Annotated in this window: 111 protein-coding genes and 2 pseudogenes; 4 read left to right on the top strand and 109 right to left on the bottom strand. The window is 36.0% G+C overall.

What is annotated here, in order from left to right:
- The first annotated feature begins 559 nt into the window (after window positions 1–559).
- The 3 genes from SH601_RS13615 (at window position 560) to SH601_RS13605 (ending at window position 2731) form a co-directional block, all read left to right on the top strand.
- Window positions 560–928: a hypothetical protein gene (locus tag SH601_RS13615; RefSeq protein WP_319958882.1), complete on the top strand. Its 369-nt coding sequence runs from the start codon at window positions 560–562 to the stop codon at window positions 926–928.
- Window positions 929–982: 54 nt separating this feature from the next.
- The gene (locus tag SH601_RS13610) at window positions 983–1231 is read left to right on the top strand and encodes a hypothetical protein (protein WP_319958881.1); all 249 of its coding nucleotides are present in this window, start codon (window positions 983–985) and stop codon (window positions 1229–1231) included.
- 1116 nt (window positions 1232–2347) lie between these two features.
- The gene (locus SH601_RS13605) at window positions 2348–2731 is read left to right on the top strand and encodes a VOC family protein (protein ID WP_319958880.1); all 384 of its coding nucleotides are present in this window, start codon (window positions 2348–2350) and stop codon (window positions 2729–2731) included.
- A 159-nt stretch (window positions 2732–2890) separates the two neighbouring features.
- On the opposite strand, the gene SH601_RS13600 is transcribed toward SH601_RS13605, so the two are convergent.
- Complete coding sequence (locus SH601_RS13600) at window positions 2891–3301, bottom strand: hypothetical protein (protein WP_319958879.1); 411 nt, start codon at window positions 3299–3301, stop codon at window positions 2891–2893.
- 18 nt (window positions 3302–3319) lie between these two features.
- Here SH601_RS13600 and SH601_RS13595 point away from each other — a divergent pair.
- A pseudogene (locus tag SH601_RS13595) lies at window positions 3320–3772 on the top strand (site-specific integrase); the annotation flags it as partial.
- Between the two features lie 109 nt (window positions 3773–3881).
- Here the strand turns inward: SH601_RS13595 and glnA are convergent.
- From glnA to SH601_RS13050, 108 genes and pseudogenes are all read right to left on the bottom strand, one after another.
- Window positions 3882–5213, bottom strand: a complete 1332-nt coding sequence (glnA, locus tag SH601_RS13590) for a type I glutamate--ammonia ligase (protein ID WP_319958878.1) — start codon at window positions 5211–5213, stop codon at window positions 3882–3884.
- A gap of 23 nt (window positions 5214–5236) precedes the next feature.
- On the bottom strand, window positions 5237–5632 hold the full coding sequence (locus tag SH601_RS13585) for a MerR family transcriptional regulator (protein WP_319958877.1): 396 nt from the start codon (window positions 5630–5632) through the stop codon (window positions 5237–5239).
- A gap of 92 nt (window positions 5633–5724) precedes the next feature.
- Window positions 5725–6945, bottom strand: coding sequence for a methionine gamma-lyase family protein (locus tag SH601_RS13580; protein WP_319958876.1), 1221 nt, complete (start codon window positions 6943–6945; stop codon window positions 5725–5727).
- Complete coding sequence (gene hflX / locus SH601_RS13575) at window positions 6917–8191, bottom strand: GTPase HflX (protein WP_413775132.1); 1275 nt, start codon at window positions 8189–8191, stop codon at window positions 6917–6919. Before hflX ends, SH601_RS13580 begins: the two co-directional genes overlap by 29 nt.
- A 91-nt stretch (window positions 8192–8282) precedes the next feature.
- Window positions 8283–8507, bottom strand: a complete 225-nt coding sequence (hfq, locus tag SH601_RS13570) for an RNA chaperone Hfq (RefSeq protein ID WP_319958874.1) — start codon at window positions 8505–8507, stop codon at window positions 8283–8285.
- A gap of 37 nt (window positions 8508–8544) precedes the next feature.
- Entirely contained in the window at window positions 8545–9480 is a 936-nt protein-coding gene (gene miaA / locus SH601_RS13565; RefSeq protein ID WP_319958873.1) for a tRNA (adenosine(37)-N6)-dimethylallyltransferase MiaA, read from the bottom strand.
- Window positions 9481–9547: 67 nt separating this feature from the next.
- Window positions 9548–11398, bottom strand: coding sequence for a DNA mismatch repair endonuclease MutL (mutL, locus tag SH601_RS13560; RefSeq protein ID WP_319958872.1), 1851 nt, complete (start codon window positions 11396–11398; stop codon window positions 9548–9550).
- 3 nt (window positions 11399–11401) lie between these two features.
- The gene (gene mutS, locus SH601_RS13555; RefSeq protein ID WP_319958871.1) at window positions 11402–14005 is read right to left on the bottom strand and encodes a DNA mismatch repair protein MutS; all 2604 of its coding nucleotides are present in this window, start codon (window positions 14003–14005) and stop codon (window positions 11402–11404) included.
- Window positions 14006–14228: 223 nt separating this feature from the next.
- A complete protein-coding gene (locus SH601_RS13550) occupies window positions 14229–14792 on the bottom strand; it encodes an outer spore coat protein CotE (RefSeq protein ID WP_319958870.1) in 564 nt (187 codons plus the stop codon).
- 276 nt (window positions 14793–15068) lie between these two features.
- A pseudogene (locus SH601_RS17655) lies at window positions 15069–15904 on the bottom strand (RNA-guided endonuclease TnpB family protein); the annotation flags it as partial.
- A 125-nt stretch (window positions 15905–16029) separates the two neighbouring features.
- Window positions 16030–16449, bottom strand: a complete 420-nt coding sequence (locus SH601_RS13535; protein WP_319958868.1) for a YlbF/YmcA family competence regulator — start codon at window positions 16447–16449, stop codon at window positions 16030–16032.
- Window positions 16450–18027, bottom strand: a complete 1578-nt coding sequence (gene miaB, locus SH601_RS13530) for a tRNA (N6-isopentenyl adenosine(37)-C2)-methylthiotransferase MiaB (RefSeq protein WP_319958939.1) — start codon at window positions 18025–18027, stop codon at window positions 16450–16452.
- A 100-nt stretch (window positions 18028–18127) separates the two neighbouring features.
- Window positions 18128–19051, bottom strand: coding sequence for a dipeptidase (locus tag SH601_RS13525; protein WP_319958867.1), 924 nt, complete (start codon window positions 19049–19051; stop codon window positions 18128–18130).
- A 157-nt stretch (window positions 19052–19208) separates the two neighbouring features.
- Window positions 19209–19469 carry a stage V sporulation protein S gene (locus SH601_RS13520; protein WP_319958866.1) on the bottom strand — a complete coding sequence of 87 codons (261 nt, stop codon included), beginning with the start codon at window positions 19467–19469 and terminating at the stop codon, window positions 19209–19211.
- Between the two features lie 288 nt (window positions 19470–19757).
- Entirely contained in the window at window positions 19758–20555 is a 798-nt protein-coding gene (locus SH601_RS13515) for a TIGR00282 family metallophosphoesterase (RefSeq protein WP_319958865.1), read from the bottom strand.
- A gap of 113 nt (window positions 20556–20668) precedes the next feature.
- Entirely contained in the window at window positions 20669–22231 is a 1563-nt protein-coding gene (rny, locus tag SH601_RS13510; RefSeq protein ID WP_319958864.1) for a ribonuclease Y, read from the bottom strand.
- Between the two features lie 221 nt (window positions 22232–22452).
- Window positions 22453–23493 (bottom strand): recombinase RecA, encoded by a 1041-nt coding sequence (recA, locus tag SH601_RS13505; protein ID WP_319958863.1) that lies wholly within the window; start codon window positions 23491–23493, stop codon window positions 22453–22455.
- Between the two features lie 194 nt (window positions 23494–23687).
- A complete protein-coding gene (locus tag SH601_RS13500) occupies window positions 23688–24935 on the bottom strand; it encodes a competence/damage-inducible protein A (protein ID WP_319958862.1) in 1248 nt (415 codons plus the stop codon).
- Complete coding sequence (gene pgsA / locus SH601_RS13495) at window positions 24935–25513, bottom strand: CDP-diacylglycerol--glycerol-3-phosphate 3-phosphatidyltransferase (protein WP_319958861.1); 579 nt, start codon at window positions 25511–25513, stop codon at window positions 24935–24937. Before pgsA ends, SH601_RS13500 begins: the two co-directional genes overlap by 1 nt.
- A 482-nt stretch (window positions 25514–25995) precedes the next feature.
- The gene (locus SH601_RS13490) at window positions 25996–26889 is read right to left on the bottom strand and encodes a helix-turn-helix domain-containing protein (RefSeq protein ID WP_319958860.1); all 894 of its coding nucleotides are present in this window, start codon (window positions 26887–26889) and stop codon (window positions 25996–25998) included.
- A 237-nt stretch (window positions 26890–27126) separates the two neighbouring features.
- The gene (locus SH601_RS13485; RefSeq protein WP_319958859.1) at window positions 27127–27384 is read right to left on the bottom strand and encodes a DUF3243 domain-containing protein; all 258 of its coding nucleotides are present in this window, start codon (window positions 27382–27384) and stop codon (window positions 27127–27129) included.
- 86 nt (window positions 27385–27470) lie between these two features.
- Window positions 27471–28193, bottom strand: a complete 723-nt coding sequence (ymfI, locus tag SH601_RS13480) for an elongation factor P 5-aminopentanone reductase (protein WP_319958858.1) — start codon at window positions 28191–28193, stop codon at window positions 27471–27473.
- Window positions 28194–28205: 12 nt separating this feature from the next.
- Window positions 28206–29492 (bottom strand): EF-P 5-aminopentanol modification-associated protein YfmH, encoded by a 1287-nt coding sequence (gene yfmH, locus SH601_RS13475; RefSeq protein ID WP_319958857.1) that lies wholly within the window; start codon window positions 29490–29492, stop codon window positions 28206–28208.
- A 1-nt stretch (window position 29493) separates the two neighbouring features.
- The gene (yfmF, locus tag SH601_RS13470) at window positions 29494–30768 is read right to left on the bottom strand and encodes an EF-P 5-aminopentanol modification-associated protein YfmF (protein WP_319958856.1); all 1275 of its coding nucleotides are present in this window, start codon (window positions 30766–30768) and stop codon (window positions 29494–29496) included.
- A 152-nt stretch (window positions 30769–30920) separates the two neighbouring features.
- On the bottom strand, window positions 30921–31643 hold the full coding sequence (locus tag SH601_RS13465) for a GntR family transcriptional regulator (protein ID WP_319958855.1): 723 nt from the start codon (window positions 31641–31643) through the stop codon (window positions 30921–30923).
- Window positions 31644–31757: 114 nt separating this feature from the next.
- Entirely contained in the window at window positions 31758–34070 is a 2313-nt protein-coding gene (locus tag SH601_RS13460; protein ID WP_319958854.1) for an FtsK/SpoIIIE family DNA translocase, read from the bottom strand.
- A 141-nt stretch (window positions 34071–34211) separates the two neighbouring features.
- On the bottom strand, window positions 34212–34430 hold the full coding sequence (locus SH601_RS13455; protein ID WP_319958853.1) for a YlzJ-like family protein: 219 nt from the start codon (window positions 34428–34430) through the stop codon (window positions 34212–34214).
- On the bottom strand, window positions 34430–35149 hold the full coding sequence (locus SH601_RS13450) for a ClpP family protease (RefSeq protein WP_319958852.1): 720 nt from the start codon (window positions 35147–35149) through the stop codon (window positions 34430–34432). Before SH601_RS13450 ends, SH601_RS13455 begins: the two co-directional genes overlap by 1 nt.
- A gap of 811 nt (window positions 35150–35960) precedes the next feature.
- On the bottom strand, window positions 35961–36836 hold the full coding sequence (dapA, locus tag SH601_RS13445; RefSeq protein WP_319958851.1) for a 4-hydroxy-tetrahydrodipicolinate synthase: 876 nt from the start codon (window positions 36834–36836) through the stop codon (window positions 35961–35963).
- A gap of 286 nt (window positions 36837–37122) precedes the next feature.
- On the bottom strand, window positions 37123–38334 hold the full coding sequence (dapG, locus tag SH601_RS13440) for an aspartate kinase (RefSeq protein WP_319958850.1): 1212 nt from the start codon (window positions 38332–38334) through the stop codon (window positions 37123–37125).
- 13 nt (window positions 38335–38347) lie between these two features.
- Complete coding sequence (gene asd / locus SH601_RS13435; protein WP_319958849.1) at window positions 38348–39400, bottom strand: aspartate-semialdehyde dehydrogenase; 1053 nt, start codon at window positions 39398–39400, stop codon at window positions 38348–38350.
- Between the two features lie 99 nt (window positions 39401–39499).
- Complete coding sequence (locus SH601_RS13430; RefSeq protein WP_319958848.1) at window positions 39500–40087, bottom strand: dipicolinate synthase subunit B; 588 nt, start codon at window positions 40085–40087, stop codon at window positions 39500–39502.
- An 85-nt stretch (window positions 40088–40172) separates the two neighbouring features.
- Entirely contained in the window at window positions 40173–41048 is an 876-nt protein-coding gene (gene dpaA, locus SH601_RS13425; RefSeq protein ID WP_319958847.1) for a dipicolinic acid synthetase subunit A, read from the bottom strand.
- A 676-nt stretch (window positions 41049–41724) separates the two neighbouring features.
- Entirely contained in the window at window positions 41725–41964 is a 240-nt protein-coding gene (locus tag SH601_RS13420; protein ID WP_319958938.1) for a YlmC/YmxH family sporulation protein, read from the bottom strand.
- Between the two features lie 19 nt (window positions 41965–41983).
- Window positions 41984–43207 carry a M16 family metallopeptidase gene (locus SH601_RS13415; RefSeq protein ID WP_319958846.1) on the bottom strand — a complete coding sequence of 408 codons (1224 nt, stop codon included), beginning with the start codon at window positions 43205–43207 and terminating at the stop codon, window positions 41984–41986.
- A gap of 260 nt (window positions 43208–43467) precedes the next feature.
- Window positions 43468–45573, bottom strand: coding sequence for a polyribonucleotide nucleotidyltransferase (gene pnp / locus SH601_RS13410; RefSeq protein WP_319958845.1), 2106 nt, complete (start codon window positions 45571–45573; stop codon window positions 43468–43470).
- 275 nt (window positions 45574–45848) lie between these two features.
- Window positions 45849–46118 carry a 30S ribosomal protein S15 gene (rpsO, locus tag SH601_RS13405; RefSeq protein WP_319958844.1) on the bottom strand — a complete coding sequence of 90 codons (270 nt, stop codon included), beginning with the start codon at window positions 46116–46118 and terminating at the stop codon, window positions 45849–45851.
- A gap of 125 nt (window positions 46119–46243) precedes the next feature.
- Window positions 46244–47188, bottom strand: coding sequence for a bifunctional riboflavin kinase/FAD synthetase (locus SH601_RS13400; RefSeq protein WP_319958843.1), 945 nt, complete (start codon window positions 47186–47188; stop codon window positions 46244–46246).
- 5 nt (window positions 47189–47193) lie between these two features.
- Window positions 47194–48105, bottom strand: a complete 912-nt coding sequence (gene truB, locus SH601_RS13395; protein ID WP_319958842.1) for a tRNA pseudouridine(55) synthase TruB — start codon at window positions 48103–48105, stop codon at window positions 47194–47196.
- Between the two features lie 770 nt (window positions 48106–48875).
- Window positions 48876–49232, bottom strand: a complete 357-nt coding sequence (gene rbfA, locus SH601_RS13390) for a 30S ribosome-binding factor RbfA (protein ID WP_319958841.1) — start codon at window positions 49230–49232, stop codon at window positions 48876–48878.
- Window positions 49233–49260: 28 nt separating this feature from the next.
- Entirely contained in the window at window positions 49261–49539 is a 279-nt protein-coding gene (locus SH601_RS13385) for a DUF503 domain-containing protein (protein ID WP_319958840.1), read from the bottom strand.
- Window positions 49539–51512 carry a translation initiation factor IF-2 gene (infB, locus tag SH601_RS13380; RefSeq protein ID WP_319958839.1) on the bottom strand — a complete coding sequence of 658 codons (1974 nt, stop codon included), beginning with the start codon at window positions 51510–51512 and terminating at the stop codon, window positions 49539–49541. The genes SH601_RS13385 and infB overlap by 1 nt, the downstream gene beginning before the upstream one ends.
- A gap of 4 nt (window positions 51513–51516) precedes the next feature.
- Window positions 51517–51837 carry a YlxQ family RNA-binding protein gene (locus tag SH601_RS13375; RefSeq protein ID WP_319958838.1) on the bottom strand — a complete coding sequence of 107 codons (321 nt, stop codon included), beginning with the start codon at window positions 51835–51837 and terminating at the stop codon, window positions 51517–51519.
- Window positions 51827–52108 carry an RNase P modulator RnpM gene (rnpM, locus tag SH601_RS13370; RefSeq protein WP_319958837.1) on the bottom strand — a complete coding sequence of 94 codons (282 nt, stop codon included), beginning with the start codon at window positions 52106–52108 and terminating at the stop codon, window positions 51827–51829. Before rnpM ends, SH601_RS13375 begins: the two co-directional genes overlap by 11 nt.
- Before the next feature lie 12 nt (window positions 52109–52120).
- Entirely contained in the window at window positions 52121–53272 is a 1152-nt protein-coding gene (gene nusA, locus SH601_RS13365) for a transcription termination factor NusA (protein ID WP_319958836.1), read from the bottom strand.
- Between the two features lie 14 nt (window positions 53273–53286).
- Window positions 53287–53760: a ribosome maturation factor RimP gene (gene rimP / locus SH601_RS13360; RefSeq protein ID WP_319958835.1), complete on the bottom strand. Its 474-nt coding sequence runs from the start codon at window positions 53758–53760 to the stop codon at window positions 53287–53289.
- Window positions 53761–54115: 355 nt separating this feature from the next.
- Window positions 54116–58402, bottom strand: a complete 4287-nt coding sequence (locus SH601_RS13355; protein WP_319958834.1) for a PolC-type DNA polymerase III — start codon at window positions 58400–58402, stop codon at window positions 54116–54118.
- A gap of 705 nt (window positions 58403–59107) precedes the next feature.
- Window positions 59108–60805 (bottom strand): proline--tRNA ligase, encoded by a 1698-nt coding sequence (locus SH601_RS13350; RefSeq protein ID WP_319958833.1) that lies wholly within the window; start codon window positions 60803–60805, stop codon window positions 59108–59110.
- A gap of 43 nt (window positions 60806–60848) precedes the next feature.
- Window positions 60849–62105 (bottom strand): RIP metalloprotease RseP, encoded by a 1257-nt coding sequence (rseP, locus tag SH601_RS13345; protein ID WP_319958832.1) that lies wholly within the window; start codon window positions 62103–62105, stop codon window positions 60849–60851.
- Window positions 62106–62132: 27 nt separating this feature from the next.
- Entirely contained in the window at window positions 62133–63275 is a 1143-nt protein-coding gene (gene dxr, locus SH601_RS13340; RefSeq protein WP_319958831.1) for a 1-deoxy-D-xylulose-5-phosphate reductoisomerase, read from the bottom strand.
- A gap of 59 nt (window positions 63276–63334) precedes the next feature.
- Complete coding sequence (locus SH601_RS13335; protein ID WP_319958830.1) at window positions 63335–64114, bottom strand: phosphatidate cytidylyltransferase; 780 nt, start codon at window positions 64112–64114, stop codon at window positions 63335–63337.
- 14 nt (window positions 64115–64128) lie between these two features.
- On the bottom strand, window positions 64129–64893 hold the full coding sequence (locus SH601_RS13330) for an undecaprenyl pyrophosphate synthase (RefSeq protein ID WP_319958829.1): 765 nt from the start codon (window positions 64891–64893) through the stop codon (window positions 64129–64131).
- A 354-nt stretch (window positions 64894–65247) separates the two neighbouring features.
- Window positions 65248–65805, bottom strand: a complete 558-nt coding sequence (frr, locus tag SH601_RS13325) for a ribosome recycling factor (protein WP_319958828.1) — start codon at window positions 65803–65805, stop codon at window positions 65248–65250.
- Window positions 65806–65807: 2 nt separating this feature from the next.
- Complete coding sequence (gene pyrH, locus SH601_RS13320) at window positions 65808–66530, bottom strand: UMP kinase (RefSeq protein WP_319958827.1); 723 nt, start codon at window positions 66528–66530, stop codon at window positions 65808–65810.
- Between the two features lie 143 nt (window positions 66531–66673).
- Window positions 66674–67561: a translation elongation factor Ts gene (tsf, locus tag SH601_RS13315; protein ID WP_319958826.1), complete on the bottom strand. Its 888-nt coding sequence runs from the start codon at window positions 67559–67561 to the stop codon at window positions 66674–66676.
- Window positions 67562–67698: 137 nt separating this feature from the next.
- A complete protein-coding gene (rpsB, locus tag SH601_RS13310; protein WP_319958824.1) occupies window positions 67699–68463 on the bottom strand; it encodes a 30S ribosomal protein S2 in 765 nt (254 codons plus the stop codon).
- Window positions 68464–68616: 153 nt separating this feature from the next.
- Complete coding sequence (locus SH601_RS13305) at window positions 68617–69105, bottom strand: DUF6115 domain-containing protein (RefSeq protein ID WP_319958823.1); 489 nt, start codon at window positions 69103–69105, stop codon at window positions 68617–68619.
- Between the two features lie 11 nt (window positions 69106–69116).
- Window positions 69117–69422 carry a hypothetical protein gene (locus tag SH601_RS13300; protein ID WP_319958822.1) on the bottom strand — a complete coding sequence of 102 codons (306 nt, stop codon included), beginning with the start codon at window positions 69420–69422 and terminating at the stop codon, window positions 69117–69119.
- Between the two features lie 165 nt (window positions 69423–69587).
- Window positions 69588–70979, bottom strand: a complete 1392-nt coding sequence (locus SH601_RS13295) for a flagellar assembly protein A (RefSeq protein WP_319958821.1) — start codon at window positions 70977–70979, stop codon at window positions 69588–69590.
- Window positions 70972–71760 (bottom strand): FliA/WhiG family RNA polymerase sigma factor, encoded by a 789-nt coding sequence (locus SH601_RS13290; protein ID WP_319958820.1) that lies wholly within the window; start codon window positions 71758–71760, stop codon window positions 70972–70974. Before SH601_RS13290 ends, SH601_RS13295 begins: the two co-directional genes overlap by 8 nt.
- Before the next feature lie 32 nt (window positions 71761–71792).
- The gene (locus SH601_RS13285; protein ID WP_319958819.1) at window positions 71793–72284 is read right to left on the bottom strand and encodes a chemotaxis protein CheD; all 492 of its coding nucleotides are present in this window, start codon (window positions 72282–72284) and stop codon (window positions 71793–71795) included.
- Window positions 72281–72910 (bottom strand): chemotaxis protein CheC, encoded by a 630-nt coding sequence (locus SH601_RS13280; protein WP_319958818.1) that lies wholly within the window; start codon window positions 72908–72910, stop codon window positions 72281–72283. The genes SH601_RS13285 and SH601_RS13280 overlap by 4 nt, the downstream gene beginning before the upstream one ends.
- 4 nt (window positions 72911–72914) lie before the next feature.
- Window positions 72915–73382 carry a chemotaxis protein CheW gene (locus SH601_RS13275; protein WP_319958817.1) on the bottom strand — a complete coding sequence of 156 codons (468 nt, stop codon included), beginning with the start codon at window positions 73380–73382 and terminating at the stop codon, window positions 72915–72917.
- Window positions 73383–73392: 10 nt separating this feature from the next.
- A complete protein-coding gene (locus tag SH601_RS13270; protein WP_319958816.1) occupies window positions 73393–75414 on the bottom strand; it encodes a chemotaxis protein CheA in 2022 nt (673 codons plus the stop codon).
- 7 nt (window positions 75415–75421) lie between these two features.
- Complete coding sequence (locus SH601_RS13265) at window positions 75422–76471, bottom strand: protein-glutamate methylesterase/protein-glutamine glutaminase (protein WP_319958815.1); 1050 nt, start codon at window positions 76469–76471, stop codon at window positions 75422–75424.
- Between the two features lie 6 nt (window positions 76472–76477).
- Window positions 76478–77332: a MinD/ParA family protein gene (locus SH601_RS13260; RefSeq protein ID WP_319958814.1), complete on the bottom strand. Its 855-nt coding sequence runs from the start codon at window positions 77330–77332 to the stop codon at window positions 76478–76480.
- 1 nt (window position 77333) lies between these two features.
- Window positions 77334–78443, bottom strand: coding sequence for a flagellar biosynthesis GTPase FlhF (gene flhF, locus SH601_RS13255; protein ID WP_319958813.1), 1110 nt, complete (start codon window positions 78441–78443; stop codon window positions 77334–77336).
- On the bottom strand, window positions 78440–80476 hold the full coding sequence (gene flhA, locus SH601_RS13250; protein WP_319958812.1) for a flagellar biosynthesis protein FlhA: 2037 nt from the start codon (window positions 80474–80476) through the stop codon (window positions 78440–78442). The genes flhF and flhA overlap by 4 nt, the downstream gene beginning before the upstream one ends.
- A gap of 33 nt (window positions 80477–80509) precedes the next feature.
- Window positions 80510–81589 carry a flagellar biosynthesis protein FlhB gene (gene flhB, locus SH601_RS13245; RefSeq protein WP_319958811.1) on the bottom strand — a complete coding sequence of 360 codons (1080 nt, stop codon included), beginning with the start codon at window positions 81587–81589 and terminating at the stop codon, window positions 80510–80512.
- Window positions 81590–81592: 3 nt separating this feature from the next.
- Window positions 81593–82363, bottom strand: coding sequence for a flagellar biosynthetic protein FliR (gene fliR / locus SH601_RS13240; RefSeq protein WP_319958810.1), 771 nt, complete (start codon window positions 82361–82363; stop codon window positions 81593–81595).
- 3 nt (window positions 82364–82366) lie between these two features.
- Complete coding sequence (gene fliQ / locus SH601_RS13235; protein WP_319958809.1) at window positions 82367–82636, bottom strand: flagellar biosynthesis protein FliQ; 270 nt, start codon at window positions 82634–82636, stop codon at window positions 82367–82369.
- Between the two features lie 26 nt (window positions 82637–82662).
- The gene (gene fliP, locus SH601_RS13230; RefSeq protein WP_319958937.1) at window positions 82663–83337 is read right to left on the bottom strand and encodes a flagellar type III secretion system pore protein FliP; all 675 of its coding nucleotides are present in this window, start codon (window positions 83335–83337) and stop codon (window positions 82663–82665) included.
- Complete coding sequence (locus SH601_RS13225; protein ID WP_319958808.1) at window positions 83321–83887, bottom strand: flagellar biosynthetic protein FliO; 567 nt, start codon at window positions 83885–83887, stop codon at window positions 83321–83323. Before SH601_RS13225 ends, fliP begins: the two co-directional genes overlap by 17 nt.
- A 94-nt stretch (window positions 83888–83981) precedes the next feature.
- A complete protein-coding gene (locus tag SH601_RS13220) occupies window positions 83982–84344 on the bottom strand; it encodes a response regulator (RefSeq protein WP_319958807.1) in 363 nt (120 codons plus the stop codon).
- 21 nt (window positions 84345–84365) lie between these two features.
- Window positions 84366–85538: a flagellar motor switch phosphatase FliY gene (fliY, locus tag SH601_RS13215; RefSeq protein WP_319958806.1), complete on the bottom strand. Its 1173-nt coding sequence runs from the start codon at window positions 85536–85538 to the stop codon at window positions 84366–84368.
- A 1-nt stretch (window position 85539) separates the two neighbouring features.
- Window positions 85540–86529, bottom strand: coding sequence for a flagellar motor switch protein FliM (gene fliM, locus SH601_RS13210; RefSeq protein ID WP_319958805.1), 990 nt, complete (start codon window positions 86527–86529; stop codon window positions 85540–85542).
- Window positions 86530–86555: 26 nt separating this feature from the next.
- A complete protein-coding gene (locus SH601_RS13205; RefSeq protein ID WP_319958804.1) occupies window positions 86556–86972 on the bottom strand; it encodes a flagellar basal body-associated FliL family protein in 417 nt (138 codons plus the stop codon).
- Window positions 86962–87186 carry a flagellar FlbD family protein gene (locus SH601_RS13200; protein ID WP_319958803.1) on the bottom strand — a complete coding sequence of 75 codons (225 nt, stop codon included), beginning with the start codon at window positions 87184–87186 and terminating at the stop codon, window positions 86962–86964. Before SH601_RS13200 ends, SH601_RS13205 begins: the two co-directional genes overlap by 11 nt.
- Window positions 87187–87228: 42 nt before the next feature.
- Window positions 87229–88038 (bottom strand): flagellar basal body rod protein FlgG, encoded by an 810-nt coding sequence (flgG, locus tag SH601_RS13195; RefSeq protein WP_319958802.1) that lies wholly within the window; start codon window positions 88036–88038, stop codon window positions 87229–87231.
- Window positions 88039–88118: 80 nt separating this feature from the next.
- Window positions 88119–88478, bottom strand: a complete 360-nt coding sequence (locus SH601_RS13190) for a TIGR02530 family flagellar biosynthesis protein (RefSeq protein ID WP_319958801.1) — start codon at window positions 88476–88478, stop codon at window positions 88119–88121.
- A 14-nt stretch (window positions 88479–88492) separates the two neighbouring features.
- Window positions 88493–88945, bottom strand: a complete 453-nt coding sequence (gene flgD, locus SH601_RS13185) for a flagellar hook assembly protein FlgD (RefSeq protein ID WP_319958800.1) — start codon at window positions 88943–88945, stop codon at window positions 88493–88495.
- A 10-nt stretch (window positions 88946–88955) separates the two neighbouring features.
- Window positions 88956–90533, bottom strand: a complete 1578-nt coding sequence (locus SH601_RS13180) for a flagellar hook-length control protein FliK (RefSeq protein WP_319958799.1) — start codon at window positions 90531–90533, stop codon at window positions 88956–88958.
- 31 nt (window positions 90534–90564) lie between these two features.
- Window positions 90565–91155: a MotE family protein gene (locus tag SH601_RS13175; RefSeq protein WP_319958798.1), complete on the bottom strand. Its 591-nt coding sequence runs from the start codon at window positions 91153–91155 to the stop codon at window positions 90565–90567.
- A gap of 14 nt (window positions 91156–91169) precedes the next feature.
- Window positions 91170–91607 carry a flagellar export protein FliJ gene (gene fliJ, locus SH601_RS13170; RefSeq protein WP_319958797.1) on the bottom strand — a complete coding sequence of 146 codons (438 nt, stop codon included), beginning with the start codon at window positions 91605–91607 and terminating at the stop codon, window positions 91170–91172.
- Window positions 91604–92923, bottom strand: coding sequence for a flagellar protein export ATPase FliI (fliI, locus tag SH601_RS13165; RefSeq protein ID WP_319958796.1), 1320 nt, complete (start codon window positions 92921–92923; stop codon window positions 91604–91606). The genes fliJ and fliI overlap by 4 nt, the downstream gene beginning before the upstream one ends.
- Window positions 92898–93665 (bottom strand): flagellar assembly protein FliH, encoded by a 768-nt coding sequence (fliH, locus tag SH601_RS13160; RefSeq protein WP_319958795.1) that lies wholly within the window; start codon window positions 93663–93665, stop codon window positions 92898–92900. Before fliH ends, fliI begins: the two co-directional genes overlap by 26 nt.
- Complete coding sequence (fliG, locus tag SH601_RS13155; protein ID WP_319958794.1) at window positions 93658–94668, bottom strand: flagellar motor switch protein FliG; 1011 nt, start codon at window positions 94666–94668, stop codon at window positions 93658–93660. Before fliG ends, fliH begins: the two co-directional genes overlap by 8 nt.
- Before the next feature lie 13 nt (window positions 94669–94681).
- Window positions 94682–96292: a flagellar basal-body MS-ring/collar protein FliF gene (gene fliF, locus SH601_RS13150; RefSeq protein WP_319958793.1), complete on the bottom strand. Its 1611-nt coding sequence runs from the start codon at window positions 96290–96292 to the stop codon at window positions 94682–94684.
- Window positions 96293–96338: 46 nt separating this feature from the next.
- The gene (gene fliE / locus SH601_RS13145) at window positions 96339–96638 is read right to left on the bottom strand and encodes a flagellar hook-basal body complex protein FliE (RefSeq protein ID WP_319958792.1); all 300 of its coding nucleotides are present in this window, start codon (window positions 96636–96638) and stop codon (window positions 96339–96341) included.
- Window positions 96639–96664: 26 nt separating this feature from the next.
- A complete protein-coding gene (gene flgC, locus SH601_RS13140) occupies window positions 96665–97126 on the bottom strand; it encodes a flagellar basal body rod protein FlgC (RefSeq protein ID WP_319958790.1) in 462 nt (153 codons plus the stop codon).
- A 2-nt stretch (window positions 97127–97128) separates the two neighbouring features.
- Window positions 97129–97521 (bottom strand): flagellar basal body rod protein FlgB, encoded by a 393-nt coding sequence (gene flgB / locus SH601_RS13135; RefSeq protein WP_319958789.1) that lies wholly within the window; start codon window positions 97519–97521, stop codon window positions 97129–97131.
- A gap of 326 nt (window positions 97522–97847) precedes the next feature.
- Complete coding sequence (gene codY / locus SH601_RS13130) at window positions 97848–98624, bottom strand: GTP-sensing pleiotropic transcriptional regulator CodY (protein ID WP_319958788.1); 777 nt, start codon at window positions 98622–98624, stop codon at window positions 97848–97850.
- A gap of 18 nt (window positions 98625–98642) precedes the next feature.
- Complete coding sequence (gene hslU, locus SH601_RS13125; RefSeq protein ID WP_319958787.1) at window positions 98643–100043, bottom strand: ATP-dependent protease ATPase subunit HslU; 1401 nt, start codon at window positions 100041–100043, stop codon at window positions 98643–98645.
- An 18-nt stretch (window positions 100044–100061) separates the two neighbouring features.
- On the bottom strand, window positions 100062–100604 hold the full coding sequence (gene hslV, locus SH601_RS13120) for an ATP-dependent protease subunit HslV (protein ID WP_319958786.1): 543 nt from the start codon (window positions 100602–100604) through the stop codon (window positions 100062–100064).
- Between the two features lie 10 nt (window positions 100605–100614).
- Window positions 100615–101520: a tyrosine recombinase XerC gene (gene xerC, locus SH601_RS13115; RefSeq protein WP_319958785.1), complete on the bottom strand. Its 906-nt coding sequence runs from the start codon at window positions 101518–101520 to the stop codon at window positions 100615–100617.
- A 485-nt stretch (window positions 101521–102005) separates the two neighbouring features.
- A complete protein-coding gene (gene topA, locus SH601_RS13110; RefSeq protein ID WP_319958784.1) occupies window positions 102006–104084 on the bottom strand; it encodes a type I DNA topoisomerase in 2079 nt (692 codons plus the stop codon).
- Window positions 104085–104230: 146 nt separating this feature from the next.
- Complete coding sequence (gene dprA, locus SH601_RS13105) at window positions 104231–105127, bottom strand: DNA-processing protein DprA (RefSeq protein WP_319958783.1); 897 nt, start codon at window positions 105125–105127, stop codon at window positions 104231–104233.
- Window positions 105128–105234: 107 nt separating this feature from the next.
- The gene (gene sucD, locus SH601_RS13100; protein ID WP_319958782.1) at window positions 105235–106137 is read right to left on the bottom strand and encodes a succinate--CoA ligase subunit alpha; all 903 of its coding nucleotides are present in this window, start codon (window positions 106135–106137) and stop codon (window positions 105235–105237) included.
- Between the two features lie 36 nt (window positions 106138–106173).
- Entirely contained in the window at window positions 106174–107340 is a 1167-nt protein-coding gene (sucC, locus tag SH601_RS13095; RefSeq protein WP_319958781.1) for an ADP-forming succinate--CoA ligase subunit beta, read from the bottom strand.
- A gap of 114 nt (window positions 107341–107454) precedes the next feature.
- Window positions 107455–107736 (bottom strand): EscU/YscU/HrcU family type III secretion system export apparatus switch protein, encoded by a 282-nt coding sequence (locus tag SH601_RS13090; protein ID WP_319958780.1) that lies wholly within the window; start codon window positions 107734–107736, stop codon window positions 107455–107457.
- Window positions 107733–109781: a transglycosylase SLT domain-containing protein gene (locus SH601_RS13085; protein WP_319958779.1), complete on the bottom strand. Its 2049-nt coding sequence runs from the start codon at window positions 109779–109781 to the stop codon at window positions 107733–107735. Before SH601_RS13085 ends, SH601_RS13090 begins: the two co-directional genes overlap by 4 nt.
- A 4-nt stretch (window positions 109782–109785) precedes the next feature.
- Window positions 109786–110556: a ribonuclease HII gene (locus SH601_RS13080; protein ID WP_319958778.1), complete on the bottom strand. Its 771-nt coding sequence runs from the start codon at window positions 110554–110556 to the stop codon at window positions 109786–109788.
- Between the two features lie 685 nt (window positions 110557–111241).
- Window positions 111242–112096: a ribosome biogenesis GTPase YlqF gene (gene ylqF / locus SH601_RS13075; protein WP_319958777.1), complete on the bottom strand. Its 855-nt coding sequence runs from the start codon at window positions 112094–112096 to the stop codon at window positions 111242–111244.
- 20 nt (window positions 112097–112116) lie between these two features.
- Window positions 112117–112668, bottom strand: coding sequence for a signal peptidase I (lepB, locus tag SH601_RS13070; protein ID WP_319958776.1), 552 nt, complete (start codon window positions 112666–112668; stop codon window positions 112117–112119).
- A gap of 88 nt (window positions 112669–112756) precedes the next feature.
- Entirely contained in the window at window positions 112757–113101 is a 345-nt protein-coding gene (gene rplS, locus SH601_RS13065) for a 50S ribosomal protein L19 (RefSeq protein WP_319958775.1), read from the bottom strand.
- A 119-nt stretch (window positions 113102–113220) separates the two neighbouring features.
- Window positions 113221–113952, bottom strand: a complete 732-nt coding sequence (gene trmD / locus SH601_RS13060) for a tRNA (guanosine(37)-N1)-methyltransferase TrmD (protein WP_319958774.1) — start codon at window positions 113950–113952, stop codon at window positions 113221–113223.
- On the bottom strand, window positions 113952–114461 hold the full coding sequence (gene rimM / locus SH601_RS13055; protein ID WP_319958773.1) for a ribosome maturation factor RimM: 510 nt from the start codon (window positions 114459–114461) through the stop codon (window positions 113952–113954). The genes trmD and rimM overlap by 1 nt, the downstream gene beginning before the upstream one ends.
- 18 nt (window positions 114462–114479) lie before the next feature.
- A complete protein-coding gene (locus SH601_RS13050; RefSeq protein ID WP_319958772.1) occupies window positions 114480–114866 on the bottom strand; it encodes a YlqD family protein in 387 nt (128 codons plus the stop codon).
- Window positions 114867–115343 lie beyond the last annotated feature (477 nt).

The following is a 115343-nucleotide window of genomic DNA, read 5'->3' as shown; positions in this document are numbered from 1 at the left end:
AACACTTTAATTTGTTAATTATATCCACTTATATATGTTAATTGAATAATAAATTATTTATACATATTAGTCAATACATATTAGTCAATCTCAAAAATCTATTTCTTACTTTTGTTATTCTTTTGCTGAATAATTTCGATGGAGCGTCTTCTTCCGGATTTCTGGTACTTTAACAAACTTAATTCATTTGTATAATTATGTTGAAAAAACTCTTTTTCTGTAAAAAAGATTGAGACTTATCCAAAATTATACTAATGTAATTATTAATCAATTAGTATTTTATTGTCATTTCATCTGTAAATGAAGGAGTTTTTTTTTACAGAGAGGAGATATGTAATTTTTATGAAAAATTAACAATTTACTAATGGCAACAATAATTATTGCTCTATTATCCACAGTTCCTACCGAAATAATTAATGCTTCTTCATCAGAAATCAATGAAAACAGTGACTTAGAAGAAGTGCTAAATGAATTATAAAATTATAGTTCAACTTCTGAAAATGGTGAAGTCAGTTTTGATTTAGCTAAGGCTAAAGAAGATAATCAATCGGAATTTCTTTTGCTTGTTGGACAAAACTTAAATAGGGTGAGCGGTCAATTAAGCGATCAGCCTATAAATGACAACGATCAGTCCATAAGTGACAAAGTGGCTGTAACTGCTAAACTTACACTGCCTGTATGGGGGAATTGGTGCGGTCCTGGACATGGTGAAGGATCTACTAAAGATTTACTAGATAAAGCTTGTATGTATCATGATAAAGATTATGCTGAACATGGTTATTTTGATTGTAAGAGCGATGCTCTATTGATATTAAGAATACAGATTTATTATGATAGAATGGGGTTTACGGAAAAGGCAATGGCTAGAGCTGTTCAAGGTTACTTTACAGCTCAAATGACAGCAAATGGTTGCTCAAAGGAACTTTAACTTAACTCATTAGCATTTTAAATGACAATACAGCTTTGAAATGAGGGAGATAATATGAAAGGAAGCAAAAAATACAAGTTAATTTCAATACTATGTATTGTATTTTGTGTATTAATATGGGTTCCAAATGTAGTTTTTGAAGTGGCAAGCCCTTTTTGGATTGCGACTTTTGTTATTGCAACTATTGGTATAGTATTTGCGGCATTAATCAAAAATTATTTACTAATTATTGCAAATACGATTATGTTTTTTAGTTTCTTTATATTAATGGGAATAGGCAACATCATTAATGCGAATTTCTAACCTCAGTTACATATAAATAACACCAAAATACTAATTGATTAATAGAATAACACGTCTGATTTACTGTTCAATTATTCTGTAAAAAGGAGCATGATGCAAAAGTGCTCCTTTTTAATTATAAACTATATTACCTTATACAAAATCACCTTTATTCAAACGACGCTGCAACTCTTTAACCGTTGGCTAAGGCTTACTAAGCACAACATCTATAACGGTACCAAGTGCTTTTTGCAATGCCTTTATCGTTGTACTGCCCCATTTGCCATTAACTTTCAATCCATCTATAAGGAAGTACATATTAACTTTTATAAAGGAATTATTCGAAAGTGCAGGATTGAAATTAGGTAGTTAAAAGTTAGGTGATTTAATCAAACTTATGGATTGTTAGATGATTTAGGTGAACTTGATTGAATAATAATAGTAGTTATTTAATGCATGGGGCTTTTATGAAAACTACATTTAATTTAATCTTACGTTTTATTTTGGTATGCTAACAATAAATGAATTGAAGGTAGGTTACATATATTATAGCATCTAAAATTTATTTATTCTCGTACGATTCGAAACAATCAACTCAGATAGAGAGCTGTGTAAGTCAAATGCTCTCCAAATTATATGATATTAAACATATCCACGCATCCGTCTATTTAATTAAAACGGGTGATGATGTTAGCCTTTTAGAGAAATACTTATCCTCCTGTTTTGATAATAACTCTAGTTATTTTCTGGTCAATATACAGACCAACCAAACGGGTACACTAATATAACATCTTCGGATATTAATCGTTGGATGGATAATATTTAAATAGTAAAATTAAACCCGTGCTTTCCGTTCAAGTGCTTTTTTCCATATCGTACAGAATTTATGATACAATAAATTTATTGATCGTGAAAGAATGTACTTAAGCTAACTTGGGTATTACTACAACAATGGTAATGCTAATTCTTTAAATAGATGGCAGGATTATGGAAGACCGGATGTTGGGAAAATTGTTATTTTTGAAGTGTACTGATATATTCAGAACAGAATTTATGACGAATGTGTGGGGATGTTGAATGCACCTGGATTGTTACCTGATTACCATACATGGAAAATATCAAAGGAGGCCAAAAAAAATGCAAATAATTGTTACAAGTATATTCGTAGAAGACCAAGATAAGGCATTAGAATTTTATTCAGAAACGCTGGGGTTTGTAAAAAAGCATGACGTTCCCGCAGGAGAATTTAGGTGGATAACACTAGTTTCTCCCGAGGAACAAAAAGGTACCGAGCTTTCACTTGAACCGAATAACCACCCTGCCGCAAAAGAGTATCAAGAGAGGTTATTTGCTGAAGGTATCCCGGTAACAATGTTTGGGGTTGCAGATATTCACGCAGAGTACAAACGATTAATGGATAAAAGTGTGAAGTTTACTATGGAACCGACAAAAGTGGATGATGTCACAATAGCTGTCTTCGATGATACATGCGGCAACCTTATTCAGATAATGCAGCAGTAACTTCATGACTAAGTATCCTAGTTCTATCGACTCTATTACGATGTATTAAGTGCTTAAGTTTAATTGATCAATTCTTTTATTTCTAAAAGATTAAGTCCGGGTTTTCCACACCTGGGCTTTTTTAATCAAACATTATAGTAATCGAACGGATTTATCTATTTACAGCGTTCCTTTATTCAGTCGTCTTTGCAACTCTTTGATCATCAAGGAAGGCTTACTAATCATGCCGTCAACTGGAGTTCCAAGGTATTTTTGTAATGCTTTAATCGTATTCGGACCTAACAGACCATCAGCTTTGGAGCCTACTTTACGTTGTAGCTCCTTAATCACAAGAATTCCACCTTTGCCAAATGTAATACCACCAGCAATAGCTGCAGTAACACTATTTCGAGATTGGTTACTGATTACGCCATCTGCAACAGTTTCCAAAGCTTTCTGCAATGCCTTAGTTGTCGCTGTTCCCCAATAACCATCTACTTTTAGATTAGCTTTTTTGCTTTTACTTGAACTGCCACCAGATCCACTGAATTTCTTAGCCTTCCCTAGATTTATCACTTGGCCAACTTTCAACTTGGTTGGATCCACTTTTCTGATGATGAATTATTCGGTGATCCTAAGACATTCCGGTCTAAAAGAACAATCACTTTAACTAACAACACTATCAATCAATTAAAAGACCATTTAAAATGGCAAAACAAGAATAAGAATAACTTAAATGATATTTATCAGCATGATCTTAATTTGGTTTTTTGCCGAGAAGATGGCAGTTTTATGCCTAAATCTAGTTTATTTAATGCATTTAGAAGGATTTTAAAACAAGCCCGTATACCTGAATTACCTATTCACTCGTTAAGGCACACTCATGCAGTCTTATTATTAGAAGCTGGTAGTGATATGAAATACATCCAAGAAAGATTAGGTCATGGTAGCTACCAAATAACAGCAGATGTTTATTCACACATTTCTAAACGACTTGATGAAAGGTCAATGGCTAATTATGAATCTTACTTCAATCAAATTACATCTTATAATAAGAAATAAATTTTTTTGGGGTGTTTTTGGGGTGCGACTTGGGGTGAACAAAAATGACAACATTTTATCACACAAACAAAAACTCCTTAAACGCAACAGCGCCAAGGAGTTTGATAGATTAATAAGTTTGGATATATTGTTCTCTTTCCCAAGGGTGAACTTGTGTACGGAACATATCCCATTCGATTTCTTTTGATTCGATGAAGTGTTCGAATAGGTGATCACCTAGTGCTTCTACGATTACTTCATCTTTCTTCAATTCTTCTAGTGCGTCAGCTAATGTTGCTGGTAAATCTTGCACACCGTTAGCTTCGCGCTCTTCTTTATCCATAATATAGATATTACGGTCGATTGCTTCAGGAGCTTCTAATTCATTTTCGATGCCGTCTAAACCAGCAGCTAATAATACTGATAAAGCTAAGTATGGGTTAGCAGATGGGTCAACACTACGCACCTCAACACGTGTACTTAAACCACGAGAAGCTGGTACACGAATTAACGGACTACGGTTTGAACCAGACCATGCTACATAACAAGGCGCTTCATAACCAGGCACAAGACGCTTGTAAGAGTTGATTGTCGGGTTTGTTACTGCCGTAAATGACAAAGCATGTTTGATAATACCAGCGATAAACTGATAAGCCGTTTCGCTTAGTTGTAGTGTACCATTCTCATCTAAGAATGTGTTTGTCTTGTCTTTGAACAGTGACATGTTACAGTGCATACCAGAACCGTTCACACCGAATAATGGTTTTGGCATGAATGTTGCATGTAGACCGTGTTGACGAGCAATTGTTTTTACTACTAATTTAAATGTTTGAATATCGTCTGCGTGTTTAATCGCATTAGAATATTTAAAGTCAATTTCATGTTGACCAGGTGCAACTTCGTGGTGAGAAGCTTCAATTTCAAATCCCATTTCTTCTAACTCAAGGACGATATCACGACGGCAATTTTCACCTAAGTCTGTTGGTGCAAGGTCAAAATATCCACCTTTATCGTTAAGCTCTAGAGAAGGTTCCCCTTTGTCATCTAGTTTAAATAAGAAGAATTCTGGCTCTGTACCAATATTAAAGGAGGTGAATCCAAGTTCCTCTGCTTTTTTAAGGTTACGTTTCAAGTTATAGCGTGGGCATCCTTCAAATGGAGTACCGTCTGTATTGTAAATATCACAAATAAAACGTGCCACTTTTCCTTTTTCAGAAGTCCATGGGAATACAACGAAAGTATCTAAGTCTGGATACAGTTTCATGTCAGACTCTTCGATACGAACAAATCCTTCAATAGAAGAACCGTCAAATACCATTTCATTGTCTAACGCTTTATCCAATTGACTTAATGGAATCTCCACATTTTTAATTGTTCCAAGTAGATCAGTGAACTGCAAGCGAATAAATTTTACATTTTCCTCTTTGATTTTTTGCTTGATTTCCTCTTTAGTAAATCCCATTGCTACACTCTCTCCTTTATTATTTAATGGAAGAATCGTGATAATTCTCCCTGTCTTAACGAAGTTTTACCTAGCTTTCCTGCACTTAGTAATTCTTTATGCAAGATCTTACGTAATTCTTTTTCAGAAATTTCCGGAGATTTTTCATTTGATGTTGCTTGAACCGTTTTCGGCATACTCTTCATTTCTAGAACTTGCTTAATTCCAGCTAAATTTAAACCTTTTTCAATTAATTCCTTAATTTCCAACAGTCGATCCACATCATTAAATGAAAACAATCGTTGGTTACCTTCCGTACGTGAAGGGTGAATCAATTGATGTTCTTCGTAATACCGAATTTGTCGTGCTGTTAATCCTGTAAGTGACTTCACTATTCCGATAGAAAACAAGGGCATCGAACGTCTATCTAAATCACTCATCTCTTTCACCCCTTCCATCTGTTTTCTATAAGTCTATTATACACTGCGGAGAATAGTTGTCAAGACATGTTAGAAAACATAACATTAGTTTTTTATTTCAATAATTCTTCAGCTGCATTTGTAACAGCAAGCTTCACATGTGTATAGGTTAGGCCGCCTTGTACAAAAGCCGTATACGGTGCTCTAATTGGACCGTCTGCTGTTAATTCTAGGCTGGCGCCTTGTATAAATGTCCCAGCTGCCATAATAACATCATCTGCATATCCAGGCATCGGCGCTGGATACGGTAGTACGTGAGAGTTAATTGGTGATTGTCTTTGAATCGCCTGACAAAATGCCACCATTTGTTCTGCTGTATTGAAAGTAACAGTTTGAATTAAGTCTGTTCGATGTGCGTCATATGCTGGTGATGTAGTGAAGTTTAATTTTTGTAAGTATGCAGATGTAAATACCGCTCCTTTTAGCGCTTCACTAACAACGTGCGGAGCTAAAAATAATCCTTGGTACATCTCTTGAAGCATACCAATACTTGCCCCAACTTCCTTCCCAATTCCAGGGGCTGTTAATCGATTGGCAGCCATCTCTACATATTCTTCTTTACCAACGATATATCCGCCCATTCTGGCAATACCTCCACCAGGGTTCTTAATAAGCGAGCCTGCCATCAAATCTGCACCTAACTCAGTTGGTTCTGTTATTTCTACAAATTCACCATAACAGTTATCAACGAAAATAATTACGTCTTTCTTTATTTGACGAATAAATGTAATGATCTCATTCATTTCCTTCATGGTGATAGACGGACGGTCATCATATCCTTTTGAACGTTGGATAGCTACTACTTTTGTTTTATCATTCATCATTTCTTTCACTTGTTTTCGATCAATTACTCCATTATCAAGCTCTGTATAAGCAAAGTTAATACCAAAATCCACCAAGGAACCCGGGACATGTTTCTCGTGACCAATAACTTTATTCAAAGTGTCATACGGCTTACCTGTAACATAAAGCAATTGGTCGCCAGGTCGGAGAACACCAAAAAGTGCAGTGCTAATCGCATGTGTGCCAGAAGTGATTTGTGGACGAACTAGACCATCTTCCGCACCAAAAATGGATGCATATACAGCTTCTAGCTTGTCTCTCCCATAATCATCGTATCCATATCCAGTTGTCGGATTAAAATCACTATCACTGACTTGATGTTCACGAAATGCTCGTAATACTTTCTCTTGATTTTGTAATTCTATTTCTCGTATTTGCTGAAAAACAGGTTCTATTTGTTTCTCAACTTCTGTTATGATTGCTTGATTCATCGTGTTGAAACTCCTTTATTTCTTTCATAATTGCATGAGTTGGATCCACAAATCCGTTCACATAGTAGCCATGATCTACTTCAGAATAATCTTGCTTCTCGATTATTGTATGTTGCTTTAATTTCGCAAGTTTTGTTGCATTACGTTCTGGTACAAAGCCAGCATAATATTCCCAACTATCCTTCATTACCTTTTCTACTTCTGTTTTCACTGTCCGTTGGTCTGCACCATCTAAGGCACTAATGATAAAATACGGATGCGACATTGGGACGAAATCTTCAACATTAACTAAGTCCTTCTTATTATATAAAGTAATAATCGGAATATCATCTGCTTCTAATTCAGATAAAAGTTGATACACAGTATTTTCATGCTCTTCACGGTCTGGCGCAGAGCTATCAATGACATGAAGAATCAAATCCGCTTCACGTACTTCCTCCAAAGTTGAACGGAAAGCTGCAATCAATGCAGTCGGTAAGTCTTGAATAAATCCTACCGTATCAGTCAATAACACTTCAACATTAGAAGGTAGCTTCATCCTCCTTGACAAAGGATCAAGTGTTGCAAATAATTTATCTTCATAAAGAGAATCACTTTTGGTCAGGTTATTGAACAATGTCGATTTCCCAGCATTCGTATAGCCAACAACCGCAACTTGAAATAGTCGATTTTTACGACGATTGCCACGGTATTGTTCTCGTTGATTAACCACTTGCTTTAATCGACGTTTGATATCATCCATCCTATTCTGAATATGACGTCGATCTGTCTCTAGTTTCGTTTCACCTGGGCCTCTTGTTCCAATTCCACCACCAAGCCTTGACAGTTCTGTACCTTGACCATGTAATCTCGGTAACATATATGTATACTGAGCAAGCTCTACTTGTAGTTTCCCTTCCTTCGTACGCGCCCTTGAAGCAAAAATATCTAAAATTAATTGACTTCTATCAATGACATGAACTTCTAATTGTTCGAGAAGATTTCTTGATTGTCCACCTGATAACTCCTCATTGGTAATGACCACATCAATCTCTTTCTCATCAATGATCTCTTTAATTTCAGCAAGTTTCCCTTCTCCAACATAATACTTGCGGTGAGGTGATGGTCTTTTTTGGACGATCGTTTCAACAACTTCTCCCTCTGCAGTATCCACTAATGCCTTCAGTTCATTTAATGAATAATAAAATCGTTCTTCATTCTTTTCGTCATGAAGAATCGCGATTAATAATACTTTCTCGATGTCAATCACCTACTATTTTTCTTATTATTGTTACAAATCTTATTCTTTTCATGCATAGAAAAGGCGCTACCTAACGTATAGCGCCATCCATACTTCATTATTCCTTATCAATGTTAATATTTTTCGCTGGAGCAAAAGTAGATATTGCATGTTTAAATATCAATTGTTGCTTACCTTCTGTTTCAAGCAACACAGTAAAATTGTCAAAAGCTTTTACCACTCCACGTAACTGGAATCCATTTGTAAGAAAGACTGTTACTGCCATTCGTTCTTTGCGAAGTTGGTTTAAATACTGGTCTTGAATATTGACTGTTTGAGACATAGGTAGAACCTCCTCTTATTTCTCTATATTTTATATTCTATGTTTCTTTATAGAATCCTTCTAAATCTGCTAAAATATTTTGAAAAACCTGATCTTTCGTTTCTACCGTAATAGGATACCATTCTACAGGCATCTTATTTTTAAACCATGTATATTGTCTTTTAGCGAATCTACGTGAATTTCGCTTTAATATATCGATCGCTTCATCCAATGATACATCCCCTTTTAAATAGGGAATAATCTCTTTATAACCAATTCCCCTCATCGATTGACAGTTTTCTAAGCCTTTCTCATAAAAGTGTTTCACTTCCTCAATCAGTCCATCTTCCACCATTTGATCTACTCGTTCATTAATTCGATCATATAATAGAGCACGCTCCATCTCTAAGCCGATTATTCGAACATCATAGAGAGCTTCTTTCACTTGGTTTTGTTGATGTTCTGTCATCGTTATCCCTGTTCTGTCGTAAACTTCTAATGCGCGAATCAAACGACGACGATTATTAGGATGAACTTTCTCCGCCTGTACAGGATCAATTCGCTGCAAGCGCTGATACACCGAATCAATTCCTTTTTGATTGATTTCTGCTTCTATTTGCTTTTCATATAAGGAAGATCGCTCATTTTCTGCAAATTGATAATTATACAAAACAGACTGAATATACAAACCAGTACCACCAGCAATAATTGCACGTTTATCCTTCGCATAAATAGTTTCAATATTTTCCTGAACTTGTTTTTGGAAATCCGCAACAGAAAATGATGCAGAAGGATCTAAAATATCGATCATATAATGATTAATACCCTCTTTTTCTTCATCTGTAACTTTTGCCGTTCCTATATCAAGTCCTTTATATATTTGCATCGAATCGCCACTTATTACTTCCCCTTGAAACTTCTTGGCGATTTCAATTGAGAGTGCGGTTTTACCTACCGCTGTTGGTCCAACAATTATTGTTAATTTTTCTTTCAAATAATCACATCCATTGATGACAATGCTTCTTTATAGTATACATGACATTGCTAAATTCTTCATCTAATTACATAACTCTTTTAAACATTTTTTCCATTTCATATTTAGTAAATTGTATAATAATCGGTCTTCCATGTGGACATGTAAATGGTTCCTCACACTTTCTCAGGTCATCTAGTAGACGTTGCATATCTTCTACATTCAAATAGTGATTTGCTTTAATCGACCGTTTACATGACATAAGAATTGCTGCATCTTCTCTTAATTTATGAATATTCACTTGCTTGTCCTGAATTAATTGATCTACCATATCACGAACAATTTCCGTTTCCTCACCTTTCGTGAACCAATGTGGATGTGAGCGAATAATAAATGTATTCTGACCAAACGATTCAAAAAATAACCCAACTTTTTGCAGTTCTTCTTTATATTGATCGATATACAGTGCTTCTTGTTGTGTAAATTCAAACGTTAATGGTACTAACAAATCTTGAACATGATCGTCTACTTCTCCGATTTTATCTCGGAAATATTCGTATTTAATACGTTCTTGTGCAGCATGTTGATCAATGATATAGAGTCCATCATCATTTTGCGCTAAAATGTATGTGCCATGATGTTGACCAATTGGATACATGACAGGAACACGCTCTATTTGTTCTTTCGGATCTTCAACTTGCTCTTCTATTGTCTCCAAGACATCAACAGAACCTTCTTCATTATAACCACTATCTTCGTCTGTCATACTATTTGTTACAGGCTCAGTTTCTCGAATCATTTCTATCTCTTCTTCCACAGGCTCCTCTTGTTTCAGAGGTGTAACGAGGTTATTATTTGCTTCTCGTTTGATAGTTGGCTCATATTGATCAAATTGAAACTGTGGCTGCTCAGATGTTTTTTTAACTGGTGTTTTCTTCTGTCCAGACGGAATGAGCGTCTGCTTGTGTAATGCATTCTTAACCATCTGTTCAACCGCTTCAAAAAGCTCCTTCTCTTTACTAAACCGAACTTCTAATTTAGTAGGATGAACATTAACGTCAATTAAATATGGGTCCATCTTAATATTTAGTACAACGACTGGTTGTCTACCGATGGGAAGAAACGTATGAAATCCATTAGTAATCGCTTTTGCCAGTCCAATACTCCTAATGAAACGACCATTGACAATGGTTGTGATATAGTTTCTAGAAGCTCTATTCACTTCTGGTTTCGCAATATAACCATTTATCTCATAATCAAGTGTTTCAGTTGCTACTGGGATCATCTGTTTGGCAACTGACATACCATAGACAGATGCAGCTATTTGACGTAAGTCCCCTTTACCTGTTGATTGAAAAATACGCTTGCCGTTATGGGTCAATTCAAAGCGGATAGCTGGGTGTGAAAAAGCCATACGATTAATGATATCAGTAATATGACCAAGTTCGGTATGAACGGTTTTCAAATACTTTAGGCGAGCAGGCGTATTAAAGAAAATGTCTTGGACAGTAATTTCTGTCCCTTGTCTTGCATCACTTCTACCTTCTTCTTTAATATGACCGCCTTCGAGAACCATTCGTGTACCTGCTTCTTTACCTGTAGATGTTTTGATTTCTAATCGGCTGACTGCTGCAATACTTGCTAGAGCTTCTCCACGAAACCCTAGCGTATTAACATGAAATAGATCATTTTCATTTTTGATTTTACTTGTAGCATGTCTTAAGAAAGCTTTTTGGGTTTGTTCATGTTCAATACCATTACCATCATCTGTTACCTTAATTTCTTGTAGTCCAGCATCAATGATATCTACTTTAATCCAGCTACTTTCAGCGTCAACACTATTTTCTACTAACTCTTTTACAACGGAGGCTGGCCTTTCAACAACTTCACCTGCCGCAATTTTATTCGCTAAATAATCTGGAAGCTCATTGATTTGCATCTCTTATCGCCCCTTTGTTTCCTGCGCTTTCTTTTGTAATTTATACAATTCGTTCATTGCATCCATTGGTGTCATTTCTAGCAAATTAATTTTCTGTAACGACGTAACTATTTCACTATCTACTGGAGATACTTCTTCTTTTCGCTTAGGCTTCTCTGTAGCAAAGAACGAAATTTGCTCCATTGCTAGCTCATCATCTTTCGTCTTTTGAACAGGTTCAGACTTTTCCTCCGTCGTTCCTTCTAATTGTGACAAAATAATATTGGCACGTTTAATTAATGAATCTGGCAAACCAGCTAGTTGGGCTACATGTATTCCATAGCTTTCGTCAGCTGCTCCTGAGTGAATTTGGTGAAGGAAGACAACTTTTCCATCTATCTCTTCAGCACGAACATGGATATTTTTAAGTCCTTGTAGGTTTTCTTCAAGACTTGTTAATTCATGATAGTGTGTCGAGAAAACAGTTTTTGCTTTTATTTGGTCATGAATATGTTCGATAATTGCTTGTGCAAGTGCCATCCCATCATACGTACTTGTACCTCGTCCGATTTCATCAAGTAAAATAAGACTGTTCTCTGTTGCATGCTGAATCGCGTGGTTTGCTTCTAGCATTTCTACCATAAATGTACTTTGTCCTGACACAAGGTCATCAGCGGCACCAATTCTCGTAAAGATTTGATCTGTGATAGATAGTTCTGCACGTTCTGCTGGTACAAAACATCCGACTTGCGCCATAATAATTGTTAAAGCTAACTGACGCATATACGTACTCTTACCAGACATATTTGGTCCTGTAATTAATAATAAATGCTTATTTTCCGCAAGTTCAATGGTATTGGGAACAAACTGATCATCTTTCATTACCTTCTCTACAACCGGGTGTCTATTTTCTTCCAAATATATATTGTGATCATTCGTAAATGTTGGACGAACATAGTTATTTTCTTCACTTACTGTTGCAAAGCTCTGTAACACATCTATCTCACTAATTGTTTCTGCCAAACGTTGAAGATCTGGAATATAATCTTTTACTTTCTCCCTAATTTCTAAGAACAATTGATACTCTAATTCCACACTCTTATCTTGTGCCTCAAGAATGAGTGCTTCTTTTTCTTTCAATTCTGCTGTAACAAAACGTTCTGCATTTGTTAATGTTTGCTTACGTTCATAACGTCCCTCTGGAATCATTGGCAAATTAGGACGTGTTACTTCAATGTAATAACCGAAAACTTTGTTGAAACCAATTTTTAGAGATTTTATATTTGTTTCGACTTTTTCCTTCTGTTCTAATTCAGCAATCCAATGCTTCCCGTTTCTTGATGCATCTCGAAATCCGTCTAATTCTTGATTATATCCATCTTTTAACAGGTTACCTTCTGTAATTGCTATCGGTGGATCTTCTGCAATACTAACATCAAGTAATTCCAGTAAGTCTGGTAAATCGTCTATTTTCTCGACTAATTGTTTAATCGCTTTATTATCAAATTGCTTTAACGTTTCTTTTATAAAAGGAATTTTAGCTAATGATCGCTTTAATTGGATTAAGTCTCGACCATTCACATTTCCAAAAGATACTCTTCCTGACAAACGCTCCAAATCATAAATCGATTGCAGTGCTTCCCTTATTTCTTCCCTTTCAAAAAATTGTTGGTAGAATCCATTCACTAAGTCTAACCTTTTTTCGATTAAAGACTGTGTAAGCAAAGGTCTTTCTAGCCATTTCTTCAATTTACGCGCCCCCATTGCCGTAACAGTACGGTCAATGACCCATAATAAACTACCGAATTTTTCTTTTCGTAATAAAGAAGAGGTAATTTCTAAATTTCGTTGTGAATACATATCTAATGTCATATATTCAGCTAATTCAATTACCTGTGCTTTTTGGAGGTGGTCTATAGCACGCTTTTGGGTATGGAATAAGTATTGATATAATATTTTACATGTATCAGCTAAACGGCTATCGGAAATATTAGTGACAAGCCCTGCAATAAGCTCATTTTGTTCTGTTTCTTTAGCATATGAAACAGTTAACTGCATCTTCTCTTTCAATTCCTCTATATAGGCAGGTGAAAAATCTTGTTCGACTACAACCTCTTTGATTGGTCGGTTAAACAGTTCACTTAACACAGCATTCCAGCCACGATTAATTTCCATCACAAATGTCTCACCTGTAGACATATCCGTATAAGCAAAAGCAAATTTCTGTTTACCTGTTTCTGTCACAACTGCAAGGTAATTATTCTCTTTATCATCTAGCATATTACCTTCCATTACTGTACCTGGTGTAATAAGCTGAACCACTTCCCGCCTCACAACACCTTTCGTTGCTTTCGGGTCTTCTACTTGTTCACAAATCGCCACTTTATATCCTTTTTCTATTAATGCTTTGATGTAGCTCTCAGCTGAGTGAAAAGGAACACCACACATCGGAATTTTCTCTTCTCCGCCACCATCTCTACTTGTTAATGTAATTTCTAATTCTAAGGCCGCTCTCTTTGCATCCTCAAAAAACATTTCATAAAAATCGCCTAAACGAAAAAATAAAAAGCAATCTTGATAGTCTGCTTTTATCGATAAGTATTGCTGTATCATTGGCGTATAACCCATTTTTTTAATCCCCCACAACTCGTTTCCATTCTTCTATGTTTAAATTTATTGATTTTGTCTTTATATTCCTTAGATGGAGTCTATAAATAACTCGTTTGCCTCTTGTTATTATAGCACAGATTATAACCGTACAAAAACAGTGAGTGTTTGACAGCTTTCGTACCATGACTTCCCTTGTGATGCACAAAAAAATACAGTGTGAGCGTCCCCCACACTGTAAAGATTATTCTTCTTCATGGTCATCCAAGAAATCTGGATCTAATTCGTCAAATTCATCATCCGAAATAGCTAAGTCCCAATCATCGTCTGTATATACTTTACCTTTTGGATCTACTTTTACGGAAATTTTCGTTTCACCAATTACTTCTACAAGAAATTCGCGCTCCACATCTACTTTGACTTTACTACCTTTTGAAACGATACTACATTCTAAACAATTTGGTTGTTGGATTACTTTTGCAATTACTTCATTATCATGGCCAATATGTTTTTTATCACGAACCGACAATGGAATTTGATCACAATATTCTACTCTTTCTGAAACTACTTCTGTCTTCGTATTATCATTATAAGCATACCATACATTAACATCATAGCTACCGCGAACTTCTACAGTATCTTTCTTTGTTAGTTTAGCATGATATTGATGATTAATGATCCAACAACCTAGGATACTAGATGGACGATGTGTTGGTGAGATAGTATCTGTTTCTTGCTTGAACTTTCGACCTTTTCCAATAACCGCTTTCGTTATAATTTCCCTATATTCTTGGTCTAGATAAGACATCGAATTATAACCTCCCTCTTATTTCAATTTCATCATATGCGAGTTATTCGTCTATAGTGCCTACATTCTTCAAAGAGAAAATGTTAGCCATAGAGTCTACTTCATCCTATGCAAATGCCTAATAATGTGTACTTGAAATACCCCCACTTAATCTCAGGATGTTTGAAGTGGGGGATTCTCGGGAACAGAGCGTACTTGTTCGTTTATTTCTTCCCTAACAGCGGTTTCTCTTCTTTACCAAGCTATCCCCGTAGTCCCAACGGTTTGATAGGTTGTTTAAGCCGAAGTTATGATTAGTAATCCTTCGGCTAGAATATTTTTACTCGCATTGACATCTCGATCATGATGCGTATGACAAGCTGGACAAGTCCATTCCCTTATATCTAGCGACTTTTTGCCATCGTGATGTCCACAAGCAGAATATAGTTGACTGGACGTGAACCATCTACTTATTTTCACGATCGTTTTACCATACCAATTAGCTTTGTATGTTAGTTTGGATACAAAGCTCGACCATGATACGTCTGAAATGGATTTTGCTAGTTGATGGTTGCGCAACATTCCTTTTGTGTTCAAGTCTTCGATACAGATCACATCGTGGTTTTTGATGATTTCTGTGCTTAACTTGTTTAGGAAGTCGTCACGTTGATTCGTGACTTGTTCATGTAATCTCGCAACTTTGCGTTTTTGTTTTTGATAGTTTCTAAGTCGATTCTGTTGTCTTTCGCATGCTGGGCACGTCTGGATAGTTTGCGTTGCTCTCGTTTTAATTTCTTTTCCATTTTTGCGGTGAAGCGATGATTGTCTTTCTTTTGACCATCAGAAAGAATCGCAAAGTCCGTGATGCCTAAGTCGATTCCGATAGCTGTTTCTGTTTTTTCTAATGGTTGCACGTCTGTTTCTGCAAGAATAGAGATGAAATATTTTCCGCTTGGATTACGTCTGATGGTAGTATTGAGGATACACCCATGTACTTCACGGCTTTTGACAAAGCGAACAAAACCAAGTTTCGGCAATTTTATTTGGTTGTCTACAATCAAGATATTTCCGTTTGTCTGCTTCGTTGTATAGGATTGAACAAGATGTTTTTTGGACTTGAATCGAGATGATGATTCATCTCCCACCTACTCATTTCTCATTCCTTGAGGTGGGAGTCTTCTCGCTTATCGATGATAAAAAGAGCGCATAAAAGAAGCATGGTTAACATTTTTATGCTAACCATGCTTCTTCCTTCTTTTTAACAATGACTATTTCCTTTTCCTGAACCAGTTTCTCCAGATAATACATCACCATCAGTAGAGCGAATGACTTCATTGGTAATTTCTCGTGCAATGGTATTCGATACAAGTTGCAAAATATCGTTGATCACAACTTGAGATTCTTTAAATTCCTGAACTACAGGAATTGCATCGAGCTCTTCTTGAAGACGATCAATTTCTGCCTCTACTCGCTTCAATGCTTCTGTTTTACCATAAGCTTGAAAGTTTACCGCCTGTTTTTGCAATGCTTTAATCTTTTTTATGCTACTCTGTATTTTCATATTATCATTTAATTTAGCTTCCAGTTGCTTAAAGCGATCAATCTCTTCAATACTAGCCATTTTATTTGCTAATTCTTGCGCTTCTTGAATCACTTCTGCGCGTGTATATTTTGCCATTTAATTCACCTCGACTGCTGATTCAACCAATTCACCATCTAATGACCATGTTTTAGTATTCGTTATCTTCACTTCTACAATTTCACCAATGATTGATTTTGGTCCTTTAAAGTTTACTAATTTATTTCTTTCCGTGTAACCTGCTAACACATCAGGGTCTTTTTTACTTTCTCCTTCAACAAGCACTTTTACTGTTTCACCTTGATATTTCTCCATCGCTTCAGCAGATTGTTTATTCACTAAAGCATTCAAGCGTTGCAGACGTTCTTTCTTCACTTCCATCGGAATATCATCTTCCCAACGCGCAGCTGGTGTACCTTCGCGTGGTGAATAAATGAATGTATAGGCACTTTCAAATCCTACTTCTTCCATTAAGGACATCGTCTCTTCAAATTGTTCATCTGTCTCATTTGGGAAGCCTACAATAATATCTGTTGTCAATGTTGCGTTAGGCATAGCTTTACGAATTTTTTCCACTAATGCTAAATATTCTTCCCTTGTGTAACGACGTGCCATTACACGAAGAATATCTGAGCTACCAGATTGAACTGGTAAATGAATGTGGTCAAGTAAATTATCATATTTTGCTAATACTTCAATCAAGCGATCATCGAAATCTCTTGGATGTGAAGTCGTAAAGCGTACACGTGGTATATCTATTTTACTAATCTCTTCCATTAAGTCACCAAGACCATATTCAAAGTCCAGATCTTTTCCATATGCATTTACATTCTGACCTAGTAATGTTACTTCTTTATATCCTTGAGCCGCAAGGTGACGCACTTCTTGAACAATATCCTCTGGCATACGACTACGTTCTTTCCCACGAGTATAAGGCACAATACAATAGGTACAGAATTTATCACAGCCATACATAATATTTACCCATGCTTTTACTTTACCTTTACGTGCTTTTGGAAGGTTCTCGATAATGTCGCCTTCTTTAGACCAAACTTCTACAACCATTTCCTTACCGAACATCGCTTCATTAACTAATTGTGGTAAGCGGTGAATATTATGTGTACCAAAAATTAAATCAACGAATTGATGTTTTTGTAAAATTCGGTTGACGACTGATTCCTCTTGCGACATACAGCCACATACACCGATGATTAAGTCTGGATTTTCTAGTTTAAGTGGTTTTAAGTGGCCTAGTTCTCCAAACACTTTGTTTTCTGCGTTTTCACGAATAGCACAAGTATTCAACAAAATAATGTCTGCATCATTAGTATCCTCTGTTGCTTGATAACCCATCTTTGTAAGGATACCTGCCATTACTTCTGTATCATGCTCATTCATTTGACAACCATATGTACGAATTAAAAATTTCTTTCCTTTACCAACCGCTTTCATTTCTAGCGGGATATCAAAATCATAATGAATATCTACATCTTTCTTCAAGCGTTTCTTTGCTTTACGCATATTAGGTGGTTCATAAGTTGTTTGAAAATATTTTGAAATCATTTCATCGCTAGACATGTTTTTCAATCGATTTAAATTATCGTTCGCACCGGATTTTACGTCCGCTGAACTCATTTGATTAATTTGTTCACTTTCTAATCGTTGTTTCTCATTCATTGTATTCACTAAACTCCTCTCTTACCCCTAATCAACCTTAAAGATCTTACTCTTACTATTATAGGGGATAAACGGTGGAATTACAAAATGATTCTATTTATTAACTTGGAAAATGTCGGAGGAAATTAAGATAACTTATTTTTTCCCGTACAGGCTGTGAGAAGTCTTGTTCCATCTCTATCAATACATGATGATAGTCATGGACGGAAGAAAGCTCCTCTACAAATTGCGTAGCACCATCAAAATCAGAACCAAAAACTAAATGTTCTTCTGCACCAAGAGATAGAAAATAATGAATATGTAACATAACATCACGTATCATGGCAATTGGTTCTTCCGTTACAAATTCCCGCACAAAATTAACTCCTATCACTCCATCTTTTTCCACAACTTTTTTCACTTGCTCATCTGTCACATTCCGTATATGCGGACAGATAGATTGACTATTTGCGTGTGAAACAATTACATGTTCTGCAAGATCAACTGCCTCATCAAAGCCTTTTGGTGAAATATGCGCAAGATCAATCCATACATTTTCCTCGTTAGCAAGTTTAATCACTTCTCTACCAAAAGCAGTTAAACCACTTCCTCTTGGTTCTTTTAAACCATCTACAGCTAAGTTTGCTTCATTCCAGGACATACCTATCATTCTCACACCGAGCTTCAGCAATGTCCGGACTTTATACATATCATTATTAGCTGCATCTAAGCCTTCTAACGTTAACATTGCACCTTTTTCATGTGGTTTTATTGCATCTATATCTTCTTTTCGTTGAATAAACCGCACATTCGAATAAGGTTTAACCACTTTTTCATAGAATAAATCAATCATATGTATAGCGACAGCAAATTTAGCTTCTGTCGGTAAATATTCTGGAACAAATATCGCAAAACATTGGATTTTAACCGGACTTTTCATCCATTTTTGATAATTTACATCTAATGATTCATCATCAAAATCGATTTTGTCTGTCCACATTTTATATAGTGCATCACAATGACAGTCAATGATCATATGTATCATTCCTCCTTAAGCATAGTCAGATCTCAATCAATGGGAATTAGCGTTCGAAATTCTCATATTTGGAAAAAGGAAATCACGAAAGGATACACTTTAATAAAGACGAAAAACCTGCTTGTCTACTAACAAACAGGTCACAGATCTTACCTTTAATCTCCGGTTATCTAGGTTCTACGATTAACTTAATTGCTGTACGTTCCTCACTATCAATCATAATATCAGTAAAAGCTGGAATACAAATGAGATCTACTCCACTCGGAGCAACAAAACCACGTGCGATTGCAACTGCCTTCACTGCTTGATTAAGTGCACCAGCACCTATAGCTTGAATTTCGGCTGAACCACGTTCTCGTAATACATTTGCAAGTGCGCCTGCTACAGAATTCGGGTTTGATTTTGCTGAAACTTTTAATATGTCCATTCCTGGTACCTCCTTCAAATGCTATTGTTATCCCACTTTTACTATATTCATGATATTGAAAGATATTCCTTTTTATTATGAAGTAAAACACCGGAATTTTCAAATTATTCGACAATTATAAAGCGCAAAACATACATGCTGAAACCTAATGAATGGAGCGAATCAACGAGGATAAAGTGAGCTTTCAATCAGTCTTTACTACCAAAACAACAAAAACGCCCTATTTAACGTGGTAAATGGGCGTTTTCTATTAAAGTATGATTATTAATTTACATATATATTTTGCATTTAGGAAAAGAATGGGTGGTCATCATTGATTAAAATTCTCTCCATTTTTGTCGCTTTTCCTGTATTATTATCGATATCTACTATTACTCCACTCAATTGGTTTCTACCAGATTTCGATACTTCAAAACGCACAGGTAAGCCTGTTAAAAATTTCTTCAATACAGCATCACGATCTGTTCCTAAAATACCATCATATGGACCGGTCATCCCTACATCAGAAATATAAGCCGTACCATTTGGTAACACTCTATTGTCAGCGGTTTGAACATGTGTATGTGTTCCAACAACTACACTTGCCTTCCCATCAAGATACCAACCCATTGCTTGTTTTTCACTCGTTACCTCAGCATGAAAATCAAGAAAAATGATGTTTGTACGCTTCTTAGCTTCTGCAACCAATTCATCCACTTTACGAAATGGATCATCGACAGGATTCATGAACGTTCTTCCTAATATATTGATAACAGCAATCTCAATTCCATTTGATTTTACATAAACGATGTCATTACCAGGTGTACCCGGCGGTAAGTTGGCTGGTCGTACCATTAATGGAGCATCATCAATAAAATTAAAGATTTCTCTCTTATCCCATGTGTGGTTCCCCATGGTAATCGCCTGAGCACCCCACTCTAATAAGTTTTTATATATTTTTTCTGTAATACCTTTACCAGCTGCAGCATTTTCGCCATTGATAATCGTGACATGTGGCTGATACTTTGTTTTTAGTTTCGGCAAATATTCTTGCACCATATCTCTGCCCGGTGATCCAACAACATCACCAATAAATAAAATCTTCATGAACTTCTACCTCTCTTGTTTGATAACATTAGTTTCACATACATTTTTTTAAAAGTCAAAAGTGATTTACTTCTTTTCGTATCAATAAAAATAGAGAGACTATAATAGCCTCTCTATTTAGCATATTCTACTGAACGAGTTTCACGAATAACGGTAACCTTAATATGTCCCGGATAATCTAACTCGTCTTCAATTCGTTTTCTAATATCTCTAGCTACTTTGCTAGATTCAGCATCATCAATTTCGTCTGGCTTCACAATAATACGAATCTCACGACCTGCTTGTATTGCAAATGATTTCTCAACACCAGCGAATGACTCAGAAATTTCTTCTAATTTTTCTAAACGCTTAATGTAGTTTTCTAATGTCTCACTTCGAGCACCAGGTCTAGCAGCGGAAAGCGCATCTGCTGCAGCAACAATTACTGAGATAACAGAAGTTGCTTCTTCATCACCGTGGTGGGAAGCAATTGCATTAATAACCACTTCATTTTCCTTATATTTTGTTGCTAATTCTTTACCAATCTCTACGTGACTACCTTCTACTTCATGATCAATCGCTTTTCCAATATCATGTAGTAAACCAGCACGTCGTGCAAGTGTTTGATCTTCACCGAGCTCAGCAGCTAATAGTCCGGATAAGTAAGCTACCTCTACTGAATGTTTCAATACGTTTTGTCCGTAGCTTGTACGGTATTTTAATCGACCTAATATTTTCACTAAATCAGGGTGGAGACCATGCACACCAATTTCGAATGTAGTTTGTTCTCCATAATCGCGAATGTATTCATCAACTTCACGTCTAGATTTGTCGACCATCTCTTCAATTCTAGCTGGGTGAATACGACCATCCTGTACTAGTTTTTCTAAGGCGATTCGAGCTATCTCACGACGAATTGGGTCAAACCCAGATAAGATTACTGCTTCAGGAGTATCATCAATAATTAAATCAATACCTGTTAGTGTTTCTAAAGTTCGAATGTTTCGACCTTCACGCCCAATAATTCGACCTTTCATCTCATCATTAGGTAGGTTTACAACAGAAACAGTCGTTTCAGCGACATGATCAGCGGCACAACGTTGAAGCGCAAGAGATAAAATTTCTTTAGCCTTCTTATCTGACTCTTCTTTAGCACGGTTCTCGGCCTCTTTAATTATAAGTGCTGATTCATGTGCAACTTCTTCTTCAACACGTTGCAAAATAATTTGTTTTGCTTGATCCGTCGTATATCCCGATATCCGTTCTAATTCTGCTTGTTGCTCGCTTACCATTGCTCCAACTTTACTTTCCATTTCTTCAATTTGTTGTTGTTTCTCTGTAAGCGAACTTTCTTTCTTTTCTAACGATAGCTCACGCTTGTCCAAAGTTTGGTCCTTACGGTTAAGGTTCTCTTCTTTTTGCATGAGTCGACTTTCAAGTTTTTGAATTTCTGTACGACGCTCTCTAAGCTCCTCATCAGCCTGTTGACGAATTTTATGATTCTCGTCTCTAGCCTCTAATAATGCTTCTTTTTTCGCAACTTCAGCGTTTTTATAGCCTTCTTCCACTATTTGTTTCGCTAATTCTTCCGCACTCGAAATCTTCTTCTCTGCAATACTCTTTCGAATCAGATAACCAACAACAAGACAGATCAATGCAAGCAAAATGGAGATGATGATAAAAATCCAAAGTTCCATAGTTTCACCTCCTATTGCTATAAACTTGTACAATTTCTCGTCAGCATGTACATCATTACATTTTTAAGAATATTAATGTATAACAATAATTCAATTATACATGTTAATTTTAATCCTCTATTCCGTCAATGTCAAGGATTGTAAAGTTTTCGCATGAATAAGTCAGAAAAAATAGATTTATGTAAAAAACTCCGCAGCACGCATAACTGCAGAGTTTTTTCTTATTCATCTAATAAGCTTTCTTGAAGTTCTTCTGTTGCTTCTGCACCGTCCACTACATCTAACTCATGATAATCACGGATTGCTTGATATATTTCTTCAGCGACAGTTGGATTCTCTTTCAAGTACTGTTTAGCATTTTCACGGCCTTGCCCAAGTCTTTCTTCGTTATAGGAATACCATGCACCACTCTTAAGCACAATATCTAAGTCAGATCCCATATCAAGGATTTCCCCTTGTCTAGAGATTCCTTCGCCATACATAATATCTACTTCAGCTTGTTTAAATGGAGGAGCTACTTTGTTTTTCACTACTTTAATTCGTGCTTTATTACCTACCATTTCGTTTCCGACTTTTAGTGTTTCTGCACGTCTTACTTCTAATCGAACAGATGAATAGAATTTCAATGCTCTACCGCCTGGTGTTGTTTCAGGGTTACCAAACATAACGCCAACTTTTTCACGAATTTGGTTAATAAATATCGCCGTTGTTTTTGATTTGTTAATCGCACCTGAAAGTTTACGCAACGCTTGAGACATTAAACGGGCTTGTAAACCAACATGTGAGTCACCCATTTCCCCTTCAATCTCCGCTTTTGGTACTAAAGCTGCAACAGAGTCAATAACTAACATGTCAATTGCACCACTACGTACAAGCGCTTCTGCTATTTCTAAAGCTTGTTCACCTGTATCTGGCTGTGAAAGTAATAATTCATCTACATTAACGCCTAATTTTCTAGCATATACGGGGTCAAGTGCATGCTCTGCATCAATAAAAGCAGCCTGTCCACCTGCTCGTTGTGCTTCCGCTATCGCATGAAGCGAAACCGTTGTTTTACCGGAAGATTCTGGTCCGTAAATTTCAACTACACGACCTCGTGGGTAACCACCAACACCTAAAGCTACATCTAAGGCAACAGAACCACTTGAAACAGTCGCTATCTTTTGTTCAGATTGTTCCCCTAATTTCATGATTGATCCTTTACCAAACTGCTTTTCAATTTGCTTCAAAGCCATATCTAGGGCTTGTTTTCTATCACTCACATTAATTCCTCCTTCATATTCCTACTTACTATATTACATGCTTTTTTACTGTTTCACAAGCAAAAAAACGAATAAATGTTCCCGTGTTTTCATCGTAATTGTATCACAAAATAGAAAAAGCACAAGAGAAAAGCATTTTTTCTATTATTTTTCATTTAGAAAAAATGCTTTATCGTTGTATTTCAAAATTCTTTTCATTTGTTTAATTTGGTATAGAGCAGCTCAAACCCTTTTTTTACTGCTCTATTTCGAATTATTTGTCGGTCTCCACTAAATTGAAATCTTTCTGTCTGAAACTGATCTTGCTCATCACATATCGTAATAAACACTGTACCAACAGGTTGATTTTCAATGGAATTAGGTCCTGCAACACCAGTAAAACTAATACCTAATTTTGATTGATACGTTTGTTTCACATTCAAAGCCATTGCCTCCGCACACTGTTTACTTACAGTACCATGTTTATCAATCAGTTCTTCACTTATGCCGAGTGCATTAACCTTAGATGTTGGTTGATATACAACGGCTGCCCCATTGAACACTTGTGAAGCACCATTTTCTCCAACCATTTTCGAAGCAAAGGCACCACCCGTTAAGCTTTCTGCACTAGCAATTGTTAATTGATGTTGTTTTAACAAATCAAAAACAAGTTGTTCTACATTTCGTTCATCATAACCATACAAATACCGTCCAACTTTTTCCTTAATCTGTTCTTCTAACTGATCGATAAGTTGTTCAGCGAGAACTGAAGTGTCCGCTTTAGCTGTTAGTCTTAATGCTACTTCACCAACCCCCGCTAAGGGAGCAATTGTAGGATTCGTTTGTTCCGATATTAATTGCTGCAGTTCATGTTCAAGTTGCGCTTCGCCAATTCCAATAAAGCGTAACATGCGAGATTTAATAACCATATTTAAGTCAAGAAGCTCATGTAATGTTGGCAACACTTCTTCTGACATAATAGCTTTCATTTCATTCGGTACACCAGGCATAAATATCCAAATCGTATTATTATGCTCTACAAGCATTCCAGGAGCCATCCCAACAGAATTGCGTAAAACGTTTGCTCCGTCAAATACATGTGCTTGCTTTCTATTATTAGGTGTCATTTCTCGCTTATGATTGTTGAAGTAAGCAGACACTTTATTTAATGTGTCTTGGTCCTCCACAATTTCTAAACCTGAAATATGCTGAAAAGCTTCCCTTGTAAGGTCATCCTCAGTTGGTCCAAGCCCACCAGTAACGAAGACAAGATCAGACCTTGTTTCTGCCTCCTGAAAAATACGCGCTAAACGTTCAAAATTATCGCCTGCTACTGTATGATAATAGACAGAAATACCATGATCAGCTAATTGTTCTGACATCCAAGCGGCATTTGTATTGACAATTTGACCTAATAATAGTTCCGTCCCAACGGAAATGATTTCTGCTTTCACATCTTTCATTATTTAGAATCTCCCATCACATGCCAGTTTTTGATAAAGTATTCTACACCAGAAACTACAGTAATAATTAAAGCAGCATACAACAAAATAAGATCGATAGGTAATCCAAGTGCTACAAAAGGTACATTATGTAAAAGCATGGCAATAATCGCTAAAATCTGCAAGACTGTTTTTAGCTTACCTAATTGACCTGCCGCAAGTACAATCCCTTCCCCTGCTGCAACAAGACGTAAACCAGTAACAGCAAATTCACGACTAATAATCAGAATAACAACCCAAGCTGGAGCCATCTCTAGAGATATTAACAAAATAAAAGCTGCTGAAACTAATAGCTTATCCGCCATTGGATCGAGGAATTTCCCTAAATTTGTTACTAAATTATATTTTCGTGCGTAATATCCATCTAACCAATCCGTTGCTGATGCAATAGCAAAAATAATGACTGCAACAAGATGACTGATCGGAATCGCATTCTCACCTATGTTCCAAACGCCCCAATCAAATGGATAGGATAACAAAATAATAAAGATCGGAATTAAGCATATTCGTGATAATGTAATTCGATTAGGTATATTCATTTTATGACACTCCTTTGTATGACAAGCTAGCAATTAACTCCTCTTTTATTGCAAACGATAACTTATTATAAGAAGTTACCAAAATCTATTATCCAATTTCAATAGGATATTCGTCAAATAAACGACATTAACGATACATTGCTAACTTACGTTTCCATAAAACTTATTTATTCATTCATATGATAAAAGTTAAGAGGCTGGGACAAAAGTGGAATTAGATAGGAAAAATCCGAACATTGAAGTATGTTTACTTATCGCTTCGGCAAAATACTTCGCTTTCACCCGCTGGGCACAAGTACAACATCTACTCAAGCAAAGAACGCTCTCGTAGTGTCCCCTATGCCGCGGGGCACGGCGGTCTGCTCGCGCTATTCCCGCAGGAGTATGCATATCTTACCTACGCTTAGCATAGGATTGTTCGGATTTTCATTCTTCTTATTTAATTATGTCCCAGCCTCTAACTTTATCACAGCGTAACATTCTTATTGTTTTTCCAGCTCAACCCAAACTCTTTGCACTTGAGTAGATCCGATTTCATCAGATAATTCTAACTCTTCATCATTTATCGCAATCGAGATAGTTTGTGGCTCACCAAATCTTAAGTACAGCTCATTCACATCCGAAATATCTAATTCTAAAGGACTTTCATCTGTTTTAAACGTTTTTTCATATAAGCTATTACCATTTTCATCAGCCACTTCTAGCCAATTGGCATTCTCTGTCGTAATAACTAATTGTACTTCTTCTTCAGTTGTTGTTAAGTTATAATGTGATTCATTATTTGCATAGCTATCTAAGGAAATTTCTGTATTTGGCTCTGTTTCCTCTTCCTCTACTTGTTCTTCATCTGTTTCATCCTCTTCAGCTTCATCATCTACCATATCATTATCAGGTGTTGTACTTTGTGCTGGTGGCATCTGTACAGATTCACCAGCTGAATTCTCACCATCTTCTACTGGTGCTGAATTCGGTTCATCTCCTGAGAAATAATTTTGTCTAAATAACCAAACTAATGCAACGATACCTATAATTAGTAGTACAACTACTATTGTAGGCATAAAGGAAAAAATAGCAGGTGCTTTAGCTGATGCTTTATTTTTCTTGCTACTTCTAACTCTTGATCGTACAACCGTCTCTTCTTGATCAAACGGTAGTTCATGTCTAAACTCTTCAATCAATTGTTCTGGGTCCAAATCAAGTATTGTTGCATATTCCTTAATAAAAGCACGAACATAAAAAGAACCCGGCATTACTTCAAACCGTTCTTCTTCAATCGCCTTTAAATACCTTGTTTGAATTTTAGTTAAATTTTGAACATCTTCCAAAGTCAGCTTTTTCTGTTCACGTTCTTCCTTCAATCTTTCTCCAATTCCCATTTCTAACACCATCCATCAATCTTTAATCTATATACTATACACATTTATGTGAATGACCAATCGTTAATCGATTTTCCTTTTTCAAACAATATATCTTAATCATATCTCAAATTAATTCGATTGAAAAGTGAAAATTTATAGGAATCTGTCAAATTACATAAAATTATCTAGAATGTGCTTGAAATACACCTGAAAAAACCCTACAAAGCATTCCTGCTTTATAGGGTTCCATCTATCTTATTTCGTACCTTCGTTTTGAACAAGCTTCACCATAATATTGGCAATAGCACGTTGCTCTTGGTCATCTGCTGCATTCCATAAGTCACGTAACATTTTCTCTTGATCATTTTTCGCCTGTACTTCTGTTGATAAATAATCACCAATGTCATATGCTAGCTCAGAAATTGCTTGATTACTTATTCCATTGTTTTGGGCTTGATGCAAACGATCACCTAAAAAGTCTTTCCATGACTCAAAATTATCGATAACAGACATGCTCATTCCTCCTTTATCAGCATACATTAGTATTCTTTGATTTATGAAGGAAAATATGCATGTCAATAACAGCAAGATAGGACCAATTATCCCCAAGCACCATTGACTCGCATGAGCTCACCTTGTATATAGCTAGAACGCTCGCTACATAGAAACTGTACCGCATGTGCAACATCTTGTGGAGTGCCTGCTCGTTGTAATGGTATCTCTTCTATAAGCGCTGCTTTTTCCTCTGCAGAAAAAAATTGATTCATTTTTGTATCAATAAAGCCAGGGCTAACACCATTAACTGAAATATTACTTGGCCCTAATTCCTTCGCTAGTGATTTAACAAACGCATTTTGCGCACCTTTTACAGTCGAGTATGCTACTTCACAGCTTGCTCCTACTTCTCCCCAAATAGATGAAATAAGGATGATTCGACCAAATTTATTTCGGATCATTTCAGGAATAACAGTTTGCGTAATCTTCCATGGAGCTTTCACATGTAACTGAACCATAGTATCCATATCCTGTTCATTCATGTCTTGAAATAAGCCAACATATGCCATGCCGCTAGTATAAATAACATGATCAATATCAGATGGTAATTGCTGTACAAACGATTCGATTCCTTCCCTTGTACTAAGATCAGACTGAATAACGTTGATGATCTGCTCATCTGGAATTTGCTCTTTGAGCTGATCAATAGCGCGCTTATTTTGATGAAAATGTAATAAGAGAGAATGGCCATGACTCACTAATTCTTTTGCAATAGCCATGCCGATTTCTCCGCTCGCCCCTGTAATAATTGTTCGTTTCTTTTCCATTATTGCTATCCTCTATTCACTCGCCTTAACAAAGCATGTCGCAAGTTCTTCCTCTTTAATCCATTGCTTCGTAAAACGTTCCATATCTGCATGACTCAGGTTTTCTAACCATTCAATACTTTCAAAGAAATCAATATTCAAAAGTTGATAATGACTGTACTGATTTGCAATAAATTCTAGTGAATTCATCGCACGTAGCAACTGTCCAACTTTTTTTCGTTTGATTCTTTCAAAGTTTTGTTCATCAATCGAGTTCGTTTGAAGGTTAAGTAATTCTACTTTGATCATCTCAGCTAATTTCTCTGGCTCTTTTGAGTTACCGCCAATAATACTAAAGCCAAAGTTACGCTCTAAATGTGATTCACTACTAAAGGATGAATCAATTAATCCAGCTTCATATAAACGTTCATATGCAATTCCACTTCTAGAGAACAGGTAATCCATAGCAATATCCATTAACCATTCCTTCTTCATAAACTCTTTTGGATCCGTTGGAATATCATGCTCTTTAATACCTACTAATGCTTTTGGTACGGAAACAGGCATATTAATTGTCACTTCTTTTTGAGCTACTTCTTTCGGTTCATCAGGAAACTCTCTTTGAATCGGTTCAGGATCTTCAAAGTTTTTTTGCGCTTGATTTTGTTTAATAAATGTCATTGTTTCTTCAGGATCCACATTTCCAGCAACAAAAAGCACCATATTACTCGGATGATAAAATGTGTGATAACACGTATATAAATCATCTTTCGTAATATCTTGAATAGATTCTACCGTTCCTGCAATATCGATTTGAACTGGATGATGCTGATATAAACTTTGGATCGTCCCAAAAAATGCTCTCCAATCAGGTTGATCATCGTACATTCTGATTTCTTGTGCAATAATTCCTTTTTCTTTTTCTACAGATTTCTCAGAAAAATAGGGATCTTGTACAAAATCAATCAATGTTTGTAAATTTTCTCGTTCTTTTGATGTAGCCGAGAATAAATAGGCTGTTTTCGTAAAGGAAGTGAACGCATTGGCAGATGCACCTGCTTTAGAAAAATCTTGAAATACATCACGATCTTCTTTTTCAAATAATTTATGTTCTAAAAAGTGTGCAATACCGTCGGGAACCGTTTGGAATTCTCGCTCACCTAATGGGACAAATCTCTGATCAATAGATCCATAATTTGTCGTGAAAATAGCATATGTTTTTGTCATTTCTTTTTTTGGTAAAACATAAACACGTAATCCATTCGGAAGAGTTTCTGAATAAATATGTTCTTCAATTTGTTTATAATGCTTGTGATTCACTTTATTCTGCCTCCTTGCTCGTTAATAAATACACCGTATCGAGCATAATTTTATTCGCGACCTTGATAACTTCTTCTTTTGTCACTTTACTTATTTGCTCTAATAATAGTTCTGGTGAAAGTGAAGATTTAGCTATTACACGTTGGTAATGTAATTCAATCATTCCTTGTGGATTATCTAATGTTTCACGTAACTGATTGATTGTCATTTCTTTTGTCTCATTCAAGTCATTCTCCGTGAACTCACCTTTTTTCATCTCTTCCATTTGTTCCAAAATGATATCTCTTGCTTTTTCATATTGCTCCGGTGCAATACCACTGAAGACGAACATCAATCCTTTATGACTTTCGATTCTAGAGGCAGCATAATAAGCTAAACTATTTTTTTCCCTTACATTCATAAATAATTTGGAACTTGGAAATCCACCGAACAATCCATTAAACACTTGTAATGCTGCATAGTCATCATCTTTATACGTTATACTTGTACGATAGCCAAAGTGCAATTTCGCTTGCTTAATGTCATCTGTTTCTACAATTGTTTGTTCGTCTCGATCAATGGTTGTAAATACATTATCTGCAACTTCTTTAGTGTTTCTAGCCGGTATTAAGTCTGTTAATTTATCTTCTACTTGCAGATCTTCTACATCTCCTACAACAAATACGTCTAGGTGATCTTCACGCAAGATTTCTTGATAATACGAATAAAGCGACTCAGCAGAAATATTTTCTAAATCCTCTTCATAACCATGTACACGAAGACGATATGCTTCATTTTGACACATTTCCTCGATCATTCTAGTATTCGCAAGGCTCATCTTATCTTCCTTTAATGACGCTATTTTACTACGCAACGTTTCTTTTTCACGTGCAACGATTTTCGGATCAAAACCGTTATCAACAAGCTTCGGCTGATATAGTACTTCTTGTAAAAAGGCTATTCCTTTGTTTAGCAAATCTTGAGAATTGGCAATATACTGCTCGTTTGGTAACTCTAGACGAACCGTCAAAATATGGTTTTCTCCTTTTTTACTACTATCAACAGATAATACCGTACCATATAATGAATCAAGATGCTGACGTAATTCAAGCGCCGTTGGATAATTAACAGTTGCTTGCTGTAAAATATACGGAAGCAAAGCTCTTTTGGTAACATTTTCTCTTGTTAATTTCGTCGTGAATTTCACAGACAAATGGATCGTCTTAAATTTTTTCGTATGTATAAGATGTAAATCATATCCTTCTTTTGCGATAATTCGCTCTAATGTATCAGACATTTACTCTACTCCTTTAAACAAATTTTATTTTCTTCTCTATTCTATCAAAAAATGAGCATTATTATGCTTATCAAGCCTCATATAAAAATAGGTAATGATAAGAAAAGCTCCAAATCCCTATTATAACATAGAGACTTGAAGCTTTATGATGATTATAATGTTTTTCTTAATACATGGAAACTAAATACGTCCGCTCTAAAAAAGTTTACAGAATATAATATAGGTTCATTATCTTTTGTATAATGCATCTGTCTTAGCAAAAGTAATGCCTGGTCTGGTTCACATTTTAAAATGGGTGAAATTCTTTCATGATATCCAATCGGTTCAATATGTGCTACTGCATAATCTATTTCTTTATGGGCATGTTTTTTTAACGCTTGAAAAATAGATTCTTGACTCTGAATCAATTCTACAGGCAACATTTGATGATCAACTCGATCAATACAATACACAACAGGTTCATCATCTGCTGTCCTCACACGCTCTATTTTGGCAAATTTCTCTACTTCCAAAGGGGCAAAACGTCGCATATCTTCATCTCTTGGATCTGTAATCTCAGCAGATATATATTGTACACCTGGTTTTTTTCCTGATTTGCGAATCATATCTGTAACACTACCTAGTTGTTCTATTCCGGACGATACAATCGGTTTAGCATGGACAAAAACGCCAACTCCAGGTCTTCGGATCAATATATTTTCTTCTTCAAGAATAGTAATAGCTTTTCTGATTTCTTGTCGAGATACTCCGAATCGCTTGGATAATTCATACTCTGTTGGTAGTTTTTCTTTTTCTTTAAAGTGCCCATCCTCAATTAAACTTTTAATTCCATGAATAGTAGCAGTAGTTGACCCATTATTCACATTATAATGCATAGTTTCCCCCAACCAATCTATATCTAGTAAAGTTTGTTATTAAGAATAAATATAACACTTTTACTATGAATAATAAAGAAGATTTTATGTTTTTTTAGCAACAGTTTCTTCCTATCAAGACGTAGGATTGGCAGTTACATCATCAGTAGCCTTACTTTGTAGAACCGTTCTTGGTTTGGACCCTTCATATGGACCTACAATCCCTCTCTCTTCCATCGCATCTATTAGCCTTGCTGCACGGGTGTAACCAATTCTAAAGCGTCTTTGCAACATCGATACACTTGCACTTTGCATTTCTAAAATCAACTCTACTGCATCATTATACAATTCATCATCTACTTCTGTAACTACATCTGTCTCTTCCTCTGGTATCATATCGTCCTGATATTGTGCTTTCTGTTGCTCTATACAATGGTCGACGACATTTTCTACTTCTGCATCAGATAAAAAGGCTCCTTGTATACGAACTGGTTTCGATAAACCTACTGGAATAAATAACATGTCTCCTCTTCCTAAAAGCTTTTCTGCACCACCTGAATCAAGAATCGTTCTTGAATCGGTTTGAGACGACACACTAAAAGCAATTCGTGATGGTATATTGGCTTTAATTACCCCAGTAATAACGTCTACTGACGGACGTTGTGTTGCAATAATTAAATGGATACCTGCTGCACGAGCCATTTGCGCCAACCTAGTAATCGCGTCCTCCACTTCATTTGAGGCAACCATCATTAAGTCAGCTAACTCATCTACTATCACTACAATATATGGTAGCGTAGGCTGTTGATTTTCTTCTTCTGCATTATGACGTTTAATATATTCATTATACCCTTCAATATTTCGCGTACCAGATTCCGAGAATAAATCATACCTTCTTTCCATTTCTGCAACTACTTTTTTCAATGCTCTCGATGCTTTTTTCGGGTCTGTTACCACTGGCGTAAGTAAATGCGGTATTCCGTTATAAACATTTAATTCTACTTTTTTCGGGTCGATCATCATCATTTTTACTTCATGTGGTTTAGCATTCATCAATACACTTGTAATAATGCCATTAATACAAACACTTTTACCACTACCTGTTGCACCAGCAACTAATAAGTGTGGCATTTTATTCAATTCTGCGACTACCGCCTCACCTGAAATATCTTTTCCTAAAGCAAAGGCTAACTTATTTTGTGTTGGCTTCTTCTTCGTTTCTAACACTTCTCTTAATGTTACCATTGCTGTTTCTTCATTTGGCACTTCAATACCAACTGCTGATTTCCCCGGTATCGGTGCTTCAATACGAATATCCTTAGCTGCTAAAGCTAATGCTAAATCATCATGTAAATTGACAATTTTACTTACTTTTACCCCCGCCTCTGGGTATACTTCATACTTTGTTACTGACGGACCAACATGTACCTTCGTAACTCGCGCCTTTACACCGAAACTTTGAAAAGTCTGCTCTAACTTACGAACAACTCGTTGTATATGCGATTTTTCTTGCTGTTTTCCTGCATTTTTAGGAAGCTCCAAAATATCCATAGTTGGTAATTGATAATCTTGATTTTCAAATTCTGTAGTTGGTAATTGCTCCGTTTCTAGCGTTTCTTTTATTTCTTCTGGTTCATCTTCCATTTGTTGGTTCTCTTCGCTAACTGAATCAACTACTTCCTCTACATATGGTTCTATTACTTCTACTTCATTATTTGCGTACGCAATAGCTGGCATCTCTGCATCATCTGGTGTATCTAGTACATGTTCTTCTTTTTCCTCATGACTTTCTTTCTGCATTCGTTTCTCACTTCGCGTTTCTTTCCAATTGACTAACTTTTGTTTCGTTTTCGTCCAATGGTCTTGTAATTTGGCAAGTAGTTTCGCAAACAAATCTCCAATTGAGAGATTACTAAACACAATAATACCTACAAGCATAACGAAAGCTGCTAGAATCATAGCACCAGTACTGGAAAACAGAAAATAGCTAATCGCAAACATAATCGCTCCAACCATTCCTCCACCTAAATGTGCAGTGCTACCTATTCCTTTAACATAATCCATATAAAAGGTAAAACTTTGACCAATAATGGACGGATAATTGTTAGAACGATTAAATGCCGTATCGAATGTAATAATATGGGTCATTAACAACAATCCTGCTAGTACAAAATAGGTACCTATCCATCTTCTCGTCGTAATTTTCGGCCATTTTCTTTTTATCATGACGTAAATACCTAAATATAGTAATAAGAGAGAAACGACAAAATACCATATCCCTAAGAAAAAGCGAAAGACATTTTCTAAAAGGGAAGAAATGGCTCCATCACTTATCATGGTTGCTCCACTGCCAAAAATGGCTAGAAAAATGAATAATAATCCTATTAATTCTTTTTTTATATTATTTTTTAATGGCTGTTTTTTTCTTCTTTTCTTTCTTTTTGCCATATCAACACTCCTCTTTCCCCTAGTTCTTCTATCTCTACATCCACTATGTATGAAATACCCTTGCTGACCAGTAAGCAAGGGTATTTGATCGACATTTTTTCTTATTTATTATATCACATATTCTATAACAGAACGAATATTCTATTGACTTTTTTCATCATTTGTAATAATCGTTCCCGGTGCAAATGTTTGAAGCAGATAATCATTTGGATTCGTTGATAATAACTGTACCACCCGCTTATCACCATTATCCAATCGTTGTACATAACAAGGTTTATTTTGATAATGTATCCACTCATATTGCTCAAAATCTGCCTCATTATAATGAATATCTTCCATACTTAACGGTGTATATAACATTATTGGATCAGCTCCTCAGACCCTTTATTGATATCAATTAATTCATTCAATTTTGTCATTGCACCACTGATACCACCGACTTCATCAATTAATCCATATTTCACCGCGTCTTGACCTACAACATTCGTTCCAATGTCCCTCGTTAAGTTACCTTTTTCAAACATCAATTCTTTAAATTTTTCTTCTTTTATATTCGAATGTTCTGTGACAAATTGTATAACTCGTTCTTGCATCTTATCGATGTATTCAAAGGTTTGTGGAACACCGATAACAAGACCGGTTAGTCGCACTGGATGAATCGTCATTGTAGCAGACGGTGCGATAAACGAATAATCTGTCGCAACTGCGATCGGAACCCCAATCGAATGCCCTCCACCAAGCACGATAGAAACGGTTGGCTTGGATATAGAGGCAATCATTTCAGATAGTGCAAGTCCTGCTTCAACATCACCACCAACAGTATTTAGTACAACAACTAGTCCTTCAATTTTAGGATTTTGCTCTATAGCAATAATTTGTGGAATAAGGTGTTCGTACTTTGTTGTCTTATTCTGTGGTGGAAGCTGTACATGGCCTTCTACTTGACCAATAATCGATAAAACATGAATGTTGGAGTCTGGCGCATTGGGTATAGTGGATTGCCCCAAGGCTTGAATTTTTTCAACGATCGATGATGGTTGTGAGCCTTTCTCTTTCGGTTCTTGTTTCCCTGCTGTCATATGTCAAAACCCCTTTATCACCTATTTGTCATTAGTATGAACTAGTAAACATATTTCATTCTCTAACAAAAAAAGGATTAAGACTTACGCAGTCTAAAAGCGATAATGAATGTTGCTCTGTGTTGAGTACTTCATGAAATGCGCTCACTCATTCTGATTGATGGATAGTGGATATCCTATCGCTACGTCAGAATACTCCGCGTTCCACGGGCTTGTCTTCAACTAACTTTTCAACAAAAGCGGTTGAAAAGTGGATTTTCAGACTGCGCTTTTTCCGTAGGAGTCTCCGTATTCTGCCTTCGCTGGATTTACACGCTCTGATGTTTGGGAGAGAACAACGAAGGTTTTATGTCCATAGAAAACAGAAATCGCATGTGCTTAGGATAGAGATAACCGTACCACATATAAATAGCAATCTCCTACCCGGGAAGTGATTTTAGCATGTTTCCACTTGCAAACATTAGATCGCATAGCACAGCGGAGACAAAACACGAAGACTCTTTCGGGAACAGTATGAGCTGAAGATCCACTTTGTGAAGTGGTTTCCTTCACAAAGTTAGCTGAAGCCGTACCCGGCGGCATAGAAAACACTACGAGAGCGTTCTTTACTTGAGTAGATGTTGCACTTGTGCCCAGAGGGTGAAAGCGTAGTGTTTTGTCGGAGCTTATGCCAGCACTCATCATCAATAGAACGGGAGAAAGTCTAGTCCACAGGAGACTATCGCTTTTAGACAACATGACAAAGTGTTAAGAGAAAAGTTTTATATTAAATGAAGAACCTGCTTCGTTAACGAAACAGGTTCTTCTACGTTTATTTTATTGAGTCGATTACTTTGAAGAGTTGTTCTTCTTCAATTTGTGATAATGGCACTAATGGTAATCGAACTGATCCTACGGCTATTCCCTTGTTATTCAAGGCAGATTTGACTGGTGCAGGAGATGGTGCCATGAATAATGAACGCATGGTCGGCAATAACTTACGGTGAAGTTTACTCGCTTCTTTTACGTTTCCTTGTTCAAATAATACCATCATTTCTTTCATTTCTTTCCCAATGATATGTGATGATACAGAAACAATACCTGAACCACCTACCGCTTGAATAGGTAAAGTTAAGGAGTCATCACCACTATAAACACTAAAATCCTCTGCTACCTGATCAATAATGGAAGAGATAGCATCCAAATCGCCAGTTGAATCTTTTAACGCTACAATATTATCAATTTGTGACAAAGAGACAACTGTTTCAACATTTAATCTTACAACCGCTCTGGATGGGATATTATACAACATAATTGGCAAGTTAGTTGCGTTTGCGATTGCCGCATGATGCTGATATAACCCTTCTTGATTCGGTTTATTATAGTATGGACTTACGATTAGCGCACCATCTACTCCAATTTGTTCCGCTTCCTTTGTTAGCTCAATAGAAGCCTGTGTATTATTACTACCAGTTCCAGCAATAACCGCTACTCGCCCATCCACTACTTTTACAACATGTTTAAATAGAGTGATTTTTTCCTCGTGCGTTAATGTTGGAGACTCTCCTGTAGTACCCGCTACTACTAATCCGTCTGATCCATTCGCAATTAAATGCTCGACTAATTCCGTCGTTTTATTTAAATCCATTTGATTATGTTCATCAAATGGGGTTACCATGGCAGTTAACAATTTTCCGTAATCTATCATGTCACCATCTCCTTTCCAAATTCCTTCACTTATTGTGCACATCTATGTCATACATTACGACATATTCATTTATTTTATAAAAAAATGACGAAGATAATTATGCCATGAATGACTAATTTGAGCAACCAAAATAGTCATCATAACATCCCCGTTTTTATCATAGTATAGGAAGTCCGAAACACCCCACTTCCAGCTCTAAGTTAAACAAGGCAGCTAAACTTGTGGGGTAAACGGACGCTAACACAATCAAAAGGAGGTTAAAACTCCCGCTGAATGATGGCTCCCTTTACTCTAAATGAAATGCTTCATGTAATGCGTTCAGTGCTGTCTCTAAATAAGTGTTTTGGATTAATACCCAAATGGTTCGATGGCTATCTGCTGACTGTAATATCGGAATATCTTTACTTGTTAATGTCTGCACAATTTTTGAAGTAACACCGGGAACACCTGACATACCTGCTCCAACGATCGAAATTTTCGCACAATCTTTTGTAATAATCGGTTGCAAGCCTAATGAGTCTAATACTTCTCTTGCTACCTGTTCATCCTTTTCAAAAATGGTATAAATGACACCATTAGGTGAGATGTTAATAAAATCTACAGAGATACCTGCCTCTGCCATAGATTTAAAAACTTTCACATGTAACTGTTCTGGCTCTTTTGACTCTTGAATCTTGATTTGTGTAATTTGATTCACATATGCAATTCCTGTAGCTAATCGATCATGTACACTCTCCGAATAGACTGTTTCAGGAACATTTGTAATAAGTGTACCTTTATCTTTTAGTTTAGTTGAGCGTACTCTAATCGGTACATTTGCTTGCATGGCAATCTCTACCGCTCTAGGGTGAATAACTTTCGCCCCTTGATAAGCTAAATTACAAATCTCTGTGTACGAAATAGTATCTAGTTTCTGCGCATTGGACACAACGCGAGGATCAGCCGTCATAATACCATTAACATCAGTAAAAATGTCGACGTACTCTGATTGTAATGCTGCGCCAAGTGCAGTAGCAGAGGTATCACTACCACCTCTACCAATTGTTGTGATTTCATTATTTTCTGTCTTACCTTGGAAACCTGTCACAACCACCACTTGATATTTGTTTAATAAGTGATGTAAATGTTCCGTATTAACGGTTTTAATTTGTGCGTTGGAAAAATTATCTGTTGTAATAATCCCAGCTTCTCCACCTGTAATAGCAATAGAATCTATTTGGTGTTCTAGTAAATTATGCGAGAAAACAGTCGCTGATATGGTTTCCCCACATGATAATAATAAATCCTTCTCTTTATTACTTAACTTCGAATTATTGCCATCAATCAGTGATAATAGGGAGTCTGTCGAATATGGATCAGGATAACGCCCCATTGCAGATACAACAACAACGACTTTATAGCCTTCTGTTAATGCATCCTTAATATGACCAATAGCATACTCTCTCGATTCTTTATTTTTTACGGATGTTCCCCCGAATTTTTGTACCAATACCCGCATGGCTACACCTCATTTACTTCTTCAACCAGTTATTTTTCACTAAGGATTCTGCAATTTGAACAGAGTTCCATGCAGCACCTTTTAATAAATTGTCAGAGACAACCCATAGGTGGAAGCCTTTAGTGTTGTCTAAATCTTGACGAATACGTCCTACAAATACTTCACTTTTACCTGCTGCATCTAGTGGAGTAGGATATACTTGATTTGTTGGATCATCTTGTAGAGTGATACCATCTGCATTTGCAATTGCTTCTTTCAATTGTTCTACCGTTACACCTTCTTTATCTACTTCTACGTAAACACTTTCCGCATGTGAAGTAAAGAAAGGTAGTCTCACACATGTTGCAGCTACGTGTACAGAATCATCATGCATGATTTTTTTCGTTTCGTTAATCATTTTCATTTCTTCAAATGTATAGCCGTTTTCTTGGAAAACATCAATCTGTGGCAATGCATTAAAAGCGATTGGATAATGTTTCTTATCGCCAGAAGCAGGTAAAATGTTGGCTTCTAACTCTTCACCAGCTAAAAATGCTTTAGATTGATCATGTAATTCTTCCGCCGCTTCATTACCAGCACCAGATACAGCTTGGTAAGTAGAAACGATGACTCTTGATAAACCAAATAAATCTTGAACTGGTTTAAGAGCTGCCACCATTTGGATAGTCGAGCAATTCGGGTTGGCAATAATTCCGTTATGCTTTTCAATATCTTCTTCGTTCACTTCAGGTACTACAAGTGGTACTTCTGGATCCATTCGGAACGCACTTGTGTTATCTACTACAACGGCACCTCGTTTTACAGCTTCAGGTGCAAGTTTTTTAGAAACAGACCCTCCTGCAGAAAATAATGCAATGTCTACACCTTCAAAAATTTCTGGTGTTGCTTCTTGCACCGTATATGTCTTGTTTTGGAACTTGATTTCTGTACCTGCTGAACGTTTTGATGATAGTAAAAGTAAATCTTTTATCGGAAAGTTCTTTTTATCAAGTGTTTCTAGCATTTTTGCTCCGACTGCACCGGTCGCTCCTACTACCGCTACATTAAATTGTTCCCCTGTTGTCATCTGTAATTGTCCCCTTCCATTTAGAACCTAAATTTAATTTGATTATCCTTTTTATCATAACATAATATTCTAAAATCTTTAATGATTTCTTTACATTTACTAGTTTCTTTCGATAATTACAGGTTGAATTTGCTTATGTTCCAATGCATTTTTCACTGTTTCTGGTATTAACGTCATATCTGAAACCATCGAAGTCGGTTTCTTGATCGGATCATCTTGGCCAAATGGTACAAAATAGAATAGTTTTGTTGACATTAGGCGCATAAGATTCACCCCATTTAATCCTAATGCATCATTAGTGGATACCGCAACAACTACCGGACTTCCATTTCTAATCGTTGCTTTAGTGGCCATTAAAATAGGACCGTCTGTAATTGCGTTGGCAAGCCTGCTCATCGAATTACCTGTAAGCGGAGCTAAGACCATTAAATCCAATGGCTCAATCGGACCTAGAGGTTCTGCATCGACAATAGTTGAAATTGGCTCTCTACCTGTTATTTCGTGAACTCTATCCATATGGTCTGCAGCTTTACCAAATTTGCTGTCTGTGTATTTAAATGTTTCAGAAACAACCGGTACTATTTCTGCACCTAATTCCACTAATTTCTCCATTTCCGGAAATACATCTGCATACGTACAGTGAGAACCAGTTAAACCAAACCCTATCTTTTTTCCTTTTACATCCATTAAAATACCTCCTAAAATTACAGAATCACTATTGGGCTTACAATATATGCCCAGTATATGCCTAGATCATCTGTGTGTTACATTTCTAGGAGGTAGGTAACAATTTTGCAATACACCCTGCCAAAATTTCACCTGCAGTTGTTGGAGCAACTATTCCTGGTAAGCCTAATGAATGGATTGCTTTAATTCCCCTTATTTTTGCGTAATCAAAGTCCACTCCACCAGGTTTAGAAGCAAGGTCAATAATAATTGCCTGACTATTCATTTTCTCGATTAATGATTGATCTACAACTTTTGCGGGAATAGTATTAATTAATATTTGACATTGTTCCATCTGAGCATCTGTATTACTTAATGAATATCCATTCCAACCATCTGCATATGCACGTGCTATCTCTGATTCATCCCTTGATATGACTGTCACATTTGCTCCTAAACCGTTAAAACGATTAGCGGTTGTTTTACCAACACGACCAAAGCCAAATACAAATACTTCGGCATCATGAATCGTAATATCTGTATGTTGAATCGCAAGCATAACTGCACCTTCTGCTGTAGGAATCGAATTATAGATAGCGACATCGTCTCGTTCCATTAATTTGATTAATGGTAGACCACTGTTTTCGATAAATTGATTTAACATAGGAGTAGTTATCCCCGTAAATACCGTACAATGCTTCGGTAATGATTGAAACCATTCTTCAGATAATTGAATTTTTTGGTTAGAAAACATCGTTGGAGCTACTCCTGCATCATCAACACCAGTTATCGGTAAAACGATGGCGTCTAATATCGATGTATCTAGGTTATCAATCGCTCGATGCATAGCACCTGTATAGCTTTGTTCTACTTGTTCAAAACCAATAATATGAATTCTTATATGATCCATTGCATTTAATTTGTGTATTAGAGGCAAATAACGCGCATCACCGCCAATAATAGCTATGTTTTTCTTTTGCATCTTTTCACCTCACCAAGTCTTTAACGAAACATATTAAGCATTTCTTCATTATCATATGACAACATGGTACAGAAGTGAAAAGGCGAATACACAAGAAAATGATATATATCCCTCTATTTTTCACCACTATCACAGTCTAAAAGTGAGAATCTGTATGAGATAAGCTTTCCTCCATTCTATTGATGTGGAACTAATTCCCGAGTAGAATGTTGCTATTTGTCCATGAAGCGGATATCTCACTACTTGATACATGCTCCTTTATGTTCTAAGGACATAGAACCTTCGTGTTTTTCTCTCAAATAAAAAGAGTGTGAATCCAGCAAAGGCAGAATACGGAGACTCCTACGAGAAAGCACAGTCTGAAAATCCACATTCTCAACCGTTCTTATTGAAAAAGTTAGTTAAAGCCATGCTGTTGGCGTAGAAAACACTATGAAAGCGGTTTGTGCTTGAATAGATGTTGCACTTGTACCCAGAAGACGTAGCGATCATATCAGTACTTATCAAAGAGAGGATGAGTGAGCGCATTTCATGGATCATTCAACATGGCTGAACAATTACTCTCACTTTTAGACAGTATAATGGTTTATAAAGTGAGACTTCAATCAGTGGGGGTTTTATGGACGTTTGCACCGTGATAAATACAAAAAACGAAGCGTTGGGTAGCTTCGTTTTTTTATAGTTTATCTGTTTCTACGATAATCATATCGTCGCCGACTTTTTTTATTTGCTTCCAATCGATTCTAGAGTATGATTCAGACTTTCTTAGTCCAAACATGCTATATTGCGGGATAGTGAAAGACAATATATTACCTGTCTTTTCATCTATCTCTAAATCAGTTTGACCCAAAACACCAAGTCTCGTGCCTGTCGTTAAATCAATCAGTTCTTTACTACCCAAATCATTGAAGCGCATCATTGTCACCTCCAATCGTTTATTTAGGTGAAATAATAGCAGTTGCAGCTTTATCCATTTGTAACATGTCTAAAATTGCTTGAACATCGGACTGTTTCACTTGATCAATCTTATTCATCGTATCATCAAGCGAAGGGTGTGATTGTAATAATAATTCATTTCTCGCATTTCTACTCATCTTACTATTTGTACTTTCCAAGCTTAACATATAAAGCCCCTTTAACTGCTCCTTACTATTAAGCCATTCTTTATTTGTTAAACCATTTATTCGTAATTGATCGACAACTTGATTAATTTTCTCTTGAACAATAGGTAATTGATTCTTAGAAGTTCCAGCATATATTGTTAATAATCCACTATCAAGAAATCCACTATGATAAGAAAAAATCGAATAAGCCATACCAGATTTCTCCCTTATTTCTTGGAACAAACGAGAACTCATGCTGCCACCTAAAACGTTGTTAGCAATCATCATCGCATATTCTAATTCATTATTCACAGCTACACCTTCATAACCAAGACAGATATGTGCTTGCTCTGTTTCTTTTGTCTGACTTAACTGACCTGTATAAAAGGCTGGTTTTTCTACTACACTCATGTCAGAAGCATCTACCTGGTATTCCATAGCTGACATTGTATGTTCTACTTTCTCCATAAACTGTTGATCTACATTACCTGCGATGGATACCACAATATTCTGTGGAATATACTGACGGTGTATATAGTTAAATAGCTGAGCTTGTGTTAGTTGATGCACGTTTCGTTTTGAACCTAGAATCGGTCTTGCTAGAGGATGATTATCGTAAGCTGATTTCGCTAATAAATCATGTATTATATCGTCTGGTGTATCTTCCGTCATATTAATTTCCTCTAGGACCACTTTCTTCTCTCGTTCCATTTCCACTTGATCAAAAGTAGATGCTATCAACATATCAGCTAATATTTCCATCGCCATATCTTTATGCGTATCTAAAACTTTTGCATAATAGCATGTATATTCTTTAGAAGTAAAGGCATTGATTTCACCACCGATGCTATCGAAAGCTTCAGCAATTTCTTGCGCTGAGTATTTTTTCGTTCCTTTAAACAACATATGCTCAATAAAATGAGATATACCATTTAATTCTTCTGATTCATTACGTGAACCATTTTTCACCCAAATACCAATTGTTACCGATCTAACAGAAGTGATCTCTTCCAAAACAATACGCATCCCATTACTACATTCCTTACGATGTAACAAATCCAAAATTCCTCCTACGTTCTCTATACAGTAATAAGGTAGCTTACACCTATTTCAAGTAATTATCTCAAATAGTGAAGAACCATTAATCAATGTAAAGATTACTTCCTTTCTATTTAGCATGATACAAATGTCCGTAAAACGACTATTTCAAGGTTAATATAGCGAAATGAGGATAAACAAACGCTATCCCCCCTGATATGTTTGTGTACGTTTTATTGGTTTAAAAAAAGAAACTGGTGAGCCAGCTTCTTTTTTGATTAGTTGTTTTCTTTTTGTTCAATTAATACCGCTTTTCTTGAAAGATTAATACGGCCTTGACGGTCAATTTCTTTTACTTTGACCATAATTTGGTCGCCGATTGATACAACATCTTCCACTTTACCGATACGTTCTTCTGCCAATTCAGAAATATGAACAAGACCTTCTTTACCTTTGAACAGCTCTACAAATGCACCGAATTTTTCGATACGTTTTACTGTTCCTAGATACATTTGTCCCACTTCTACTTCACGAACAATATCCTCAATAATTTTTTGGGCTTGCTTGTTCATTTCAGAATCTGTAGAAGAAATGAATACATGACCATCTTGTTCAATGTCAATCTTGACACCAGTTTCTTCAATGATTTGATTAATTTGTTTACCACTTGGTCCAATTACATCACGAATCTTATCTGGATTAATATCCATTGTAAGAATTTTCGGAGCATAATCAGATAGTTCATTCTTAGGCTTTTGAATCGTTTCTAACATATGAGAGAGAATGTGCATACGACCTTTTTTCGCTTGTGTTAAAGCTTCGTCAAGAATTTCACGTGATAAACCATCAATCTTAATATCCATTTGTAATGCTGTAACACCATTTTCCGTTCCAGCTACTTTAAAGTCCATATCACCAAGGAAATCTTCCATACCCTGAATATCGCTTAAAATCGTATAATCATCACCAGATTTCACAAGACCCATTGCAATACCTGCAACTGGAGCTTTAATTGGAACACCTGCATCCATCATTGCTAATGTACTACCACAGATACTAGCTTGTGAAGTAGAACCATTAGATTCTAATACTTCCGATACAAGACGAATGGTATATGGAAATTCTTTTTCGCTAGGAATTACTTTTTCCAAGGCACGTTCACCTAATGCACCGTGTCCAATTTCACGACGACCAGGTCCGCGAATTGGTCCAGTTTCACCAACACTGAAGGATGGGAAGTTATAATGATGCATAAAACGTTTTGATTCCTCTGCATCTAGACCATCTAAAATTTGCACATCACCTAATGCACCTAATGTACAGACACTTAACGCTTGTGTTTGGCCACGTGTAAATAATCCAGAACCATGAGTACGAGGCAAGACACCAATTCTTGAAGATAATGGTCTGATTTCATCAATTTTTCTTCCGTCTGGTCGTACTTTTTCCTTCGTAATTAAACGGCGAACTTCTTCTTTTACAATCTTATCTAATACATTTGATACTTGTTTTAATGTAGCTTCATCCGCTTCTGCTTCTTCATATTCAGCTTTCACGGCTGCTTTAACTTCTTCGATTGCATCTTCACGAGCATGTTTTTCTTGTACTTGAATTGCTTGTACAAGTTTGTCCTTCGCTTTTTCTTCGACTTCTTTTACAATCGCTTCATCTAATTCAAATAATTGAATATCCATTTTCTCCACTTGTACAGCTTCGATAATTTCTTCCTGAAAAGCGATTAATCGTTTGATTTCTTCATGTCCGAACATGATTGCTTCTAACATGATTTCCTCAGGTACTTCATTTGCCCCTGCTTCTACCATATTAATCGCATCTTTTGTACCTGCAACAGTTAAATCAATATCACTTTTCTCTTGCTGTTCTAATGTTGGATTAATGATAAATTCACCATCTACTCTACCAACAACAACACCAGCAATTGGACCACCAAATGGAATATCAGATACACTTAAGGCAATGGATGAACCGATCATTGCAGCAATTTCAGAAGGTAAATTTTGATCAACACTCATTACAGTACTAATTACTTGAACTTCATTACGGAAACCATCTGGGAATAGTGGTCTAATTGGACGGTCAATTAATCTTGATGTCAAAATTGCTTTTTCACTTGGACGTCCTTCTCGTTTAATGAAGCCTCCGGGAATTTTACCAACAGCATATAAGCGTTCTTCATAATTTACTGTTAGTGGGAAGAATGGTAAATCTTTTGGTTCTTTAGAAGCTGTAGCAGTAGCTAGTACTGCTGTGTCTCCATAGTGGACCATACAAGCGCCATTTGCTTGTTTAGCCACTTCGCCGATTTCAACTCGAAATGGTTGACCAGCTATTTCAGTTGAAAATACTTTCTTTTCTTCTATCATTATTGTACTCCTCTCAAACACCATGCTTGTACATTACTACTTGTTATTTTAGCACGTTGTGTTCATATATGTAACCAGTTCCTTTGCGTAACTAGTTGCAGAATAATATTAGTATTTTCTAATTTACACTGATTTAATCAATCCGTTCACTTTTGATTTTGAAAATTTCCTACTTTTTTTCAAAGTCATGATCATCACTATATGAAAATTACTAATAATTAGGTTGATTGTTTTTACATACAGAAAAAGCGGGATCACTCCCGCTTTTTGTTGGTTTATCGACGTAAACCTAATCTTTGAATTAACGTACGGTAACGTGCAACGTCTTTGTTACGTAAGTAGTTTAACAAGTTACGACGTTTACCTACCATTTTTAATAGACCACGACGTGAGTGGTGATCTTTCTTATGAGTACGTAAGTGGTTGTTCAAATTATTGATTTCCTCTGTAAGGACAGCAATTTGAACTTCTGGAGATCCAGTATCGTTCTCATGTGTTTTGAATTCATTGATAAGTTCATTTTTACGTTCTTGAGTGATAGCCATCCTATTCACCTCCTATTATTTCATCTTGAACCCCTATCCCCTAGCAATCGACGGAGAAATCGAAAAGCCAAGCGGAAGGTTTCCGTATTAAAGATTACATCTTTTCGACTAAAAATGCAAGTATTTTATTTATTTATCCGAAAAAAATCTCGGCTAATTACTTCATCTTCACGCATTTTTTTAATTAATTCATCTACTCCAGAGAATTTTTCCTCTGTTCGAATATATTTTTTCCAATCAACAACGATAGTTTCTCCGTAAATATCATCATTAAAATCGAAAATATGCACTTCAATCTTCTTATTTTCACGATCATCTGTAAAAGTTGGATTGTATCCGATGTTTGCCATACCGAAATATTTTTTGTTACCAATCTCGATCTCTACTGCATATACTCCAATTTTCGGTATAATATAGTCTTCCTCAACTTTTACATTAGCGGTTGGAAAACCGATTGTACGACCACGTTTATCCCCATGAATTACTTCACCCATTAATGAATAAGGTCTACCGAGTAATGTTTCAATTTCTTCCATGTTACCTTGCTTCATTTGCTCACGAATTCTCGTTGAACTTACTTTTTCGTCTTGATAATCTAATCGAGTGACTGTTGTCACTTCCAAGTGATTGTCAATCATTTCATGGATGTTTTTCATATTACCTGCACCTTTATGACCAAAAGTAAAATCAAAACCAGCTACTAAATGCGTAATATGAAGACCTATAATGAATTGTTCAATAAATTCCTGTGGAGACAGTTTAGCCAATTCTTTATCAAAATGAACCACATAAACACGATCAACACCCAACTCTTCTAATCTTCTCACTTTCGCGTTAATTGGGGTAATGTATTTTACTGGATTATTGTTTTTCTGTAACACGACAGAAGGATGTGGATCAAATGTAACAACGACTGATTCTTTTCCTGATTCTTTCGCTTTATCAATTGCTTGAGCTATAACTGCTTGATGCCCTTTATGCACCCCATCAAAGAAGCCAATGGCAGCCACTGCTTCTGGTAAGTTATCTCTCTCTATAGTGTGGGGATGCACAAGTGTTTCTACTATCACTTGACTCACCTACTTTCTTTCACTCTGAAAACACGTGCTGGTTTTATTTCCTGTTTGTTATCATGTATTTGATAAATAGCTACAATTTTATCTTCAAAGGTTATAGTAAAATAAGCAGTTGTTGGTATTGGGTTTGGCAATGGTAATTTTTGTCCATTCATTACTTTTTGCATTGTTGGTTCATCTACTTTTAATTCATCTAAATGAACTAACACTTTATTAATCGGTAAAAGTGGCACTACCTCTCCGTCATCTTGTAAATCTGCTATCTGCTCTAACGTAATAGTATCTTCTTCTGATAAATGTCCTGTAGCTGTTCGTACTAAATGCGACATATGGGAAGGATATCCTAATTGCTTACCGATATCCACACAAAGTGTACGGACATATGTACCTTTAGAACATGTAACTTCAAACTCTATAGACTGTGTCTTTTCTACTTTATCATATGTAGTAGCAAAAAAACGAATATTGTGTATCAATATTTGACGAAAAGGCCTTTCCACTGGCTCATTTGCTCGAGCGTACTCATACAACTTCTTTCCTCTTACTTTAACCGCTGAGTACAATGGAACCTGTTGTGTGACTTCTCCGTGAAATCGTTGTAATACATCTTCAATGACATCTTCTTCAATAACGGATTCAACGTGTTGTCGCTCTGTCACAGCACCTGTTTGGTCCTCCGTATCAGTGGAGAACCCTAGTGTAACTGTTGCTCTATACGTTTTTGTCGTATCTGTTAAGTAAGGAACAACTTTGGTTGCCTCACCAACACAAATGGGTAGTACACCTTCCACTTCTGGATCAAGTGTTCCAGTATGTCCTACCTTCTTTGTTCGAAGCAACTTTCTCACTTTAAATACACAATCATGTGATGTCATTCCTTTATTTTTCCATAATGGCAAAACCCCGTCCATACGCCACCTCCATTCCGATTATTCAAAACTTTTTTCGATATCCAGCATCTATCACCCCAGCGCAGTCTAAAAGCGAAAGTACATGTTGCTCCCTATTGGATACTCCATGAAATGCGCTCACTCATTCTGATTGATGTGTAGTGGAAAGCTTATCGCTACGTCAGAATACTCCGCGTTCACCCTCGGGGCACAAGTGCAACATCTATTCAAGCACAGACCGCTTTCATAGTGTTTTCTATGCCACGGGCTTGTCTTCAACTAACTTTTCAACAAAAGCGGTTGAAAAGTGGATTTTCAGACTACGCTTTTTCCGTAGGAGTCTCCGTATTCTGCCTTCGCTAGATTTACATGTTCTGATGTTTGAGAGAAAACAACGAAGGTTCTATGTCCATAGACACGATGATTGCATGTGATAAGGGTAGAGATATCTGTGCCACATATAAAAAGCAGTTTCCTACCTGGGAAGTGACTTTAACATATTTCTACTCACAAATAGTAGAACGCATCATATAGCGGAGACAAAACACGAAGACTCTTGCGGGAATAGTACGAGCTGAAGATCCATTTTCATGAAGTGGTCTTCTTCATGAAAATTAGCTGAAGCCGTACCCGCAGAAAGCGTAGTGTTTTGTCGGAGCTTATGCCAGCACTCATCATTAATAGAATGGGAGAAAGTCTAGTCCACAGGAGATTTTCGCTTTTAGACGGTGATGGTTATTATGCATAGATTTTAAAGAAAACCCTTGTTATTAACAAGGGTTTTTCTTTTGTTATTGTCCGTTTTCTGACTCGTTTATTTCTCTTAATAGATGTTCAATTCTATTTCCCTGTTCGATCGTATCGTCGAAATCGAATAATAGCTCAGGTGTTTTTCTTAATCTAATTCGTTTACCAATTTCTGAACGAATAAAGCCTTTTGCTTTTGAAAGACCAATTAGTGTGTCTTGTCGTTTATTTTCATCACCCAGAACAGAAATGAAAATTTTAGCTTGTTGTAAGTCTCCAGTTACTTCGACATCTGTAATGGTTACAAATCCAACTCTAGGATCTTTAATCTTGCGAGAGATAATATCACCAAGCTCTTTTTTCATTTGTTCGGCGACTCGATTAGAGCGTAACTCACCCATCAATATCACCTCTTTCCTCATCATTACTTCATCTAATTTCAACATGTGTTATAGTTCGTTCTAATTCAGTAAATGAATCAATGATCTTACAAGCCTGTTGGATAATCTTTTCTCCAATATCACTTGATTCGGAAATAGTGACAATGCCAAGCTTTGATCGTTGCCATAAATCTTGAAAGTCTAATTCAGAAATGGCAATATTTAAATCTTTCGTTAGACGATTTTGCAACCTTTTTAGTACAGAGCGTTTATTCTTTAATGAATGACATTCATACAAGAAGATTTCAACTTCTGCATAGATAATCATTATAGTTCAATTTCCTCCATTACGAAAGCTTCTATTACATCGCCTTCTTTAATGTCATTATAATTTTTAATAGTGATACCACACTCATAGTTTTGTGCAACTTCTTTCACATCATCTTTAAATCGTTTTAATGTGTCAATTTCACCTTCAAAAATGACAACTCCATCACGAATTAAACGTACACCAGAGTCTCTTGTTACCTTACCATCAGTCACATATGCACCTGCAATTGTACCGATCTTAGATACTTTGAAGATTTCTCTAACTTCCACTTGACCAATAACTTTTTCTTCATATTCAGGGTCTAGCATACCTTTCATCGCTGCTTCCACTTCTTCAATTGCCTTATAAATGACACGATGTAAGCGAATGTCTACTTTTTCAGATTCTGCAGCTTTTTTCGCATTATTGTCAGGACGAACATTAAATCCGATTACAACTGCGTTTGATGCAGAAGCAAGAATAATATCCGATTCTTTAATAGCACCTACACCAGTGTGAATGATATTAACTTTCACACCTTCTACATCAATTTTACGTAATGATACTGCTAATGCTTCAACAGAACCTTGAACATCTGCTTTTAGAATCACGTTAATATCTTTAATATCACCTTGCTTAATTTGCTCAAATAAATCATCTAAGCTAACACGTGATTGTGAACCACGTTTTTCTTCTATTTCTTTCTGTTGTCTCATTTCACCAATTTGACGTGCTTGTTTTTCATCTTTAAACACAACAAACTGATCACCCGCTTGAGGTACTTCATTAAGTCCTGTAATCTCTACAGGTGTAGATGGTCCAGCTGACTTAATACGTTTACCTAGGTCACTCACCATTGCACGCACACGACCAAATGTGTTTCCGACAACGATTGGATCACCTACGTTTAGTGTACCATTTTGAACAAGAAGTGATGCAACAGAACCGCGACCTTTATCTAGTTGTGCTTCGATTACTGTTCCATTTGCCATACGATCAGCGTTCGCTTTAAGTTCTTCCACTTCTGCTACAAGAAGAATCATTTCTAATAATTCGTCAATTCCTTCACCTTTTATTGCAGATAACTGAACGAAAATTGTCTCTCCACCCCAGGCTTCAGGAATAAGTTGATATTCCGTTAACTCCTGCATTACTCTATCAGGGTTTGCCCCTTCTTTATCCATTTTGTTAACTGCTACAATAATTGGTACTTCTGCTGCTTTAGCATGGTTAATCGCTTCTACTGTTTGTGGCATAACACCATCATCAGCTGCAACAACTAAAATAGCAATATCAGTTATTTGTGCTCCACGTGAACGCATGCTAGTAAACGCTGCGTGACCTGGTGTATCTAAGAAAGTAACTTTTTTATCATTTTCTTTAACTTGGTATGCACCGATATGCTGTGTGATACCTCCAGCTTCTCCTTCTGTTACTTTTGTATGACGGATGGCATCAAGTAGCGTTGTTTTACCATGGTCAACGTGTCCCATAATTGTTACAACTGGTGGACGCTCGCTTAGTAGTTCTTCATCATCCTCTGCAATATATGTTTCAAGATCTGCTTTATCTACAACAACTTCCTGCTCTACCTCTACTCCATATTCGCTACAAATTAATTCTAACGCATCTTCATCCAGGTCTTGGTTTTTAGTAGCCATTACACCTAAAAACATTAATTTTTTGATGATTTCATTTGTTTCTTTATTTAACTTCTCTGCTAATTCACCAACTGTGATAGAACCAGAGTAAGTAATTTTGTTTGAGTCCGCTTGTTTCGCTTCTTGCTTTTTATTTTGCTTTTTACTATTGTTTTTAGGTTGTTCTTTTTGGCTTGATTTAAATTGCTGATCTAGCTTCTCCTTCATGTCACCAGTAATAGTTGCCATATGATTAGAAACGGAATGTCCTAGTTCTTCTAACTTATTTATAATTTCCTTGCTGGATTTTTCTACTTCTTTTGCATACTCATATACTCGTATTTTTGACATACGTTCACCCCCGAATATTTTCATCAAGTAATGTCTTCAATTTCTTCGCAAAACCTTGTTCACTAATAGAAATTGCTACACGACCTGATTTACCAACTGCTTGTGAAAGAGTATCCCGATCATCCACAAAAAAATACGGCACTTTATAAAACTGACATTTATCCGTTAGTTTCTTTCGTGTTTGATCACCAATATCACTTGCAATTAAAACTATCTTTGCTCTTTTAGATTGAATCTCTTTAACAATTAATTCTTCGCCAAATGTACATTTACCTGCACGATTAGCTAAACCAATTATGTTCAGATAAGCACTATTATTCGCCATTGTTCCCGCCTTCAATCTGCGTTCTTAACTCCGCATATATTTCTTGCGGTATTTTTATTTCCAAATGTTTTTCCAATGCCGCATTTTGTTCAGCTAAATCAATCACTTTTACATCTTTTGAAACGTACGCACCTCGACCATTCTTCTTTCCGGTAGGGTCAACAAATACTTCGCCTTCTTTTGTTTTTACTACACGGATTAAAGAACCTTTCGGTAGCATTTCTTGTGTCACCACACATTTTCTTAGTGGCACTTTACGTTTTTTCGCCATATGAATTCCTCCTTACTTAAATAGATCTTCATCCATATCTTCGTAGGAATCTTCATATTCAAGGCTATCATCATATTCTAATGTAGAAGTCTCTAGCTCTTCTACATCTTCTTCAGAAATAAGCCCTTCTTCTTTTGCTTCTGATTCGCTCTTAATATCGATTTTCCAGCCAGTTAGTTTTGCTGCTAGTCTAGCATTTTGCCCTCTTTTACCAATCGCTAATGACAATTGATAATCTGGAACGATAACAGTCGTTGCTTTATCTTCTTCATCAACGATCACTCGGATCACTTTTGATGGGCTAAGTGCATTTGATACATAGACAACAGGATCTTCAGACCATTCTACAATATCAATTTTTTCCCCTTTAAGCTCGTCAACAATCGCTTGTACTCGTTGACCTTTTTGTCCAACACATGAACCTACAGGATCTACCTCGGGATCTGCTGCATAAACAGAGATTTTTGAACGATCTCCAGCTTCACGTGCAACAGATTTTACTTCTACTGTTCCATCGTAAATTTCAGGAACTTCCATTTCAAATAATCGTTTTAATAAACCTGGATGTGTTCGAGAAACAAAAACATTTGTCCCTTTACTACTGTTTTCTACTTTTGTAACAAACACTTTGATTCGGTCATGAATATTATATGTTTCAGATGGCATGCATTCAGACTCAGGTAATTTCGCTTCGATTTTTCCTAAATTAACATAGATAAAACGTCCATCCATCCGTTGAATCGTACCATTCATAATATCTTCTTCACGATCGATGTACTCGTTAAAGATGATACCTCGTTCTGCTTCTCTTACTCGTTGTGTGACAACTTGTTTCGCAGCCTGAGCGGCAATACGTCCAAAGTCTCTTGGTGTTACTTCAACTTCTACTACATCACCAATTTCATAAGTAGGACTAATGCTTAATGCTTCTTCAAGTAAGATTTCTGTATTATGATCGAATACTTCTTCCACAATTTCTTTTTGAGCGAAAACACCCATTGTTCCAGTATCTTCATTTAAATCTACTCTTACATTTGTAGCTGATTTGAAATTCTTCTTATAAGCAGAGATCAATGCAGCTTCTAATGCTTCTAATAAAACATCTTTATTAATTCCTTTTTCCTTTTCTAAAAAATTAATCGCTTCAAATAATTCTTTGTTCACGGTATTTTCCCCCTTTAATCAAAAGATACAGCTAGACGAGCTTTAGCTATCTTAGCAAATGGAATCTCCACTTCTTTTTGTCTTGTTTTATCTTTAAATTGAATAGTAGCATAGTTATCTTTAAAATCTACTAAATCGCCTGTGAATTCTTTTTTTCCATCAAATGGTTCATATGTCTTCACATAAACATGCTTGCCTACATTCTTCTCAAAATCAGATTCTTTTTTGAGCGGACGCTCTACCCCCGGTGAAGAAACTTCTAAAAAGTAAGCTTCACTAATAGGATCAAACTCATCTAGCTTTTCACTTAGTTTTTCTGATACTTGACCACATTCATCAATATCTACACCACCATCTTTATCGATGTATACACGCAAAAACCAGTTTGGTCCTTCTTTTTCATAAACAATATCTACAAGTTCCAAAGAAAGTTCTTCTAAAATCGGATGAACTAATTCTTCTGTTTGTTGTACTACTTTGCTAGCCATTTGAAAACCTCCTCTACTGTAGTAATGCTCTTTCAAGTATATTTCCCATATTTGCATAACGATACACACTTAAATTGACAACTAATGATGATTTATACCTTCTATTATCTTTATCATCACAACATCTTACATAATCTATGTAACCTCTATAACTCGCGCTTCAATAAGTGAAGGGTGAACGATAAATCCCTTGCCACACAAATGGCAAGGGATTTGACAAAACCCTATATCGTTCGGATTTGATACCTAAGAAGAAAGAGTGGGAACTCCCCCACTCTTCTAATTTGAATCAAATGAAATCTGTATAAAATATAGCATGAATGACTGAATATTGCAAGGGATTTACTGGAATTGATTAAAATAGTGATAACTGATTTTTCTCTTCCATTCCTTCTAGTGTTCCATGCTGATCTAAATATTCCAAGACAGTTTTTGAAATACGACTTCGTTCTCTTAAATCTTCTTTTGATAAAAACTCCCCATCTTCACGTGCTTTTTCAATGTTGATAGCTGCGTTTGTACCTAAACCATCAACCGCATTAAATGGAGGAATTAAGCTATCTCCATCCACTAAAAATTCTGTAGCTGAAGAACGGTATAAGTCTACTTTTTTGAAGTTAAAGCCTCTCTCTACCATTTCTAAAGATATCTCCAATACTGTCAGTAAACTTTTTTCCTTAGGAGAAGCATCATTTCCTTTTTCCGTGATTTCTTTGATTCTCTTCTTAATTGCTTCCGATCCTTTAATCATTGTATCCAACTCAAAATCATCAGCACGAACCGTAAAATATGCAGCATAGAATAGAATTGGGTGATGTACTTTAAAGTATGCAATTCTAATTGCCATTAATACATATGCTGCTGCGTGTGCTTTCGGGAACATATATTTGATTTTTTGACAAGAATCAATGTACCAATCTGGAACATCATGCTTCTTCATTTCTTCAATCCATTCTGGTTGCAATCCTTTCCCTTTACGAACAAACTCCATTATTTTAAAGGCAAGGGATGCATCTAATCCTTTATGCATTAAGTAAACCATAATATCATCACGACAACCAATAACATCAGGCAATTCACAAATACCTTTATTGATAAGTTCCTGTGCATTACCTAACCATACATCGGTACCATGACTTAACCCAGAAATAATAACTAACTCGGCAAAAGTTTTCGGTTTCGTATCCTCTAGCATTTGACGAACAAATTTTGTACCAAATTCAGGTACACCTAATGTTCCTGTTTTACACATAATTTGCTCTGGTGTAACTCCTAGCACTTCAGGTCCAGAGAATATCTTCATTACTTCTTGATCATCAGTAGGTATCGTTTGCGGATCAATACCACTTAAATCCTGTAACATTCTGATTACAGTTGGATCATCGTGTCCCAATATATCAAGTTTAAGTAAGTTATCATGAATGGAGTGGAAATCAAAGTGTGTCGTTCGCCATTCCGAATTCCGGTCATCTGCCGGGAATTGAATTGGTGTAAAATCATAAATTTCCATGTCATCAGGCACAACAATAATCCCACCAGGGTGCTGACCAGTGGTACGTTTTGCTCCTGTACAGCCTTTCACTAAACGATCGACCTCTGCTTGCTTAATCGTTAACTCTTTATCACTTGCATAACCTTTTACAAAACCATATGCAGTTTTTTCAGCAACTGTACCAATTGTACCTGCCCGATATACATTATCTTCACCGAACAATACTTTCGTATAGTTATGGGCACGAGGTTGATATTCACCCGAGAAGTTCAAATCAATATCGGGTACTTTATCCCCTTTGAATCCTAAGAATGTTTCAAATGGTATATCTTGTCCGTCTTTTTTCATCTCTGTCTGACAGTGTGGACATTGTTTATCAGGTAAATCAAAACCACTACCAACAGAACCATCATTGAAAAATTCACTATGCTTACATTCAGGACATACATAGTGTGGTGGTAATGGATTAACCTCGGTAATTTCTGTAAAAGTAGCAATCAAGGATGAACCAACCGATCCTCGTGACCCTACTAAATACCCGTCATCTAATGATTTCTTCACTAGCTTTTGTGAAATTAGGTAGATAACCGCAAATCCGTGTCCAATAATACTTTTCAGTTCTTTTTCAATTCGTTTCTCCACAATTTCAGGAATCTCATCCCCATATACGGATCTAGCAAAATTGTAGCTTAGCTCACGAATTTCTTCCTCTGCCCCATCAATATTTGGTGTATAAAGGTCTTCTTTAACTGGTGTTACTTCATCAATTTGATCGACCAAGTTATTTGGGTTCGTAATGACGATTTCTTTTGCTTTCTCTTCGCCTAAGAACGAGAATGCTTGCATCATCTCATTAGTTGTCCGAAAGTACGTATTTGGCAACGTCTGTCTATTAAGAGGATTACCACTTTGAGAAGCAATCAAAATTTGACGATATATTTGATCATTTTTCTCTAAATGATGGACATTACCTGTCGCAACACAAGTCTTGTCTAATTCATCCGCAAGCTCTACGATGTTTCGAATAATATCAAACAACTGTGCCTCATTTTGTACTAACTCTCTGTCATAAAGGTGGACAAAGTTCTCTGGTGGCTGTACTTCTATAAAATCATAAAATTGAGCTACTTTAGCAGCCTGATCTTTTGATTTTTGCATCATCGTTTCGAATACTTCACCTTGATCACACGCAGTTCCTACTAATACCCCTTTTCGAAATTCTTGCAGTTTCGATCTTGGAATTCTTGGAACGCGGTAAAAGTAATCAATGTGTGCTAAAGATACTAATTTATAAATGTTTTTTAATCCTTCTTGGTCTACCGCAAGTAGCGTAACATGGAATGGACGTGAACGCTGATAAGCATTACCTTCACCCATATGTTGATTAAACTGGTTGTGATTTTCAATTCCTCGTTCAATCGATAACTTTACAAACTTCCATAGTAAATATCCAGTTGCTTCTGCATCATATATTGCTCGGTGATGCTGTGTTAATTCAATGTCCAATTTCTTACACAATGTGTTTAATCGGTGATTTTTTAATTCAGGAAATAGTAAACGGGCTAATTCTAACGTATCAATAACAGGATTACTTGCTTCTTCATATCCAATTCGCTTGAATCCTGTGTTTAGAAAGCCCATATCAAAGTCTGCGTTGTGCGCAACTAATATAGCGTCTCCCATCCATTCATGAAACTCTTTCAACACATCCTCGACTTCTGGCGCATCTTGCACCATATCATCTGTAATACCAGTTAAATTTGTCGTCGTTTCAGATAATGGATGATGTGGGTTTGCAAAAGATTCGTATCGATCGATAATCTCACCATTATGGACCTTGACAGCTGCTAGTTCAATAATCGTATCATAAATAGCTGATAACCCCGTTGTCTCCACGTCAAACACAACATACGTATCATCTACTAGCGTTCTATCAGCCGCATTGTAGGCAATTGGTACACCATCATCTACGACATTTGCTTCCACACCATATATGACTTTCACACCGTGTTTCTGACCAGCTGCATATGCCTCAGGATAGCTTTGGGCAACGGCATGATCTGTAATTGCAATGGCTTTATGTCCCCATTTGCCTGCTTGTGCTATTAAATTGGAAGCAGACACTACTGCATCCATTTGACTCATTAATGTATGCGCGTGTAATTCAACACGTTTCTCCCCTTCATAACCAGAGTCATCACGTATTCTCGAGGCAATTTCTTGAATATCTTTTGCCATCATGGTTAATTCATTAGTAAAGTTATCTGTTTGAACAGTACCTTTTGCTTTAATCCACATTCCTTCTTTTAATTGATTAAACTTCTCTACATCTTGATCACCTTTTGAGAACATTTTAATTTGGAAGGAATCCGTGTAATCTGTTACTTTTAACATTAGTAAATGTCTACCTGATCGTAATTCTCTAATTTCTGCATCAAAAACAAAGCCTTGGAAGATAACATTCTTGTCCTCTTCTATTACTTCATTCATTGGAACAGGATTTTCTTTAATTGGATAACCTAGTTGAACAGGGCCTGAAGCACTTTCTGGCTTAGCCTCTTTCGCACGTTTTTCTTGTTCTTTAAAGGCTTCCTCAACTTTCTTGCGATCTTCCATCGCTTTTTCTTGTTGAAACTTTTCTATTTCTTCTTGTTGTGCAGACACATCTAATTGAATCATTCGCTTTGGCAAACCGACATTTTGACAGAATTGGTCATACTGAGCTTGGATCGCTTTATTCCATTGTGCTTCAATGTTGTTGCTTACAGTTAACATAATATTATTCTCGTTGAATAAAGGTTTTTTCTGTTCCAAAGTTCGAAACTTTGGTGATTCCTTTATTAATTCAGATATAAATATGTGCCAATAACGAAACAATTCTTCATTACTAATATCTAAATTGTCTACTTTTATTGTCCAAGTCACTTTCGCAATTGAAGAAAATGCCTCGGTTAACTTTAAAATAAACGCTTGGTATATGTCTGCAGGCAATGGCTGTTCTAGTTGAAAATAAAATTGCCAAAGCTGATTAGACTTATATACTTCTAATTTCTCAATCGAGCCTTGTTGAAAATATTTATTTTTCATATCATCAGCAATACCAATTTGTTTCATTAGTAATTGAAATTTTTCTTTACTAGAGATACTCATTTTCGATCTCCTTTACCTATTAATCTTCTTCTTATTTTATCACAAGAAAGAACCGGGTAAAACTAACCCAACTCTAAAACCATATATTAGAAATCACTCACCACTGTGTAAAAGCAAGGGCCAACGTTGATTCATGTAGCTACTCGTTGAAATGCGCTCACCTCTACTACTCCTTGTGAGTGGTAGGCAATCGCTACGTCAGAATACTCCGCGTTCCACGGGCTTGTCTTCAACTAACTTTTCAACAAGAGCGGTTGAAAAGTGGATTTTCAGACTGCGCTTTTCCCGTAGGAGTCTCCATATTCTGCCTTCGCTTTGGTTATATTCTCTATTGGATAGGATAGGGATACTTAGATTTCATGTCCTTTGACTAAACGATTCTCTTCCGGAAATGAATCATCGTATTTCCGCTTATAAACAGCAGAACGAATCATACAGCGGAGACAAAACACGGAGACTCCAGCGGGAACAGTACGAGCTGAAGATCCACTTTGTGAAGTGGTTTTCTTCACAAAGTTAGCTGAAGCCGTACCCGTGGAAAGCGTAGTGTTTTGTCGGAGCTTTATGCCAACGCTCATCAACATTAGAATGGAAGAAAGCCTATCTCATACAGTCTCTCGCTTTTTGACAGTGAGTATTATGGTGATTGGTTGACATACAAATAGATAATTCCCTTGCCTGTGTTAGGTGGCAAGGGAATTGGTTTTATTGATGTGTATTAATTTTATTTACTAATTCTGAAACATGAAGCTCGTCTTGTTCTCCGTTGTCTCGTACTTTATACTCTACGTATCCTTCTCCTGCCCTTTTACCGACAGTTATTCTTATTGGTAGACCAATCAAATCACTATCAGCAAATTTGACACCTGGGCGTTCTTTACGGTCATCAAATAGAACAGAAATATTTTGTTTTTGTAACTCTTTGTAGATTTCTTCTGCTAACTTACTTTGTTCCTCATTTTTTGGGTTCACAGCAATTAAATGAACTTGATATGGTGTAATTTCTTGAGGCCATTTAATACCATTTTCATCATGATATTGTTCTACAATAGCTGCTAATGTACGAGAAACACCAATCCCATAACAACCCATGATCATTGTTTCTTGCTTACCTTGTTCATTTAAATATTTTGCACCTAGTTTTTCCGCATAGAACTTACCTAACTTAAAGATATGTCCTACTTCAATTCCTTTAGCAAATTTAATGATTCCTTGACCATCTGGTGAAGGGTCACCTTCCATAATAAAGCGAAGATCTTGATAAGAAGAAATCTTAAAGTCACGGTCTGGGTTAACATTTTTATAATGGGTATTATCTTCATTTGCACCAGCATAACCGTTAGTAATTGCTTCTACCGCATAATCTGCTACAATTTCGATATCGTCTGGTACATTGATTGGTCCGATAGACCCTACTTCAGCATGAAAGAGTTGTTGTACTTCTGCTTCTGTCGCTAATTCAACACTCGAAGCATCTAAAGCATTTTTCAATTTAATATCATTAATTTCATGATCGCCCCGAGATAATACTAATACAAAGCGTTCATCAACCTTAAACAATAAGGATTTAATCCCTTTATCTAAAGGTTGTCCTAAAAACTCTGAAACTTCCATCATTGTTTTATATCCAGGTGTATCAACCTTCGCTAATGCTGCTTCTGCCTCATCACTTTTAGCATACGTAACATTAACAGGTGCCATTTCAATATTAGCTGCAAAATCAGATGTATCTGAAAAAGCAATGGTGTCTTCTCCGATATCTGATAACACCATGAATTCATGCGTATCTTTACCGCCCATTGCACCTGAATCTGCTATTACTGCACGGAAGTTTAACCCACAACGAGTAAAGATGTTCTGATAAGCTTGATACATTTTTTTATATGCTTCATCAAGGCTCTCTTCATTAGTATGAAATGTATAAGCGTCTTTCATAACAAACTCTCGGCCTCTTAATAAACCAAAGCGAGGACGTTGTTCATCTCTAAATTTTGTTTGAATTTGGAAAACACTTAAAGGTAGCTTTTTATAACTTTTCACTTCATCACGAACAATACTTGTTACAACTTCTTCGTGAGTAGCACCTAATGCAAATTCTCTATCATGACGGTCATGTAGTCGCATTAACTCTGGCCCCATCTTTTCCCATCTACCAGTCTCTTTCCACAAATCGGATAACTGTAAGGCTGGCATAAGCATTTCTGCCGCTCCTGCTCTCTCCATTTCTTCACGTACTATTTTTTCTACATTTTTTAACACTTTATTTCCCATTGGCAGGAAACTATAGACTCCTGAAGCGGTTTGTCTAATAAATCCTGCTCTCACTAATAGTTGATGACTTTTGATTTCTGCATCTGCAGGTGTTTCCTTCAATGTAGGAATTAGGGTTTGACTTTGTCTCATTTTCTCTTTCACCTCAGTAATTTCATTATTCCAACACAGTATCTCACAAGAATAGACGTTGAATATCGTTCCATGTTACTACAATCATTAATAACATTAATAACGCAAATCCAATAAAATGAACTATTCCTTCTTTTTGTGGATCAACAGGTTTTCCACGCAATGCTTCTAGGCCAACAAATAGCAATCGCCCTCCGTCTAGTGCAGGCAGTGGTAATAAATTAATGATCCCTAAATTGACACTTAATGCTGCAGTCCACATGATAAAGTTCATAAATCCTGTTTTAATCACTTGATCTGTCGCATCATATATTCCGACTGGTCCAGATAACATATCGATCGAAAACTGACCTGTTACTAATTTCCCTAAATTAGTTAAAATCATCGTAGACCAGCGATATGTTTCCTCAAAACTATATCCAATACTACGTACAAAAGATTTCTCAGATGCTTGTGTAATACCGACCTGTCCAATATCTTCCTCTGGAGATTCAATTAAGGCTGGGGTTACTTCAACAGCAATCTGTTCATCGCCACGTACAACAATCATATCCAGCGTTTGATTTGGTTTTGCTCTAACAATCTCCTGAAATTCTTTCCACTTACTAATACTTTGTCCATCGATTTCAATTACAGTATCGCCTGGTTCAAAGCCAGCTTCTTGAGCTGGGCTATTATCAGCTACTGAACCTACACGCATCTCTTCAACAGGGACACCTTGTATGTTCGCTAAAATACAAAACAGGACAACAGATAAGACAAAATTCATAAATGGTCCAGCAAATAATTGTAAAGCTCGTTGCCCAACTGTTTTAGATGCGAATTGGCGATCATATGGTGCTATTTGTGTTGCTTTTTCATCCATGATAAAGAACGCTTTTTCGTTTACGCGGAGGGAATATTTCTCTTCATCATTTATTTCATAACCTTCAATCGTTAATGCGTGATCTAAATCAATTTTTTCTACTTCTATTACTAATGCATCGGGATGCTTCGATTTGTTATTAACGATAATTTGGTTTACTTCTCCAGCTTTATTAAAAGTTAAACCAATATGTTGTCCAGGTTTAATATCAACTATTTCAGGATCATCACCTGCTACACGAACATATCCTCCCATCGGAAGTAATCTAACCGTGTACAATGTCTCGTTTTTCACAGTAGAAAATACTTTAGGTCCAAAACCTATCGCAAATTCTCTAACTAACATTCCCGTTTTTTTGGCAACATAGTAATGACCAAATTCATGAACAAAAACGAGCAGTCCAAACATTAATATAAAGGCAATTACAGTTGTCAATTAGAGCACTCCTTCCCACATACGTTCTCAATATTTTTCATACAATTTCTTTCTAGTCTCTGCATCGATTGCATTAATCGTATCTAAGTCTGGATTCTCTATGATTTTATGACTTGTCATTGCTTGTTCAATCACATCTTCAATCTCCAAGAATGTAATTTTTTCACGTAAAAATAAGTCTACTGCTGCTTCATTAGCTGCGTTTAATACAGTAGGTAATGAGCCACCTTTCTCACCAGCATGATATGCAAAAGCGAGGCAAGGGAACCTATCCATGTCCATCTTAGCGAAATGCAACGTAGAAAGTTCTACTAAATCAAGACTTTTAGAAGCCGAGAGTGGCAAACGGTTTGGATAAGTTAATGCATATTGGATAGGCACACGCATATCAGGTGTTCCTAATTGGGCAATGATACTCTTATCAGCATATTCAACCATAGAGTGAATAATACTCTCCTTATGTTGAATAACTTCAATTTTATCGTAAGGAATATCAAATAGCCAATGAGCCTCTATTACTTCTAACCCTTTATTCATCATTGTGGCAGAGTCAATCGTAATTTTAGCCCCCATACTCCAATTAGGATGGTTTAGTGCATCTGCAACTGTAACACCTTTCAACTGTTCTCTTGTTTTGTCACGGAAACTGCCACCAGATGCAGTTAAAATGATTTTGTTTATATCTTTACGAGATTCACCGTTCAAGGACTGAAATATTGCCGAATGTTCACTATCGACTGGTAATAAATCAACACCGTAGTGCTTAGCCGCTTCCATCACTAGATGGCCTGCAGTTACTAAAGTTTCCTTATTTGCAATAGCAATTTGTTTTTTATGTTTAATAGCAGTAAGTGTCGCACCTAAACCTACACTTCCCATAACAGCATTTACGAGTACATCTGTTTCAGGGTCAGCACTTACCTCTTCCATGCCTTCTTTACCGACTAAAATAGTAAGCTGATCCGTATGTATGGATAATTCTCTTCTCGTTTGCTCATCTTGCACCACAACTTTTTTTGGTTTAAATGCTTCAATAATCTCCGTTGCCTTGTCCACATTTTTACCAAAAGCGATTGCATATAAATTAAATTGCTCTGGGTGCTCCTTAATAACATCAATCGTTTGTAGACCGATAGAGCCTGTAGCTCCAAGTAAAGTAATATTCTTCATAATGGCTGCTCCTACTTCTAAGTAATAATACAAACACGATAATTATGCTCAAGCACTTATTAAATAAATTGAATAAAATGTAGTAACGGAAATACAAATAACCAACTATCAAATCGGTCTAAAATTCCGCCGTGACCAGGTAATATTTTACCAGAATCCTTCACATCAAAATGACGTTTTATCGCAGATTCGACAAGATCACCAATTTGAGCAAAACTAGACGCTAAGATAGTAACAACTATCACTAAGACCATAGAATGATGTACTTCAAAGAAATATTGAAATACCATTGCTACGATGCTTGCTACTATAATCCCACCGACAGCTCCTTCAACTGTTTTATTTGGACTAATTTCTGGCCAAAGTTTATTTTTCCCAAACGCTCTTCCAAAGAAGTATGCTCCTGTATCCGTAGATAATATCACAAGAATAGCATAAAACATATAAACGAGTCCATTTTCAACGTCACGCGTTTGGGTAAAGTAATAAAACCCTAATCCAACGTAAATAGACGCTAAAATAAGAAACCCAGCATCTTCAAAAGTAAATTTGTTCTTTACTAGCACTGTATACCCTAAAATTACTAAAACGAAAATCATCAAAAACTCTAGACGAGTTGTAAAGAATTGATAATCGTGTGGGAACATCAATGACCAAAGTAACAGAACTCCTAATATTGTAGGGATTGGATACTTTGTCATTCCTCTCATATGTAATAGCTCTATTAACCCAATCGTAGCAATTAGGTACATAATTATTTGAAAAGGTAACCCACCTAAAAAAACAAATGGAAAGAATACCAATATAGCAATTATCGCCGTAATTATTCTCGTTTTCATCTTATTTTCACACCTTATATTCCACCATAACGACGTTTTCTATTTTGAAAATCGTTGATAGCTTTTTCGAATTCTTCTGCATTAAAATCTGGCCAAAGTGTATCAGTAAACCATAATTCTGTATATGCCGATTGCCAAAGCAAGAAATTACTTAAGCGTAATTCTCCACTAGTTCTAATTAAAAGATCTGGATCATTTATATGTGATGTATATAAATGCTGACTAAGGGTATCTTCTGTAATCTCTTCGATTCCATACTTGCCATCTTGGACATCTTGACAAATTTCTTTAATAGAACGAATCATCTCAAAACGGCTACCATAATTAAGAGCAATATTCAGAATCAAACCAGTATTCTCTGCCGTTTGGTCTTTCGCTTTCGTAATGGCTGCTTTTGTATTCTTAGGTAAGTCCTCAAATTCACCAATTGTTTGGATACGTACATTCTCTTCTACTAGCTCTGGTAAGTAATGTTGTAAAAAATCAATTGGCAATTTCATAATGTACTCCACTTCCGTTGATGGACGTTTCCAATTTTCCGTTGAAAAAGCATATAATGTTAATACTTCTACTTGTAAACTGTTTGCAGCTTTTACAATTCGCTTCACATTATCCATGCCTTCACGATGTCCTGCAACACGTGGTAAGCCCCTTTTTTGCGCCCATCTACCATTACCATCCATAATGATAGCTATATGCTTTGGTATATTTTCAAGCACTGTGTTAGATAAATCCACAGTGTCCTCCTTATTTTTAAAGGGAAGTTTAAACAAACGCATAATTATCCTCCATCATTTGAAAACTCGCAAATGCTTGAACTTTAGCAACTGCGCCAGTTTTTCTTTACTTCATGTCTTAAAAATTGCTTAACTGTAGTATCTTAGTGCTGTGTTACAGATTAGAAACTATATATCATCAAGCAAAAGTCCGTAAAATCCCCTTTTCAAAGTTCATATGGTAACAAGGAAACTTAAAGGGGGGATAAACAGACACTAACTTTCTGATAAGTTTCGCTAATAATCAGTGGGAGTTTAACACACCCACTGATTCAAGTTTCATTTTATTAAAGTGGAAAAACCCTCTTCTTATTAAGAGGGCTTCTACACTCAATATATATTCTACCTTTTTTTTGCTTAGACTTCCATAATTTCTTGTTCTTTTTCTTTTGTTAATTCATCAATCTTCTTAATGAATTTGTCTGTTTCAGTTTGTACATCGTCTTGGTATGCCCTTAAATCATCTTCTGTAAGGTCGCCATTTTTTTCATCTTTTTTAAGTTGATCATTTGCATCACGACGTACGTTACGAATTTGTACTTTCGCTTCTTCTGCGTATTTACCTACTACTTTTACTAATTCTTTACGACGTTCCTCTGTTAATGGCGGGATACTAATACGAATCACATTACCATCATTGGAAGGTGACAGGCCAAGGTCTGCTTTTAAAATAGATTTTTCAATCTCTGCAACCGTTGATTTATCAAATGGTGTGATTACTAACAAACGCGCCTCTGGAACAGAAATAGATGAAAGTTGGTTTAGCGGTGTTAATGCACCATAATACTCAACTTGTACACTATCTAAAATTGCTGGGTTAGCTCTACCTGCTCTAACAGTAGCTAAGTTTTTAGAATATGCTTTTACTGTTTTATCCATTTTCTCACGAGTTTCATTCATTACCTGTTGAGACATAATTAATTCCCCCTTATAATCGTTCCAATATTTTCGCCAAGGACAGCTTTTTTGATATTGCCTTCCTCAGAAATTGAGAACACATGCAATGGTATATTGTTATCCATACATAGTGTGGATGCAGTGGAATCCATTACTGCTAATCCTCCATTAAGAATATCTAAATATGTTAGTTCATCATATTTCTCCGCATTCTTATCGATTTTCGGATCTGCTGTATAGACCCCATCAACATTGTTTTTGGCCATTAAAATTGCTTCTGCTTCAATCTCCGCAGCTCTTAATGCTGCAGTTGTATCAGTAGAGAAATATGGATTCCCTGTACCTGCTGCAAAAATAACGACGCGTTTCTTCTCTAGATGTCTAATCGCTTTACGACGAATATATGGTTCAGCTACTTGACGCATCTCAATTGACGTTTGTACACGTGTAGGAATTCCTACATTCTCTAAGCTGTCTTGTAAAGCTAGTGAATTCATTACTGTTGCAAGCATTCCCATGTAATCAGCATTGGCACGATCCATTCCCATTTCACTACCTACTTTACCGCGCCAGATGTTACCACCACCAACAACAACTGCGACTTCTACACCTAATTCCACGATATCTTTCACCTGTTTTGCCACAGATTGTACAATAGTTGGTTCAAGTCCAAAACCTTGTTCACCGCTCAAAGCTTCACCACTTAATTTTAGAACAATTCTTCTGTAGTTAGCAGTAGCCATAATTACCTCCATATATGTAAATATTATAATAAAAGCATGGATTTCTTCCAAGTAAAAAGTAAAAATAATTTCCTGCTGTTCTGTTTAAATTATATTACTTTTCAAAGAATGAGGGACACTAAGTGCCCCTCATTTAAATAAGATTATTTTTTGTTTACTTGGCTCATTACTTCTTCAGCAAAGTTATCTTCACGTTTCTCGATTCCTTCGCCAACTTCATAGCGAACAAATGATTTAACAGAAGCATTGCTGTTTTTCACGATTTGTTTTACTTTTTGGTCAGGGTCTTTAACGAAGCTTTGTTCTAATAAAACAATTTCTTCGAAGAATTTATTCAAGCGACCTTCAACCATTTTTTCAACGATATGTTCTGGTTTACCTTCGTTCAATGCTTGCGTTTTAAGTACTTCGCGTTCTTTTTCTACATCTTCAGCAGAAACTGAATCACGAGATAGATATTTAGGGTTTACAGCAGCTACGTGCATTGCAACATCTTTCGCCACTTGCTCATCATTTGTTCCTTCAAGAACTGTAACAACACCGATAGAGCCACCCATATGGATGTATGCACCGAATGCGTCATCATCAGTTTTAGTGAATAATGAGAAACGACGTAGTGAAATTTTCTCACCAATTTTAGCAATATTAGAATTGATGAATTCTTCTACTGTTTCACCATTTCCGTTAAACGGTTGTTGTAAAGCTTCTTCCACTGTCTCAGGTTTTTGAGAAAGGATGTGATTAGCAATTTCTTTAGCCAATGTTTTAAATTGATCATTTTTAGTAACGAAGTCTGTTTCACAGTTTAATTCTAATAGCACTGCTTCATTTCCAGATACTTCTACATGTGCAGAACCTTCTGCAGCGATACGATCTGCTTTTTTCGCAGCTTTAGAAATACCCTTTTCACGAAGAAAATCAATTGCTGCCTCAATATTTCCGTCTGTTTCTGTTAGTGCTTTTTTACAATCCATCATTCCCGCACCAGTTTTTTCTCTTAATTCTTTTACTAGTTGTGCTGTAATTGCCATTAGAGATTCCTCCTTAAATATCTTATAAGTAAGAAAAGCGAAAAATTAGTCAAACATTGATAGCTATCCGCTTTTTTTGCTTTACTTTCTGAAAAAAAGGTGATAAAAGGTCTCCCTCTTATCACCAAAACCTTTAATTACTCTTCTACAGATTCAACAGTAGATTCTTCTGTAGCTTCTGCTTCTGGAGCAGCTTCTTCAGCAACTTCTTCTGTTACTTCACCTTGTTTAGCTTCTAAAATAGCATCTGCCATTTTACCAGTAAGAAGTTTAACAGCGCGAATAGCATCATCATTCGCAGGAATTACATAATCAATTTCATCTGGATCACAGTTTGTATCTACAATACCTACGATAGGGATGTTTAATTTATGTGCTTCTGCAACAGCGATACGCTCTTTTCTTGGGTCAATGATGAATAAAGCATCAGGGATCTTAGTCATTTCTTTAATACCACCCAAGAATTTATCTAAACGTTCTTTTTCTTTAAGAAGACCTACAACTTCTTTCTTAGGAAGCACTTCGAAAGTACCGTCTTCTTCCATCTTCTCGATAGCTTTCATACGGTTAATACGTTTTTGAATAGTATCAAAGTTCGTTAATGTACCACCTAACCAACGTTGGTTAACGAAGTACATTCCTGAACGGATTGCTTCTTCTTTAACTGACTCTTGTGCTTGTTTTTTCGTACCTACGAATAAAACAGTACCGTCGTTTTCAGCGATTTCTTTAATGAAGTTATACGCTTCTTCAACCTTTTTCACTGTTTTTTGTAAGTCGATAATGTAAATGCCGTTACGCTCAGTGAAGATATATTTCTTCATTTTAGGATTCCAACGGCGTGTTTGATGTCCGAAATGAACACCAGCTTCTAGTAGTTGTTTCATTGAAATAACTGCCATGTTTTTTTCCTCCTGTTAATTGGTTTTTTTTCCTCCATTTGCTTCATATGGTTCAAGGACTAAAAATTAGCACCACTCGTACCTTCCGCAAACGTGTGTATTTAACACCGAAAATAAATATACCATAATGTATATGGTCAATCAAGCAATATTTCATTTTTTTTGTTGAAATTTCAATAAAAGTGCTATTTCTGTTTTACCTTTATCTAATTTCTTTGCGATTTCTTCTAACGTATATCCTTGTTCTTGTAAATGAAGTGCAGTCGCAGTAGTCGATTTTTCTACTACATCTTCCACATTTTCTACATCCGTAATTGGTTGAAAGTTGTTTGTTGATTTATCTGGCGTTTCCGATATTGGTTGAGGTGAAGTTTTTTCAACGAAGGACTGTTTTTGTTCGTTATTTGTTGAGTTTGCTTCATTTTTCCTTTGCTGTAACTGTTCGATTTGCTTCACAAAGTTAGCATTTTCTTCTTTTAATTCTACTAAATAAACTGCAAGTGTATCTTCCATATTTTTTATTTGTTCATTAATATCTGAATCATTCACTCTAGTCTTATCATGATTCACTTTCATTTGTCTGATAATCACAAATGTTATGATATGTATAATAAAACTAATCATTAATAATATATATATCATCTATTTACCTCTTAACCATTAAAGTCTACTCTACTTCCCAAGAATGGGTGTCTTATATACAGTTGTTTCCTATCATTTACCAGCTTTTCTTTTTCTTGTTGTAATGGAAGTGTTTGATTCTTCTTTTTATTATTTTTTAATTGTTCGCTCGCCTTCTGCTTGATAACTTGTGTTCTTTTTCTTGCTTCACTATTCAGTATAGATTGTGCTAATTGATTTTGCTCCATTCTTGCTTGTTGCTGAAGATGATCTTGGATCTTACCTGCATCTTGCGTTCTAGGTATAGCAACTTGCATTTCTACAGCTTTCCAGCTCATAAAGCATAACCTCCAAATGAAAAATCATCATTGCACTATATAAACAATATACTAATATCCAAGCAATCTAGCAATCATTTTCAAAAAAAGCTAACGAGGGAGTTAGCAATCGCTTCTCTATCACTTAGCTTTTTTATTACAACTCGGCGCTATATAACAGAACATTTACTGTGATAAAGTTTGAATTGTTACTTCTTTTTCATCTAGGTATGCTCTAAAATAATGATGCTCTTGATTTAATTTTCGTTTATATTTTCCAAAGAGCAATTCTACATTTTCATAGGATCTTCCTTTTACAATCAGCTCAAGTCCTGAAAAATTACCTATTTCGAACTGTAATTCGTTTAATTCTTCTTCTACTTGTAATAAGGCCTCTCTTGTCTTAGAAAACATGTTTCGTTGCTTCAACAAAGTTATTCTTTCCTTCGATGACAGGCCCCCAGAAGATTCTTTTCTTTGTTGGAGTTGATAACCTAGGTTTCGAAGCTTTTGTTCATTTTCACTTAACTCTTTTTGTTTTACTTTTAATTCATTTACTCGATCCATAATACTTTTTTGAATTCCAAATGCTAATTCTGTTTTCGTATTAGCCGGATTTCCTACATTTTTCACTTCAATCACTTTGCCAGCAGAACAACTTCCACCAATAATACTACCATTTGTACAGTAAATACTTTGCTGTGCAAAGCAATTAGAGTGCATAATAGATTTCTTAACAATCAGATCTTGACCTGCAGTCACATCTGCTTGATTGATATAACCAACTTCAATACTACCTTTTGCCGTTACATTAGCATTATCCATACCTGCTATACCTTCATTAATGACAATATTCCCTCCAGCATTTACTTGCGCTGATTCAACTATCCCTTGAATGGTCACATCGCCTTTGGCATCTACTTGATAACCAGAAGGGACACTCCCTTTAATCCATACAGAACCATTAAATTTAACATTACCTGTTTCTAGTGATAAATCACCTGTAATTTCGTACAATGGGAACACACTTATCACACGTTCTCCAACCGATAATTGTCCACTTGTCGCTGCAATAAACGTTTTGTCTTCCTCATTAAATAAGACACCTTCACCCGATTTACATGTTAATTTTTTTCCCTTTTTAGCCTTCAAAGGTCTGTTAAAAACATCTCTACCAGCTTTTCCGTCTGTAGGTGGTATTAATTGTGCTAATATGTCTCCTTCTTCTACCATAGGGATTTTCACTACATCTCTAAAGTTTGTTTTCTCTTTATCTGACAATGTTTGATCCGTTGATTGTTTGAGAATCAATTTACCATTAAGCCCATTTTCAGCCTCTGCACCTTTGGCAATCACAAAATTACTAGTTTCTTTTAATTTTTGTTTCCAATCAAAACTTGCAAAACTTGTAATACCAAAAGATACTTCATAACTATCCAATAAGCGGATAACATCCTCTTCCGTAATTTCTTCTAAACCATCTACATCTTTTAAATATATAGAGGCTGTTAAACGGCTTTTTTCGATATGAATATCTATCTTTTTTTTAATTTCTTTTATCTCTTTTTGTTCACTCATGATCAAGCCCGCCTATCCGTTTATTTTCAAATAAATGACGAATTTTCACTATAGCTTGTTTATGAATTTGTGAAATTCTTGAAGTGGTTAAACTTAACACTTTACCTATTTCAGTGAAAGTTAATTCTTTATCATAAAATAAACTTAACACCATCTGTTCGTTTTCTTTTAATTGATCCATACATTGTGATAATTCCAAATAGTTTTCACTACGCACAAGATACTGCTCAGGTAACACTTCCCTCTCATCTGGAATAAGGTAACCAACACCTTCTCGTGTTTCCTCAGAACCCGTTTTATTTTTTTCTTCCATTGACAGCAGATTAGCGAAGAAACTATCCTTCAGTGACTCCTGAACCTCATCGGTAGTACATCCTAAATATTCTGCAATTTCAGTAGCAGTAACTTCTCGATGATGGGACTGTTCTAGTACTTCAATTGCTTGATCTATTTTTTTTACTTTATCACGCGTTGTGCGAGGTAACCAGTCTTCTTTTCTAAGCCCATCAAGAATTGCACCTTTTATTCTAAAGGAGGCATAAGTATCAAACTTTAAATCTCGACTTCTATCAAATTTTAAAATCGCATCATATAAACCAAAAAGCGCCAAACTTCTTACATCATCCTTGTTAACACTTTTGGGTAAATTAACAGCGATTCGTTGGACATGATATTGAACAAGATACATATAGTTTTCGATTAATTCATTAGCATTTCCCTCACTTTTGTCTTCTAACCATTTATCCCATAAGCTTTTCTCTATCATTATATCTTTGACCATCGAATCACCTCTTTCAAACATTACCGTGCTAATTAAATTTGTGTAACTCCACTTTTCACCGTTCTAACTTCTAACATACTTGTATAAATGTTAAACTCAATTGTCCTTCCCTTGTCACCACCTACGTCTTGTGCAATAACAGGTATATTATGTTCCTTTAATTTATTTAGTACAGCCTCTACATTACGCTCTCCGATTTTGAGCATATTATTGTTAGACTGAAAAGAAAACATATGTGCACCACCAGCTATTTTTGCCTTTAACCTAGATTTACGAGTTCCCTCAGACAACAATTGATCTAATAATAAATCAATAGCGGTATCTGCGTATTTCATTGGGTTAGTTATTCCTTTACTAGATGTTGTAGAATCCGGAAGCATCACATGTGCAAGTCCTGCAATAGACTGTTCATAAATGACAACTCCCACGCAAGACCCTAAACCTGAAGTCTTTAACAGATTAGGTATTTTAGTCACTTTTAAATCGGCAATACCGACCTTTTCGACTGTTTCTATAGTTGTCATTCTACTTCGACTCCTAATGCTTGAAATATTTCATCAAAAGAGTCTGGGTCAGGTAATAAAAAGAAATGACCTTTAATCGATTCTTTAGATTGTTGTACTTCTTCTTCAATTGTTGTATCAATAATAATCGCATAATCATTCTCTTGCGACATTTCAAGTAGACCTTGCATTAAAATAGCTGCCGCCATATCGATGGCTACGTTAGGTACCGTTGGTTGCATATTGATAGACGTAAAATCAGATAAGGCAGATAAATAGGAACCAGAGAGGATATTTCCTATTTCTGATATAGCGGAAATCGCTAATTCGTTTTCCTCTAAGTTATCAGCAGTAGCACCCGTTAACTCTGTTACTAATGAACTTGCTTCTTCCGGCGATAAAACAAAAAACATATTACCAGGCGCATCACCTTGGATACGTAAAAACACACTAACGATGACTTGCTCTGGACCACCTACATACTCCATTAATTCATTAAATCCAACCACTTTAATTGCAGGGACATTCATATCAATTTTTTTGCTTAATAAGCCGGAAAGTGCTGTAGCAGCATTTCCAGCTCCAATATTGCCTACCTCTCTCAAAACATCTAAGTGCTGACCTTGTAACTTATCTAACTCTGCCATTTATTTACCCTTCCATCTCATATGCGTTATTGTGTGATTTTTGTGATAACACTTTATTTAAATCTAAAAGCATAATGAGACGTTTATCCACTTTGATGACACCATTAATATAATCTACATTAACTGTACCGATTACTTGTGGTGCAGGCTCAATAGCGTCCTCAGGAATTTCTAACACATCATATGCAGCGTCTACAATAAATCCAACATCATATTTTTCATGATGAACAATAATTATTCTTGTACTTTCCGTATAATCTGCAGCTGTTATTCCAAAGCGTTCACGTAAATCAATAATTGGAGTTACAACACCACGAAGGTTAATGACACCTTTTACAAAACTTGCTGTCTTTGGAACTCGTGTGATTTGTTGCATTCTTTCAATCGCTCCAACAACTTCAACAGGAATCGCATATTCTTCCTGATCTAATTGAATGATAATCGATTTTTGACTGTTCAGTACTTCTTCCATGCTATCCCTCCTAGTTTATTAATGAATTCGTATCAACTATTAAAGCAACTTGACCATCACCTAATATAGTCGCACCAGAAATAGCAAACACATCACCTAAATAATCACCTAATGATTTTAGCACTACTTCTTGCTGACCGATGAATGTATCAACAATAAGCCCTGCCATCTGGTCACCTTTACGAATAATAACAACCGATGATAAATCATCTTCATGATTTTCTGTCGGCACTTCAAATACATTCTTTAAGTCGATTAATGGTACTACTTTTCCTCTAAAGTCGATTACTTTCTTATTATGAGCATTTAAAATATCGGCCTTATTAATTATTGCTGTCTCAATAATAGATGACAGTGGAATAGCATATGTTTCTTTCTGTACTTCTACTAATAGTACAGAAATAATAGATAATGTAAGTGGTAATTGAATCGAAAATAGTGAACCTTTTCCTTCTTCTGATTCAATCGTAATAGTACCACCTAGTGATTCAATCGTGTTCTTCACCACGTCTAAACCTACTCCACGGCCTGATACATCACTAATTTTATCTGCAGTAGAGAATCCACTAGACATAATTAATTGAAATACTTCTTTGTCGGTAAGCTTAGGTGCTTCTTCAGCAGTTACAACACCATTTGAAATCGCCTTATTCAACACTTTTTCTTTATTGATACCTGCTCCATCGTCAGATATCTCGATAAAAACATGATTTCCACTATGATATGCTTTAAGTAATAAGCGTCCTTCTTCGTTTTTACCTAAGGCTTTTCGCTTATCTGGTGTTTCAATACCATGGTCTAACGAGTTTCTAATTAAGTGAACAAGAGGATCACCAATTTCATCAATAACCGTTCGATCTAGTTCTGTTTCTGCACCGACAATTTCTAAGTTTATCTTTTTGCCTAAATCTTTAGAAAGTTGACGAACCATACGTGGAAAACGATTAAACACTTGTTCAATTGGTACCATTCTCATATTCAAAATAATGTTTTGTAGATCACCCGAGATTCTAGACATTCTTTCTACTGTTTCTTGTAGTTCAGTATGTTTTAAATTAGCCGAGATTTGCTCTAAACGTCCCCTATCAATAACAAGCTCTTCAAATAGATTCATCAGCCCATCAAGTCGGTCGATATTGACACGGATCGTTTTACTAGCAACTGCTTTTCCGTTTTTCTTTTTATCTTCTTGTTGTGTTGGAGTAGTTTCATTCGGTGTATCAGCATTTTCTTCTTGCTGATTCTTTTCAACCTCTTGTGAAACTGTATTTTTTCGTTCGAAAGTGGCTATCTCTACACTCGCAATTTCAGACACCTTCAAGATTTTTTGTTTAATTTCTTCTGGATCCTCTTTCGTTACTAATAACACATTAAACTGAAGATCGAAATTCTCTTCTTCAAGTTCTTGCACCGTAGGAACAGATTTAATCACTTCACCAACTTGTTCTAATACTTCAAAAACCATATATACGCGAGCTGCTTTTAATAAACAATTCTCACTTAATGTGACGGTTACTTGTAAGTTTTCAAACCCATTTTCCTTAGATTGCTCTAAAATTGTCCACTCGAACTGATCTAATTCAGCGAATTGTGATGGACTTTCCTTTACTTCCTCTACAACCTGTTGTTCCTTATTGGTAGGAACGGGTTGTTCATTTTTTTCAATTGCTAATAATATATTGACTAATTCTCGAACGTCAGAAGCTCCATCCCCACCTTCCGAAATATCAAGAACCATTCCTTCTAACTGATCAACCGCCTGAAAAATAACATCAATAATATTTGTTGTAATATTAATTTGATCATTCCGGATCGCATCAAGTACATTTTCCATCTTATGCGTTAAATCAGCCAAGTCTTGAAATCCCATGGTTGCAGCCATACCTTTTAATGTGTGCGCTGACCTGAATATCTCCCCGACTGTATCCATATTATTAGGTTCATTTTCTAAAATTAATAACTGATCATTTAATGATTGGATATGCTCCTTACTTTCTTCAATAAATACTTCAAGATATTCACTATTTTCCATCCGTATTTCACCTCTTCGTTGGAATTTTTTGTATTAATACTTCACTTATTCTATCGAGATCTTCTACATAGTCTACTAGACTAGTTTTTTCTGCTGCTTGAGGCATACCATATACGACACATGTTTCTTCCGTTTGAGATATTGCAATCGTTCTCGGATGTTTTTGTTTGAGCTTAACTAATCCATTAGAACCATCTTTACCCATGCCTGTTAAAATAACTGAAATAGGTTGACAATTTGCAATGGTGGAAACTGATTCAAATAACACATCTACAGCTGGTTGATGTCCATTAACTGGTTGTTCCTCCTTTACTACTGCATATAGGCTAGAACCTCTTTCAACCACTCTAAATTGTTTACCACCAGTAGCTAGATAGACTGTACCTTTTACAATTAAATCGCCATCCTCTACTTCTTTCACATTTACTTTTGATAACCTATTAAGTCGATCAGCCAATGATTTTGTAAAACCTTTTGGCATGTGTTGTACTATTACAACCGGAGCTGGAAAACCAGCAGGTAATTTAGTAATAACTTGTTGCAAAGCCCTAGGTCCACCAGTAGAAGAACCAATTGCAACGATAGGACGATTCGATGTGATTGGCTTATAGTTTTTTTCTTTTATGTAAGTTTTCCGCTCTGGTTTCAATGAGTAATTAGCATTAGATGCATGCTCTATCTTCGCTATTATTTCACGTTCAATATCAGCAATATCTAGTGAAATCGAACCGGAGGGCTTAGCAATAAAATCTACGGCACCTAAAGACATCGCTTCAATCGTCTTATCTGCACCTGCTTTTGTTAAACTTGATAACATAACAACAGCTGTTGGAGCTTTTTTCATTATCTCTTGTAATGTAGAGATACCATCCATTACAGGCATTTCGACATCTAAAGTTACTAAATCCGGTTTTAACTCCATTACTTTATTAATCGCATCTTGACCATTTCTAGCTGTGTCGATTACCTCTAAATACACTGAATTATTAATGATATTGGAAATCATTTTTCTCATGAACGCTGAATCGTCAACTACTAATACGCGTTTTTTTGTCATAGGTGTCTACCTCTCTGTTAAAAATCGTTTTAGTCTACTAAGAAAACTTGATTCTGCTACTTTCTCTCGTTTCTCTCCTAAAAACTGCTCTGTAACAATCTTGATTGCCTTAGATGCTTTAGAGTATGGATTATGCAGAATAAATGGCTTTTGTGCTAAAACTGCATCTGTGACTGCTCGGTCATCAGGAATCGTACCGAGTGGTATCAAATCATGTTGTAAAAAACGTTTCACTACATTCCGCATTCGATTCATCGTATCAACACCTTGCTTTTCATCTTTTGACCGATTAATGATTAAATGGAATTTTGTCTTTTGTTGCAATAACACATGTTTAATCATGGAATAACCATCTGTCATAGACGTTGGCTCGGGAGTTGTCACTAGAATACATTCATCAACAGCTAATATATAATGTATTGTTTCTCTCGTAACGCCTGCTCCCATATCAAAAATAATATAATCATACTCTTTCATCACAAGCTCTAATTGTTCAAGAAAATATTGTCGTCTTCCCTCATCAAGAAAGAATATATTGTCCTGACCACTTCCACCTGAAATATACGAAAGGGCATTTGGTCCTACTTCTATAATATCATATATCGACAAATTATTCTCGAACATATTGATAATTGAATAGGTAGAAGTTATGCCTAATAAAATATCGATGTTCCCCATTCCAACATCGAGGTCAAAGAGTAATACTTTTTGACCTTTTTTCGCCATAGAAATAGAGAAATTTAACGCAACATTTGATTTCCCGACACCACCTTTGCCACTTACTATCGCTATCGTTTTAGCTCGATATTTGTCATGAGAAATATGTAATTTTTCTCTTAATTTTTCCGCTTGATCCACCATCTTAATCACCAACTATTAGTTTCGCAATATGCTCGATCGAAACTTCTTCAATATCATCTGGTACATCTTGACCATTTGTCATATAGGCAATACCAATTTTGTGTTTATATACTAAGTTTAAAATGGGACCATATATAGAGGTTTCATCTTTCTTCGTTAAAATTAACTGTTTGACCGGAATCGTATTAAACTGTTGATAAATTTCCTCCATATCTTTTGCTCTAGTCGTTAAAGATAGAACAAGATAAGTATTAACTTCATCATTTAAATCAACTATTTCTCCCAGTTCTTTGATGTATTGTTCATCTCTAAAGTTTCTACCAGCTGTATCGACAAAAATATGATCATAATCTACAAATTTTTGTTTTGCCTTTTGATAGTCTTCTAAATTATATGCAATTTCAATTGGTACATCTAATATTTTGGCATATGTCTTTAACTGTTCGATAGCCGCAATACGGTAGGTATCAGTTGTAATAAAAGCAACTTTCTTTCCCCGCTCGAGAACAGTATGTGCAGCGAGTTTTGCTATTGTCGTTGTTTTCCCCACACCTGTAGGTCCTACTAAATGAATCAATTGCTTATCAAATATTTCTCCACCATATGTTCCATTATTTGCAATTCGATGCTTCATCTCAAATGCAAGTTGTTGATTCACTTTATGCTCAACAACCTCTTCATCTTTCAACCTTTGCTGAACTTGATCCATCAATTCATACGCAATATCTTGGTCTACCTCTTGATCAAGTAACCGCTCATAGGTAACTTGGAAATTAGATGTAAAAGTTTGATTAGTTGTTGTAGTTCTTTTCATCCATTGCTTCATTTCTCGAATTTCTTTTAAAACATCTTCTTGTTCAGGCGGAATTTGCTTAGCAGGAATTTCTTGCAAACTAGTAACATTACTTTTCTGTTGAATCGCTTTTTTATTTGGCAAACGCACTGGATCCATTGCTGCCAGCACTTCTAATTTCCGTTTTTTGAACAATCCTAAAAATCCGCCTTCATGAATGACTTTTGAGTTCAATATAACCGCATCAGCACCTAGTTCCTTTCGAACGGTTTGCATGATTTCTGGCATTGTTGCTCCCTTAAACTTCTTTACCTTCATGCTACATTCACCACCCCGATGCTTTGAATTTCTGCCGTTGGCTCTAACTCGTTATACGATAAGACTACTACAGTAGGATAAAAACGATCTAGCAATTGCTTAAAGTACATACGAATGGTCGGTGAACACAAGATTATAGGTGTTTCCTCTCGCAAACTCATATTCTCCACATTTTCTCCTACCGATTGAATCACTCGTTGTTGTGTGTCTGGGTCCATTGCTAAATAACTACCGTGTTCTGTTTGTTGCACATGCTCTGCAACTAATTTTTCCACTTCACCTGATACGGTAATAACTTTCAATTGTTGATTCCCTTGTAGTAGATCATTAGTAATCTGAACAGACAGTGATTGTCTCACATATTCAGTTAAGAGATCTGTATCTGTCGTCATCTTTGCGAAATCAGCAAGTGTTTCAAAAATTACTGGCAAATTCTTAATCGAAATATTCTCTCGTAATAATTTAGCTAATACTTTCTGAACATCACCAACTGCTAATGGTTCTGGTGTTACTTCCTCAACGAGAATTGGATTGGACTCTTTCAAGTAATCAATTAACTGTTGCGTTTCTTGACGACCAATTAATTGGTGCGCACTTCGTTTAATTATTTCTGTGATATGCGTAGATACAACAGACGGAGGATCTACTACCGTGTAGCCAGACATTTCTGCATCATCTCTGACATCTTCAGCTATCCATTTAGCAGGTAAACCGAATGCTGGTTCCACAGTATCGATACCTTCTAATTGATCATCTTCAATCCCTGGGCTCATCGCTAAATAATGATCAAGTAAAAGCTCACCTCGTGCAACTTCATTTCCTTTAATCTTGAGACGATATTCATTTGGATTTAACTGAATATTATCTCGAATTCTAACAACCGGAATGACAAGCCCCAATTCTATTGCAAGCTGACGCCTAATCATAACGACTCGGTCTAATAAATCTCCACCTTGATTAGAGTCTGCGAGCGGGATTAAACCATAACCAAATTCAAATTCAATTGGATCCATGTTAATCAATCCAACTACATTTTCTGGCGATTGCATATCCTCAGATGCTGATTCAACGATTTCCTCTTCTGTTGGTGTTTCGTCTGTTTGCGTTTTTCTTGACAATAAATATCCACTACCAAATAGTACAGCAGCAATCACAGTAGTAAGGAAGAAATTAATCGGAGTTAGACCTAGTAAAAAGATCGTTCCACCTGCTACATATAAAAGTGTTGGATAACGTAATAATTGTTTCGTTACGATTGCACTTAAATTCCCGTCAGTTGATGCTACTCGTGTCACAACAATTCCTGTTGCAGTGGAGATTAGTAAAGCAGGAATTTGACTTACCAATCCATCTCCGACCGTTAGGCGCATATAAACATCAATCGCTTCATTAAAACTCATACCATGCTGTACCATTCCAATAATAAGTCCAAAAATAATATTAATTAGTACGATAATAATACCAGCAATTGCATCACCTTTAACAAACTTCGTTGCACCATCCATTGAACCATAAAAATCTGATTCATTTTCAATTTTTTCTCTACGTTCTTTTGCCTGATGCTCATTAATCATTCCAGCATTTAAATCCGCATCAATACTCATTTGCTTACCAGGCATCGCATCTAATGTAAATCGTGCTGCTACCTCTGATACACGTTCACTACCTTTTGTAATAACTAAAAATTGAATGATAATTAATATGACAAACACAACAAAACCAACAAGTGGGTTGTCGCCAATTACGAATGTACCAAAAGTTTCTACAACCCCTCCTGCTTCTGCCTCAGACAAGATGGATCTTGTTGTAGATACATTCAAACCTAAACGAAATAACGTAAGTAATAACAATAAAGATGGGAATACAGAGAACTGTAGTGCCTCAGTCGTATTCATCGACACTAATATGACGATTAATGCTAGAGAAATATTGGTTAAAATAAATATACTTAATAACCACCCTGGAAGAGGGATAACTAACATAACAATTATTAAAATGACACCGATTAGAACAGAAAAATCTCTAGCTTTCATCTACTTACAACTCCTTTGTGTAACACAACAAACTTAAATCTTCTTTTGAATTCGATATACGTAGGCTAAAATTTCCGCCACAGTTTGGAAATACTCTTCAGGTATTACTTCATTAATTTCCACTTGATCATACAATGCTCTTGCTAAAGGTCGATTTTCTACCATCATTACATCATGATGTCCAGCAATATCTTTAATTCTCCTTGCTACAAAATCGACTCCTTTCGCAACAACATACGGCGCATCTGCTTTATTCTCATCATATTTAAGCGCTATTGCATAGTGAGTCGGATTCGTAATAACTACATCCGCATTTGGTACCTCACTCATCATTCGCTGCATCGCCATTTGTCTTTGCTTTTCCTTTATTTTGGACTTAATTAATGGATCACCTTCAATGTTTTTATGCTCATCTTTCACATCATTCTTTGACATTTTATTTTGCTTTTCAAAATCAAATCGTTGATAAGCATAATCAATTACCGAAATAATTAACAAACCAATTGCAGCTGCAATCCCCATTTGGATAGTCATTTGACCAAAGAAAGCTAGTGCTCCATTAACATCCTTATTTACAAGCATCATCATTTCATCACGATTCATCCATATGATAGAAAAGGTAATTACACCAACTATAGTAATCTTTAATAATGATTTCACTAGTTCAACCAAGGCTCTAACAGAAAATATCCTCTTCGCACCTTTAATGGGATCAATTTTCTCTAGTTTCATTTTTAATGGCTCTGCGGTAAAGAGAAAACCTATTTGCATTAAATTTGAGGCTAATCCTGCAACGATTGCTACAAGCATTATCGGTGCTACCGCAAGGCTTATCTTGGATAGAACATCGATAAATACGGTAAAAATTTCATCCTCTGTGACAGGATGAAAGATATATTCTGTAAACGTCTTTGTGAACATATCAGTCATCGCATTTTTTAAATAACCACCGAGCACAAGTAAAATAATAAAAACGAAAAATAATAGTATCGCTGTATTTACATCCTGACTTTTTGCTACTTGTCCTTTTTTACGTACATCTTGCCTTTTCTTTGGAGTTGCTTTTTCTGTTTTTTCACCAGCAAAATATTGCAAGTCTAATCGTAACCTCATTGTCTAAGCACCTCCAAATATATGTATCAAGCTTTCAATCGCTTCTAACGTAAATAGAAACAGCTGCTGTACAACTGCTATATAGAACGTAACAAAAATGAGCAAAACAGCAAATGCAACTAGGATTTTTAATGGCAAACCGACTACAAACACATTTAATTGCGGAACAGTCCTTGCAATAATACCTAACGCAACATCGACTAAAAATAAACAGCCAACCACGGGTATAGATAATTGAAACGCCATTAAAAACATTTGACTAAATGTCCGCAAAATAAAATCAATATTACTAAAATGGAACAAATGGTCCAACGGAAGCTCTGTAAAGCTGTACATTAATCCATTTAATAGAAGGTGATGCCCATTAACCGTTAATAGAAAAAGAATGGCAATTGTGTAAAAATATTGACCAATTAAAGGACTTTGCGCACCTGTTTGAGGATCCACTACATTTGCTATTGCAAAACCCATTTGAAAATCAATAAAACCACCAGCTATTTGGATAGCCGCTAGAATCATATAAGCGAAAAGTCCTAACAACAAACCGATAATTGCCTCTTTCATTATTAACAAGACATACATCCCATCAAATGCTAGTGTTGGGACTTCTAATGTATAAAACATAATCCATGCTAGAAAAACAGCAATTCCTATTCGTAGTTGTGCTGGTATATTCCGATAAGAGAATATTGGTACGGTCGCAAAAAACGCTGTTACTCTTACCAATATTAAAATGAATGCTGGCAAACGATTAATATCTATTAATTCAAACATATTTTATCCCACAAACTGATTGATATTTTGAAAAATATTAGAAGCGAATTCTACCATTTTAGAAAGCATCCATGGACCGAAAATAATAATACCTAGTAGAACAGCGACTATTTTCGGTATGAAAGCTAAGGTTTGTTCTTGTATTTGGGTAGTAGCTTGAAAAATACTTACTAGTAACCCAACGACTAGAGCAAGTATTAATATTGGACCTGTCACCATTAAAATGGTAAAAACCCCTTGCTCTGCTAATGAAACAACAAATTCTCCACTCACTATCAGTATCTCCTCTCAAACGTATGTCACAATGGCAAGAAGCCATCTAATAATGAATGAGTAATTAAGTACCACCCATCTACAAGGACAAACAACAATATCTTAAATGGTAAAGAAATCATTACTGGTGGTAACATCATCATCCCCATTGACATTAAAACACTCGCAACAGCCATATCAATAACTAAAAACGGGACAAAAATCATAAAGCCCATTTGAAAGGCTGTTTTCAGTTCACTAATGGCAAAAGCAGGAACTAATGTTGTCAACGGAATATCCTCAAGCGATTCTGGTTTATCTAACGCAGCATAGTTCATAAATAACGCTAGATCCTTTTCTCTTGTATGCTTGGACATAAATTCTTTCATTGGAATACTTGCATTATCATACGCTTCATCCAATGTTATTTCCTCATTAAACAATGGCTGTAGAGCTTGTTCATTTACCTCTTGAAACGTTGGAGCCATTATAAAAAATGTCATAAACAAGGCTAGTCCAACTAACACTTGATTAGGTGGCATTTGCTGTGTAGCTAGTGATGTACGAACAAACGACAATACGATAATAATTCTAGTAAAACTAGTCATCAAAATTAAAATACTAGGCGCAAGTGAAAGCACGGTTAATAAGAGTAATAGGCGAACAGATGCACTAATACTCTCTGTATCAGCACCTGAGAATGCATCAATGAGATATATCATCATTGTCTTTGCTACTTTCTTTTAATTTTTGGTATACTTTCTTTCTGCCTTCTTTCATTGCGCTTAGCTCCTTGTTAAATAAAGACATAAACTGACTCGTATCGTTCGTTTTTATTTCTTTAGGTTCTTTCTTCCATTTTGATGTTAGTTTATCAAGAGCATCTCGTTCTTCCTCTTGATTCTTCAACTTTTCAATCGTATCTGCATCTGTTATTTCCATTAATAAATCAATATTGTCTGCTACACCTACAACAAAAAAACGTTCTCCTATTTTTATCGTTTGAATAGTCTTATTAGGACCTACTGTTATGCCACCATAATTCTCTAATATTTGCTGTTTACCGAGAAATCCATTCTTTTTCTTTACCCATTTAGAAATTAAAACAATTAACGCAATAATAAACGCTAACGCTAATAATAGCTGAATAAAACTTCCGATAAAACTTGATGATTGTATCGGTGTATCTTGTTCATCTACAACGACATCTGTATCACTAACTTCGTCTTCTGATTGTATTTCATCTTGATTATCGAGCATCTCATCTACCATTGTATCTGCCTCTAATGTAAGAGGCATGACAATAGCGCATAACAAGATAAATAGGATACTCACTTGATATTTTAGGTTAATACTAAACACCTCATTAACCTATTACTTTGGAAATTGCTTCAATTACTCGGTCTGCTTGGAATGGTTTTACAATAAAATCTTTCGCTCCGGCTTGAATCGCATCAATTACCATCGCTTGTTGTCCCATTGCAGAACACATAATAATATTAGCACCTCCATTAAGGCCTAATATTTCTTTCAAAGCTGTAATACCATCTTTTTCAGGCATTGTAATATCCATTGTAACCAAATCAGGTTGAAGCTCTTTATATTTATCTACGGCTTCTTGACCATTTTCAGCCTCTCCCACTACATCATAACCATTTTTTGTTAAGATATCTTTAATCATCATTCGCATAAATGCTGCATCATCTACGATTAATACTGATTTTGCCATAAATATCATTCCTCTTTTCGTCTATTTTAATTGTTTTAATCTATCTTCTTTACTAACAATATCTGTTACTCGAACACCAAAGTTTTCATCAATTACAACGACCTCACCTTTAGCAATCAACTTTTGATTCACTAATATATCAACTGGCTCACCGGCAAGTTTATCTAATTCAACAATAGATCCAGATGATAACTCTAGTATTTCTTGGACCGTTCTTTTCGTTCTACCTAATTCAACAGTCACTTGTAATGGAATATCCATTAGTAAATCTAAATTTCTTCGTTCACTAGGTTGCATCGATACTTCATCAAAGTTAGAGAAAGCTGCTGATTGTACCTCATTATTTATTGTTGATGAATTCGCTCCAAGTTGTCTCGGTTGATGAGGCTGATGCATGCGCTCAACAGGTTGTTGACTTGGTTGCTGTGTTACAGTTGAGCTAGGTACATCATCAGATCCACTAGCATGATTAAGCGGTTCTTCAGGTGTCTCTTCTACCTTATTATCTGCATGTAGTAACTGATCAACTAACTCTTTTGCAAATGGTACAGGTAGTAACTGCATAATCTTAGAATCTATTAATGTACCAATTTGTAATTGGAAGGAAACTTTTAATAGAACATCATCATCTGATGTTAAAGCTTGCGTTTCTTCTTCCGTTACATCCATTATTGAAGTCGTTGGTGGCGAAATATCTATCTTCTTATTAAATACCGTTGACATACTAGTTGCAGCTGTCCCCATCATTTGATTCATTGCCTCTTGAACCGCACTGAGATGGATATCATTTAACTCCTGTGTTTCTGGGTTGCCATCTCCACCTAACATTAAATCTGCTATAATTGCAGCATCTTTAGATTCAAGGATAAATAAATTTGCTCCACTAAAACCCTCTGTATAGCTCACTTCAACCCCAACATATGGAATAGGAAATTCTTCATTTAATTCTCCCTTATGTAGCACACTTACTGTCGGTGTTGTTATATCGACTTTCTGATTTAATAAAGTAGATAAAGTTGTAGCAGAACTACCAAATGATATGTTTCCAATTTCACCTAAAGCATCTTCTTCTATAGATGACAAATATTCATCAGCGGAAGGAGCTACATCTACATTAGAATCATCCGTGGTATCATCAGATCCATTTAAAAGTGCATCAATCTCGTCTTGGGATAACATTCCATCATTCATCATCTTAATCCCCTCCCTTAATTTCTTCTAAAACTTGCACTGCCATTTTATGTTTTTTCTTACCTGGTTGAACAAGGAACTTTGGCTCCTGATCCACTTGTAATACTAGCGGCTGATCAATACTTCTATCTAACACAATCGTGTCATCTTTATCCAAGAATAAAAATTCTTCTAATGTAATTGATGTCTCACCTAGTAATACGGTCATATCCATATCTGATTGTTTAATATTTTCTGCAATCATCTGATATTCTTCTGGTTTTCTCTCTTTTGTCTTCTCTTGTTGCATCCAATAGTGTACAGATAATTTCGGTATAATCGGCTCTAACACGACATGTGGAATACATATATTAATCATCCCGCTACTATCACCAATCGTTGTATCCAATGAAACGACAACAACCGTTTCATTTGGAGAGACTAATTGTAAAAACTGTGGGTTCACTTCAAAATCCTCTAAAATAGGATTAATATCTGTAACAGAGCTCCATGCTTCTTGTAAATTGTCTAATGCATTCTCGAACAACTGTGACATAAGTGATGTTTCTATTTCTGTTAAATTATCAATTTTATTCACACTACTACCCGTACCACCTAACATTCTATCAAGCATCGCATAAGCAATATTAGGATTGAATTCAAAAATAATTCTTCCATCTAATGGTGCAACACTATATACATTGAGAATCGTTTTAGTGGGTATCGAGCGAATAAACTCTTCATAAGGAATTTGATCTACAGAGGCTACTCCGATATGAACATATGTCCTTAATTGACCGGAAAAATACGTTGATAGTAGTCTTGCGAAATTATCATGAATTCGCGAAATACTTCTTATTTGATCTTTCGAGAATCTCAACGCACGCTTAAAATCATATACTTTTACTCTTTTATCTTTTTCTTCTTCTATCAATTGATTGGCATCCATTTCACCAGATGATAATGCTGATAATAGGGCGTCAATCTCATTTTGTGATAGTATTTCATCTGCCATTCTCTCACCTCCATCCGGAGTTAAACCTATTGAATTACTTTGCTAATAACTAATGCATCTACCACTTTTCCATCGTTCATATACGTATTCATTGCATCTTTCATATTAGTCTCTAGTTCAGATAAATTATCTTGAAAATCTTTTGCACCTAAATGATTAGAAAGCTTAATAAATTCATTTTTCACTTGAAATTCTCTCTTTTCAATTTCTTCTAGTGCTGCTTTACTATCTGTAATAAATTGAAATTGGATAAGCACATAATTTCCATCCTCAAGATCTGTTCTAATTTCCTCCGTTGTATAGGAATAGTCAACCATATCATCCAATGTCATTGCTTTTCCATCATTGTTTGAACTAGTAATAATGAAATATAAAGTTACTGCCCCCGCTAATGTTATAACTAATAGAACCGCAACTAAAATTTTCACTAACTTAGGATTCATTCTCTTGCTCACCTACTTCTCTTTGCAATTGATACAGACCAATTTCTTTATAAAATTCTTGTACGTATTGCTTCACTAACTCTTCTGATTCCTTGACGATTAATTTCTTATTATTCGTTAGTGTAATCGTAGTATCTGGTAATGACTCGATTCTTTCTATATACATTGCATTAATCGTTAAACTTACGCCATTTAGCTTTGTTAATGTAATCATAGATTGAGAGAGTTAAGGCGAGCTTAACTCTCTACCTCCTTATTATCGTTTTAAGTTAACGAGTTCTTGTAAAATTTCATCAGATGTTGTGATAATACGTGTATTCGCTTGGAAACCACGTTGTGCTGTGATCATTTCTGTGAACTCTTCTGATAAGTCAACATTAGACATTTCTAATGCACCAGCAACCAAATTACCTACACCTTCCGGACCACCAGCTGTGAAATATTCTCCACCTTCGTTGACTTGCTGAGCGTTGACAGTAGCGCTATATAAATTAGAACCCACTTTTTCTAATCCACCAGGGTTAGAAAACAGACTTAATCCGATTTGATTGTCAGTATTCAATCCATCTTCATCATTATAATTAATCGTACCATCTGCAGTAATGCTAAGACTTCTTGCTTCATTAGGAATTTCTATTCTATCTCCATCAGTATCTAATACATAATAACCGTCTGGATTTACTAAATTACCATCGTCATCTAAATAAAAGTTACCTGCACGCGTGTAAAATTGTTCATCACCATTCTCTACAACAAAATAACCGTCCCCTTCTATTTGTACATCTAATGGACGATCAGTTGTCTGACGATTTCCTTGGGTATCAACTGTGTCAATCGCACCTATTTGTGATCCTGTACCTACTTGACGTGGATTTACCCCTCCACGCGTTCCGTCTTCTGTTGGTGCACTCGCTCCTGTTAATGGTTGGCTAAGCATATCTTGGAACATTACTCGACCTTTTTTGAAGCCTGCTGTGTTGACATTGGCAATATTATTACCAACAACATCTAATTTTGTTTGAAAACCTTTCATACCTGAGATTCCTGCATACATAGAACGTAACATTTACAAAAACTCCCCTTCTATTAATGATAATGAACTGTCGCAGTCATTTGACAGTCGACGGCCTCCCATAAGGGTCCAGCCTAATCTAATACAATTGTTCCGTTAATATTGGTGAATATTTGACTCTGCAATTCGGTCTTATCTAAAGCTGTAATTACTTTTTTATTTTGAGCGTTAACGATAAATGCCGCATTACTCATAATCACTAATGACTCTTTCACACCTTTTACCTTTGCCTCGTCTAACTTGTCATTCATGTTGTGCCAATCTTCATCACTTAGAACAATATTGCGTTCCTGCATTCGATTGGTTGCATGCTTACTTAGCTCAACCTTTTCTTGCTTTTTTAAAACATCTGCAAAAAGATTTGAATCCTTTTGCTTAGGAGTCTGCATATTAGGAACAAGTGGATGATGAAATGCATGGATTTTATTGACCATGAAAAGGACCTCCTTTATTCATCAGAAGGATTATTAATTTTAAGTACCTCATCTGTGTAGATGTTCATATCATTTTCCAATTCAATAACGGCATATCCTTGTTCTTCAGAAATTGCTACCACTTTACTCGATACGATTTCTTTTGGAGTGGCAGGCTTACCCGTTTCTTCATCAATTCGATAATAACTAGCCTCTTTGCCAATTAAATGACTATACTGAATAACAGGTGAAACCATTTGATTTTGCACCAGTTTTTCCATTGAACCTGACATATTCGTCATTTGTTCTAAAGACGAGAAAGTAGCCATTTGCGAGATAAAATCTTTATCCTCCATCGGATCTAGTGGATCTTGATTTTGTAGTTGGGTAACTAGTATTTTCAAAAATTCATCTTTTCCTAAATTATTATTCACTTCTTTCGTTTGTTTCTGATTAGCTAAGTAATAATTCGGATCAATCGTTGTCATTGTTTTTCACCTACACTTTCGCATTTACTAATAAATCCTCGAATGATAATTCATCCTGTGTATCAGCATTCGCTTGGTCATTATCTTCATGTTCTTGCTGTTGCGCGTTAGAATCTTCTGCTTGATCATCATCCAATAAGTTATCCTGCTCTACTTGTCCATAACTCTCTTGTTTTTCAATCTGTATTTGGTGTGGTGAAAATAAATGGCGTAATTGATGAAGATTACCTTCTAATAATTCCTTCGCATGCTGGGAACTTGCAATCATTTTCACTGTCATCTCACCATTAACTTGAAGTAACTTAACTGTTACCTCACCTAATTGATCTGGCTGAATTCTCAACATTAATTGGTTCGTACCATTTGAAAGCTTCATAAATTGACTATTTTTCATCACTTGTTGAAACTGATCGAGCAACTGCTTCTGCACAAGTTGTTCATCTGTATTTGTTAAAGACAAATGAATCGTATATTGTTGTACCTTAGATTGTAATGGCTGGTTAACATGGTCCATTCGCGACTGATTGACGGTGTCATTTTTATCTACCGCATTCTGTAACCAACGTTTTATGTCTACTTGCGTTACTTTCTGCGAACTACTATATTGTTGATCAATTGATTGCCTGTTCATAAAATTTGTTAATAATGTTGACCAAATATCTTTATTATTCTCACTTACGGATTCTGACAAAACTACTTGTGCTGCCAACTGTGTCTTACTGTCCAACTTCGACCACTGCTCTAAAAGTTGTAGAATTTGCTTATAATTCTGTGCTTTATTTGAATGGTCCGATATAGATACAAGTACTTGCTCTGTTTGAACGATAAGTTTATCTAGCTTTTCCTTACTAGCTTCTTGCACGTTGGATATACTTTGTAGCATTGGAATTTCCATTGGATAAATCGGCGTCGGAGCATCTGTTTGGCTATCTTCTAATGCAGTTCTTAATTTCTCCAGCACTTTATTGATCACTGTTTTATTACTATCTAATAAATGTGCTAACTCATCGATTAAAGCAGTAGAATTGGTGTCAATCAATTCAGTATCAGTATCGTTAATGATCCCTTGCAGCAATTGGCCCAACCTTTGTTTATCTTCTTCCGATAAATAAAAGGTTTCTTCTTCAACAGTCTTTTCAGTAAGAAATGCTAGTAATTCATCCAATAACTCTTCACTATTTTGTTCCACTTCTGTTTTAGCTTGAGCCATTGGATAAATTGGCATCGATGAATCTGTTTGGCTATTTTCAAACGCCACTATCAACTTCTCCATGACTTTATTGATCACTGTTTTATCACTATCTACTAAATCTGTTAATCCATTGATTAAAGCAGTAGGATCGGTATCAGCCAAGTCAATATCACTATTTTCGAATAATTCTTGCATCACTTGGCGCAATCTATTGCTATCCTCTTCTAATAATTCTTCACCATTTTGTTCAATTACTTCTACTTCAGCCTGATTCACCAGATGATCAGACATGACTAATTGAAAGAAATCATTTTTTGTGCTAGATGAAGAATTGCTTGGCGCTTGCGACTGGGACTGACTAGGGAAACTTGTTAACAAATCTATTCCTTGAAGCATACGTTCACCCCCTTTCACTCCTATATATCGGTTAATCATTTGCAAGAATATCAGCCAAATTTGCTGCTACTTCTGGATCCATCTCAGCCAAAATTTTACCTCTTTCATCCGCTTTTATTTCTCTTAATAGAGGAATCGCAACATCATTTTCCATCGTTTCAATGATTGGTGCTGCTTCTTTAGGTTTCATGGCAGCAAAGGACTTACTGATTTCTTTTACAGAATCGCTTGTAGTACCTGAAGTTTCTGTTGTTTCCTCTTCGTCTACTTCTGTTGCTTGCTCTGACATTGTTGCTACTTCTTCTTCTAATTCAGCAATAGTACTATCTTTTAGTTGATTATCAGCTTGTAATGACTCTACCTCTTCTTCTAGCATACTAATTTGATGATCTCGATCGGCTAACTGATTAGCGTGAAGCTCCTCTTCATCTGTTGTAACATATTCACTGATGAATGGTATTTTATTTAATGCTTCTTTTGTATGTTTACTCACATCAACCCCCATAACAGCCATTATGATGACTGCAATAATGCTCGCTAACAATAATGGCGCAAGGATGACAATTAACCATTGGAAGATTCCTGGTTTTTTTTCTTTATTATTCTTTGGATTGGTAGCCATTTCTTCACCTATCCTTACTTTTCTATATAATTGCGAATGGATACTTCATCCATTAACATTGATTCTTTTTTGGTTTCCTCTTGCTTAAACAGTCGTTTCTTCCGTTCAATGATTTTCGTAATCTTTTTTTCTTCTATATATTGTTCTGTTACATTCTCTTGTAGACGATTCATTTCTTTTCTCGAAACATCTACTTTCCTTTGAATGCTGATAATAGATGGCATTAAAAAATCTAAATATTGATGATAGGACTGCAATGTATTCACTGCTGATTTATCAGATAAAGATTGACGATAATTTTCTTCTACTAATTCTTTCTTTCTTAATAGATCATATAGCTGATTAGCGTTCTTTTCGAATTCTGCTGCAGCACCTTGATATTTTTGTTGAGCGACCATTTTCTCGTTTTCTCGTAACATTCTGATTTTTTCATAGCCATGTAACTGTGTCATGAAGTAATACTTCCTTTCACCAATTGCTCTAATTGTTGAAGAGCTTTATTTTCATCAGCATTTTCCTTCATATCCTGTTTGAGTACATTGATAATCTTTGGTTGGAGCTGAATTGCTTGATCGACAACTTGATTCGTTCCACGCTTATAGGCTCCTATCTGAATTAATTCTTCATTTTCATTGTAAGTAGCTAGTATGGAACGAATATTTTGAACTAAATGAAGTCTTTCTTTCGGCACAATCTCTGGCATAACCCGACTGACGGACTGTAATACATTAATAGCAGGAAATTGTCCTTTTTCAGCTAATTTACGATCTAGGATAAAATGACCATCCAAGATACCACGTGTTGTATCCGCGATTGGCTCATTAAAATCATCTCCATCAACTAATACAGTATAAAATGCCGTTATCGAGCCATGTTTACTTGTTCCGGTTCGTTCTAGCAATGTGGGTAACATCGCGAAAACGGATGGCGGATAACCTTTTGTTGTTGGAGGTTCTCCTATGGCAAGTCCAATTTCTCGTTGTGCCATCGCTACCCTTGTAACAGAGTCCATCATTAAGTTGACATTGTAGCCTAAATCACGGAAATACTCACTGATTGCTGTTGCAGTGTAAGCACCTTTGATTCTCATTAATGCGGACTGATCAGAGGTTGCTACGACAACAATCGATTTCTTTAAACCTTCTGGACCAAGCTCTCTTTCTACAAATTCTTTTACCTCTCGTCCACGTTCTCCAATAAGCGCAATCACATTAATATCAGCATTACTATTACGAGCGATCATACCTAGAAGAGTACTTTTACCTACTCCACTACCTGCAAAAATTCCAATTCGCTGTCCTTTTCCAACTGTAAGCATGGTGTCAATCGCTCTTACGCCAATCTGAATAGGTTCTTTAATTCGTGGACGCTCTAACGGATTAGGTGGTGCTTGTTCTGTTGGATATTCTTTCAAGCCTTTTGGCAAATAAGAACCATCTAGCATATTTCCAGTAGAGTCAATCACTTTACCAATTAATGATCTTCCTATTTTAACTTGTAAGGAATTTTTCGTTGCTTCGACTAAGCAGCCTGATGCAATATTACTTAAAGAGGAATAAGGCATTAATAGAACTTTCTTCTCATAGAAACCGATGACCTCAGCCATTATTTTTTCGTTCTTCTTTGTTGTATGTATATAACACACCTCGCCCATTCGTGCCTCTGGGCCTCTCGCTTCTATTAGTAACCCGACGACACGATCAACCTTACCAAACCGTTTATATGAATCCATCAGCTCTAATTCATTCAATATCATCTGTGTTTTCACGGGTAATCTCCTCCACTAGATGAAATAACTTATTTCTAATTTCCTCTAATTGACTATCAACAGAAGCATCAATTCGACCGTATGGTGATTCAATCATTATTTGTTCCTCTTGTAATTCAGGTGTTGGATAAATGGTAAACTCTGCTTGATTGTGAATAATTGCTGCGAGTTCATCTTTATGTTCCATCAGTAACGAGTAATATTTGCTTGCAACAAATAATTTAATGGTTGGATGTTCCTTCACCTGCTCAATCAATGATTGCGCAATTCCGATAAATTTATCGTTATCTTCTGCAATGGATTGCTTAATAACTTTTTCTGCTACACTCAAAGCCACATGTAAAACTGTTTCATCACTCTCAGCTATAATTTTATGGTACTCTTCTCTTGCGGTATTGAGAACATCTGTTGCTTCTGAAATAATTTGGCGAAACTCACGTAAACTGTCTTCTTTTCCCTGTTCAAAACCTTGTTGATAACCTTCTTGTTGTGCTCTTTCAATATATTGTATCTTTTCTTCTTCCCACGCTTCTCTTAATTGAGTTACCTCATCTTGAGCTGCTTGTTTTGCATGTTCTATTTGATTTAGCGTTTCTTGGTACTGCTTTTTCGCTTCTTCTAGTTGTTGATATATCGTATGTAATGATGACGTAGCAACCTCTTTAGAATCGAATGGTTCTACTGAATGTTGTTCTATCTTCCGTAATCCTATTTGCCTAGTAGGTAAGGAATGATTAGACAATAATATCATCCCCTCCGCCTCTGGCAATCACAATTTCACCGACTTCTTCTAATCTTCTAATAACAGATACAATACGAGACTGTGCTTCTTCCACATCACGCAAACGTACTGGTCCCATAAATTCCATTTCTTCTTTAAATGTTTCTGCCATTCTTTGCGACATATTATTAAAGACAATCTCTTTCACTTCATCACTAGCAACCTTCAATGATAGACGTAGATCGTCGTTCTCCACTTCTCTAATAACACGTTGAATCGCTCTGTTATCAAGCGTAACAATATCTTCGAAGACAAACATTCTTTTCTTAATTTCTTCTGCCAGCTCTGGATCATCAATTTCAAGCGTATCTAAAATCGTTCTTTCCGTACTTCTATCTACACCATTAAGCACTTCCACAACAGCTTGGATACCACCAGTCTGTGTATAATCCTGTGAAACAGTCGTAGATAGTTTTCGTTCTAGTATTTGTTCTACTTCTGCAATGATCTCAGGTGACGTAGAATCCATCACCGCAATTCTGCGTGCAATATCTGCTTGCATGTCTTGAGGCAATTCAGACAAAATTTGTGCAGATTGCTCTGAATCTAAATACGATAACACTAACGCAATGGTCTGCGGATGTTCATTTTGGATAAAATTAATTATTTGATTTGGTTCTGCCTTCCTAGCAAAATCAAATGGTTTTACTTGTAGGGAAGACGTTAACCTGGTTAAGATATCTGCCGCCTTATCTTCTCCCAGCGCTTTCTCAAGAACGGTTTTGGCATACGAAATACCGCCTTGTGAAATATAATCCTGTGCCATTGCTATTTCGTGAAACTGCTCTAAAATTTCATCTTTTTCTGTTGTTTCTACTTTCTTCACAGAGGAAATCTCTAAAGTTAGCTTTTCGATTTCCTCAGGTGTTAAATGTTTATATACTTGTGCAGAAACATCTGGACCTAGTGAGATTAATAGAATAGCAGCTTTTTGTCTTCCGTTAAGTTTATTTCTCTTTGCCATGACATTAACCCCCTTAGTCCTCTGTAATCCAGCTTCTTAATAATTTAGCAAATTCTTCTGGTTTATCTTGCGCATATTTCTCTAATTGTTTACGTCTCACCGCAGCGTCAGAATCATCTGTATGTGCAATTGGTGGAACGACTTGTTCTTGATTATCCACTTCTACAGTTTGCACTGCTTGTTCTGCCTCTTCATTTGTACTAGCTTTTCTTCTTCTTAACATCCATAACAAAATAATAATGGCTACTAATAATCCACCGCCTACAACATATACCCATGTAGGAATCCCTTGGTTAACTGTAGGAGTTTGAATGGTATCTGTTCCTTCAAATGGTTGGAAAACAATCGATACTTTGTCATCTGGTGTAATATTTTCTTCATACGTTTTATCTATGCTAGTTGATATGATGGAATCCAAGATAGAAGCAACACTTTGTTCTACATCAGCTTGTTCTTGTGCGGATAACTGTTCCATTTCTCCACTTTCTAACGTTCTCGTATTGTCAATCGCAACTTGAATACCTAAATCCCTAATTTTATATGGACTTTCTACAATATCACGTTGGATCCTATTGAATTCATTGTTGACCGATTCTTTTACTAGCTCATAGTCTCCTACATTACCATCTAAACCGGCTGGGTAGTTGGCAACTTCTCCATCTCCCACACCAGCCGCACCTTCCTCAGGCTGTGCACCTGTAAACGATTCTGTAATCGTCTCAATGCTAACTGGTAACGTATCATTATCTTCATCGACTGGTTCAATAATTTCTTCAACACGTTGTTCTTGCGTAAAATCTACATCAGCTGTAGCAGAAATTGCTACCTTGTTCATACCGATCATCGAACCTAGCATTTTTTGCACATTTCGTTCGATATCTTTTTCAATATCACCTTTAATTTGTTGTTGTGAAGTATAGGAATCTCCACTCGCAAGGGCTCTGTTATCATTTAAATCAAAATATTCAAAATGTTGATTCATAATGACAATATCATCGGTAGATAAATTAGGAATAGATTTAGCTACAAGTTGATATAAACCATTTACTTGGCTTGGTTCAAACTGATAACCTGGTGCAGTCTGAATAACGATTGACGCAGTAGATGGTTGACTTTGTTCACTTACAAATACTGGTTCTTTCGGGATATTCAGATTTACCTCTGCTCCATTAATTCCATCTATTTTTGTTATTAAATTTGCCAGCTCTGTTTGCATGGCATCTAACTTCATTACTTCAAATTCATTATCTGTTATGCCCCAAGAGCTATTCTCTGCAAAAAAGGAGTAATCAATATTTCCACTGTCAGGTATCCCTTGTGCTGCCAAATCGACTAACAATGAATCAGCCATAGCTTGAGGTACCTTTACTCCTGTACCGGCATCGGTAATTTCATAAGAAACACCGCGGGCATCTAACTCTTCTGTTATTTGACCTACTTCTTGGACAGACAAATCTTTGTAAAGTGCTACCATATCATTTCTTGTTGTGGTTAACACTGCAACAATGATAAGAATAGCGATTATTACTCCAAGTCCACCAAAAAGAAACGTCTTTTGTTTTTTGGACATTGAGGCATAATAGGTTGTTACTTTTTCCTTATACTGTTTCAATTTCTCGTTCATTTTTTGCCCCCAACAATTATTACTTTGTTTACATCAATGAATGGAATTAAACTTGCATTCTCATAATTTCGTTATATGCATCAACTGCTTTCTTTTGGACTTCAACACCAGTTTGCAAAACGATACTTGCTTTTTGTGCTGTTATCATCACATCATGTAAATCATCAATTTCTCCTTTAGCAAGTGCTTCTGTTTTCTGGTCCGAAACTTGTTGAGCATTATTTATATTTTCAATTGCACCTTGTAAACTTTGAGCAAACGCTTGTTGTGCTTCCCCGACGGTCTGTTTCTTTTGTATTGTTTGCGCAGAAGTAGGTTGTATATTTTCTAATGAATAAATATTCATCTCTTCATCCGCTCCTTCAACTATTATTATTTACCAATCTCTAATGCTTTCATTAGCATCGTCTTTGATGCATTTAAGGACGTTACATTTGCTTCATATGACCTAGTTGCGCTCATCATATCGACCATTTCTTTTAACGGGTCTACATTTGGCATTTCAACATATCCATCTGCATTCGCATCTGGATGATTAGGATTGTAGACTTGTTTAAATGGCTCAGTCTCATCTTCTATGATTCGTGATACTTTTACTCCATTACCTGACGTCTGTGTGTTATGTATGTTTTTCTGTAATATGGATGAAAAGCTATTTGTATCTTTCGGACTGAATACCGTCATCTTTCTACGATATGGTTCATATTCCCCATCTGCATTAACTGTCGCTCTCGTTGTATCAACATTTGCAATATTGGAAGAGATAGTATCCATTCTAAGTCTTTGGGCGGTCAGACCACTACCACTAGTATTCATCGCATGAAAAATGGACATACTTAATTACCTCCTCTAACAACAGTTTGCAAACTATTAAATTTACCATTCATTCTGTCGACCAATCCTTGATAATAAATTTGATTCTTTGCTAACTCTGTCATCTCTTTATCAACATCTACATTATTACCATTGTGATTGTACATCGTGTTGTTATTTGCTGTAATACGAACGTTTGATTCACCCGTAGAAAACGGAATATGTCGATTGTCCGTCCTGGTAGTTTGAAAAGAATTAGACAGTTCATTTTTCAGTACGTTATTAAAGCTTACTTTTTTCGCCTTATAATTCGGTGTATCTGCATTCGATATATTTTGCGCTATCGTTTTATTTTTAACAGATGCATATTGCAGTGAATTTTCTAATGTTTGGATTGTCCCACCAAAAAAAGACATTATTTTCCCCTCACTTTTATAGTATAAACCCTCATAAAATTAGATTTTCTATCGTATATTGTAAATTAATTAGTCAGCTATGTCTATGACTAATCGTCACATCATTACTAAAGTATTGGTATTCCCTTTTCATTTTAGGGCAAAAGACTCATTAAAATGTTGAATTTTTTGTTGTTTGTTGTCGAACTATATATTATTAAGTAAATAGTTATAGGTTTTTGTAACCGCTTTAACTTATTCGTTTATGTTGGATATGTATCTTTTTTCGTTCCCTATATTAGATCTAAAAAAGGCCCCCTCATTTTAAGAGGAGACCTTTTTTAGATTTAAATGTTTTGTTGATGTAGTTCAGCAAGGAATTTATCATTTAATACTTTGATATATGTTCCTTTCATACCTAGTGATCTTGATTCAATGACACCAGCACTTTCTAATTTTCTCAAGGCATTTACAATTACGGAACGGGTAATACCTACACGATCAGCTATCTTACTAGCAACTAATAACCCTTCATTACCTTCTAATTCTTCAAAAATATGTGCAATAGCTTCTAATTCACTATAAGATAACGAACCAATCGCCATTTGAACAACTGCTTTACTACGCGCTTCCTCTTCAATTTCTTTCGTTTTCTCATGTAATATTTCCATACCTACAACTGTTGCACCATATTCTGCTAATACTAAGTCACCTTCATCAAATGATTCAGAGAATCTACTTAGAATTAACGTACCTAATCGTTCTCCACTACCAATTATTGGGACAATTGTTGTTAAACCATTCTGAAATAACTCGCGATTTTCAACAGGGAAAGCTGTATATTCGCTGTCGATATCAAGGTTTGGTGTCGTGCTAGTGATATTAAATAAATTATCCGTATATGTTTCCGGAAATTGACGTTCTTCTAACATTTTTTTCATTCGTGAGTTTTCAATTTGTTGATTAATTGCAAAACCTAACAATTTTCCTTTACGACTAACGATAAAAACATTTGCTTCAATTACATCTCGTAGTTTTTTCGACATATCTGTGAAGTCTACTGATTTTCGTTTTGTTTTTTGTAACATCGCATTTATTTGTCTTGTCTTTTCTAATAATTGCATATTTTTTCACCATCCAAATTATAAAATAAATTGACTTAAGTCTTTGTTTTTTGCTATTGACTTTAATTTTTCATTTACATAGTTTTCTGTTATCTCAATATTACCTATCCCTATATCTGATGCTTCGTAAGATAACTCTTCTAACAATTTCTCTAAAATAGTGTGTAATCTTCTAGCACCGATATTATCTGTCTCTTGATTCACTTCATAAGCTATCTCTGCCAAGCGTTGAATCGCTTCTTTCGTGAATGAAATGGTAATTCCTTCTGTTTCAAGCAGTGCTTTATATTGTTTAATAAGTGCATTAGATGGCTCCGAAAGAATTCGGTTGAAATCAGCTACTGTTAATTTTTCAAATTCTACTCGAATCGGAAATCGACCTTGTAATTCCGGAATAAGATCAGAAGGTTTAGACATATGGAATGCACCAGCTGCAATAAACAACATGTGATCTGTTTTCACCGGGCCATATTTCGTTACTATTGATGAGCCTTCTACGATTGGTAAAATATCTCGCTGTACACCTTCTCTAGATACATTTGCTGACTGTTCTTGTTTTATTGCTACTTTATCTATTTCATCAATGAAAATAATACCTGTCTGTTCTGCTTTTTCAATTGCTTGTTGCGTCACATCGTCCATATCAATTAGCTTTTGCGCCTCTTGATAGGTTAATAATTTTCTCGCTTCTTTTACTGATACAGTTCGTTTCTTTTTCTTCTTAGGGAATAATTGACCTAGAGCATCCTGCATATTCATTCCCATTTGTTCCATACCAGAACCTTGTAACATATCAAACATGTTAGAAGTTTGCTCTTCTACTTCAATAGTCACGTTTTTATCTTCTAATTCGCCAAGATCTAAAAGTTGCTTCATCTGCTGTCTTTTTTGTTTAATATCTTCTTTTTCCTGCGAATCATTCGTATTATCTGTATTATTTTGATGTTGGTTCGGATTCATAAATATGTCGAACGGATTTTTACTAGAAGTTGATTTCTTTTTAGACGGTACTAGCAAATCAATAATTCGCTCGTTTGCTTGCTCTTCTGCTCTTTCTTGTACGGCTTCCATCGCTTCTTCTTTAACCATGCGAACGGACATTTCAACTAAATCACGAACCATAGATTCTACGTCACGACCTACGTAACCTACTTCGGTGTACTTCGTTGCTTCTATTTTAATAAAAGGAGCACCGACTAATTTTGCTAGTCGTCTAGCCACTTCGGTTTTCCCTACACCTGTTGGGCCAATCATTAAAATATTTTTAGGAACGATCTCTGCTTTTAGATTTTCGGGCAATTGCATTCTTCGATATCGATTCCTTAATGCAACAGCTACTGCTTTTTTAGCATCTTCTTGTCCGATTATATATTCATTTAAACGTTCAACAATTTGTTTCGGTGTTAAATTAGTTGCCATGCACGAACCTCTCCTTTCTTATTCCAGTTCTTCTAAAATAAGCTGGTCATTTGTAAATACACAAATGTCACCTGCTACTTCAAGAGAAGCTTTTGCTATATCTTTTGCTTCCATATCTGGAGCATGTTTTTTTAATGCTCTTCCTGCACTTAAAGCATAATTACCGCCTGAACCAATTGCAAGAATACCATCATCTGGTTCAATTACTTCACCAGTACCAGATACTAATAGTAATTCTTTTTTGTTCATAACAATTAACATCGCTTCCAGTTTTCGTAAATATTTATCATTTCGCCAATCTTTTGCAAGCTCTACAGCTGCACGTGATAAATTCCCATCATATGCTTCCAGTTTTGTTTCAAAGCTTTCAAATAGGGTGAAAGCATCTGCAACAGAACCCGCAAAACCAGCTAATACTTGATCTTTAAATAATCGTCTAACCTTCTTAGCGGTATGTTTCATTACTACTTGATTTCCAAATGTTACTTGCCCGTCACCACACATAGCTGATTTACCATTATGCTGAACAGCAAATATCGTTGTTGCATGAAAAGTATCCATTGTATTCCTCCTAACGCTTTGCCCTCGGATGGGCTGTCTTATATACATTACTCAAGCGGTCTTTCGAAACGTGTGTATAAATTTGCGTTGATGATAAATGTGAATGTCCTAATAATTCTTGTACTGCTCTAAGGTCTGCTCCATTATCTAATAGGTGTGTTGCAAAACTATGACGTAATTTATGGGGATGAATATGTAATGTAATAGCAGCATCCTCCACTAATTTGTTCATAATAAGCCTTATTCCTCTTGCTGTTAACGGATTCCCTCTCGCATTAAGAAATAATATATTGCCCGGATTACTCTTATCCGTAATAAGCTTTGTTCGACTTTGATCAATATATTGTTGTAGCGATTTTTCAGCAAACTCACCAAAAGGAACATATCGTTCTTTGTTCCCCTTACCTGTGACTAATATTGTTTGAAGATCGAAGTCTATATCATCTAGTGTGAGTTGTACACACTCACTTACCCGAATACCAGTACCATACATCAGTTCTATTAATGCCATATTCCTTTTACCAAGCGTTGTACCTTGATCGATTGATTCTAACAACAACTTCATTTCCTCTTGATAAACAAAGTCAGGAATATTATGACTAGACTTAGAAATATGCAAATGAACAAATGGATTCTCTTTGACTATATCTTCACGTAGTAAATACTTAAAAAACGATCTTAAGCTTGAAATATGCCGATTGATGGATCTTTTAGATAAAGCTCTATCATGCAAAACAGTTAAGTATGTCCGAATAACACGGTAATCAACGTGCTTCAGTTCCTGAATATTTTCGGTATTTAGGAAATTAAAAAAATCAGCAATATCTTGCTCATACGCATCAATTGTCAGCTTTGATGCATTCTTTTCGATTTGTAAATATTCTAAATAAGTGATCCAATAATTAAAAAAGCTCATAATTCACCTCTAAATGCGTTAAAATATTAACACAATAGATGCAAGACCGCAATTAATTTTACAAAATTGTCATGACTTTCTTCAATATTATATTCATTCCCTATTCAATAGCCATCTAAACTTATATATCAAGAACTCTACATATATATCATAACATTGTTCGATATTTAACAAAATATATATGATTGTTGAAAAGATTCTCTAATGAAACTATGTATTTATTAAGACTTATTCAACCGTTTGATAGTTCTATTTCAGGTAAATTATTTGATTATATAAGCTCTCTCTAAAATAACAGCTATGTATACATAACGAATCCGAACAATAATGACTGAATGGCATTCACAGTAAAATACTTTCATTCAGGTTAATTGTTCGGATTCTCCGTATCAATATTTAATTACATCTAAAATTTCACAAAAACTTAACACTTTAAGGTTTATTGATTTGTAAATTCTACGGTAATTATTCAAAATATAGTGACATTAGCCTTGTGGTTCTTCATGATAATCACATGATGAACATTGTACCTGGACTTTTTTCTTTGATTTCTTTTCAACTAACATGCTATCACATTTAGGACAATCTCTGCCAACTGGCTTATCCCATGAGATAAACTCACATTCCGGATAATTGTCACATCCATAAAATACTCTACGTTTTTTCGTTTTTCTTTCCACAACGTTACCATCTTTACAACTTGGGCATTTCACACCAATTTCTTTTAATATTGGCTTCGTATTACGACAATCCGGGAAATTAGAGCAAGCTAAGAATTTACCATAGCGCCCCATTTTATATACCATTTCATGTCCACATTTTTCACATGTTACGCCAGCAGGTTCGTCACGTATTTCTATTTTTTCCATTTCTTTTTCCGCTTTTTGCAATTGTTGATCAAAGCCTGTATAGAATTGGTCGATTATCTGTACCCATTCTGTTTTACCATCTTCCACTGCATCTAAGTCACCTTCCATTTTCGCTGTAAAGGCAACATCTAGGATTTCTGGAAAGAATTCTTCAATTAACTGGATAACAATTTCACCTAATTCAGTTGGCACAAAACGCTTATTATCTAATGCGACATAACCACGTCTTTGAATAGTGTCGAGGGTTGGAGCATATGTTGAAGGCCTTCCAATCCCCTTTTCTTCCATTGTCTTCACTAGTCTTGCCTCTGTATATCTCGGAGGTGGTTGCGTAAAATGTTGATTCGGTGTAATCTTATCTGTTTTTACTTTTTCTCCTTCTGATAAATCAGGCAACCATTTATCCTTCTGTTTCTTCTGATCATCAGACCCTTCAATATATACTTCCATAAATCCTTTGAATTTTATCTTCGAACCAGTAGCTCTAAACTCAACACCATTATTCGTTAAATGAACAGTCATTGTATCCATTATTGCTTGCGCCATTTGGCTTGCAATAAATCGTTCCCAAATCAATTTATATAACTTCAGTTGATCGCGTGACAATACTGTTTTTAATGATTCCGGATCTCTTAACGCATTTGTCGGACGAATAGCTTCGTGAGCATCTTGTGCCCCTTCAGCATTTTTCGCTTTTTTTGAATAGCCTGTATACTCTTTACCATATTTATTTTGAATATATTCTTTCGCTTGTTCTTTGGCTGTATCAGAAATTCTAGTAGAATCTGTACGCATATAAGTGATTAAACCCGTTATACCACCTTCACGTCTACCAAGATCAATTCCTTCATATAATTGTTGTGCTACCATCATTGTTTTACGAGCACGGAAATTAAGTTTCCTTGCTGCTTCTTGTTGTAAAGAGGAAGTAGTAAAAGCTGGGGATGGATTCCGTTTTCTTTCACGTTTATTCACTTTATCTACATTAAACTCATTACCTTTTATTGTCGCTAGAATTTTCTCCACATCTTCTTTTGATTGAAGTGCCTTCTTCTTACCATCAACACCATAAAAAGAGCCTTCAAACGATTGTCTTCCTTTTTTAAAGATAGATTCAATACTCCAATATTCTTCTGGTTTAAAGTTTTTAATTTCTTTTTCGCGATCAATAATCATCTTAACGGCAACAGATTGTACACGTCCCGCACTTAACCCTTTTTTTACTTTCTTCCATAGTAAAGGACTAATGTTATAACCAACTAATCGATCTAATATTCTTCGTGCTTGTTGTGCATCTACTAAATCCATGTTAATTGTTCGCGGATGCTTAAATGAATCCTTTACCGCATCTTTCGTTATTTCATTGAACACAACCCGACATTCAGAATCTAAATCAATATTTAAACTATGTGCCAAGTGCCATGCAATTGCTTCCCCTTCGCGATCGGGATCGGCTGCGAGGAAAATTTTATCGGCTTTTTTGGCAGCAGTTTTTAAATCTTTCAATACAGGGCCTTTACCACGGATTGTAATATATTTTGGCTCATAGTTATTCTCTACATCTACGCCTGTTTGACTTTTTGGTAAGTCTCGTACATGCCCCATAGATGCCCTTACTTTATATTTTTTTCCTAAATATCTTTCAATTGTTTTTGCTTTTGCTGGTGACTCAACGATTACTAGATATTGTGCCATATTCATTATACCCTCCCGAGAGGCAAAATCATTCCATTTATCTATGTGATATTTTTGCTTTTTTATAAGTTAAATCTTCCCTATTATTAAATACTTTCTTATGATTTGTCAAACAATGCTATACAAAAAACTAGAATGAATGACATTTATTTTCCTTTTTTATTCATCTGCTTTAGTAGATATTCTTCTAAAATATCACCACTAGCTTGTACTAGTCTTGCCCCTTCTTTTATTAAATGATTACAGCCTGAACTCGTTTCTGCAAGAATGGATCCTGGTACAGCAAAAACTTCTTTTCCTTGATCTAACGCTTGGTCTACCGTAATTAACGTACCACTTTTCTCTTTTGCCTCAATAACAAGCGTTGCAAAGCTTAAACCACTTATAATTCTATTTCTTTCCGGGAAATGATATTTTCTTGGTGATTGATCAGGTGGGTATTCTGATACTAATAAATTGTTCTGTGCAATTTGATTAAACAATTCACGATGTTGGCTAGGATATACATGGTTAAAGCCACCACCTAAAACTGCAATCGTTGGTGCTTGGTTCTCTAATGCCAATTGATGTGCGAAACCGTCTATACCTAATGCCATTCCACTTGTAAAAAGAAAATGATAGTTGGTTAAAGGGATAAGCAGGCGATTCATAATGGTCTTAGCATACTTTGATGGATATCTTGTACCAATTACACTAAGGTTAGGAGAATGGGTTAGCAAATGTGAGTTACCATGGAGATACAAAACAAACGGAGGATCTGGAATTTGCTTCAACGTTTCGGGGTAAGCTTCATTAAAAATAGTCAGTATTTGATAGGTCTTTCGAAAAGCAACAATTCGTCGTTTTATTTCCTTATTCTTCAACCTATCTGCTAAAAAAATTGCCTTTTCTTCATTTAATAAACATTTTTCCCTCCAATCACTAACATCCCATTTGTAAATGTGTTCAAGCCTTGAATCTTTCTGCAAAATCTTCTTCATAAGTTTTCGATTGTTTCCTGTAATATAGTGAAGATGAATTAAGTGCCATTCAATTGTTTCCATCCATAAGTTCACCTCTTTGTATTAATGAAGAAACAAGAAAAACTCGAATAACGCTTTACTGGATCTTTTTATCCTATTCGAGTTTTTCTGCTCTTCTTTAGTTGTTTTTAATGTGTCTTACATTTGTCATACAGATCTTTTTCTTTCAGAACACTAATTAAGGTTTCACCCATTACAGATGGCGTCTCAGCAACCTCAATTCCACATTCATTCATCGTTTTAATCTTTTCGTCTGCTGTACCTTTACCACCTGAAATAATGGCTCCAGCATGCCCCATACGTTTTCCAGGAGGTGCAGTTCGACCACCAATAAATCCTACAACAGGTTTGGTCATATTTGCTTTTATCCATTCGGCAGCCTCTTCTTCAGCAGTTCCACCGATTTCACCGATCATCATGACAGCTTCTGTTTCTGGATCATCATTAAAAGCTTTAAGTACATCAATAAAATCTGTTCCATTAACAGGGTCTCCACCAATTCCTACCGCAGTAGATTGACCAAACCCTTTCTCCGATAATTGATGAACTGCTTCATATGTTAAAGTACCAGAACGCGAAACAACACCAATATGCCCTTTTTTATGGATATAGCCAGGCATAATACCAATTTTACATTCTTCAGGTGTAATAACTCCAGGACAGTTAGGACCTACTAGACGTGTCTTTTTCCCTTCCATATAGCGTTTTACTTTAACCATATCTAACACAGGAATATGCTCTGTAATACAAATAACAAGATCTAACTCTGCATCAACCGCTTCCATAATTGCGTCTGCTGCAAAAGGAGCTGGTACATAAATGACAGAAGCATTTGCACCTGTTTCTTTAACCGCATCGTCTACTGTGTTAAAGACAGGTACTCCTTCTACTTCTGTGCCACCCTTTTTCGGTGTAACTCCTGCGACAATTTTTGTACCATATTCCAACATTTGTTTTGTATGAAATAGTGCTGTAGAACCAGTGATACCTTGAACTAGCACTTTTGTATCTTTATTTATAAAAACACTCATCTAATGGATCCTCCTCTTTTTCTTAACAGAAATTATTTATGCCTCATTCACTAATGCAACGATTTTTTCTGCACCGTCTGCCATCGATTCTGCAGCCGAAATGTTTAAACCTGATTCAGCTAATATCTTCTTACCAGCATCAACATTTGTACCTTCTAGACGTACTACTAACGGAATGGTTAAACCTACTTCCTTCGTTGCTTGAACGACACCTTCTGCAATAACATCACATTTCATAATTCCACCGAAAATGTTAACAAAAATACCTTTTACATTTTCATCTGATAGAATTATTTTAAATGCTTCGGTTACCTTTTCTGCTGTTGCACCACCACCAACGTCTAAAAAGTTAGCGGGATCACCATTATAATGTTTAATAATATCCATTGTTGCCATTGCAAGACCTGCACCGTTTACCATACACCCAATATTTCCATCAAGTGCAATATAGCTTAAGTCATATTTTGATGCTTGGATTTCTTTTTCATCTTCTTCATCTAAATCACGATTTTCTACAACACCTTTTTGACGGAACAAGGCATTATCATCAAAATTAAGTTTCGCATCTAGTGCTAAAACCTCCCCATCACCTGTTGTAACGAGCGGATTAATTTCGGCTATAGAGCAGTCTTTAGCGACAAATGCTTGGTACAAGCCCAACATGAATTTAACCGCTTTCGATAAATATTCTGACGGAATATTTATATTAAAAGCAAGACGTCTTGCTTGATACGGTAGCAATCCTGTTACAGGGTCAATCACTTCTTTGAAGATTTTTTCTGGTGTCTGCTCAGCAACTTCCTCAATCTCCGTACCACCTTCTTCAGACGCCATCATCGTAACGCGAGAAGTAGCACGATCTAGCACAAGGCCAACATAATATTCTTTCTGAATGTCACAACCTTCTTCTATGAGTAAACGCTTTACTTCTTTCCCTTCAGGACCTGTTTGATGTGTAACCAAGGTTTTTCCTAAAATCTCATCGGCATATGTACGAACCTCATCGATATTCTTTGCTACTTTCACACCGCCTGCTTTTCCTCTACCCCCAGCGTGAATTTGAGCTTTTACTACCGAAATGGCAGAACCTAATTCCTCAGCAGCTTCTACAGCTTCAGCAACTGTATGTGCTACTTTACCGTTAGGCACCGCAACACCAAACTCGCGCAAAATCTCTTTGCCTTGATACTCGTGAATATTCATCTTTCATCCTCCCATCAATTAATCACTGCATGTTAATTGTATAAAAAAGTATTACTAATTGTCTAGGAAAGACTATGAATATTTTGACTTTTTTATGTTAGATAGCTAGAATCGCTATTTGTTCTCTAGTTTTTTATCAATCTGATAAATGTAAGCAAACACTTCTGCAACGACTTGATACAACTCCTCTGGGATTTGTTCATTAATATTGATCTCTGAAAGCATTTGAACTAAAGAAGGATCTGACTGGATTGGTACATTATTTTCCTTGGCACGTTCAATTATTTCTTCTGCTACATATCCTTTTCCACTCGCTGTTAATCTGGGGGCAACCTCACTTTCTGGGTCAAACCTAAGTGCAGCTGCCCGCTTCTTATATCTTTCTTGTTCAGTCATATACGATAATCAATCCCTTCATTTTTCACCAAATCCAAGCTGGAATTCGCTGACTTAACTCGGCCATCATTCTTAGCTTCACCTGATATTAATTTGTGTGTAACCGATGATAAATGGAAGTCTAATGTGGACATTTTTTCTTTTAAGATCGGTGTAAAGTTATCCATCACTTGTTTCAAATCTTTGTGATCATTATATACAGAAATATAGACAATCCTTTTTTGGATAGACATGGCAATCATTGTCTCTCCTAGCGTTTGCAAATCTAAATGGAATAGTACTTTACAAAAGTCGGGATCAATCTCTTCACTGCCTTGACGCCTTTTTCCTTCGAATTGCATCTGTATGTCATTAGCTAAACCAAATCGTTCTCCTGGGATATGATACACTTGTTGAGAAATGACTTGATCATTATTAGGTACCATGTTTAATTGTAATCCTGTGAATGCTTGAATAAGGCGTTGAATTTGTTGAGTAGCCACCTCTGGATGTTGTTGACTTACAGCTAATAAATTTTGTTTTAATGATTGTTCAACTTCTCTTCCTTGTATCAACGTATCCTGTTGTATAGCTTGACGCATTATGTTCAACAATTGCTCTTTCGTTGCTGTTTGATCTACCGTTGTTAACAACTGCTGGAGATGCCTAATCGTTTGCTGATCTGTAACCTTACCTTCAGAAACATTTAAACGTTGAATAAACTTGATTATTTGCTGATTTTCTGCAGGAGATGGTTGAGCATTGCCTAGCCATTGCCGTACTACTTGACGATCACTTGCTGACATTTCAACCATTATAGATTGAAGTAATGTACTAACAGTATTAGTAGTTTGGCTTTTCGACTGCGCCATACTTGCTAATTGTGCTTCATCCTTTATTCCGCTCGTTTGGATAAAATGCTTCATCATATGGGAAAATTGATCACTGATCGGTAGTGAACTAGGATTAGTGCCGTTCACATGTAATAACAATGCTCTAAGCATATTTTGATCTGATTGTGGTACTTGTAGGGCATTTAGCCTTTGTAAAATGGTAAGAACTTGCCCGTCTGTTCTTGCATTGGACGATGATTGCTCTATCCACTGTTGTATAAGCGTTTGATCACTTTTCGGTAATGTTACCATCATTTTATTAAAAAATGTTTGATTCGTAACATTCTCTTTCAATGTGGTGGTTTCCTTCCCCTGTGCAACTAATTGATTTAAACGACTAACAAAAGATTCAAAAGCACTGCTCTCTTCAATTTGAAACGGTAGTTGCTGGCTTAGTAATTGATGTAAGGATTGCGCAAATGTACTAGACTGTGTAGGAGTTAAAGGACGATTTCCCAATTGCTCGAGTTGTGAGACTTGCTCCGGTAATAATCGTGTAAACAATTGCTCTAACTGAACATGATTATTTAATACAAATTGCTGTACCATGGATCGTGACTGAACATTGTCATTTTTACCAAATATCGATAATTGCTCTTGCAATGCATTATTTAGTCTTAATAGCTGCTCTAACTGGTTTATTTGTTCACCTAAGGAGAAAGACTGAAAAGCCGCCATACTAGTAAAAGTAGCTGTTGTTAACGGCATATTACGGGTTAACATTGACATTAATACATCTCTATTTGTCTGATTGTAGCCAAATTTATCTAGCAACGTTGCTAGGCTGTGTACCTCGTTATGTGTAAAAGGAATTTGTTTATGCACTAGTTGCTGTACAAATGATGTTAATGGCCGATTGTTTTGTAAGCCGAGTTGCTGCATCATTTGTTCTGCTGCTCGATTTGGCTGAGTAAATGATTCCGTTACTTTCTTTAAGTGAATCACATCTCCAACTGATGTTACTTGAAAAAGGTAGTTTTCTTTAGCTGACAACGCTGTCTCAAGCTGAGCTACTACTTGTGCTCCACCCAACTGAATCGCTGCGCGTTGATTTGGGTAAATCTCCAGTACTTGCCCCCTTAACATTTGTCCCGGCCTTAAGCTATTTGCATCGCTCGTTTTGTTTGAATTTCCTGTTCTTAACATATTCGTAAACGAGTGTACACCTTGCATAATACTACCCCTTTTCCGTTAAAAATTTTAAAAAGCTCTGTCGATGATACGATGTTATTCCTTGAGACTTTAATGCATTAATATGCTCTGTCGTACCATATCCACTATTTCTATCAAAGCCATAGGCAGGTAATTGTTGGTGCAATTGTTCCATCATTCGATCTCTTGTAACTTTTGCAACGATACTCGCCGCCGCAATGGAAATACTTTTCTGATCGCCTTTAACAATCGCATCACTAGGTACATGTAAACGCTCCAAGGGGACAGCATCTATCAACACATGTTCTTTCTTCTGAAGCTTATCTAAGGCTTGATACATCGCCTTTTTCGATGCTTGAAGTATATTTATTTGATCAATCTCTGCTGCCTCTACTACTCCAACAGCATAATCTATCGCATTTTCGGTAATATATTGATAGAACAATTCGCGATTTTTCTTTGATAATTGTTTAGAGTCATTGATGCCTAGCAATTGAAATTCTTGTGGTAAAATAACGGCTGCGGCTACAACTGGTCCTGCTAGCGGGCCTCTCCCCACTTCATCCACACCTGCTATAAAAGAAACATTGCTATTCCATAGTTTTTGTTCATGCTGACTCATCACGTGAAAAAGTTCTTCTTGTTCTTTCACTTTTTGTTGTCTTTTCTCAAATTGTTTTAATAACGTCTGTACACCTTTACGCTCATCTGCATACAAAACCTGTAATACTTCCTCTGTTGGTTGTTTATCCATTAAATATTGCTTAATCTGACTAATCGTCCATTTTTCTTCCATTATAAAAACCTCGTTTCTTAAATTATCGGCACTTTTTCAAAAAACTAAAGAAATACCGCAACTTCATTTACGTAGTCTAAAAGCGATAGTCTATCTGTAGATAAGCTTTCTTCCACTCTATTGAGAATGAGCGCTGGTATAAAGCTCCGACAAACCACTACGCTTTCCGCGGGTACGGCTTCAGCTAATTTTCATGAAGAAGACCACTTCATGAAAATGGATCTTCAGCTCGTACTGTTCCCGCAGGAGTCTTCGTGTTTTGTCTCCGCTGTGTGATGTGATCTAATGTTTGTGAGCGGAAATACGATGATTCATTTCCAATAAGGAATGCGCTTAGTCAAATGGCATAAAATGTAAGTGTTCCTCTCTCTTCCAATAGAGAATATAACCAAAGCGAAGGCAGAATACGGAGACTCCTACAGGAATAGCATGAGCTGAAAATCCACTTTTTCAACCGCTTTTGTTGAAAAAGTTAGTTGAAGCCATGCCTGTGGAAAGCGGAGTATTCTGACGTAGCGATAATTCTAGCACTTACCAACAACAGAATGGGTGAGCGCATTTCGCGGAGTATCAAACATGGAGTAACGTCCACTCTCGCTTTTAGACTTCGTAAGTTTTTTTAAAGCAAAAAGTATACACTCATTTTCCTATTTAGTTAGGAATGGTGTATACTTTTCTTTTTGATTTATATTTCTTGATTTGGTTGTTCTAATGTGATAGTTCCGAATCTGCCTGATCGTAAATCTTGTAGAATAACATCTGCTGTTTTCTCAAAGTTCACTCTACCGCCTGATTCGAGACAGCCTCTTTTTCGGCCGATTTGTTCAAATATTTCACCCATATCCTCTGAATCTAATGTCACTTGATAACGTTCTTCAAGTAGTGATGGATATGCTTGTTGCATATACTGAATAACGAATGCCGCAACATCCTCAATTGGTAATAATTGATCTTTAATCGTGCCAATTGCCGCAAGACGGTATCCTACAGCTTGGTCCTCAAACTTAGGCCATAGTATTCCTGGTGTATCTAATAATTCAAAATCTGTCTTGACTTTAATCCATTGTTGTTTCTTTGTAACACCTGGTTTATCTCCAGTTTGTGCTATTTTCTTTTGGACAAGACGATTAATTAAAGTTGATTTCCCGACATTCGGTATACCGATAATCATTGCACGGGCTGCTCTTGGTCGTACACCTTTTCTTTTCAGGCGTTCCATCTTCTCACTTGCCATTTCCTTCGCCTTTTGTACAACATGTTGAATATCTTTACGATCATTTACATTAACCGCAATAGCAACCATTCCTTGCTCTGTAAAGTGATCAAGCCATTTATTTGTCATTTCACGGTCTGCTAAATCGTCCTTCATCAAAACAATCATTTTCGGTTTTTGATTTAAGATTTGTTGTAATAATGGATTTTCCGATGAAGCCGGTGCTCTTGCATCAACAAGTTCGATGACAAAATCCACTAGCTTCAGCTTTTCTTGTACTTGACGCTTTGCTTTTGCCATATGTCCCGGAAACCATTGAATAGTCATTTGTATCACCTCTTTTCTTGTTATTCTACGAAGCCTATTTTATTGAGTGGCCAATAGCTTACGCTCGCAACTCCTACTATTTCATCCATTGGAATAAAGCCAAGTTGCCTACTATCAGTTGAACCTGGTCGGTTATCACCTAACACAAAAACATGACCTTCAGGAACTACCTCAGCGCCATTCTCTATATCCAACAAAGTGAAATCAGTCGTATAATGGGAGGTAGCCTGCTCAATTTCGTTATGTATAAAAGGTTCTTTTACGGCCTGTCCATTGACAAATAATTGATCATTTTGATAAACAATCGTTTCACCAGGTAAACCAATCACCCTTTTTATGTAATCCTTCTTCGCCGTTGCATGAAAAATGACAACATCAAAACGATCTGGTTCACTGTATAGTTGACTAAACTTATTTACAATGATTCGATCGCCACCCTCTAGTGTTGGTAACATCGATGAACCATCTACAATAATAGGAACAGCTATGAAAGCTCGAAATAATACAACTACAAGCACGGTGATTACAATTGTCTTTAACCAATCTACCCAGTCAGTCTTTTTCTCTTCCATAAAAAGATCCCTTTCCTTTTTTATATGTAAAATATGATAATAGAAGAAAAAGGAGCCTGACAGCGCAAGCTCCTTTTCACACATTTCATTAGCGGATTTCTTTAATACGAGCTGCTTTACCACGTAGGTTACGTAGGTAATAAAGCTTAGCACGACGAACTTTACCACGACGAGTTACTTCAATCTTATCTAGACGTGGTGAATGCACAGGGAATGTACGTTCAACCCCTACACCGTAAGAAATTTTACGAACTGTGAATGTTTCACTAATACCACCGTTTTGGCGTTTAATGACAACACCTTCGAATACCTGAATACGCTCACGACTACCCTCAACAACTTTAACGTGAACTTTTACTGTATCACCAGCACGGAACTCAGGTAAATCAGTTTTAAGTTGATCTTTTGTAATTTCTTCGATTAATTTTTGCATTCTATTACACTCCTTCCAAACCAATGTTCTTATCGAATTAGACGCAGCGGAACATCGTTTATTCACCTTAAGCGTTCACTTAAGCGCAACTACCAATATAGCATATCATTCTGCATAATTCAACTGTTTTCCCATTCTTTTATCCAATTTTGTTCTTTTTCTGTTAGTTCCAGATCATTAAGTAAATCTTTTCTTCTTAAAAAGGTCCTTTTTAGTGCTTCTTTCCTGCGCCATTCTTCAATATGAGCATGATTTCCAGATAATAAAACGTCTGGCACTTTCAATCCTCGAAAATCCGCTGGTCTTGTATAATGGGGATGCTCTAATAAGCCTGTAGAGAAAGAATCTTGAACTGCGGAATCATCATTACCTAGCACTCCAGGCAACAACCTTACTATACTATCGATTACAACCATTGTACCCAATTCTCCACCTGTCAGCACATAGTCTCCGATAGAAATCTCATCTGTTACAAGCTCTGTTCTAATTCGCTCGTCATAACCTTCATAATGCCCGCAAATAAAAATCAAATGTTCTTCCTGTGCTAATTCTTCTGCTTTTTTTTGCGAATATCTCTCGCCCTGAGGACACATTAACACAACTCTTGGCTTTTTATTCGCATCCTTCTCAATGGCTTCTACCGCGTCAAAAATAGGCTGAGGTTTTAACACCATTCCTGCCCCTCCACCATAGGGATAATCATCTACTTTATTATGCTTGTTATCTGTATAGTCACGAAAGTTCACATAATTATAATCAAAAGCACCAGCATCATGAGCTTTCTTTAAAATAGATGACTCAAATACTCCTGTAAACATTTCCGGAAATAGTGATAATATATCTATTTTCATTAATCCAATAACCCTTCCATCGGTTCAATTTTAATTCGTTGTTCTTCCATATCTACTACTTTAACTACGTCTTCAATATAAGGTATTAAAATTTCTTTTCCTTTTTGCTTCACCACCCATACATCATTTGCACCAGGTGAAAGAATTTCTGTTACCTTACCAATTAGCTCACCTTCCATTGTTTCCACTTGGCAGCCAATAATTTCATGATAATAGAACTCATTATCGTCTAAATCAACTGTATCTTCTATTTTCACAACTAAAAACGATTCTTTGAAATGTTCAACATCATTGATATTGTCATAACCTTCTAAATGTAACAAGTCAAAATTCTTATGTACACGATGTCCATCAATTGTAACTTGTTTTAACTCAGGTTTATGCTTTTCTTTAATCCATAAGGTCGCGCCAACTTCAAAACGCTCTTCAAAGTCTGTAATTCTCACAACTTTTATTTCACCTTTAATACCATGTGTATTAACAATTTTACCTACTTTTAAATAATCCATATTTCTGTTTACCACCTGTTATGTAATTTTTGTAATAATACCGTCTTTAACAATAATTGATTTTTGGTTTGTTATATCATCCCAACGCATTCCTTCTTCTATTTCAAGAACTGCTTCAACCTCTCCATCGTTCAATTCGCTTCCAATCGGTAATATTTCCAATTGTTCTAATTTATACTTATACCATTTGATATGATCGTGACGATTAGACATTTCTTTTTTGAATTTAGCAGCGATTTCAGCCTTGTTAGCATCCGATTGTTGCTCTAACTTTTTTTGTTCAAATTTTAATTGTTCGCACTCTTGTTCTAGTTTGAAGATTTTAAACTGGTATTCTTCTCTTAGTTGTTCTTTGCTTTGTTCTGTTACAACTTTCTTGACAGGAATTTTCTTTATGATACGCATCGTTTCCACCTCTTCCTTGTCCACTTCAAGAGCTTGAAAACACCTAACAAAAGAATAGCACGCCTCCTAACAAAAGCGCAAGTGTCCGATCAAAACATACAAAAAAAGCTAACAACTTACGAAGTCTAAAAGCGAGAGTGGACGTTACTCCATGTTTGATACTCCGCGAAATGCGCTCACCCATTCTGTTGTTAGTAAGTGCTAGAATTATCGCTACGTCAGAATACTCCGCTTTGGTTATATTCTCTATTGGAAGAGAGAGGAATACTTACATTTCATGCCATTTGACTAAGCGCATTCCTTTTGGAAATGAATCATCGTATTTCCACTCACAAACATTAGATCACATCACACAGCGGAGACAAAACACGAAGACTCCTGCGGGAACAGTACGAGCTGAAGATCCATTTTCATGAAGTGGTCTTCTTCATGAAAATTAGCTGAAGCCGTACCCGCGGAAAGCGTAGTGGTTTGTCG

The organism is Gracilibacillus pellucidus (assembly GCF_033949965.1).
In the GTDB taxonomy this organism is placed as follows: domain Bacteria; phylum Bacillota; class Bacilli; order Bacillales; family Amphibacillaceae; genus Gracilibacillus; species Gracilibacillus pellucidus.
The sequence above is the reverse complement of the archived record's forward strand: the minus strand, read 5'-3'. Positions and strand labels throughout refer to the sequence as shown.

What these genes read in the sequence shown, in the direction of transcription:
- SH601_RS13610 (WP_319958881.1), top strand. Translation starts at nt 983, where the DNA reads ATGAAAGGAAGCAAAAAATACAAGTTAATTTCAATACTATGTATTGTA.
- SH601_RS13605 (WP_319958880.1), top strand. Translation starts at nt 2,348, where the DNA reads ATGCAAATAATTGTTACAAGTATATTCGTAGAAGACCAAGATAAGGCA.
- glnA (WP_319958878.1), bottom strand. Translation starts at nt 5,213, where the DNA reads ATGGGATTTACTAAAGAGGAAATCAAGCAAAAAATCAAAGAGGAAAAT.
- SH601_RS13585 (WP_319958877.1), bottom strand. Translation starts at nt 5,632, where the DNA reads ATGAGTGATTTAGATAGACGTTCGATGCCCTTGTTTTCTATCGGAATA.
- SH601_RS13580 (WP_319958876.1), bottom strand. Translation starts at nt 6,945, where the DNA reads ATGAATCAAGCAATCATAACAGAAGTTGAGAAACAAATAGAACCTGTT.
- hfq (WP_319958874.1), bottom strand. Translation starts at nt 8,507, where the DNA reads ATGTCTCAAACAGTCAATATTCAAGACCAGTATTTAAACCAACTTCGC.
- mutL (WP_319958872.1), bottom strand. Translation starts at nt 11,398, where the DNA reads ATGCAAATCAATGAGCTTCCAGATTATTTAGCGAATAAAATTGCGGCA.
- mutS (WP_319958871.1), bottom strand. Translation starts at nt 14,005, where the DNA reads ATGGGTTATACGCCAATGATACAGCAATACTTATCGATAAAAGCAGAC.
- SH601_RS13550 (WP_319958870.1), bottom strand. Translation starts at nt 14,792, where the DNA reads ATGTCTTATCTAGACCAAGAATATAGGGAAATTATAACGAAAGCGGTT.
- SH601_RS13535 (WP_319958868.1), bottom strand. Translation starts at nt 16,449, where the DNA reads ATGGCAAAATATACACGCGCAGAAGTGATTCAAGAAGCGCAAGAATTA.
- miaB (WP_319958939.1), bottom strand. Translation starts at nt 18,027, where the DNA reads ATGAATGAGAAACAACGATTAGAAAGTGAACAAATTAATCAAATGAGT.
- SH601_RS13525 (WP_319958867.1), bottom strand. Translation starts at nt 19,051, where the DNA reads ATGATACATATGATCATTGACTGTCATTGTGATGCACTATATAAAATG.
- SH601_RS13520 (WP_319958866.1), bottom strand. Translation starts at nt 19,469, where the DNA reads ATGGACATATTAAAAGTTTCAGCAAAATCAAACCCGAATTCTGTAGCA.
- SH601_RS13515 (WP_319958865.1), bottom strand. Translation starts at nt 20,555, where the DNA reads ATGAAGATTTTATTTATTGGTGATGTTGTTGGATCACCGGGCAGAGAT.
- rny (WP_319958864.1), bottom strand. Translation starts at nt 22,231, where the DNA reads ATGGAACTTTGGATTTTTATCATCATCTCCATTTTGCTTGCATTGATC.
- SH601_RS13500 (WP_319958862.1), bottom strand. Translation starts at nt 24,935, where the DNA reads ATGAAAGATGTGAAAGCAGAAATCATTTCCGTTGGGACGGAACTATTA.
- pgsA (WP_319958861.1), bottom strand. Translation starts at nt 25,513, where the DNA reads ATGAATATACCTAATCGAATTACATTATCACGAATATGCTTAATTCCG.
- SH601_RS13490 (WP_319958860.1), bottom strand. Translation starts at nt 26,889, where the DNA reads ATGGGAATTGGAGAAAGATTGAAGGAAGAACGTGAACAGAAAAAGCTG.
- SH601_RS13485 (WP_319958859.1), bottom strand. Translation starts at nt 27,384, where the DNA reads ATGTCTGTTATCGATAATTTTGAGTCATGGAAAGACTTTTTAGGTGAT.
- ymfI (WP_319958858.1), bottom strand. Translation starts at nt 28,193, where the DNA reads ATGGAAAAGAAACGAACAATTATTACAGGGGCGAGCGGAGAAATCGGC.
- yfmF (WP_319958856.1), bottom strand. Translation starts at nt 30,768, where the DNA reads ATGTCTGATACATTAGAGCGAATTATCGCAAAAGAAGGATATGATTTA.
- SH601_RS13465 (WP_319958855.1), bottom strand. Translation starts at nt 31,643, where the DNA reads ATGCATTATAATGTGAATAATGGGTCAACTACTGCTACTATTCATGGA.
- SH601_RS13460 (WP_319958854.1), bottom strand. Translation starts at nt 34,070, where the DNA reads ATGGCAAAAAGAAAGAAAAGAAGAAAAAAACAGCCATTAAAAAATAAT.
- SH601_RS13455 (WP_319958853.1), bottom strand. Translation starts at nt 34,430, where the DNA reads ATGTTATATACACCGTTAAGTATGGAAGATATTCATTATAATGAGGCA.
- SH601_RS13450 (WP_319958852.1), bottom strand. Translation starts at nt 35,149, where the DNA reads ATGACAGCAGGGAAACAAGAACCGAAAGAGAAAGGCTCACAACCATCA.
- dapA (WP_319958851.1), bottom strand. Translation starts at nt 36,836, where the DNA reads ATGATAGATTACGGAAAATTGTTAACTGCCATGGTAACCCCATTTGAT.
- dapG (WP_319958850.1), bottom strand. Translation starts at nt 38,334, where the DNA reads ATGCGGGTATTGGTACAAAAATTCGGGGGAACATCCGTAAAAAATAAA.
- asd (WP_319958849.1), bottom strand. Translation starts at nt 39,400, where the DNA reads ATGACAACAGGGGAACAATTTAATGTAGCGGTAGTAGGAGCGACCGGT.
- SH601_RS13430 (WP_319958848.1), bottom strand. Translation starts at nt 40,087, where the DNA reads ATGGATGTAAAAGGAAAAAAGATAGGGTTTGGTTTAACTGGTTCTCAC.
- dpaA (WP_319958847.1), bottom strand. Translation starts at nt 41,048, where the DNA reads ATGCAAAAGAAAAACATAGCTATTATTGGCGGTGATGCGCGTTATTTG.
- SH601_RS13420 (WP_319958938.1), bottom strand. Translation starts at nt 41,964, where the DNA reads ATGCGCTTCAATGATTTGGGTAGTAAAGAACTGATTGATTTAACGACA.
- pnp (WP_319958845.1), bottom strand. Translation starts at nt 45,573, where the DNA reads ATGATAGAAGAAAAGAAAGTATTTTCAACTGAAATAGCTGGTCAACCA.
- rpsO (WP_319958844.1), bottom strand. Translation starts at nt 46,118, where the DNA reads ATGGCTATCACTCAAGAACGTAAAAATGAACTTATCAATGAATTCAAA.
- truB (WP_319958842.1), bottom strand. Translation starts at nt 48,105, where the DNA reads ATGGACGGGGTTTTGCCATTATGGAAAAATAAAGGAATGACATCACAT.
- rbfA (WP_319958841.1), bottom strand. Translation starts at nt 49,232, where the DNA reads ATGGGTGAGTTACGCTCTAATCGAGTCGCCGAACAAATGAAAAAAGAG.
- SH601_RS13385 (WP_319958840.1), bottom strand. Translation starts at nt 49,539, where the DNA reads ATGATTATCTATGCAGAAGTTGAAATCTTCTTGTATGAATGTCATTCA.
- infB (WP_319958839.1), bottom strand. Translation starts at nt 51,512, where the DNA reads ATGTCAAAAATACGAGTATATGAGTATGCAAAAGAAGTAGAAAAATCC.
- SH601_RS13375 (WP_319958838.1), bottom strand. Translation starts at nt 51,837, where the DNA reads ATGGCGAATAATAGTGCTTATCTGAACATAATTGGTTTAGCTAATCGT.
- rnpM (WP_319958837.1), bottom strand. Translation starts at nt 52,108, where the DNA reads ATGGCGAAAAAACGTAAAGTGCCACTAAGAAAATGTGTGGTGACACAA.
- rimP (WP_319958835.1), bottom strand. Translation starts at nt 53,760, where the DNA reads ATGGCTAGCAAAGTAGTACAACAAACAGAAGAATTAGTTCATCCGATT.
- SH601_RS13355 (WP_319958834.1), bottom strand. Translation starts at nt 58,402, where the DNA reads ATGAGTATCTCTAGTAAAGAAAAATTTCAATTACTAATGAAACAAATT.
- SH601_RS13350 (WP_319958833.1), bottom strand. Translation starts at nt 60,805, where the DNA reads ATGAGACAAAGTCAAACCCTAATTCCTACATTGAAGGAAACACCTGCA.
- dxr (WP_319958831.1), bottom strand. Translation starts at nt 63,275, where the DNA reads ATGAAGAATATTACTTTACTTGGAGCTACAGGCTCTATCGGTCTACAA.
- SH601_RS13335 (WP_319958830.1), bottom strand. Translation starts at nt 64,114, where the DNA reads ATGAAAACGAGAATAATTACGGCGATAATTGCTATATTGGTATTCTTT.
- SH601_RS13330 (WP_319958829.1), bottom strand. Translation starts at nt 64,893, where the DNA reads ATGCGTTTGTTTAAACTTCCCTTTAAAAATAAGGAGGACACTGTGGAT.
- frr (WP_319958828.1), bottom strand. Translation starts at nt 65,805, where the DNA reads ATGTCTCAACAGGTAATGAATGAAACTCGTGAGAAAATGGATAAAACA.
- pyrH (WP_319958827.1), bottom strand. Translation starts at nt 66,530, where the DNA reads ATGGCTACTGCTAACTACAGAAGAATTGTTCTAAAATTAAGTGGTGAA.
- tsf (WP_319958826.1), bottom strand. Translation starts at nt 67,561, where the DNA reads ATGGCAATTACAGCACAACTAGTAAAAGAATTAAGAGAAAAAACTGGT.
- rpsB (WP_319958824.1), bottom strand. Translation starts at nt 68,463, where the DNA reads ATGGCAGTTATTTCAATGAAACAACTACTAGAAGCTGGTGTTCATTTC.
- SH601_RS13305 (WP_319958823.1), bottom strand. Translation starts at nt 69,105, where the DNA reads ATGATATATATATTATTAATGATTAGTTTTATTATACATATCATAACA.
- SH601_RS13300 (WP_319958822.1), bottom strand. Translation starts at nt 69,422, where the DNA reads ATGAGCTGGAAAGCTGTAGAAATGCAAGTTGCTATACCTAGAACGCAA.
- SH601_RS13295 (WP_319958821.1), bottom strand. Translation starts at nt 70,979, where the DNA reads ATGAGTGAACAAAAAGAGATAAAAGAAATTAAAAAAAAGATAGATATT.
- SH601_RS13290 (WP_319958820.1), bottom strand. Translation starts at nt 71,760, where the DNA reads ATGGTCAAAGATATAATGATAGAGAAAAGCTTATGGGATAAATGGTTA.
- SH601_RS13285 (WP_319958819.1), bottom strand. Translation starts at nt 72,284, where the DNA reads ATGACAACTATAGAAACAGTCGAAAAGGTCGGTATTGCCGATTTAAAA.
- SH601_RS13280 (WP_319958818.1), bottom strand. Translation starts at nt 72,910, where the DNA reads ATGGCAGAGTTAGATAAGTTACAAGGTCAGCACTTAGATGTTTTGAGA.
- SH601_RS13275 (WP_319958817.1), bottom strand. Translation starts at nt 73,382, where the DNA reads ATGGAAGAAGTACTGAACAGTCAAAAATCGATTATCATTCAATTAGAT.
- SH601_RS13270 (WP_319958816.1), bottom strand. Translation starts at nt 75,414, where the DNA reads ATGGAAAATAGTGAATATCTTGAAGTATTTATTGAAGAAAGTAAGGAG.
- SH601_RS13265 (WP_319958815.1), bottom strand. Translation starts at nt 76,471, where the DNA reads ATGACAAAAAAACGCGTATTAGTAGTTGACGATTCAGCGTTCATGAGA.
- SH601_RS13260 (WP_319958814.1), bottom strand. Translation starts at nt 77,332, where the DNA reads ATGGTGGATCAAGCGGAAAAATTAAGAGAAAAATTACATATTTCTCAT.
- flhF (WP_319958813.1), bottom strand. Translation starts at nt 78,443, where the DNA reads ATGAAGGTAAAGAAGTTTAAGGGAGCAACAATGCCAGAAATCATGCAA.
- flhA (WP_319958812.1), bottom strand. Translation starts at nt 80,476, where the DNA reads ATGAAAGCTAGAGATTTTTCTGTTCTAATCGGTGTCATTTTAATAATT.
- flhB (WP_319958811.1), bottom strand. Translation starts at nt 81,589, where the DNA reads ATGAGGTTACGATTAGACTTGCAATATTTTGCTGGTGAAAAAACAGAA.
- fliR (WP_319958810.1), bottom strand. Translation starts at nt 82,363, where the DNA reads ATGTTTGAATTAATAGATATTAATCGTTTGCCAGCATTCATTTTAATA.
- fliP (WP_319958937.1), bottom strand. Translation starts at nt 83,337, where the DNA reads ATGATATATCTCATTGATGCATTCTCAGGTGCTGATACAGAGAGTATT.
- SH601_RS13225 (WP_319958808.1), bottom strand. Translation starts at nt 83,887, where the DNA reads ATGGTAGATGAGATGCTCGATAATCAAGATGAAATACAATCAGAAGAC.
- SH601_RS13220 (WP_319958807.1), bottom strand. Translation starts at nt 84,344, where the DNA reads ATGGCAAAATCAGTATTAATCGTAGATGATGCAGCATTTATGCGAATG.
- fliY (WP_319958806.1), bottom strand. Translation starts at nt 85,538, where the DNA reads ATGATGAATGATGGAATGTTATCCCAAGACGAGATTGATGCACTTTTA.
- fliM (WP_319958805.1), bottom strand. Translation starts at nt 86,529, where the DNA reads ATGGCAGATGAAATACTATCACAAAATGAGATTGACGCCCTATTATCA.
- SH601_RS13205 (WP_319958804.1), bottom strand. Translation starts at nt 86,972, where the DNA reads ATGAATCCTAAGTTAGTGAAAATTTTAGTTGCGGTTCTATTAGTTATA.
- SH601_RS13200 (WP_319958803.1), bottom strand. Translation starts at nt 87,186, where the DNA reads ATGATTACATTAACAAAGCTAAATGGCGTAAGTTTAACGATTAATGCA.
- flgG (WP_319958802.1), bottom strand. Translation starts at nt 88,038, where the DNA reads ATGTTACGTTCTATGTATGCAGGAATCTCAGGTATGAAAGGTTTTCAA.
- SH601_RS13190 (WP_319958801.1), bottom strand. Translation starts at nt 88,478, where the DNA reads ATGGTCAATAAAATCCATGCATTTCATCATCCACTTGTTCCTAATATG.
- flgD (WP_319958800.1), bottom strand. Translation starts at nt 88,945, where the DNA reads ATGACAACGATTGATCCGAATTATTACTTAGCTAATCAGAAACAAACG.
- SH601_RS13180 (WP_319958799.1), bottom strand. Translation starts at nt 90,533, where the DNA reads ATGCTTCAAGGAATAGATTTGTTAACAAGTTTCCCTAGTCAGTCCCAG.
- SH601_RS13175 (WP_319958798.1), bottom strand. Translation starts at nt 91,155, where the DNA reads ATGGCTACCAATCCAAAGAATAATAAAGAAAAAAAACCAGGAATCTTC.
- fliJ (WP_319958797.1), bottom strand. Translation starts at nt 91,607, where the DNA reads ATGACACAGTTACATGGCTATGAAAAAATCAGAATGTTACGAGAAAAC.
- fliG (WP_319958794.1), bottom strand. Translation starts at nt 94,668, where the DNA reads ATGGCAAAGAGAAATAAACTTAACGGAAGACAAAAAGCTGCTATTCTA.
- fliF (WP_319958793.1), bottom strand. Translation starts at nt 96,292, where the DNA reads ATGAACGAGAAATTGAAACAGTATAAGGAAAAAGTAACAACCTATTAT.
- fliE (WP_319958792.1), bottom strand. Translation starts at nt 96,638, where the DNA reads ATGAATATTTATTCATTAGAAAATATACAACCTACTTCTGCGCAAACA.
- flgC (WP_319958790.1), bottom strand. Translation starts at nt 97,126, where the DNA reads ATGTCCATTTTTCATGCGATGAATACTAGTGGTAGTGGTCTGACCGCC.
- flgB (WP_319958789.1), bottom strand. Translation starts at nt 97,521, where the DNA reads ATGTCTTTTTTTGGTGGGACAATCCAAACATTAGAAAATTCACTGCAA.
- codY (WP_319958788.1), bottom strand. Translation starts at nt 98,624, where the DNA reads ATGCAATTATTAGAAAAGACAAGACAAATAAATGCGATGTTACAAAAA.
- hslU (WP_319958787.1), bottom strand. Translation starts at nt 100,043, where the DNA reads ATGGCAACTAATTTAACACCGAAACAAATTGTTGAACGTTTAAATGAA.
- hslV (WP_319958786.1), bottom strand. Translation starts at nt 100,604, where the DNA reads ATGGATACTTTTCATGCAACAACGATATTTGCTGTTCAGCATAATGGT.
- xerC (WP_319958785.1), bottom strand. Translation starts at nt 101,520, where the DNA reads ATGAGCTTTTTTAATTATTGGATCACTTATTTAGAATATTTACAAATC.
- topA (WP_319958784.1), bottom strand. Translation starts at nt 104,084, where the DNA reads ATGGCACAATATCTAGTAATCGTTGAGTCACCAGCAAAAGCAAAAACA.
- dprA (WP_319958783.1), bottom strand. Translation starts at nt 105,127, where the DNA reads ATGGAAACAATTGAATGGCACTTAATTCATCTTCACTATATTACAGGA.
- sucD (WP_319958782.1), bottom strand. Translation starts at nt 106,137, where the DNA reads ATGAGTGTTTTTATAAATAAAGATACAAAAGTGCTAGTTCAAGGTATC.
- sucC (WP_319958781.1), bottom strand. Translation starts at nt 107,340, where the DNA reads ATGAATATTCACGAGTATCAAGGCAAAGAGATTTTGCGCGAGTTTGGT.
- SH601_RS13090 (WP_319958780.1), bottom strand. Translation starts at nt 107,736, where the DNA reads ATGACTGAACAAGAAAGATATAAGAAGCGGGCAGCTGCACTTAGGTTT.
- SH601_RS13085 (WP_319958779.1), bottom strand. Translation starts at nt 109,781, where the DNA reads ATGCAAGGTGTACACTCGTTTACGAATATGTTAAGAACAGGAAATTCA.
- SH601_RS13080 (WP_319958778.1), bottom strand. Translation starts at nt 110,556, where the DNA reads ATGGAAGAAAAATGGACGATTAGTCAGATTAAGCAATATTTAATGGAT.
- ylqF (WP_319958777.1), bottom strand. Translation starts at nt 112,096, where the DNA reads ATGACTATTCAATGGTTTCCGGGACATATGGCAAAAGCAAAGCGTCAA.
- lepB (WP_319958776.1), bottom strand. Translation starts at nt 112,668, where the DNA reads ATGGAAGAGAAAAAGACTGACTGGGTAGATTGGTTAAAGACAATTGTA.
- rplS (WP_319958775.1), bottom strand. Translation starts at nt 113,101, where the DNA reads ATGCAAAAATTAATCGAAGAAATTACAAAAGATCAACTTAAAACTGAT.
- trmD (WP_319958774.1), bottom strand. Translation starts at nt 113,952, where the DNA reads ATGAAAATAGATATATTATCACTATTTCCGGAAATGTTTACAGGAGTA.
- rimM (WP_319958773.1), bottom strand. Translation starts at nt 114,461, where the DNA reads ATGGATTATTTAAAAGTAGGTAAAATTGTTAATACACATGGTATTAAA.
- SH601_RS13050 (WP_319958772.1), bottom strand. Translation starts at nt 114,866, where the DNA reads ATGCGTATCATAAAGAAAATTCCTGTCAAGAAAGTTGTAACAGAACAA.